Origin of the sequence: Clostridium beijerinckii (assembly GCA_003129525.1) — a bacterium.
GTDB lineage: Bacteria > Bacillota > Clostridia > Clostridiales > Clostridiaceae > Clostridium > Clostridium beijerinckii_D.
On sequence record CP029329.1, the window covers coordinates 2770172 to 2885514 of the forward strand.

Sequence of the window (115343 nt, forward strand, 5' to 3'; positions counted from 1 at the left end):
GCTTTTATTTTATCATCATCCATAATATTAAACTCCTCCTTGAATTTATTATTGTGAATTTAAAGTTTTAAACTCCTATTTAAATTTTCTGTTATTATATGTAATTATTCATTGGTAGCAAGAAAAGTAATAAATGCAATTTTGGGGCGGACTTAGTTGATTTATAATATTTTAACTTGATGAAATTTTAATTTATGATATAGTATTATAGTAAAATATTTAATAAAAGTTTTAACAATTTAAAAGGAGTAATTATATGACGGAATCTTCAATGTCAATGTCTTCATTTTTTCGGAATCGATTTGTTCAAGTGATTATGGCTTCTTCTATTTTTTTACAAATAGGAATATGGGTTCGTAATTTTGCTATATTGTTATATGTAATGGATAAAACAAATAATAATCCGATTGCAGTTTCTTTAATTTCAGTTGCTGAATTTGCGCCAATATTTATATTCTCATTTATAGGAGGTACCTTTGCAGATAGATGGCGTCCTAAGCGTACTATGGTTTGGTGTGATTTATTAAGCGCTATTTCGGTTTTTGCAGTTTTGCTTACAATAATATTTGAAACTTGGCAAGCTGTATTTTTTGTAACATTTATTTCATCAATTTTATCTCAATTTTCTCAGCCTTCTGCTATGAAATTATTTAAGATTCATGTACCAGAGGATTTTCTACAAGCAGGAATGGCTATTTTCCAAACTCTTATGGCTATTTTTATGATTATAGGACCAGCTTTAGGTACCATTGTTTATCAAAAGTTTGGAATAGATATTGCTATAGCAATTATGGGAATTGCTTTCTTTTTCTCGGCTTCAGTATTAACTTTATTACCAGCTGATCAGAAAGTTGAAAGAGAAAACATAACAACTAATTTCTGGGAAGAATTAAAAGAAGGTTTTGCCTATGTTTGGCAGGAAAGGGCGCTTACTATATTAGGTTCTGTTTTTGCAGTAGCAGGTCTTGCTGTTGGGATTATACAACCACTTGGAGTTTTCTTAATAGTAGAGAGACTAGGACTTCCTAAGGAAAACCTTCAGACACTGCTTATGGTAAATGGAGCAGCCATGTTTATAGGTGGTGGCCTGATTATGACCATATCGAAGAAAGTAGCACCTCAAAAGCTTCTTGCAATAGGACTTTTGGTAAATGCTATTTCAATGGTTGGAATGGGATTATCTTCAAGTTGGATTAGCATCCTTATGTTTCAATTTTTTAATGGATTTTTTATGCCTTGTATTCAGATTGGTATTAATACACTAATTCTACAGCTTACAAAATCAGAATTTGTGGGAAGGGTAAACGGAGTATTAAATCCTATGTTTATGGGTTTCATGGTCATTACTATGTCTCTTACAGGTTTGCTTAAAAGTCAGTTCTCGTTAGCTGTTCTTTACATTGCAGCAGGAATACTTTTTCTTATAGGAGCTTTATTAACTTCATTAATATTTAATATTTCAGTTAATAATGAAGTAGATTCCGTACAGGAGTAATAAAATATTAGATTTTTATTGAGGCACATCAAAATGTTACATGTATTTAACATTTTGATGTGCCTTTATTTATTAAAAAAGCCTCGGATTTATTTACTTTTGACATAGCTTATCATCAAGTTGCCTATATCTATAATGGGAGTCTAATCCCCTACGGAAACTGGAGCAGTTTTTACTGTTAATCATCATGCATCATGATATTCAAACCTGTAAAGGTAAAAGTATTTTGATATGTAATAGGCTATCTTATTATTAGATCATTATTTACAAAAGGTGTATATTCCTATTATTTCCATAATACCCATAGTAAAATCATTGTTTACAAATGGAGATGATTATATAATTTTAAATGAATTGAACTTACTGAGGAGTATTGTAGAAACAATAAGTTAGCATGCATCTCTAGTGAAAATTAAAAGGGGAATGATTCGTTTGAATATTAGGAAGAAACTTACTTCATTTGTTTTAGCTGTTGTAATTATATTAAGTTTTAGTCACGGATTAAGTGTACAAGCTGGAACTATTGACTCAAATATAACAGCTAATAATACTGTTACTAATTCATCAAATTCAGTCCCAAATCCAGGTATACCTGAAAATAAGCCAAATGCATTGAATGTTATTTCACAATATAATACTCAAGGTGATAACAATACTGGAAATATAAATATAACATCAACTATTGGCTGGAAAAAAGAGAATGGATATTGGTATTACTATAAATCAGATAATACTAGGGCAAGCGGTTGGATTAAACCAGATAGCAATTGGTATTATTTAAATTATGATGGTAAAATGGCAACAGGTTGGTCAAATTCTAATGGTACATGGTATTATTTAGATAAATCAGGCAGTATGATTACAGGTTGGAAGCAATTAAATAATATTTGGTATTTTTTTAATGATTCAGGAGCTATGATAACTGGTCTTAATCAAATAGATAATAAGACTTATATGTTTTATAGTAGTGGTGCAATGGCAACAGGTTGGGTGAAATTAAATAATTACTGGTATTACTTTAATAATAGTGGCAGTATGGCAAGTGGATGGATTTCATATAATGGAGTTTGGTATTATTTATATGATACTGGTGCTATGGCTAAGGGATGGATTAATCTTAATGGAAACTGGTACTACTTTAAGGATAGTGGATCCATGGCAACAGGGTGGGTGAATTCAGGAAGTGATTCTTATTACTTAGATCCATCTACAGGAAGAGTGCGTGTTGACACTATAATAGATGGATATAAAATAGGCTCGGATGGTAAGAAGTCAGCGGCAGTAGACTCAAGTGGTAATTCTGGAACAACAACAGGTAGTATATATAAAGGCATAGATATTAGTCATTACAATGGAAATATAGATTTTACAAAAGTGAAAGCGGCTGGAATTCAAGTTGTATACATGAAAGCCACTGAAGGGACAACCTATGTAGATAATTATTTAGGAACATATTATAATGGTGCTAAAAGTGTAGGATTAAAGACTGGTTTCTATCATTTTTTAGTTGGGACAAGCTCTCCAGAAACACAAGCACAGAATTTCTATAACAATATAAAAGATAAGCAAAGTGACTTAAAACCAGTTTTAGATGTAGAAACAGATGGATTTGATGTTATGGATTATACATTAAGATTTATAAATGAATTTAAAAAAATAAGTAATATGGATGTATGTATATATACATATTCAGATTTTATAAATAGATTGGATAACAGATTAGCTAAATATTCATTATGGGAAGCTAATTGGTATAAAAGTTCATCTGATTTACCTTCTAATAATATATGGAGTTCTAGAGCAGGACATCAATATACAGATAAAGGTACGATTGATGGAATTGATACTCAAGTAGATTTAGATCAATTTACACAGGATATTTTTAGATGATTTAAGTAAGTATGAAATTATACTAAAAGAATCAAATAGATATTCTAAATTAAAGGCTAGCTACTAAAAAGACAGCTTTTCATATTAGGTTATTAATTTTAATATAAAAAGAAGAAATTTATGAACAAACTACAAATTGTGTAGATATGGATACTTCCATGCAAGCATGCAGTTTTTTAACATGTCACATGAATAATAGTTAAATATATGCTTATAATAATTTAGATTACAAATATAATCTAGGGATGATAATTATGAAAGTTTTAGAAAAATCATATTCATGTGTATTTAAAAAAATACTAAAAACTGTAAATCCTATAAAGAAGAGAATAATGAAAACCGAGTGTATAGTTCATAAATTCATAAATGAACAGTCTTTAATAGTATTAAAAAATGATGGACATATGGAAGCTTATAAACTTATGAAATCATATATAAGTGATATTAACGCTGGAGTGGTTTGGGCTGATCAGGATTTAAAAAGCAGTAATCATTTTTATAATCCATATAGGAACAAGGGATTATACGGTAGTAGTGATGCAAAAAAAGAATGCATAGCTTACTATACTAGAGCATTAGATAAATATTCCCAAGGTAACATTAAAGATTCAATGTTCTATTTAGGTGTTGCTTGCCATTTAATTCAAGACGTAACAGTTCCTCAGCATGCTAATGTTCACTTATTAAATAATCATAAAAGTTATGAGAATTGGGTAATTAGAACTCATAGACATCATGATGTGTTTAAAATCGAAGAAGGAGGAATATATTTTAATTCCATAAAAGATTATATTAATTTTAATAGCAAAGAAGCTATAAATATATACAGAAGGTATTTCCATGTGAAAAATAGGCAAGTTAGGTTTTACATAATTACTTCAAAGGTTTTAACAATTGCTCAAGCTACTACTGCTGGATTGATGTTTAAATTCTATAAAAACATACACATCTGAAGAGTGTGTGAAGCACAACCAAGATCATTTTACTACACAAAGTACTATGTGTAATAAAATGATCTTTTTTCATATGGAATATTATATCTTGAGATACAATTATAAAGCTTAAAGGTGAGATAGATAAACAAGGGGATATGAATTAGTTTATGATTTTATTGAATTGATAAAACTATGTGGGATGTTATGGATTTGTGTGAATAAATGGAAATAAATGAAGATAAAAACACAAAAAATTGAGTATAATGTTAATATCTTAAAATATTGGGTAAATTGCATTAATATGGTATGATATTATATAGTTAAAATAAGATAAATATTTATTAGAATTACTTAATAAAATATTGTCTATAAGTATAATTTTAGTTGTGATTGTTAATGTAGCGCTAATTTTGGTAGGAATATTAATACCAATATATGTATAGGAGGATAGCAGATGATAAAAAAGATATTAGCTATTGGAATGAGCGCACTTTTAATTATATCAATGGTTTCATGTTCAAAAGAAGATGAAAAAGTTGATAAATATGCTACTAAAATGGACACTATTATGCATTTAACAGCTTATGGTCCTAATGCCAGCAAAGCAATAGAGGCAGCTTTTAATAGAGTAGATGAAATTGAAAATATGGCAAGCAGCTCAATTAGCACCAGTGATGTTAATAAGATAAACGAAGCTGCAGGGAAAGAATACGTAAATGTACATCCAGAGGTTATTAAGATTATAAAAACTTCAATAGAATACTCTAAGATAAGCAATGGAGCTTTCGATATAACAGTAAGTCCACTTATAAAACTGTGGGGAATTGGTACACCTGATGAGAGAATACCAACGGATTCCGAAATCGAGGAGAAAGTAGCTTTTGTAGGTTACAACAATATCAGTATTAATGATGCTGATAATAGTGTTAAACTTATGAAAGCAGGTATGGCTATAGATCTTGGAGGAGTTGCTAAGGGCTTTACAGCAGATGAGATTATAAAAGTTTTAAAAAAACATGAGGTTAATAGCGCCATTATAAATCTTGGTGGGAGCTCTATATATACACTTGGAGAAAAACCTGATAAAACCTTATGGTCAATTGCAATTCAAAACCCAAGAAAGGAAAAAAATGAAGGTAATATTGGTATAGTTAATCTGAATCAGGATGCACTTTCTACATCTGGAGATTATCAGAGATTTTTTATAAAAAATGGCAAACGCTATCATCACATATTGGATCCAGCTAATGGATACCCAGCAGAGGCAGGGGTTATGAGTGATACTATACTTGTTGACAGCAGTATAGCTGATTGTAATATGATTGCAGACATTCTTACAAAGATTACTTTTGTAAGCGGAGTGGACAAAGGATTTAAAATTATTGATAGTCTTGAAGGCATCTCATGCATGGTTGTAACTACAGATTTTAAAATTTACAAATCTTCAAGGTGGGATACTAAAATGGAAGATTTAAGTACTGAATTTACTATGGCAAATTAAATTTTATACTGAGCTAATTCAGTCTTTTTAAAGTTTGGGAAATCATAATTTAATGAAAGGAGTGATAATTTGTCAATAAATAAATTTTTTCAATTAGTAGAAATAAGAACCAAGCTAGCAAGTTTTATTCCGCTTTCTTTAGGCTCAGTCTACACTATATATAGATATAAGAGCTTTAATTTAAGCAATTTTATAATAATGTTTATTTCATTAACTGCGTTTGACATGGCTACTACGGCAATAAACAATTATATTGATAATGCAAAAGCAAAAAATAATTCAACAAATAGTAATTTAATTGCTGAATATGGTGTAAATGAATCGAAAGTATTACTTATAATTTTTACATTACTGACAATTGCAACTATAGCTGGAATTATGCTGACCTTGAATACGAATATAGTGGTTTTATTCCTAGGGGTTATTTCTTTCATTGTAGGGATATTTTATACCTTTGGTCCTATTCCAATTTCAAGAATGCCACTAGGAGAATTATTTTCTGGATTTTTTGAGGGTTTTTTACTTATATTTTTGTCAGTATACATTCACATTTATGACACTAATATAATATCTTTTACATACCAAAATAATATTCTAAATGTTGGTATTAATGTGTTTGAAGTTCTTTCTATTTTTCTAGTGTCCATACCTGCGATAGTAGGGATAGCAAACATAATGCTTGCTAATAATATTTGTGATTTAGAAGAAGACATTCAAAATAACAGATTTACTTTACCATATTATTTAGGAAAGCCAATGGCTTTAAATCTTTTTAAATTTCTATATTATATTGGGTATGCAGATATAGTAGTGCTTGTAGCATTAAAAATGCTTCCATTGGCCTCATTGCTTATACTTTTAACATTTTTTATAGTAAATAAAAATATTAAGTTATTTGAAGATAGGCCAATTAAAAGTGAAAATTTCGTCCTATCTGTAAAGAATTTCATGTTCATAAATGCGACACAAGTGGTTATAGTAGGGATTATTGCTATGATATCACATTAATTTTAAACAATATTTTGAAATTATGTTATTAACACTACAATTTGTGATAATATGTATTAGTGTATCTTTTATAATAAGTAAGAACATAGAAATATATTTTATTTTCGAAGATTAGTAAAAGTAAAAAGATAATGTTACGAATTATTTAGATTAAATGAGTTATTCGTACAATATAAACTCAGAGAAATTCTGAGTTGAAGAATTTTTATGGGAATGACTTAAGGAATGTCGAGAATCTTAGAATTTTAATGAGTAAAAAATAAATAAAACGGGGTGGTAAAAGATGTCAAAAAAGAATATTGTCATTTTAGGAGCAGGTTATGGCGGTGTACATACTGCAAAAATTTTAAGTAAAAAATATAAAAAAAATAATGATATAGAAATTACCCTAATTGATAGAAATCCAATTCATACACTAATGACTGAGCTACATGAGGTAGCTGGTGGAAGAGTAGAACCTGATTCAGTACAAGTTGATTTAAGAAAGATATTTCACGGTTCTAAAGTAAATATTGTCACTGAGGAAGTAAAAAATGTAGATGTTAACAAGCAAGTTTTAGTTACAGAATTCAGTGAGTATAAATATGATTATTTAATCTTAGGTACAGGAAGCGAACCAACATATTTCGGAATACCAGGGGTTCAGGAACATGGATTTTCTCTTTGGTCATTAGATAATGCAATTAAAATAAGACATCACATTAAAAATATGTTCAAGCTTGCTAGCAAAGAAAGAAATGAACAAAAAAGACAAGCTATGCTTACATTTGCAGTTGCAGGTGCCGGATTTACAGGTATAGAGATGACTGGCGAACTTATTGAGTGGAAAAAGAAACTTTGCAAGGAATATAATGTGGATCAAAATGACGTTAAATTAATGGTAGTAGAAGCATTAGGAAATATTCTTAATATTTTAGATGATAAAATGGCGTTAAAAGCAGAAAAATATATGATTAAACATAAGGTTGAGATATTAAAGAATGCTGCCATTACAGAAGTTACTCCAAATGAAGTAAGTCTTAAAGATGGAAGAAAAATCTCAACTAGAACATTGATTTGGACTTGTGGTGTACAGGGAAATTCCTTCGCTAAAAGTTTTGGACTAGCTTTAAACAATAGAGGTAGAATAAATACTAATGAATTTATGCAATCACTTGATAAAGAAAATGTTTATAGCGTTGGTGATGCAGCTTTCCTAGAAGAAGGAAAATCTAAGGGATTACCTCAAATAGTTGAAGCCTCACTTCAAACTGCTGCAACTGCAGCACATAACATTATAGCAGATATTGATAAGACTGATAAAAAAGCATTTAAATCAAACTATCATGGGTTTATGGTTTCAATCGGAAGTCATTATGCTGTTGCAGATGTAGGTGGAATGAAGCTTACAGGAATCTTTGCTACTGCAATGAAACATTTAGTGAATTTACATTATTTATTTGGTGTTGGCGGATTTTACTTGATTTTTAGATACCTATTCCATGAATTCTTTGATATTAAGGAAAGACGCTCTGTACTAGGAGGACATTTATCTGCTAAATCTCCATCAATATGGCTAATTCCTTTAAGATTATACATTGGTTCAATGTGGGTACTAGAAGGATTGAAAAAGTTAATTGGTGAAGAAACTTTTGCAAAAGCTTCAGGACTTCATAAAATAACTTCCGGAATCGGATCAGATAGCTGGTTTTTAAATGGAAATATTAAAATGCCTTTTCAATGGTTACATGTTGCTGCAGATGGTACAGCTAGCGCTTCTGTAGAAGCAACTACGACTACTGCATCTAATGCATTACCTTCACCGATATTAAGTGGTATGCCAGGATTTTTTGAGGCAATTATGAAGGTCTTAATACCAAATCCTGAAGTTGCAGTTTGGTTCCAAAGAATAGTTGTATGTACAGAAATAGGTATAGGTTTATGCCTTCTTGCTGGATTATTTACTTGGCTTGCAAGTGCAGCCTCAGCATTCTTAGCTGTAAACTTTGTTTTATCAGCAATGGCTGGATATGATATACTTTGGTACTTCTTTGGAGCAATAGCTCTTATGGCTGGTGCAGGAAAATCTTTTGGACTTGATTACTTTGTAATGCCTTGGCTAGGTAAGCAATTAGAAAATTTTTGGTTTGGTAAACAAAAGCCATTATATAAGAATGGAACCTCAGTATATGACAATGAGACTTCAGCTAATCTTTAAAAAATAGGTGATAAAAAAGAGGTAATAATGAAAAAATGGGATGTAATCATAATAGTTGCATTAATTATAATATCATTCATTCCTGAAGGAGTTATGCTTATTACAAATAGTAATAAGCATAACAGTCTATATGTGGAAGTGTATTCACAGGGAACGTTATATAAAAAACTTCCCATAAAAAAAGATTCAGGAAAGGTATCATTTATTATTGATAATGAACTAGGAAAAAATGTTGTTGAAATAGATAATGAACAAGTAAAAATCATTGATGCAGACTGCCATGATAAAATATGTGTAAAGGCTAATGCCATCAGCAAACCTGGGGAATCTTTAATATGTTTGCCCCATAAATTGATTGTAAGAATAATAGGTGAAGGAAAACAGGAGACCGATGAAGTATCCTTTTAAGGTGAATTAAATGACAAAAACTCGAAAGATGATATTCTTATCCTTGCTTGTGGCACAAGCACTGGTGCTTCATATATTTGAATCAATGATACCAGTACCATTTATAACACCGGGTGCAAAACTTGGGTTAGCTAATATTATTACTGTTGTGTCACTATATTTATTTGGAGAAATAGAAACTTTCCTAGTTATTATAGTTAGGTTGCTGCTTTCAGCTATGCTTGGTGGAAGCATATCTAGTCTATTATATAGCATTGCTGGGGCAGTATTTAGCTTTATTATAATGGTATTAATCAAGAGAGTAGGGAAAGACAATGTAAGTCTAATAGGCATTAGTACGGCAGGGTCAGCGTTTCATAACATAGGTCAAATTACTATAGCTGCATTGATAGTTCAAAATGTAAATGTAAGTTTATATCTACCCATTTTAACAATGTCAGGAATAGGAACAGGTTTTTTTGTTGGTTTAACTTCTAGATATATTTTAAACCACTTAAATAAGATAAACGTAACTACTAAATTATTTGACGATAAAGGGTGATCACATGGATGAATTTTGGAATGAATATCCAATTGTAAAAAATGACTTAGAAGAAGTTATTAAAATAATGAACAAAAATATTAAGTGTAAAGAAAAGCTTGTTGAAAATACAATTTTAGAACTTATAAATTCGGGTGGGAAGCTTCTTAGGCCAGCATTTTTGATTATTGCTGCAAGATTTGGTGTCTTTAAGGAGGAAGAGATTTATCATCTGGCGGCTGTGCTTGAGATGCTTCATATGGCTACTTTGGTTCATGATGACATAGTAGATGATTCTAAACTTAGAAGAGGAACTGAAACCATTCAGGCTAAATATGGTAAAGATTATGCAGTATACATAGGGGATTTTTTGTTCTGTAGATGCTTTAAAATTTTATCTGAGCATTCTACTTTAAAAAATATTAAAGTGGACTCAAATGTTATGTCTAGAATATGCATGGGGGAAATAGAACAATTCTCATCTAAGTACAATAAACGAGTATCTGTAAGAAAATATTTAAAAAGAATATCTGCAAAGACTGCTGAGCTTTTTGCTTTAAGTTTTTATAGTGGAGCCATGGCAAGCAAATGTGATGATAAACTACGCAGAAAACTGTCAAATATCGGACATAATATAGGTATGGCTTTTCAAATAATTGATGATATTTTAGATTATACAGGGGATGAAATGATAGTTGGAAAGTCTATAGGTATTGACATAAAACAAGGTATTTATACGCTGCCACTAATATATGCTCTTGAGAAAAAAAATATTGATTTATCCACAATTCTTGATAAAGACTCCTATGACGAAAATGATCTTAGAGACATTGCTGATATAGTAAAAGAATTTAGGGGTATTGAAAAATCTAAAGTATTAGCTGAAAGATACACTAATAGAGCGTTTAATTTAATTAATACTCTACCAGACAGTGAAAATAAAAATATCTTATTAAAGACAACAGAAAAGTTATTAGTAAGATTTTATTAAATAAAGAATAAAATTAAATGAAAATAAAAGTGAATCTAATATCTAAGTAGAAATTTTTGAATTATATTTAAAAATATTTATTGTTTATAATCATAATGATAAATTGTGATATTCTAATATTATTTTTTATCAATTATGCTATAATAAATTTCAAAAAAATAGGGGGAACTTCTCATGAAAATTAAAGCATTATTATTATCAGCAGTTATGGTTGCTGCATTATTAGTTGGATGTGGTTCTAAAGATACTTCAACAAATGCACCAGCACCAGCAGAAACACCAAAAGCAGATGCTACAGCATCAGCATCAGTAACAAGTGATCCAGAGGTATTCGCTAAGGCAATGAGTAAAGATGGAAAATGGATTATTGCTGCTACAAAGGATTTGACATTCGACAAGGATCTAGTATTAGAAGGCGAATTCAAGAATGGTAAAAAGGATGATGCAGGTAAAGAAATTATACAAAGAAAGATAGGTCTTTATACTCAAGATGATGCTCGTAAAGTAACAGCTAGATTTACTTTAACTGCACCAAAATTAACTATTAAGAGCCCACAAGCAAGTATTGAACATGGAACTTTCAAGGGGGATTTATATGTTGAAACTAACGACTTCAAGTTAGTTGATAATAAGGTTGAAGGAAATATCTATTTTAAAGATGATGCAGCTAAGGCTGGATTTAAAATGGATGATAAATCTTCTGTAAGTGGAAAACAAGAAGTAAAGAAATAATTTTATATTCATTAACTTTAAATATTAGTTAGATTTTAAGAAGAAGGGCGTGTCGCAAAATGATTAATTTTTAATCAGAAGCGACACTTCTTTTCGTTTTAAATTAAAAAATCTCTTAATAATTAAAATTGAATAATAATTATTGAGAGATTTTTATGTTTTAAGCGCACTTTAATAAGCCTACTTAAATTATTCCATAATTAGGCAGATTGTTTTAATTCATGAAGATGTTTTTGAGTTCTTCCGTTTTGGATTTTTGAATGCAATTTGTTAATGTTATAACCAAAACAAAGCAAAATAAATTCAGTTTTTACACTATTTTTTCCACGTGTTAAAAATCTATTGAATTCATAGTCACTTTTTAGAACTCCAAATGCTCCTTCGACCTGAATAGATCTGTTCATTCTTAATTTAGCTCCAATTTCAGTTGTAATATTTCTATAAGATATTTCACGCTTTTCTACAAAAGTTTTCGAAACCTGCATCTTTCTATTTCCTTTTGCTTTTGTACATTTTTCTTTATGAACACAATTATCACAGCTTTCACACTCATAAACAGTAACTTCTGATTTGTATCCACTGGCGGATTTTCTATGAATAATAGAGGTCGGAATCAACTTTCTACCATTATTGCAAACATAAAAATCTGATTCAGCATCATATTGCATATTTTCTCGCTTACTTATATCATTTTTGAAACTTCTTTTTTTCCACTTTTCATAAGTTTGCGGCTTTATGTATGGGGTCTGATTATTGTATTCTAAAAATAAATAATTTTCTTCGCTTTCATAACCCGAATCTGCAATCACATTAAGATATTTACGACCAATTTTTTCTTGCATATTATTAAGCATAGGTATTAGTGTTGCTATGTCATTTCTATCATCAAATATTCCGACACCGGTCACGTATTCGCTTTCAACTGCAATTTGTACATTATATGCTGGCTTTAATTGACCATTTCTCATATGATCATCTTTCATATGCATGAAAGTTGCGTCTGGATCAGTTTTAGAATAACTATTTCTATTTGAGAATATGGTTTTACTGAAATTATATTTTTCTTGTCTCTCTTTATATTCAAATAGTTGCTCTATCCATTTCTGAATTGTAGTTTTTCTCTTACCAATTCCATGAACAAATTCTATGTTTCTCTTCTCTTTTTCATATAAAAGCCATTCGAGAATTTTATCGAGATCATTTATCAATGTTTCTTTTTGAATACTAAATTCTTTCAATTCTTCAAGATTGACATTTTCAACAAGAGTAAGAATTTTATTAAACATTTTCTCTTCATTTTTGTAAATGGCTTTCTTCCAAACAAAAGTATATCGATTGGCATTCGCCTCGATTTTAGTACCATCAATAAATACATTTTCAAATAATACTTCATTTTGATCAGCTAAATAATTAACTTGCTGATAAAATAATTCTTCAATTACTTCATTTGAAAGATAATCTTTTCGAAATCTACTAATTGTAGCATGATCAGGGGCTTTGCATCCTTGAAGCAGCCATCTAAAATTTATATCTCTTTTACATGCTTTTTCTATTTTTCTACTTGAATAAACATTTTGAGAATACGCATACGATATTATTTTGAACATGATTTTGGGTTCCACTGCCGGTTTTCTTCCAACGGAAGAGTACGCCTTATACAACTTTCTGTAATCTAATCCCTCCAATACGTGGCTTAGCAAGCGAACAGAATCATCTTCTGGTATTAAATTTTCCAAATTTAATGGTAATATAAGTTGAAAATTATCATTAAATTCATTATAATCTTTAGTGTATGATTTCTTTATTTTGTACATAACTTAATTATACAATAAATGTGATTTCTTCGGAATTCACATTTTTTTATTTCTTAAAAAAAATGAGCTGCTACAAAACTAACTATGTTAGTTTTGCAACAGCCCCTTTTTCACATCTATAGATTAACGTTATATAGAAAATACTCAAATTAAAATTTATAAATTATTTTCCAGGGATATTAGTTTTTATTAATTCAGATGGACATAATATCTTATCGATAATCTCATCAGGCAATATCTGTTCTTCTAATAGAATTTCTCTTATGGTTTTTCCGGTAGCTAAAGCTTTTTTTGATATTGAGCTAGCTTTATCATAACCTAAATGGGGAACTAAAGCAGTTGCAGAAACTAATGATTTCTCTAAGTTTTCTAAACATCTATCCTTATTTACTTTAAGTCCAGTTATACATTTATCTTTAAAAATCGTCACGCTTCTATCAAGAAGCTCTAGAGATTCAAGCAAGGATTCTGCTATAAGTGGAGTAAATGCATTTAGCTCCAATTGCCCCATGGAACTTGCCATAGTAATAGCGCTATCATTAGCAATTACTCTTAAACTGACCTGTGCAACCATTTCAGGAATAACAGGGTTAATTTTTCCTGGCATAATTGTTGAACCAGCCTGCATATTAGGAAGAATCATTTCTCCTATTCCACCACGAGGACCAGAATTTAGTAGCCTTAAGTCATTTGAAATCTTAAGAAGATTTACGCTACAAGATTTTAATAATCCAGAGGTTTCTACAAATATATCACAGTTTTGTGTGATATCCATAGGATAGTCAGATCTTGCGATGCCAAGGCCAGTGAGGTTCTGAATAATATCTGTTAGCATAAATACATATTTATTTGTAGCATTTAATCCTGTACCTATTGCAGTACCTCCAAGGTTAATTTGTCTTAATCTTTCTTCTACTTTGTATATTCTCCATCTGTCCCGTTCTATTGCTTTTGAATATGCTCCAAAACTTTGACCAGCTGTCATTGGCAGTGCATCCATTAATTGAGTTCTTCCAAGTTTTATTATATCTGAGAACTCATTTTCTTTCATTTGGAGAGCTTCCTGTAAACTAGACAAAGAATTGCTTAACTTTCTGATTAACCTGATTGCAGCAATTCTAAGAGCAGAAGGATAAACATCATTAGTTGATTGTGACATATTGACATCATTAAGGGGATGTACTATATTGTAATCTCCTTTTGTACCACCTAATAATTCAATTGCCCTGTTAGCAATAACTTCATTTACATTCATATTGGTAGATGTACCAGCTCCACCTTGAAATGCACTGATTTTAAATTCATCATCAAATTTTCCTTCTATGATTTCTTCACTTGCTTTTATTATTGCATCAGCTTTTTCATGAGTAAGTGATTTTAAGCTTTTATTTGTTATTGCGGCTGCCTTTTTTATAAGAGCAATTTCTTTTACCAGATTTAAATTCACAGTATTGCCATTTAAATCAAAGTTTTCCAAGGCCCTGGCTGTATTTATTCCACTGTATGTACAGTTATCTATATTTTTTTCACCCAATAAATCTTGTTCTAATCTAAAATCCAAAATAAACACTCCTTAAGTCAGTTAACAGTTAACAATTTACAGTTAGCAGTTTACGATGAAAAGCCTATAGGCTTTTCTATATTAACTTATACTTGTAATTTGTCACTTATCACTTGTCACTAAATTTATAATTACTTTTAATGTGTAATTCTATATTATAGTACCATAATAAATATTATAATTTTATAATATTTATATTTTATATTATAATAGAAGAAACCATTTAAAAAAATATAAAAAAATAAGAGGAGTTAATAATATGAGTTTAAATACAACGCCATCTGGAGAAAGAGTACATATTGCCCTGTTTGGAATGACAAACGCCGGCAAATCTAGTATTATAAATGCACTTACAAATCAAGACATTTCCATTGTTTCTGATGTAAAGGGGACAACTACTGACCCTGTTTATAAAGCTATTGAAATCCTTCCTATAGGACCTTGTATGATTATTGATACGGCAGGACTTGATGATGAAAGTGAATTAGGTGAGTCAAGAAAAAAGAAAACCCTTGAAGTTTTATCAAAGACAAATATTGCATTGGTAGTAGTAGACAGTATTATTGGAGTTACTGAAAATGATACAACTATAATAAATGAAATAAAAGAAAAGAAAATACCTATGATTTGTATTTTCAATAAGGCAGATCGAAGAAGTATAACAAAAGAAGAAATAAATAATATTGAGAAGGAAATTGGTGTTCCAGTTGTTTCTGTTTCTGCATTAAACAAAAATGGCATAGAAGAACTTAAGCAAAAAATTATAAATGAAATACCAGACGATGAAGATAAATTCAAGTTAGTAGGAGACCTTATAAGTCCAGGAGATATAGTTGTTCTTGTTACTCCTATTGATAAAGCAGCGCCTAAAGGAAGACTTATTCTTCCACAACAGCAAACAATAAGAGATATAATAGAAAGTGATGCTATAGCCATTGTAACCAAAGAACATGAATTAAGAGAAACCCTTGAAAGTCTAAAGAAAAAACCTAAGCTTGTTATAACAGACTCACAAGTGTTTTTAAAGGCATCAGCAGACACACCTAAAGACATAATGCTTACTTCTTTTTCAATATTACAGGCAAGATATAAAGGCAATCTTAATGAACTTGTAAAAGGTGCTAAAGTGTTAGAAAGTCTGGAAGACGGCGATAGTGTATTGATTTCAGAAGGATGCACTCATCATAGACAGTGCGACGATATTGGAACAGTGAAAATCCCAAGATGGGTAAGACAAATGACTGGAAAACAAATAAATTTTGAATATTCTTCTGGAGCTTCATTTACTGATGATATTAAGAAATATAAGCTTATTATTCACTGCGGGGGATGCATGCTAAATAGAGCAGCCATGCTTTCAAGGATTGATAATGCAGTTAAACATGATATTCCAATTGTTAATTATGGAGTACTTATCGGATATGTCCAAGGGATTTTAGAAAGAGCTCTTGAGCCATTCCCATTGGCAAAAGCAATATATGATGGTGATTTTATTTAAAACTGAATTAATCAGAAAATATATAAAATAGATGGTCTTTTGACCATCTATTTTAATAAGTACACCTATGATATGAAGATATACATATGAGCGTAATATTTTTTTATTTATTGTGTAAGTACAGATGGAATAATGAAATGGAAAACATGGAATGGAAGTGTTTGGTGTATAATTAATAGAGACAATTAAGAATATAAAAAAATTTGTATTCTAGTGAGTTAGTTTATAATTTTTCAATGCTTCAACTATTCTATCAGAAATGGCTTCATATCCAGCACTATTAGGATGAAAATCATCTGCTGCTAAATAACTTTGCGTATTATATTTGAAAAGATCGTAGGTTGGAATAAAAAGTGCATTTGAATCTAATGATACAAGCTGCTGACTTTGGTAATTCCATTCATTTAAAATACTTACCTTATCCGATGTAAGTTCATTTCCAAATGGATTATATAGTCCAATGAAAATTACCATAGATGATGGATTATTAGTTCTAATTATTTTGAATATGGATTTTAAATTAGCTAAATAAGTATCTTCCATATCCTTTAACTTAGTCGTAGATGAAGTTATATCCATATTTTTAAGTTTACTTATTTCATTACCGCCTATAGATATAAATATCATATCTGAACCGTCAATATCAGCTAAGGTTTGCGAATCTTGTACTACACTTAAAAGCCCACTAGACACATCTCCATTTATTGCAAGGTTATTTATTTTAATTTCCTTTGAAATCTTACTTTTCCAGTAATCTGAGAAGTAACCTGTAAAACCAAGGCCTTTTTCATCTCCAGTCCCTTTTGCAAGTGAATCTCCAAGAACTAACATATTGTAATAATTTGGGTCAGATTCTTCATTTTTAGGCTTTTCAGTTTTAGTATCAGTATTTGCCATTTCTTTAGGAGGGGAAGAACTTATTGATAATGCTGATGATAAACCAATAATAAAGGTTACAGTAGAAACTATAGATAATAATAAAATGAATTTCCATTTTAGTTTTTGAAACATTTTAATTCCCTCCTTTTAGATTAAAACATCTTGCTTAGTAAATACAACAAAACTGACAATAAAAGCACCTATGCCCCAAGTTAGAAGTACTAGAATACTAAAGCTTAAGGACATTCCACTTATAGGCGTGTATGAGCCAGTAAGATATTGTGGTAAGTTTAGGTTGATAGGAAAAAAGTATTTTATTGCAGGCCAATCAGCTAAGAACAATCTAAGGAAGCCTCCGCTAACTAGTGTAGCCATCATTATTCCAATAGATGTGGCTGTATTTCTTACTAAAACAGAAACCATAAATGAAATTGTTCCAATAATAATTGACACAAACCATCCAAGTGAGTATACAAGAATTAAGTATTGGAGCTGTGTTACTTTGATTACATTTGAAACATCTAAGGTTCCAGAAACTGAATTAAAACCTGTAGCTACAGGCTCATAAAAACCCCAATTATTAAATAATAAACCTGAAATAAAAATAGAAAGTACAGCCATTTCTAAAATTACTATAGAAAACAAAATTAAAAGTGCTACATATTTACTAAGCAATACCTTCCATCTTGGAACAGCCCTTGTTAATAGTACTTTAATAGTTTTTGTAGAAAATTCTCCACACACACTATCACTAGAAAGTAGAATTATCAATAGGGGAAGTAAAACAGATGTAGACTGCTCCATTAATTTCACTGAAAATTTTGCTGCACTTGGAGTAATTGGATTTATATTATTATCTAAATAATATTGATTTTGTTGAATTTGAATATTAATAGAAGCTTTCCCTAATTCAGGAGTATCAATTCTATTAAGTCTATTTTTCAAATCTTGTATTTGCTGCTTTTGTAATGATTGCCAAGCAACATCTCCATTTTCAGTGGTTGTTTTTAAATACTTATTTAAAGTATTTTTGTATTGATAATTTTGCCCATATGCAAATAAAGAAACTAAAATTAACATGATTACAGTAATAAGTAACATTTTTCTTTTAGACAAAATTTTATTTACTTCATTTTTTACTAAAACTAACAATATTTCCACCTCCTTAACTAATGGTAGTATTTCCTTCTGTAAGATTTAAAAATAAGTCTTCTAAAGTTTTTTGATTGGTATTTACGAATTTTATCATTAGCCCTTCTTCTATAAAGGAAGAATTAATTGCTTCAAGTTTAGATATATCAACTTTTGCTACAATTCTGTCATCCTTAAGTGAACTATCTATATTCCATTTGTTTTTTAATATCTCAATACCTCTTTGATTATCACTTAATACAAAGAAAACTTCTTGACTATTTATAAGCTCAGATACTGAAGAATATTTAAGTAAAGTACCACTTTTTATTATGGCAACTTTATCGCACATTAATTCAACTTCAGATATCAAATGACTAGAAATAAGAACAGCGATATTTTCTTTTTTAGCAAGGTCGTGAATTATATGCCTAAACTCATTAATTCCTGAAGGATCAAGTCCATTTGTAGGTTCATCTAATATAAGAAGTTTTGGCTTATGTACAAGAGCCTGCGCAAGGCCTAACCTTTGTTTCATCCCTAAGGAATAAGTAGAGACTTTGTCATTTATTCTATTTTGCATGCCTACGAGTTCTATTGCTTTTGTAATATCTTCATTAGTAACATATTTATTCATAGAAGAGAGCATCTTTAAATTTTCCAATCCACTTAAATAATTGTACATATCTGGTCCTTCTATAATGCAACCAACTTTGGACATAGCTTTAACATAATCTTTGGTAATTGAATGACCATCAATTATAATTTTTCCACGTGTTGGAGAGGAAAGTCCGACAATCATTCTTAAGGTGGTTGATTTCCCAGCACCATTGGGGCCAAGAAAACCTAAAACTTCACCAGCGTTTATTGAAAAGCTAATACCTTTAACGATTTCTTTATTTTTTATGGTTTTATGAACATTATCTAATAATAAGACTTGTTTTAACATAGTACACCTTCTTTAAATTTAAAAATTTATATTGGAATTATAACATATATGTCGTGTAAATAAATAATAATAAAATTAGATTATAATATATTTTATAATTTATAAAATGATTAAACCACAAAAACTATAAAGTATCGTGATTAGTTTGACAGCTTTGCTTCAAATTCTAAAAAATATAATTTAAAACAGTTAATTATTACAGCAACTATACATGCAATTATATTGAGAAAACACTCTATGCCACTTTCAAGAAACTGTTTTAACAGTTTCTTGAAGTTATAGGCTGCGATTTTAAATCCAACCCATAATTTTGAGCGCAATAATCCCCGGATAGGCATGGTATCAATTTTATATCTTCTCCTCAAAACAGAAGGAATACCTTCTATACCAGCCCTTTTATTTGCAAGCTTTATATACTCACTCTCGTGCATTTTTTCTCTTTGAGTAGCTGTATTATAAGCTTTTTCGCTAACTCTTATGGTATTAAATTTCTTTGATATTTTCTTTGGACATTGTGAATTTAAAGGACATTTTTCACATGTACTGGAGTCAAATTTGGCTGTATAAGATTTTGAACTATAATAAGACTCTACAGGTTCGACTCCGTTAGGACAACAACTTATTACATTTTTTTCGTCATCTACAATGAATTTTGAATAACTCAGTTTATCAGTAGATACTTTTCTGCCAACTAGTTGACTTGGAATCATTTCAATTCCTTGTTTTAAAGCATTTTTGGCTTTTTCTTGTTCATAGTAAGCACCATCAACTAGTAGTTTACAGTTTGAATTTTTATTTTGTGAAGCTAAATTAGCAATAACATCATCAGCAAATTTTGAATCGCTGTGAATATTTTGCTTAAGGTCATAGCCTGTTATAACACTGTTTTTATCATTAAATGATTCTTGTATATTAACAACATAACCAACGTTACCACCATATTTTTTTCTGTAGGTTGCATCTTTGTCAGTTGGATTTTGTAAACTAGTTGAAGTTATATCTTTTGAATCTTTAATAACTAAATTTTTTGCAGCATCTTCTGTAGTTTGGTCCTGAATAACTCTATTTAAAAGTTGAAACTCTTCTGTTGAAGTAACTATATCTCCAGCTTTCAGAGCGATATTGTATAGAATTTTAGAATGTTCGATTAAAATTGAAAGTTTTGAATCAGCCTTTAAATCTTGAGTTCTATATATAGTGTCATTTTTATGCCCCTTTTCAAGGTACGGTTTTAGTTCATCACTTATAATAGGTGGATTTATTATATTTAGAGCTTTAATAAGTCTGCTATTTATAGAATATACTAGCTCAATTCTACTTAATTTTTTGCATGATGAACTAACCATTAACGAATCCACTCTAACTTTTTTATTATCAACAGATAAATACTTAGCAATGCTTTCGGATAAAGCTTCAACTTCAGCTTTTATTAAGTCTTCATTAGTTGACGCTTCATATTCAACAAGTCTGTTTCTAAAATTTGTTAGAGTATTTATAGATACTGGTTGTGTTTCATAATTAGTTGTATTTAAAGCATATTGATATCTTACATCGAAATGAATAGAGCCGATAAGCTCTTCATCAGTCTGCTGAAATATTTCTTTTATAATTAGTAAGCCAAGAATAACATTAATAGGTGAATTAGGCCTTGAGGCTTTATTGCTATATAAAACCGAAAAACGCTCCTCATTTATTCGCGGAAAAATATGATCCTTAAATGCCTTAGCCCAACTTTTATTTAAAATATCTTGAAGGTATTTTGGCATTTGGTTGATTGGTTCAAATAATGAAGTTTGTTGAAGGTCATTTTTGCAAAACATAGTAATTCTCCTCATACGTTTAATTTTATAATGCTATTATATCATTAAATTCTAATTGGATGATATTTGTCAGCTTTTTGTGGTCTAATCATAAAATAGAATAAATTTTATCATTATAGGCAACATAACATCAGATATAAAATTTAAAATAATTATAAAACTGGAGGTTAGAATGAAAAGTTTGAGTAAAGCAGTTTCATTGGTTATGATTACTTTAATTATTTTTACATTAACAAGCACTACTAATATTACACATGCCTGCCTGAATTTAAGTTCTAATAATAGAAAAGTAGTAAATGCTGCAGCAATATTTTTTACAATAGATGACCCATATACCAAGAGGGTATTCCAAAGCTTAGAAAATATCGAAAAGGAAAATCAGAATAATATTAAATTTACTTTCTTTGATCCAAAAAATAATATATCTGTACAAAATGAAATGTTAGACTCTGTTGTTCGAGACAATTATGATCTAGTTATATTATATTTATCAAATAAAAAAGAAAATGTTGTAGCAGATGTTATTAATAGAGTTAAATCAAAAAACATACCATTAATATTATTAAATATTCCTCAAGATGTAGTGGCAAAAGTTTCTAATATCTACAATAAGGTGGCCTTTATAACACCAGATTCTAAAAAAGCAGGTGTCGCTCAGGGGAAAATTATTGCTGACTTATGGAATAGTAATAAGATGGATATAGATAAAAATCGTGATAATATACTGCAATATGTTTTGTTACAGGGTCCTCCTGATGATCCGCAGGTAGTTGATAGAACTAAATATGCAATTTCAACAATTAATGATTCAGGAATAAAAACACAAGAACTTGTATTGATAAATGGTAGTTGGCTTAAAGAGTCAGCTGAAAATTCTATTGATAGCTTATTTCTTAAATATAGTGGGAATATTGAGACAATAATTGCAAATAATGATGCAATGGCAATAGGAGCGATTGAAGCATTACAGAAATATGGATACAATACAGGCGATAAATCGAAAAATATACCAGTTGTTGGAATAGATGGATTACCTGAAGCCATTGACTTAATTGATAAAGGTTCTATGACCGGAACTGTTATTCAAGATCCGAATATTGAAGCTGAATTGATATATACCATTGGAATGAATTTATTTAATAATTTAGATCCAATAGAAAATACAAACTATAAGATTGTTGATGGAGAAATTATTATGCCATTTCCTTATGATGTATACACAGGTAAGTTAAATAATCAATAAATATTAAATTAACTTTAATTATCCCCCATATTCTTCTTTATATGAGAATGAGGGGGATAATTTTATATATTCAAAATTAAAATATAATTGTACAAATAATGTTATACATAAAAATTCAAGACTCATATGATGGGTGTAGAATTTTTTTATACTAATCTAATAGCAGTCTACATGTAATAGTATTATATAAGCAGACTTAGAATGAAGATGATTTATATGACAATACAACTAGCTATATATATAACGGGAATGTCTGTACTTTTACAAGATGTTAATAATATTTGTTCACCAAATATTTTACAAAGAATATAGTATAAATATAGAATGTAAAGTTTCTATATTCTATATTCTATATTATATATAAACTCATTAATCAAACCTTTGTAAATTTATAATAAAGTCATTTAAAAATATTAATATGATTTAGGAGAACATATATCAAATTATTAACATTATGTTGAAGATATATTTTAATGATATATGTATCTATAAGAATTATGAATGGCCAAATCAGTATTAATAAGTATTTGTCTTATTCTAAATTTATATGTAAGAAGGAGTTGTATTAAATGGGTCAATATGATAAGGGAGCTAAACGCAATAGATGTTCATGTGAATTATGTAATTTTATTAATGCGGATTCAGTAGAAATAGAAAGACATGGTGCCATATTAGTAACTGTAAGAGTAAAAGTAAATAATGTATGTATCGATAAAAAAGTTGCTGTTGCAGCAATTATATATGATAAATGTCATAGAATACTTGCTTTTAAAGGGTTTATTACAATGGCATGTGGAGACTCTGAATGTGGGACTATTGAACGTAAAGTATTGTTTGTAATTCCAGAGGATGATGTATGTGATCCTAGTGAATTAGAAGTTCGCACTGTAGCCAATTATATATATCCATGTGAGTCAGAGAAATAAGTAATATAAAAACATTTGCAGGGTAGACCAATGAAAAAAGGTCTACCCTGCAAATGTTCTTAAAATCTATAAATAGATTTTAATTAAAGCCATAATTATTATTTCACCTCTAATTGATAGCAAATATAATAAATCAGCATAATATAAAATTGAGAGAATTTAAAACTCCTAAAATGTTGTTTATTAATATTTTTATTAAATATATTAATAAAACAATAAAACAGAAAATATTAAGGCAAATTGTATTATTAATAATTAAATAACTTAAAGTAGATTATTAAGGAGAGAAGAAGATGAATAACAAAAATAGTGGAAGAGAATATATAAACTACTATGAAGACGAAAGTGGAAATATAAAAAATAAAAATTATAATTTCGATTTTGATATTGATATTGATGAAGTAGATGAAGCAGATGAAAGCTTTATAAATAACATGAAAAAAGATGACGATGAAGATTGCGAAGAATTATTTAAAGAGGGTTTTATAGAGGGTTTTAAAGAGGGCTATGAAAAAGCAAAACGAGAAATTTTAATTTATATGAAAAAAAATAAATGTTGTATTAAATGCAAAGATAAATCCAAAGTAAGAAGTATTAATAAAAATAAATGATTTATTAAATGTAAACACAGTTGAAAACTAAAAGTACTAATATAAGTAAAAATTTCCAGATGAGATAAAGTATATTTAATATATTTTTTGATACTATTAAATTAATGAAGATTAGCTCAAAGTAATAGAATGTAATAGCCATGGACTTGTATCAATCCATTTTGTTTTTTAATAAAGAACAAAGGAATGTATTTTAAATTTTGAGGAATAATATTCTAGAAGCTATTTTAAGCATCTTTAAGAAAGTAATAATTTTAGATGTATAAATATGGAGGAGAATATTATGACGAAAAAACGTAATGGATTATCTGCTTGGCAACTTACAATGATGGCTCTAGGAAGTGTAATAGGAGGGTCATTTTTTCTTGGGTCATCTGTAGCTATTAATGCTGCTGGACCTGCTATTTTAATATCTTATATTTTGGGAGGAGTCTTGGTATATTTTATACTTTATGCTTTATCGGAAATGACTGTAGCAAATCCTGATTCTGGATCTTTTATGACCTTTGCAACACAAGCCTTTGGTCCAGGAACTGGATTTGTTGTAGGTTGGGTTTATTGGATTGGAATGGTTCTTTCGATGTCTAGTGAAGCTACTGCTATATCAATTTTATTACATAACTGGTTTCCTAATATATCAATAGCTATAGTTGGAAGTACAATTATAATTGGTGTAACTTTGCTTAATCTTTTAGGTGCTGATAAGCTAAGTAGGCTAGCAAGTGGTCTTGCAGCAATAAAGCTTTTAGCTATAGTTTCATTTATAATTATAGCATTATTACTAATTACAGGAATAATTCCAGGAAGAAGTGCAATAGGTGTTGGAGAATTAGTAAGGGAACCTTTGTTGCCAGGTGGAATAAGTGGTATTGCAGGAAGTATGCTTATAGTTGTATTTGCTTACGCTGGTTTTGAGATAATTGGATTGGCGGCTTCTGAGGCTGATAATCCTAAAGAAACAATTCCTAAAGCAATTAATTATACAGTTATAAGCCTTGTGGGATTTTACATACTTTCTATTATAGTACTACTTCCACTAATTCCTACAGTTGAACTTAATGAAAGCATAAGTCCAATGGTAGCTGCTCTTAACAAATGGGGAATTACATGGGCAGGCAGTATTATAAATATGGTACTTGTTACAGCTATACTTTCTGCATCACTTGCATCTATGTTTGGAATTGCAAGAATGTTAAGGTCTCTTGCAGATGAAGGTCACGCTCCTAAGTGGCTAAAAGATAAAAAAGATGTTCCTCATAAGGCAATAGTATTTTCAGGAATTTCTATGCTTTTGGGATTGGGTGTTGGACTATTATTTCCTAGAATTTATTTGTTTTTAATAAGTTCAGGTGGGTTTGCGTTACTTTTTACATATGCAGTAATTATGGCTACTCATATACGCTTTCGCATGCGAAATGGGTGTCCTCCTGATGGAAAATGTCAAATGCCTGGATTTCCATATATGTCTTGGATTGGTCTAATAAGTATGATTACTATTATTTTTAGCATGCCTCTTATTTCTGGGCAAGCGTCAGGTCTTATATGTGGTTTTGCAATGATAATTATATCTTCATTAATTTATTTAGGAATGAAAGTCTTTAATAATTCAGAAAAAAATAAAAATGGGAATATAAGGATAAACAGGAAAGTACATCAATCTAAATTAGCAACAGAGTTTTCTGATGAATTTACTGATAGCCATATGGAAAAAAGAGAAAAATAAGAGTTGTAAAAAAGAGTGTAATTGTAATAAAAATAGCTAAAAAAGTATAAATGCTATTATTTTACACTTGAAGCTATTTTTAGAGTTAAATATGAAACAATTGATGAATTTTCGCACCATTCATTATAAATTATGAATATAAAACTTATAACAAGTAAAAACTAAAAATGAGGTGGGGAAAATGACAAATAACAAATCTGATACAAATAAGAATGATAATAAGTCATCAAATACATCAATGCCAGCGGAAAATAGGGAGAGGCATAAGCCAGCAAAAGGCCTTCCTAGAGTGTAAAAATAACAAAGGACCATAACTTTGTGCAAATTTATGCAATATACACAGTACTAAATATATGTTTAGTGCTGTGCTTTTTTTGAATATATTACAACGAAGATATTTATAATGTTTAAAGAAGCACCTATTAAGGTAATATTTATACGTGCTGATTTGAAAAATGTAAGAGCAAAAAAATATTGGTGGAAAGTAAAATTTCTAGCAATATTTTAATTACAAAGTTATTAAAAGCTACCTTTTGTATCTTTTATATATAGTCATTTTTGTATGTAAGGGGTATAAAAAAAAGGCAAAAGCAGATAATAAAAATGGTTGCATTATGTTAATATCATAAGTAGATAACTAAAAGAAATCATAGAATTCTATCATTTTTGTTTTATGTAAAAGAAAAAGATGAAATATGAAAAAAGCAAATGAAAGGAGATAAGATGGAAGATAAAAAAGTGAAAATAGAAACAGGATGGAACTTAGACAACAGTTATGCTCAATTGCCAGAATTGTTTTTTACTAAACAGAGTCCAACATCTGTGAATTCACCGAAGCTTATCATTCTCAATGATCATCTTGCCGCATACCTCGGGTTGAACGTTCAGTCACTGCAAAAGATTGAGGGAGTAGCAGTGTTTGCTGGAAACCAGATACCAAAAGGTGCTTTGCCTATTGCTCAAGCTTACGCAGGTAATCAATTCGGACATTTTACTATGCTAGGAGACGGTCGGGCTGTGCTGCTTGGTGAGCAAATTACACCTCGAGGTGATCGCGTTGATATTCAGCTCAAGGGTTCAGGTAGAACGCCTTATTCACGAGGTGGTGATGGCAAAGCAGCACTTGGACCAATGCTACGTGAATATATAATCAGCGAAGCAATGTATGCACTTGGTATTCCTACTACCCGTAGCCTAGCCGTTGTAACAACTGGTGAGTCAGTATTTCGAGAAACTAAACTTCAAGGTGCAATTCTAACTCGTGTGGCTGCCAGCCATCTGCGTGTAGGCACATTTCAATACGCAGCAGAGTGGGGCACAGTCGAAGAACTCCGGGCTCTGGCTGATTATGCACTAAAGCGACACTTTTTAGATGGTGACGGTGCTGAAAACCGCTATCTGTTCTTACTTCAGGAAGTTATTAAGCGTCAGGCAGCGCTCATTGCAAAATGGCAGATGGTTGGTTTTATTCATGGGGTAATGAACACTGATAACGTGACAATTAGCGGAGAAACTATTGATTATGGGCCTTGTGCCTTCATGGATACTTATGATCCAGCAACGGTATTCAGTTCCATTGATAGGGAAGGTCGCTACGCCTATGGAAATCAGCCATATATTGCTGGATGGAATCTCGTGCGATTTGCTGAAACTCTATTACCTTTGCTGCATGATAACAAAGAGAAGGCTGCGCAGTTGGCTCAGGATGCAATTTCAGATTTTACTAAGTTGTATCAAAAGAATTGGCTATCAGGAATGAGAACAAAACTAGGAATATTTAATGAAGAACCTCAGGATGAAAACCTTATTAAAAGTCTGCTTAGTATAATGCACAAGCATGGTGCTGATTATACCAATACCTTTCGTGGATTAACTTTTGATGATTTCTCGGATATGGACTTGTTTGATACTGAGCCATTTGCTGAGTGGCATAAAAAATGGGAGGAAAGACTGAGTAGGCAGGAGGAATCAAAAGATTGCTCTCTAGAGCTAATGAAAAGTTCAAATCCTGCGATAATCCCTCGCAACCACAGAGTAGAAGAGGCGCTAGAAGCCGCGGAGAAAAAAGGAGATTACAGCGTGATGGAAAAGCTTCTTAATGTGATTTCGAGTCCTTACGTTTATTCAGATGAACAGGCTGGTTACATATCACTACCTGAGAAATCTACTTGTCCTTATCGAACATTTTGTGGTACTTAATATATAGAACAAGGCATCCCAATATACTTTTATATCTTTATATACTATAAAACAGGCAAGCGAAAGTGATTGCAAATTTACAATTAGATATATATTTATATTGTAGCTCATAACTTACATAATTAAATATAATGGTGGATTCTAAAGTTTGCATTTCGCCTCCACCATGAAACCCACAAAAACCATAATTGATTTTCGTGGGTTATTTAGTTTGTAATTTTAGGGCTATATAAGTACTGTGCTGATAATTAGAAAGATGAAAATGTAAAAATATTTGAATTATAATTTTTGAAAGAGAACACCAAATCAATATGAATCTTAATTGTCTTTATTTTTCTTATTAATTTCAGAATAAATTTTTATTTATATGCCAATCTAATATTAAATATATAATTTTAAATAATTATATAGAGTGGAGGGTATTACAATGAAAATATTAAGAAAAATAATTACACTAATTCTGGTTATGTTAATTATTTTTACATTAACAAGTACGAATCAAGTTAATATATCTGCTAATTCGAATATAAATTTTAAAAGTAGAAAAATAGTTAACGTTGCAGTAATAATTCACTCACTTGAGCATCAGTATATAATAAAACTTAGAGAAAGCTTAGAAAATATTGAAAAAGAAAGCAAGAACAATATTAAATTTACTTTCTTTGATGCAAAAGATAATATAGCTATACAGAATGAAATATTAGATTCTGCTCTTAAAAGTAATTTTGATTTAGTTATATTAAACTCAACAGATAAAAAAGAAAATTTTGTAGAAGACGTTATCAATAAAGTTAAACAAGAAGACATTCCATTAATTCTAATGTATATTGCTCCAGAAATAGTATTAAAAGTTTCTAAAATCTATAATAAAGTTGCTTTTGTAGTGCCAGATTCTAAGAAGCCAGGTACTGCAGAGGGGAAAATTCTTGTTGATTTATGGAATAGTAATAAGAAAGCCATAGATAAAAATGGTGATGGCATACTACAATATATTCTGTTACAAGGTGTAACTGATGATCCGCAAACAATTGATAGAACTAAGTATGCTATTGCAAAAATTAATGATTCAGGAATAAAAACACAACAGCTTGAGCTGATACATGCTAATTGGTTAGAAGAGTTAGCTAAAAGTTCTATTGATAACTTGTTTCTTAAATACAACGATAAGATTGAAGCAATAATTTCAAACAATGATGAAATGGCAATAGGTGCTATTAAAGCACTACAAAAATATGGATACAATAAAGGTGATAAATCAAAAAATATAGCAGTCGTTGGAATTGATGGAGTACCTGAAGCAAAAGATTTAATTGATAAAGGTCTTATGACTGGCACTGTTATTCAGGATTCTAAGGTAGCAGCTGAAATGTTTTATACTATTGGAATGAACTTAATTAATAATTTGAATCCTACAGAAAATACGAACTATGAGATTGTTGATGGAGAAATTATAATTCCATATCAGTATGATATATATACAGGTAAGGAAAATAATCCATAAATATATTAGAATTTGATAAGGAAGAAGTGGTAGCAAATTCAATTTCGCGAAAATACCATTTAGAGTAAAAGTCAATATTGAATTTATTACCTTTTAATGATAATATATATTGACGTGTTTAAATTTACAAAAACATATAAAAATATACAATATAATATGACTAAAAACTTTAATGAAATTAAAAAATTGGAGACTGTGAAGAATTCTCTTATTTGGGTACCTTGAGAATTTGGAGTTAGTGGTGCAACCGACCAATAATCAGCTTAATAACTGATTGTTGGTTTTATTTTTATAAAAATAGAGGGGGGAATTGTTTTATAATATACAGTTAAATAAATTATAGACTACATAGATTATAAGTAGTCTATGTATAACACTCTATGATAAGGGGAGTATGATACCTTATACAGATAGTAAGAAGGTGATAAGTATGAATTATAAAGTAGGAAAAAGTTCTAAAAGTGATTTAAAAGAAGCAATATATGAGGCTACAATGGAACTTAAATCACCTAAATTAATATTGTTTTTTTCTGATGTTGAACATTTTGAAGTATATTCTGAAGAAATGAAAGATAAATTTAAAAATAGTATTATTATTGGGTCTACTACATTTGCAGGATTCTGCAGGGATGGAGCTTATAAAGATACATTGATTGTAATGGGTATTGAAGATGGAATTGAATGTTATGCAGATGTATTAGAAGAGGTGGATAAATATCCAATAAAATATGTTGACAGAGTAACTGAATGTATAAAGAAATTCAATAATATTTCTAATACGGTGTGCTTTGAAGTTTCCACAGCTTTAATAAGTTGTGAAGAATTAGTTTTATCAACACTAAATTCTGTACTTAAGGAAAAGAAGATTCCACTATTTGGAGGATCATCAGGTGATCGCGGTAGAGCAGAAAAAACAATGATTTCTTTTAATGGTAAAGTATATAACAACGCATGTGCTTTTGTAATAATTAAAAATTTAGGTGGTAAAATTAGATTATACAGAGAAAATATTTATAAACCAACTACTCATTATTTTACAGCAACTAAAGTAGATGTAAGTAATCGTATAGTATACGAATACGATAACAAACCAGCTGCAAAAGTAATAGCAGAAGCCTTAAATACGACAGTTGAAGATCTTCCTAAATACTTAGATAGTTACCCTCTTGGAAGAATTATTGGAAATGATATGTATATTACTGCAAATCAGATGGTTACTAAAAATAATGGAATGTCATATCATGCAAGGGTATATAATAATTCTCAAATGGTACTTTTAGAACCTGATGATTATAAAAATGTAATTAATGAAACAATAGACAAAATAAAAAAGGATGTTCCAAATCCATCATTAGCTATAATGATAAACTGTTTAGCAAGATCAATACTTTTTGAGAAAGATGGATATTTAAATGAATTTGCTAAAACAATGAGTAGTGCCTTAGGTGATTATATTGGGTTTGCAGGCTATGGAGAACAGCTGAATGATCAACATTTTAATCAAACAATGGTTCTTGCTATATTTGAATAGATGAGGGTAATAAGATATGAAGTGGTTTAAATCAAATAAAAATGAAAATATAAATTTAAATGAAGAAGTGAAGTTGAAAATAGAACAAGATAGAAAATCAGACTTAGAAAAGACTTTTAATTATGATAAGAGTATTAATTATGGTGTATTACATATAGAAAAAAAATTAGAAGAGTTTATGGATGAAGAAGTTAAAGTAACTCAATCAATCAAAGAAATCGATAATACATATTCGCAAATCAATAATATACAAGATATGATTAACAGTTTAGATTCTAATTTTAATGAGTTTAGTCAATATGCTAATAAAATAAATGGTGTTATGAATAGTTCTGAAGTTGCAGTAAAACAAGCGGATAATAAAATGGGAACATTAGCAGATAAAATCAATGGGACATGCACTCAGCTTGATTTAATTACAGACGCATTTCATATATTAGAAAATAATTCTAAGAATATTCAAGATATGTCAAATAGTATAACAGATATAGCAAGTAGTACGAATCTTTTAGCATTAAATGCATCAATTGAAGCTGCTAGAGCAGGAGAAGCTGGTAGAGGATTTGCCGTAGTAGCAGATGAAATAAGAAAATTATCATCATCAACAACAGAATTAGTAAATGGAATTGATAAAAGTGTTAAGACACTATATGAAAGTATAGATTCACTAAGAGAAGAAATTGAAAATTCTAAAGCAGCAATTAGCGATAATTTTGAATATGCACAGAATGTTCAAAAAGATTTCAAACACGTAACTGATTGTACTAATGAAGTAAAAGATTTTAGTAAACATATAATTATAGGAATTGAACGTACAAGCTCAGAAATTAATGGAGCAGCAACAGGCGTTGGTTCTGTTGCTGAACTTGTAGCTTCTTTTGGGGACAAGCTAGATAAATTGAATTTAAGAATGAGCAAAAGGTCAATTATCATTTGCGATATTATTAACTTTTTACAACAGATTCATAACATGTTAACTGAGTCTTTAAAAAATAAAAAATGATAAATTAGAAAATATTTATAATATGCAATTTATATTAAATACTTAACATAAATTGAAATTAATAATAAGATTGCATAATAAACAGAAATGGTAGTTCATAAAAATGAACCACCATTTTTTAATTTATAAAAAGTACTAACTATTTGATTTTTACTAGAACATAAAAGTCACCACTATATGGATATTGAGAATTAGATTTTTCAATATTAAGGTTTAATGCCACGAGAGAGATAATGGCCTTATCATTTTCCAATGTGAATGTTGCCTGATCTGCAGTCATGGAGTCTTTACTAATCTGATAATTTCCAACAGATGAAGTATCAAACTTACCAAAAACCTCTTTCATGTTAACTCGTATAAGTTCCTCACCTTTGTCATTTGACAACCACACTTTACCTAAATCGAGTGAGTTAGTATTTGAAATGGTATAAGTTTCACCCGATTTTTTAAAATCACAGAGTTTATTGCTATAATCTGGATTATCTTTTTCAAAATAAAAGTTAACTACTACTAAAGCATCATAACCGGAGACTATTATAGGTGACTGTTGGTTTAATGACATGTGAACTGATTCTTGTCCATACATATTTTCTCCATATCGGTAAAATCCAAAGGTATCATAGAAGTTGTTATATTGATTAAAATCTTTTCCTAAGTACCCTATATTCTTTGTATATTCCATAATTTCAAGGTAGTTTATGGTATTGGAGATGATTTTTTTATCTTTTTCAGGAACAGATGCATTTGGTATTATTTTATTATGATTAAGCATGTTGTTTTTAATCAGTACACTTTCTAGCATTTTAAGTTGGTTTGTACGACTGATTGTAAAGGCATCTACTGGCGGCACAATGGAGACGAGTGAAAAAGCAATCAAAAGTATTGCTACAATACCATTTTTTCGTATTGGGATAAAACTTAGGAAAACTCCAGAAATGGCTGCAAATATTCCGAACAAAATTACATAATAACGTCCATGAGTAATCCCTGTATCTTGGGTTCTAAGGGCAGAGGACACAATTTGAAATAACACAATTGGAACAAGAACTTTCGGGAAAATTTTTCGAAAAAGTTCAGCAAATTTATTTTCAATCCTACTAGCAAGAATATAGAGCAGGATGACGGTAATAGCAAAACCAACGAGCATAGGTTCAAGAAGATTATCTGTCCAAAAACTTCCTGCGATGTTTTTTACAATGTATATTACGAGGATAACTGTATAAATTGATAATAGAGGAATTATTATATACGAGATTAGAATCTCCAAAAATCTTGGACAGATTGAAGAGCTAGCTATCTTTTCATTATTATGATCTAGGCTTTCATTAAAAAGATTTTTGCTCGAAACACCTGGATAGACCGGAATAAGTGACAAGAAATATATTGGTGCAAAGAGGACTGAAATTATATTTAAAGCATGAATATATACCTTTTCATCTACTTGAAAAAGAAGTAAATCAATAGCTACAAGAATCAGTGATATGCCAATAAGGAGTACCACTGAAAATAGCAAAGAATTAAAAAATGACTTGAATGATGACATAAAACTTTCATTGAAACTGATAGTGCTTTTAATCACTGGCACCCATATATATGCGATAATAAGTGCGAACAGAGCAACTGATGTTCTAATCCATGTTTCTAAGTTGGTAGTTGTGTACTGATTGACAATGAGGAAATATCCGAATGTCAAGAGTATACAGATAAGCATCAAAACAAGACGGTGTGAGAATTTTTCGAAAAATCGTTCAAAGGCTGCCTGGGCAACAAAGCTAAGGCACCCTCCAATCACAAATGTCAGAAGAAGTTTGTAAAAAGGTTCGTCAAGGTTTATACTTTGTGCATTTACAATTGCAGCTGCAAGAAGAAAAAGTACAGTTAATGGATAGCGAGATATTGCATCATATAATCCACTAAGCTTGCTTCTTAAATTATATTTAAATTTCATATTTGAATCCTCCTTTACGTATGGTGATTATAATCTCAACAGCAGATATTTTATTAATTAATAAGATTCTCTTTATATATAAATATTCCATATATTCTGACAATTATCCTCTAAGATAATTGCACCGAAATTAGAATATTTTTTTAATTAAAACGCATCCTAAGATTAAATAGATATCATGGAGGATTGCAATGAGCATTTTGAAAAAAATATTAATATTTATTATGATTTCAGTTATGATAATGGTTCTAATAGTAGGAATTTCTAAAGATAATGTATCTGCTAGTTCAAATTTTGGTGAAATGGCTCCTGTTAAGGTAGCTGTATTCCTAGATAACTCTAATGCTATGTATATTTCTCTTCTTAAACAAAATTTAGAGCATATTGAAAAAGAAAATGAAAATAAAGTCAAATTTACTTTCTTTGATGCAAAAGATAATCAAGCTGTACAAAATGAAAGTATTGAAAAAGCCCTTACACAAAAATTTGACCTTTTCATTGTAAGCATAATTAGTCCTAACTTAAAGGATGTAGAAAGCACTTTGATTAAAGTTATGGAAAAAAACATTCCTTTAATTTTAAATCCAGACCCAGTTCAAAACATAATAAATTTTGTTAAACCTTATAAGCGATTTGTAGTGATTGGAGCAGATTATGAACAATCGGGTACTATGGAGGGACAAATTCTTGCTAAAGAATGGAATTCTAATAAAGCGTTTATAGATAAAAATCATGATAACATATTGCAGTATGTTATGTTAAAAGGCAGAAGTGGCAGTCCATTAACATATTTAAGATCAAAGTATTCCATTTTAGCACTTAATAATGCTGGAATAAAAACAGAAGAACTTGCAGTCCCTTATTGTGAATGGCTACAAGATTGTGCTAAAAGTTCTATTGAATCTCTGCTTCTTAAACACGGTAACAAAATTGAAGCTATAATTTCAAATAATGATGCTATGGCAGTAGGTGCTGTGGAAGCCTTGCAGAAATATGGGTATAATAAAGGTGATGAAAAAGCTACAATACCAGTTGTAGGAATTGATGGAATGCCAGCTGCTAAAGATTTAATAAAAAGAGGTTTTATGTTAGGAACTGCTGTTGTAGATCCTCGTGATCTTGCAGAAGCTCTTTATGCTATTGGAATGAATTTAGCTTCTGGTAAGTCCTCTCTTGAAAATACAAAATATAAATTTGATGATACAGGATTTACAGTTCATCTAGATTACAAGGAATACATAAAATAATATTAATTATATTGTAGCTTTGGATGATTACTTGCGAATTGAGTGGAATAGATTATATGAAAATATTAAAGTTGTATTTTAGCATATAGGTAATATAAGACTGAAGATAATGTAGTCAAGGGTGTAAGAATATGTTAATATATTTAAATAGGAATAGCTATTAATGGTGTTCTTATTTTGGGTTTAGTTGGTAACAAGATACTACATTTTTAGTGTGGTTGTTATAAAAAACTGTTGACTGTATAGTAGACAATTAATTATTTTATTTGGAGGTGTATATGAGAGTTGTTAATGTCTCCAATTTGAAGGGAGATGAAATCCTTGGAAAGCAGATTTTTGATGAATCAGGTAGAGTTTTACTTAGTGTTGGAGTAAAGCTCAGACCTTATTACATTGAAAGAATTAAAGGACTTGGCATTTATTCAGTATATATTGATGATGACATGTCAAAAAATGTAATTATCGAAGAAAGTATTTCTGAAAAAACAAGGCAAATGAGTAAACATGCAGTTAAGGAAATGACTGAAAGATATTGTCGTGAAGGAAAAACTGATAATAGCAGCGTTATGAATTCAGTAAACTCAGTTATTGAGGATATAATATCAAATAAAAATGTTTTGATAAATGTTGCAGAAATAAGTGCAAGTGATAACAATATATATTCCCATTGCGTGAATGTCTGCGTATTATCTACAATAATAGGGACTCATATGGGTTACAGTGTATCAAAGCTTAAAGATATAGCTATGGGTGCAATGTTACATGATATAGGTAAAATAAAAATCCTAAATGATAAAAAAATTTCAGCACAGTTTAATACTAAGGAAGAATTAGATAAATATATTGAACTTATGCATCCAAAGGTTGGTTATGACATTTTAGGAGAACAGCATGTTTGGAATGCATATGTCAAGGTAGCTGTATTAATGCATCATGAAAGAAGTGATGGTAGTGGCTATCCTTTAAAACTAAAAGGTGATGAAATAAACCAAATTGCAAAGATAGTGTCAATATGTGATGTATTTGATAATTTGATATCAGGAAGAAGTACGGGTGAACGTAAAACGGTATATGAGGTTATTGAATATCTTGTGGGTATGAGTAACATTTATTTTGATGCAGAAATGGTGCGCAAATTCACAATGAACATAGCTGCTTTTCCAACAGGAAGTGGAGTTATTCTAAGTTCGAATGAAAAGGGATTAGTAGTAAGGCAAAATAATTCAATGCCAATGCGACCTGTGATAAAAGTTATATATGATAAAGTTGGAAATGTACTTTTAGAACCTTATGAAATTGATTTATTAAAAGAATTAACTCTTTTTATTACAGAAACCTGTGAAATTTAGATGTTTGGGAGGGATTTTATGAGTGATGTAGACAAGTGGACAAATACTAGTTATTCTAATGATTGTCTAAAACTAATTAATAATATTTTTCGGAGATTTTTAGAGATAGACAGTATTAATTATGCGAGTTTATTAAAAAAATCATTGGAGGAAATTGGTTTATTTTTTAATTTTGATAGAATTTTTGTCTATTATTTTTCTGAAGATCCTACTTTTATGCAAATGGAATGTCAATGGAATAAGAAAGATATAAGACCCAAAAGAGAAATGCAGGAGGAAGAGGTAGTTTATACTCTTCCATGGTTGATGCGTGAAATTAAGAATAATGATTTTGTAGCAATAAATAATATAGAGGAACTTCCTGCCGAAGCAATATTTGAGGCAGAAGTTTTTAGTGGTGAAGGAATAAAAGCTTCTCTTATAATTCCGTTAAAAAATGAAAATAAGTTAATTGGGTTCATGGGCTATGAAAGTTTGTCAAAGCCTATAACATGGGAAGAAGATGCAATTAATGTATTAAGAAATATTTCAAGCTTTTTTTCATTTATAAGATCAAAAATTGCCAAGGAAAGAGAATATAAATCAATGCTTGATGGACAAGCAATTTTACTTAATAATTCTCAGTCTCAGATTTGGGCATTAAGCAATGTTACTTCTTATGCGACTGTTAATGAAGCACATGCAGAGTTTTTCGGAAAGAAGAAAAGTGATTTAGAATATCAGGACTTATTTGATATATTTGATATAGACACTGCAAATAAGCTTTCTGCAAACAATTGGGATTTGTTTCAAAAAAATGATCCAGCAGAAAAAGAACTTAAGATTAAGAATTGGAAAGACGAAGATAGATTGCTTCAAATCAAAAGTAAACCTGTGAGGGATGAAACTGGTAGTATTAAGTATCTTATTTGCACTGCTGAAGATATTACAGAGCAACGGTTAGCAGAAACTGAATTGTACAAGGCAAAAGAGCTGGCAGAAGCAGCCAATATTGCAAAGAGTCAGTTCCTTGCAAATATGTCTCATGAAATAAGAACACCGATGAACGGAGTATTTGGATTTCTTCAGTTGTTGCAATCAACTAATTTGTCTATAGAACAAAAAGAGTTTATACGTGAAGCAAAATCTGCTTCAGAGGTATTATTACATATTATTAACGATATACTAGATTTTTCAAAGATTGAAGCTAAAAAATTAACCATGGAAAAGATTAGGTTTAACTTAAGAACTATTATTGAAGATACTATTTCATTCCTTGTCCCTAATGCTACAGAAAAAGGGCTTCAACTTAATTCTATAATTAAAGCAGCTGTTCCAGAAGAGGTTATTGGAGATCCATCAAGGCTTAGACAGATATTAAACAATCTTATAAGCAATGCAGTGAAATTTACAGAAAATGGTGAAATTTCTGTTACAGTTGATTACTTAGAGGAAGAAAATGAAATAGCTATACTTAGCTTTGAAGTAAAGGATACTGGAATTGGAATCCATAAAGAGGATATTCATAAGCTATTTCAATCTTTTAACCAAGCAGATGCTTCTACAACTAGAAAATACGGAGGAACAGGACTTGGACTTGCCATATCTAGCGAATTAGTCAAAATGATGGGTGGAGAAATTTGTGTTGAAAGTAAGCTTTCGGAAGGTTCGACATTCAAATTTTATGTGAGACTCGAAATAGCAAAAAAAGTCTCAGAAGAAAAATTTATGTTTGAAAAGCTTGACGATATTAATATTTTGATTGTTGATGATAATAAAAATAACAGGAAGAGTATAAGTTCGTATTTTGAAGGAACAGAATTGAAGGTATTCGAAGCCAAGGATGCTGGTAATGCGATTACCACAATAATTTCAAATGCAAGTACAGAAAACAAAATAAGTATTGCTATCATAGACTATGAAATGCCAGGCATGAATATTTATGAACTTGCAACTACATTAAAAAATATACCTTTTGCAAAGAATATTAAACTCATACTTATGACTTCCAGAAATCAAATAGAAGATGGCAAGGCTGCAAAAGAATATGGCTTTTCAGGGTATTTGTCCAAGCCTCTACGAAGAGACGAGTTATTCAATTGTATTGATATAGCATTGGGTTTAAAAAAAGAAGATGAAAAAGAACAACAAGTTGTAGAGAAACATATTGTTAAAGAAGTTAAAAATGGATTAAAACCGAGGATTTTATTGGTTGAAGATAATGAAGTGAATCGGAAAATTGTTATAAGTATTCTCAAATCTCATAATATGACTTGTGATGTGGCATTGGATGGTAGTGAAGCGTTAAAAGCAGTGTTAGAGAAAGATTATGATATTGTTTTTATGGATTGCCAGATGCCAGTAATGGATGGGTATGAAAGTACAGCTAAAATAAGGTTGCTTGAAGGCGATAAAAAGCATACTACAATTATTGCAGTGACTGCTAATGCCATGGAGGGTGACAGTGCAAAGTGTATTGAAGCCGGAATGGATGCTTATATTAGTAAACCTATTAATTTTGATATTATGTTTAGGATGATAGAAGAAAGTACTAAGAAGAGTGAGGCAGGGTCTGAGTATAGTAGTTTAATATATAGTTATATTGATCAATTTGCTGAAATATCAGGACTTGAAAAAGATGATGCAAAAGAAATACTTGAAGATTATATAAAATGTCTACCAGATTTATTGAATGGTATTGAAGATGCAATTGATAGTAATAATTTAAAAAAATTGGCAAAGTTGACTCATGAGTTAAAAGGTTCTTCTGGAACTCTAAGAATAACATCTATTCATGAATTAGCTATAAAGCTTGAGGAAAAAGCTATTAAACAAGAAATAGATGAATGTGCTAGACTTTTTATTCAAATAAAAGATTTGTTTTATTAAGAATATGGAAGTAAATAATACATCCAGGCTGGCTTATTATTTTTTGAAGATACCTTAGGTAATATTCAAAAATCAGTAATTAAAATTAGAGATATGAAGGAGTTTTTAATATGAAAAAAATATTAATAGTTGATGATTCATCGTATATGAGAAAATTTGTAACAAAGATTGTTGAAAAAGGTGGTTTGTATATAATATATGAGGCATCAAGTAAAGACACTGCAATAGAGACCTTTGAGAATGAAAATCCAGAGATTGTAATTTTAGATTTAAATATGTCTGAAGTCAGAAAAGATGGTATTGGTGTATTAACTGAAATAATGAATATTAATCCCGAAGCAGTTGTAATTATTATATCAGCAGTAGGATATGAAGATGTTAAAGATGAATGTATAGCACTGGGAGCTAAGAGCTACATTCAGAAACCTTTCGATACTAAAATTTTATTACAAACACTAGAAGAATATAGATAATATTATAGAAGCTTTTTTTGATAATATACCAGATTACTATTTATATGGGCTTTAGTATGAAGCTTTTTTCTAATAAGAAAGATAATAATTCCAATAGAGATGCAAAAAAATCAAGAGATAAGGTGCAATCCTTAGCTCTTTTTTGCCTGAAAATAAGTAGAAAATTTGGAATGAAAACAGAAGGATATTTAGTCCCTTTGTTTAAATATAAGCAATGAAAGGTTGTAAGTTATATGGTATACTTAGATAAATATGCCATAAGTCAAATAGCTAGAGATGTAATGGCTATATTTGATTTTGATTTAGAATTTTATGGACATAATGAACTAAGGAGAAGTGGTTTTTAAATGAGAATAAAATATAAACTTTTAATCAGTTATTTAGTTTTAATTGTATTTACCGTAAGCGTATTAGGCTTTTTAATTGCTAAAAAATCAAACAATGCGGTGGTCAATGAGGTAAATGAAAAAAGTCAGCGTTTAACAGAATCAATTAGTACAACTCTTAGTGTAAGAAATGATCTGCTCACAGAAAAATCTTACGGGGACTTAAATTTTGCGAATACCGTATTAAATAAGTTTGCTGATTTAAATGTAGATTATAATGAAAGTGTAAGAGTTGGAGAGTTTAATTTACCGGTTTTATATGCCGGAAAGCAAAGGTTATCCATAGACGATACTATAGTTGATGAGATTAAACAGTCTACAGGTACCGTTGCAACTATATTTTTATTGCATGATGATAAACTCATAAGAGTTTCCAGTACAATTTTTGAAGATGACAAGAGGGTAGTAGGTACATATATACCTAGTGATTCTGTTGCTTATAAAAAAACAATTAATAATGAAGAATATATCGGTAATATTGTAATAGAAGGTATTGGCTATGTAACAAGAATGAAACCATTATTGGATAAAGATAAAAAGGTCATAGGGGCAATAGGTATAGGAAATAAAATTCTTAATAATTACTTAGACGAAACATTAATGAATATTAAATTAGGAAAAACTGGGCATGTATATATACTAGATTCTGAAGGTAATGTAATTACTCATTCATCTGAAAAAGGAAAGAATGTAAACCAATATGATTTTGTTCAAAAAATGCATTCAACTAAAAATGGAACAATTGAGTATACCTATGATGGAGTTAAGAAGGTAGGTTATTATCAATATTTTGAATCTTGGGATTGGTATATAGTTACTTCGGCTGATTATGATGAAGTAAACGCGTCATCTAAATCAATTTTGACAATGACAATAGTTACTGGGCTAATAATAATTCTTTTAGGTGGAATTGTGGCATTATTTTTGTCTAATACTTTAGTTAAACCTGTTAATAAGTTGAAATCTTGTATGGAGATAGCTGGGAAGGGAGATTTAACTATACGCTGCAATATAGATAGTAAAGATGAGATTGGAATACTAGCAAATAGTTTTAATAATATGTTGGAAGAAAACAAGAGGTTGCTAGAAGAAACAGTACAATATGATAATTTAAAAACAGAATTTATTGCTAATATGTCTCACGAATTAAGAACACCTTTAAATATTATATTTTCAACAGCTCAGTTATTTGATGTACTTATAAGTAAAGGTGAAAACCTAAATACTGATAAAATAAGAAATTATACAAAGAGTATGAAACAAAATTGTAACAGATTACTAAGACTCGTGAACAACTTAATTGATATGACAAAAATTGATTCTGGATTTATGGATTTGGATCTTAGAAATGAAAATATAGTACAAGTTGCAGAGGAAATAACACAGTCAACTGTTGAATACGTACAATATATGTCAAGAACTATTGTATTTGATACAGATCAAGAAGAAAAAGTTATGGCTTTTGATTCAGAAAAACTAGAGAGGATTTTGCTTAATTTAATTTCCAATGCCACTAAATTTACTAACCCAGGAGATAAAATTAATGTAACTTTATACGATAAAGGTGATCATGTTATTATTTCGGTAAAGGATACAGGAAGAGGAATTCCAGAAGAAAAACTATCACAGCTTTTCCAAAGATTTAAACAAATAGATCCATTGCTAAATAGAAGTCATGAAGGCAGTGGTATAGGATTAACCATAGTTAAAGCATTAGTTGAGATGCAGGAAGGATCAATAGAAGTAAAAAGTAAGTATGGAGAAGGCACAGAGTTTATAATATGCCTGCCTGCTAAGGTCATTTCAGCAGAGAATCATGCTATGAAAGTTAAAAGTGATTCTACAAACAAATCAAATATTGATAATATAAATATCGAGTTCTCAGATATTTATAGCTAAGATATATGTAGAAGTAGTTATGATATATTATACATGGTAGTTATTTTGAATCAGAAATAAATGGTTGTAGATGGATTATTAAACATACTTTGAAGGTGAAATTATAAAGTACAAATCATGGGAAGGTTTGATTAGTAACCACAATAGCTACTAATCAAACCTTAAGTTTATTTTAATTTATCAATCATCTCTGGTGTATAAGTCTTTATTTTATTATCTCTCTATTTTTAATATAAAATCCCATTTCTTAATTATTGGCGGCTGCAGTATTATTAAGTTCAACGATTGCTTATAACGTAAATATATCTTATTCACAAATTCGTAACAGAATTACAAAGTTTCAACACTTGAATTTAATTTTACTTTTTCTACTGGCTGATTATACATTAAGAATAAAAAGATACCAAATAAAATAATTACAGAACCAATGAGCTGATTGATAGTAATTATATTTCCAAAAATAAAGTATGATAGTATACACGTTCCAATGGGTTCTCCCAAAATGCTCATTGAAATTGTTGAAGCACTTACCCATTTAATCAGCCAGTTAAAAATTGTTTGTCCCATTATTGTTGAAATAAATGCTAAGCCAAAAAACCACAACCAATCAGATGTTGGGTATCCTGTTAATGGATAGCCAAGAACAAGTGAATATCCTAGTAAGAATAAGGCACTTGATGAATAAGCTATTAAAGCATAGGGAACGAGAGATAAAACTTTTCTTAGATGTTGACCAATAAAAAAATAAACTGTTATTGTTGCAGCACCTAGCAAAGCAAGAATATCTCCAAACAATGCTGTACCACCAATATTAAAATCGCCCCATCCAATTATAAAACTACCAACTACAGCTAGTATTCCTCCGCCAATTGCAAATCCTTTTAATTTTTCACCAAAGAAAAAATAGCCTCCAATAAATGCAAATAAAGGTTGAAGGGTAACAAATACGGTTGAACTTGCTATTGAAGTAAAACGCAAAGATTCAAACCAAAGTCCATAATGCAAAGCAAGAAAAGCTCCAGCAAGACTACCTAACAGCCATTGTTTTCGAGATAAACTTTGCATTTCTTTAAATGTTTCTTTGCGAAGAAACAATGTGGGTAGTAAAAGAAAAGTAGTAAATATCATACGATAAGTTGCTATAATTGGTGCAGGCGCACTAGAAAGTTTTACAAATATAGCAGACGTTGAAAGAGCAAAAACTCCAATAAATAGTATCAAATAAAGTGAAAAATTTCGTGTGTTATTCATAATAGTCCTCCTATTTTATTTTGAAGCATAACAAATAACTCTATTAAAGAGTCTATGTAAATAAAGCAAAACATTTGATATTAAGAGCAAGTGCTTATTAAAATAAGCATGTTGATATTATATAATACATTTTTATTATACACAAAGCTTTTTATAGACTATCTAAAAGGAACTTCTTCGGAAATCCATTTAGTTAGTATGTTAATAAGATTATAATCACAATAGATTAATAAAGTAATATTTTTTCATTTTGTTATTGACTTAGAGTTAACTTGATGTTCTATAATAAAATTAAACTAAATTAATTTATAGTTATTTTGAAGGAGTTCAAAATGGAATTTTTAGAATTAGCAAAAAAGAGATATTTTATTGCTTAGATATTGTCCATTCACTCAAGCAGTATAATCAAACAAGAGAGTAATTGATTATTCGTAGTGAAGGCTCAAAAGCGAGTTAAGAGGAGGTAAAATTTTTAATGAATGTTAGTAGGAATTTGACAAAAGGTAATCCTGCGAAATTAATACTGTTATTTACTATTCCTTTATTAATAGGGAATATTTTTCAACAGTTCTATAGTATAGCTGATACATTCATTGTTGGACGTACTATAGGAGTTAATGCTTTAGCAGCAGTTGGTTGTACAGGGAGCATAATGTTTTTGATTTTAGGATTTGCTCAAGGGTCAACAGCTGGCCTTTCAATTATTACAGCACAAAAATTTGGTGCTGAGGATACACAAGGTGTTAAAGAAAGTTATGTAGCAGGTATAGCAATCAGTATGATAGTAACTATAGTTCTTACGACTATAAGTACAATTTTTGCTAGATCTATATTAGTATTAATGAATACGCCGCCAGAAATTATAGACGATGCATATAGTTTTGTATTTGTTATATTCATTGGTATAATAGCATCTATGTTTTTTAACTTTTTTTCAAACATTATTCGTGCTTTAGGAGATAGTAGAACACCATTATTATTTTTGATAGTAGCATGTATTCTAAATGTAATTTTAGAGTTTGGCTTTATATTAATATTAAAAATGGGGGTGGCAGGAGCAGCATGGGCAACTGTCATAGCACAAGGTGTTTCGGCTTTATTATGTATGTGGCATATAAAAAGAAACTTACGAATACTTAGATTAAAAAAGAGTGACTTAAAAATATCAAAAGAAGTTTTTTTAGAGCATATAAAGATTTCACTGCCAATGGGATTTCAAGCGTCTATAATAGCTATTGGTGCTATTATATTACAATTTGCACTTAATAGTCTTGGTGCGACTTCTGTAGCGGCATATACTGCTGCTCAAAAGATTGATTCCATCGCAGTTCAACCTATGATGTCCTTTGGTATAACTATGGCTACTTATACAGCTCAAAATTATGGTGCTGGAAAAATTGATAGGATAAGGGAAGGTGTAAAGCAATGTGTTATTATATCAGTTACATTTAGTATTGTGGTAGGACTTATCAATATTTTTGCAGGACATTTTCTTACAGGCATGTTTGTTGGATATGATCAAAAAGAAGTTATTTTATTATCGCAAACTTATTTAACTTCTAACGGATTATTTTATTTCTTACTTTCATTACTTTTTATATATAGATATACTCTTCAAGGGTTAGGACAAAGCTTTATTCCAACAGTAGCAGGGATAATGGAATTGATCATGAGATCATTTGCAGCAATTATATTATCAAAACCATTAGGATTTTTAGGAGTATCTTTATCAAATCCTTTAGCGTGGCTTGGTGCATGTATTCCACTAATAATTTCATATCACTTTACTTATAAGAAAATAAATAGTAAGTATTCAAAGAAAGAAGATTATAAATATGAAACTAATATAACTGAATGTTCTCAGAATGAATAACTTAAATATATGTAAAAATATATTAAATGTATGGGCGCCTAATGTTATATGGAATATTGAAGCTAGCTTTTGCTAGCTTCAAATTTATCTACATGTAAAATTGAAGGAAATAATTTCATCCAAAGCATTACAACCAATATGGTACCAATACCTCCAATAAAAGCAGCGGGAACAGTTCCAAGTAAAGAGGCTGTAAGACCTGATTCAAATTCACCAAGCTGATTAGAGGTACCTATGAATATCATATTTACAGAGCTTACTCTTCCTCTCATATAATCTGGAGTTTCAAGTTGTACAAGAGTGGAACGAATAACTACACTTATAACATCTGAAGCACCTAACACAAAAAGTGCTAAGAAAGATATAACAACAGACTTTGATAGTGCAAAGACAATAGTTGATAAACCAAAGAATATTACTGCTGTAAACATAGTTTTACCGACCTTGTGTTTTAATGGCCTTCTTGCAAGATAGGCAGACATTAATAATGCACCTAAGGCAGGGGCTGATCTAAGTATACCAAGTCCAAATGAACCTATCATTAGAATACTACTTGCGTAAATTGGAAGTAAAGCTGTAGCCCCACCAAATAATACTGCGAACAAATCTAGTGATATTGCTCCGAGTACAATAGGTCTACTTTTAATAAAAAATATTCCAGCGAATAATGATTTTAAGCTGGTAGGCTCTGGTTTAAATTCTTCTTTTCTCATTGAAATTTGAGATATAAGAATACTTGATATTAAATACAAGGCACCAGTTAAGATATATACCAAGGTTGAACCAAAAGAATAAAGGATACCACCAACAGCCGGTCCTATAATAACTGCAAATTCAGAAACCGAGGACATTAAAGCTGAAGCTCTTGGAAAAATATCGCGGCTTACAATATTGGGCAATAACGCCTGCATTGGTGGACCTTCAAAGGAATGAGCAACAGCTACAAAGAAAATGATCATAAGAAATCTTTCTTTAGTAATCCATCCACTGAAACTTCCAAAAGCTAGAATTAGAATAAATATACTTTGAACTATTTGGCTTATGGTTATTATTTTTCTACGATCATATCGGTCTGATATATGACCAACGTAAAGTGAAAACAAAAGCATTGGCAAAAATTGTACTAGACCAACTAGCCCTAAATAAAAAGCAGAATGAGTTAAAGAATACATCTGCCAGCCAACGGCAACTGTAAGCATTTGATAAGCAAAGTTAGTGGACACTCGTGCCACCATTAAAAATCTTAAAGCTTTATTTTGTAATAAAGTTGAGTCATTATTTGAAACCATTATATTCAAGACCTTTCTATAAAGTAATTTTAGCTCCGAGTAGAGCTTTTTTAATGTCAATTAGTATTGATTTTTATCTATTTGACCACATCTTCTATTTTTTCATACTAAACATATCAAGATTATTCTACAACATATGTTATTAATTATCAAACTAGAGAAAAATTATCAATACAAAGTTCAATTATATTTCTTTCGCAAACATCACTGAGGATATTTATGAAGGACAAGTGAACTTTATTATTGTTTAAATTTAATAAACAATATAGATGCTACATGTTAGAGGTATTATATTAAAATACGATTAGGTTTATAAAATAGAGCCCGTAAAATTAAAAAAGTAATAAAAATTTACTATTTAAATACGTTTACATTGGAAGTTGTGTTATAATGTAAAAGATGGTTTGCGAATTGAAAAGGAGAGATTTAATGTCAAAAGATTTTAAATGGACAAAAGTTATGAAAAAATTAATTGTTTTTGTAATGGCTTTAAGCATTTATTCAGGTACAGGGATTGCTTTTTCAAGTAATGTAGCTAAAGCAGCAACATTAAATAAAGAATTAATTTGTTCAACAACAGCGTATACATCAGGAACTGAAAGTAAAACAGCAAGTGGAAGAATAGTAGAAAGAAATCCAAATGGCATAAGCACAGTTTCAGTTGATCCAAATGTAATTCCTTTCGGAACATATTTATATATTGAAGGTTATGGATATGCAGTAGCTGCAGATACTGGTAGTGCAATAAATGGAAATGAACTTGATTTATACTTTAGTAGTTCTAGTGAATGTTATAATTGGGGTACAAAAACTGTTAAAGCCTTAGTTTTAGGGGATTCTACAAACATATAAAAGTACAAATAATGTAAATTTTAAAATTGTTTTAGCAAAACAATTTAGATAATAAATATCTAAATTTGAAATTGAATAGTAGTAAAAATTTAATATAGCAATTTTCAATTATAGTTGCAACTTGTAGTTACAATTGAATGTATGAAAAAAAGTAAAACAGTCGTAGTATGAGGAAAGTTATGTTAAAACAGAAACCCGTTAGGAATGTTAAAAATTAAACAGTATAAATTGTCAAAAAAAAGTATAGCCATCAATAAATTTATTACTATGTTTCATACGTAGTATATAAAATATATAAAAGTGAATTTTGATAGTTGTATTAATGAATAATTTTCTATTTAGATAAACTCAGACAAGCTTATCTATAGAAATAACAATGTTAAACAATTATATGGTAAAGATACAATAAGTGTATTATGTAAAAGAAGTGTTTCTTAAATGAGACACTTCTTTTTAGTTCTGATATCATATTTGATGAGCCAGAAGGCTGAAAGAAGCCGGTGTAGCTATTATCTAGATATAACTAATTGAAGCATTTGACTAGTAATAAACAAAGCGAATTATAACGCAAGTTGAAATTACTAAGTACAAATTAGCGAAAGCAGCGGAAGGTTTGATTAGTGACCAACAAGGTGAATTAAGACGCAAGTTGATATTACTAAGACAGATTAAAGTTATTTCAATGAAGTATATCTAAAGAATATTAGCTAATATAATTAAGCCTTTATCTTAACAAATTAAAATTAATAAGAAGATTCTAATGCGATGTAAAGATAATATCTAGTGTTGCAAGAATATTAGTAAAGAAAGGGTGATAAAAATCCAAGAAGAAGATCCATTTCAGTCTAGGAAAGAGTTAGGATTTGCTTAACCATCAATTAGTTAATATAATTTGACTAATTGGTGTTTTTTTGCTATTCAATTATTTAATTAAAACCATATTTTAAAGAATATTTTTCAAAGTTACAAAGAGATGGCGTGATTATGTGTGGGATCACAACTATACCTGTAAAATTAGCAGAGATAGCATTAAAACGTCTGGAAATGTTAAATTATTAAATTGTGACTTTATTGCTAGAATATATGTGAAAACCTAGTATATATGATTTTTTCTATATATAATTATGAAAATTTTGTCTGTTTATAGCAAAAGTTACCGTTGACCTTAAAGGATTCATAGTCTATAATAGGCAATACCATATCGGTGGCTAGAGCAACTTGTAATAATCAGATTAGTAAGTTGCAAATAAAACACAAGGAGTGGTTAATTGTTTAAATTAAAAAGACATATGATAAGAGGATATATGCTCTTAGGAATATGTTTAATGGGTCTTGGAACAGACTATTTAAATATTGAATCGAAAGATATTCAAATAAATAAACTTGTTGCAGGCCAATACCATGAAAGTTCTAAGATAGAAAATGCTGATATTGAAGAACATGAATATTCTGTGGAAGAGTATATTGAAACTTCATCTAACATAGTACATGAAACATCAATAGAACCTGAAGAGAGCGAAACTACATCAACAAAAGCTCAAGAAAATCAAAAGCCAGTAGGTACACCGATTAAAGCTGAATTAACTGCCTACTCTAATGATCCTAAATGTTCAGATCAATGGGGATCACAAACAGCAATGCAAACTAAAACAAGATTGGGTGTTATTGCAGCACCATCGAATATACCACTTGGAAGTAAAATATACATTCCAGAGTTAGAAAATTATAAAGCCGATGGTATGTTTGATGTTGAAGATAGAGGTGGAGCAATTAAAATAAAAAAAGATGGTACCTATGTAATAGACGTTTGGGTGTCAACTCATGAAGAAGCTATAGAATTTGGAAGAAAAAATACTACCATTTATTTAATAGAGTAATATTAATTTAGAAATATAAAATGTTCTAAAACATATAAATAATATATAAAAAGTAAAAGCCAATGCTTAATAATACTAAGCATTGGCTTAAAATTTCTAAATAATATATCCAAAATACCGGTACTCTAATTTTGACCCCTATCCGTCGATAGGTGGGTGTCCGCACAGATGTTTCAATCGCCTTCAATGCCGTGAAAGGACTCATATGAAAGTACATTTACACATCTAAATATTGAACTCCCGAAATATAAATGTAGGTTCAAAATAAGAGCTTAACGAATATTTCAGAATATATAACATACATAACGAAAACTATCTATAAAATAGTTGTTTTCTTATTGTGAGATTATAATAACATATTTAAAGTTCGTGTACAAGGGGTATATTTATGGTAAATAAAGCCAATTGTTTAATTGATAGTATGTATCTGCCTGAAAAAATATATTCATTAACTCATGAATTTGTTTCACCACCTTCACATTCTTCTATTGATGTTATGCAGTGGACCATAGATAATTCCCCTTCATATAATATTAGAAGCAACTGAATTAGGACTTGAAAGTGTTTAGGTTTGCTGGTTTGATCTTGTAAGAATTTATTATGCGATTAATTTTGTTTTAAACAAACAATTACAATCGTCAAATTATGATAAAGTAATAATTTACTAGTGGCACAATAAGGGAAATTTGCATAATATGTATTAAAATAGTTACTAATTAAATTTATATTAGGAAAAATGGAGGAACGATAAAATGGGTGATAACGCAGAATTAAATATAGGAAATACAAATGATAATGGCTCTGTATCAGTTTGTTGTACAGGGGATCCTACTTGTGCACGTGTTACTACTAAACCTGTCAATATAACTGAACAACTGGATGTACTCCCTACTATTCTTACACCTGGACCAGTATATGTTAAACTTCCAGTTATATTGGCAGAGACAAGTATAACAATTCCTGTTGAAGCTATAATCACATTGGACCGAGATGTTACTGAAATTAAACGAATAAAAAAGAATATATATTTAACTCAATCCCGTCTTTTACCAAATACTTCGAGTGATCCTGCTAGTAATACAAATGCAATATTATTTGTAGCAGGTTTTATTAGAAAGAATATTGAGTATGCAACTCAAACTTGTCCAATACGTAATGGTTTAGCAGTTGCAAGTCCAAATTATTGTGGAGAAATAAGACACTGTACAGTTGAAGATTCTTTTTCTTTCACAACTAGAGTTACGCTCCTTAACGCGCCACAGTTCGTAGAAAATACAACTCCTCTTGAATTTGAATATTTTACAGATAAACTTCGCGGTTGCGACATTTGCGCAGATCCAGTACTTGGCCGTAATCCTTGCGAACAGATTTTCGATTTTACTGAAACCTTTAATGAAAAACCTTATGTTGAATTAATAAGCGCAAGGGTTATTGAAGTTGATATTCACAAAAACCCTGACCGTGACTGCTGCACTCCTACAGAACAACTATTCGATAGATTCACAGAAAAAGCAGTAGTATATTTAACTCTAAAAGTATTACAAAAACAACAATTGGTAGTTAATGCAGTTGCTGCACCTGCTACAACAGTAGGTTAATTAAAAACAAAATATAAAGAGCGCTGACTCAATTATATGGTAATTACTATATTTCAGACCTAAAGCTTACTAAGTGAGGTTTTGGTCTGTTTTTAATAGAAGATAAATATTGGTGTATTCAATAGAATAAACTGTAATTATTACTAAAAACAGAAAAAAATTTTTTGAAATATATATTTAAATTTATTAAGTTCTTAAGTAGAGGAGATGTTATAGAAATAATGTGCTATTCAAGACAATATTATAATCAACTTAAGAGAAAACAGTATGAAGAATATCTTAAAAAGCAGTATGAGTATTATTTATATAAGAAAAAATATTATGAAGAACATCTAAAAAAGCAGAATAAGTATTATTTAGATAAGAAAAAGTATGATAAAGAACATTATAAAAGAAATAATGAAGTTTCTGCAAATAAAAGAAAAGATGATAAAAAATGTACTTCACAAAGTAAAATTTTTAATTCGTTTAAGACTGGTAATATAGAAGATAATAACAGGAATAACAATTTCAAAGAAAACAATAGTTATGAGTCTTCAGAAATTAATATTAAAAAAAATAAATTAAATGATAAAAAACATGATTCAGCTAAATATCATAACTTAGAAAATAAGAATTGTACTAGTATTAAAGATTTTTATAATGATGAATTCTTAGAAGAGTATGATACTGTTGCAAAAGAAGAGCTATCTAAAGAAAACAAGCATAAACCAGTGAAGAAAATAGATAGAAATTATGATCATAATAAATTGTATAATAATACTAATAAAAATCAAGTTAATAAGTGTACTGTTGAAAGTTGTAAAACGACAGTTTCTTCAGAAACATTGCCTCTTTGCGAAAACATTTCTCATACTTCTGAGCTCACTCCAGGTCCTGTTACAGTAAAAATGCCAGTGATATTAAAAGAATGTACTATAACATTAAATGTTCAGTCTTCGCTTAAACTAGAGGATACTGTATTAGAAATTAAACACATTAGAAAAAATGCATATTTAAATCAGTGCAGACTTATTCCAAATTCTGAAAATGACAAACCTAACACTGGAATATTATTTCTAGCTGGTTTTATTAGGAAAAACATAGAATATTCTACTAAAGAGCATAATGAAAGAGGTGTATTAAACGGGAAATTGAAGCATGCTACAGTTAATGTTCCTTTTAAATGCACCACTAGAATCACATTTGACACTCCCCCTAAATTTAAAACTACTAATCCTCAAGAAGAAGTAGAAATATTACAAACTAATATTAAAGTGTGCAATCCTTGTGAAGAGGAGATAAATGGACGAGATATTCGAGAGCAAAGTTTTAGATTAATTGAATTCTTTAATGAAAAAGTATTCTGTGAATTAATTAGTGCTGAATTTGTTGAATTTGATATTCTTGAAAATCAAACAAATAAAGAGTGTAAATCACCTCTTGAACAAACATTTCACAATATTACCGAAAAGGTAGTACTATTTCTAACAATAAAATTATTGCAGAATCAGAATGTAAGAATTCCCTAATAAAGCCTAGATAGAATGAAGTAATTCTTAAAAAAGAGCAGGAAGAATTGCTCACAGAATTTGATGATAAAATATTTAATGCGTTAGTAGATAGAATTGATATCCTTGAACTAACGTATTTTGCTTTTGTTTTAAAGAATAAAATAAGAAGCGGATTCTAAAATAGCAACTATAAAATTTGAGTTAATTTTATAGTTGCTATTTTAAATAATATTTTAAAATGAGGCACTGAAAAACAACAGTTTTTCAGTGCCCTAGTTTTCATCTTGGATATCTATATAGCTAGTTTGTTTAGTTCATCTTCATATAAAGTTTCTTTTTCTAACAATTCTAAAGCTATTTTATCAAGAGAATCTCTATTTTCTTTTAAAAGTTCTAGAGTTTCCTCATATAGTTTATTAACAAGATCTTTACATTCTTCAATAACAGGATTTCCATAACTACTATATAGGGAACCAACACTTGAAAGTTTTATAAGTCCCAAGGTTTCTCCCATACCATATTCGGTAACCATTTTTAATGCAATATCAGTACTTTGAGAGATATCTCCATATGCTCCAGTAGAAATTTTATCTTTTCCAAAAATAATTTCTTCTGCAGCTCTACCACCAAGTGAAACTTTGATTTTATTCTTCAAATAATCAATTCTGTGATAACTAGTATCTTCAGGAATAGTTAAAGTATAACCTCCAGCACCTTTCGTAGTTGGTATAATTGTTATCTTAGAAACTTTGTCCTGTGGTAGTAGTAACATACCAACTAATCCATGTCCTGACTCATGATATGCAGTAAGAAGCTTGTCTTCTTCTTTAAGATAACTTCTTTCTTTTTTCTCATATCCAGCTAAAGTTATTGAGTAAGCACTTTCTATATGAGCTGAAGTAATAGAATTACTATTATCTTTAGCAGCTAAAATAGCACTTTCATTTATTAAGCTTTCTAATTTCGCGCCAGAGAAGTATACAGTTTTTTTTGCAATATCTTTTATATTAAGATTTTGATGAGGTTTATTATTTAAATGAAGAGATAGAATTCTTTCTCGAGCATTAACATCAGGAAGTGATACTTCTATATGTCTATCAAATCTACCTGGTCTAAGAAGAGCATCATCTAGCATATCCAACCTATTTGTAGCGGCAATTACTACTATACCTTCTTCTTCTCCAAAACCAGACATTTCTGTTAAAAGAGCATTCAATGTTTGATCTTTTTCATCATTGCTAGAGCCATTTTTATTATTACCTCTTGCCTTACCGATAGCATCAATCTCATCGATGAATATTACAGCTTTTCCATGAGATTTTGCTTTTTTAAACAAATTTCTTACTCTCGTTGCACCAACGCCAACATATACTTGCACGAAGTCTGAACCGCTAAGAGCATAAAATGGAACACCAGCTTCACCAGCTACAGCTTTTGCAAGTAAAGTTTTACCTGTACCAGGAGCACCATAAAGAATAACCCCTTTAGGCATTCTTGCACCATATTTTTGATATTTTTCAGGATTTTTAAGAAAATCTACAATATCCATTAAACTTTCTTTAGCTTCTTCATTACCAGCTACAGCCTGAAAATCTAAAGCAGCTTTTTTATTTTTGCTAAAATCTTGCATGTCCATATATGTTACTGAAGAACTACCACCTCTAGATTTAGATACAAGCATAGCAGTTAGTGTTAAAAGTGATAAAGCAAAAATAACAGTAGGAATAGTTTTTGTAAGTGGGGGGGTGGTTTGATCTTTAACCTCGATTCCACTTAATAATAAATTTTCTTTTAAAGTATCTGTTTGCGGATTATCTGTAGAATAGGTATCACCATTATTTAATAAAACAGTCATTTTAGAAGAGTTGTCCATTATTACTGTAGATATATTATTAGAATTTAAATCCTCTGTAAATAGAGAATAACTTTTATTTATTACTTTTGTATTAAAAGATGTCATTACAATAACTATAAGTGATAGTATTGCAGTAATTACAGGGATAATAATATAATATTTTTTTATTCTATTCATTAAATACCTCCCAATTTTTAAAAGATAAGACACATAAAAGAATAATAGACCCAATATACAAAAATACTAGTCAGTTATTTTTTTGAATGTGACTAACTTAATATTGATTATACAGACTTAAAATCAGAAGTCTAATTTTTTGCATGATTTTTGCCAATGTAAATTTTGGATAATTAATAAAAAAATCTCATGTTTATATGTTAAACTTTCATTATGGTTAATATATTAGATTTTTTCTTTCAAATTAGTATCCTGTTTTTCTATTATTGTCATAGATAAACTAAGGGTGTAAAATATGGATATACTTTTAATTATCATCCTGATTGTGGTGATGAAAAATAAATAAGACATTAGGAGAGAGATAAAATGGATAAAATAAGATTAGGAAGAACTAATTTAATGGTAACCAAAAGTGGATTTGGGGCTCTGCCAATACAAAGAGTTTCATTTGAAACTTATTGAAGAATGTAAAAGGAGTTATTGCAATGAAAGCTCTTTCAGGTGGGCTTATAACTAATGCAGCTTCAACATTTGCATTTTTAAGACAATTTGATAATTTAGTGCCTATATGGGGAATACAAAAAGAAAGTGAGTTGGATGAATTTATTGCTTTAGAAAAGAATCTACCTAAACTGGATGAAGCTATGTGGGCTATTATAAATAAAGATCGTGCTGAACTAGCAGGTGATTTTTGTCGTAGCTGTGGATATTGTATGCCTTGTCCTGCTGGTATTGAAATTCCAACTTCAGCAAGAATAACTCTACTTTTAGGAAGATCTCCTTATAAAAGTTTTTTAAAGGATGACTTTAAGGAAAAGATGGAACGAATAAATAATTGTATAGCATGTGGAAACTGCAAAAATCATTGTCCTTATAAACTTGACACTCCAGACCTTTTGAAAAGAGAGCTTAAGAGTTATGAGAAATTTTACGCTAATCATAAAAATGAGATAGAAAATATTGCCGAATAGTAATTACTGTGACTAATTGTTGTTTTTGTGTTGCTTAGATATTTAACTACTATCTAAAAAATGCAAATTGATTTAACCACGTGCTTTTTATCGCCGTTAAAAAATATGTAGAAAAAGTAAATTTGAGGCTCTATATAGCTTTGTGTTATTGACATAAAACTATACAGAGTCTAATTATTTTTACCAATAAAATATAACCTCTTCAAAAGAGCAGATTTAATTAACTTAAATAAAAGTATTGACGTAAGAGGTATTTTAAATTATAACTTGGAGTCATTTGCATAAGAAATCATATTATGGAGTGGTAAAGCATATTCTAGAAAATAACAAGTTAATATGCTAGTTTATTTTAGTGTATGCTTAATTATTTTGAAGGGACAAAAGTTATGTTTCGATTAGTAGATAGTGATACTTATAGCGTAGGCAATTATGGCGGAATTAATTGCGGTAATAAATTTAAAGTTTTTGGGAAAGGTACGGTAAGTGTGAAACCAGATACAGCAGAGATTGTAATTGGTGTCATAACAGAAAATGCACAATTAGAAATAGCACAAGCAGAAAATGCTAATACAACTCAGCAAGTTATAAATAGTATAGAGGGAATAGGAGTATTGCCTAAGTATATACAAACTCAAAATTATAATATTAGACCTAATTATGACTATATTAATGGAACTCAAATTTTTAGGGGATATGAAGTAAGTAATTATTTAAAAGTAATTATTAGAGATATTACTTTTGCAGGAGAAATAATTGATACTGCAGTAAAAAATGGTGCAAACATTATAAGTGGTATTAGCTTCATTGTTTCAGATCAAACAAAATATTATTATGAGGCATTAAGTTTGGCTGTTACAGATGCTCAAAATAAGGCTAGTGTTATGTCTAATAAACTTAAAGTAAAACTAAATATTATACCAATACAAATAAATGAGCAGGATAATGGGAACATAACTCCATTAACAGTAACAAATTTAAAATCGGTCAGTGGAATTACACCTATTGAAGCTGGAGAAAATAAAATAACTGCAGATATTGAAGCTGTATTTATATATACTTAGTAATAATCATCAGCCAATACAAATGCTATTTTTAATAAAAGCTTAATAGTAAATATGTACAAGTATCTTGTTTATTAATGGATGTGCGCTTAACCTCGAACTACAGCAAAAACAACAATCAGCAACTCAAAGAAATGATTGTACACAAAGGTATTGGGGAATAGCAACAGTTAAACATATGAAGATAAATGAATTTGTAGTATTATATCTATATTAGTAATTGGACATACTTATTTGACAGAGATAGGGAAATTATTATATAGTATATTTATCCACTATGTGAATTTAATTCATAATTGTATATTCATAAAGTGGATTTTGAATTAAATAAATAGTAAGTAGTTTATGTATTTCTTAAAATTACTTGCTAAAATGTAAGGTGAAAGTAATTGTAAGGATATTATATTAATAAAATAATAAAAATTAATAATCTAACGAATAAAGAGGGGAAGAACATGCAAGAATTAGTTCAATCAGTAGATAGAGCACTTTGTATTTTGGAGACATTAGCTGATTATGAGAATGGATTGGGAATTGCTGAAATTAGTGAAAAGGCCAATTTACATAAAAGTACAGTATATAGACTTCTAAATACATTAATATGTAAAGAATATGTATTTCAAGATTTAAGTACAAACAAATATCTTTTAACTTTTAAATTATTTGAATTGGGGAACAAGAAAATTGAAAAGATGAATTTGGGATCAGTTGCTCAACCTTATTTGAGGGAATTAATGAACAAAACTGACGAAGTAGTTCATTTAGCAGTTAGAGAAGAAAATGAAATAATTTATATTACTAAAGTGGAACCTAAAAAATCTATAATTATGTATACTCGTATAGGAATGAGAAAACCAATGTATTGTACAGCTATGGGGAAAGCTATAATGGCAGAATTAACTGAAGAAGAAGTACAAAATATATGGAATCAAAGTGATATAAAAAGTTATACAGATAGTACTATAGTAAATTTAAGTGAATTAAAGAATAACTTAAAAGATATAAGATTAAAAGGCTATGCTTTAGACAATCAGGAAGTTGAAAATGGAATAATATGTATGGGCGCTTTGATTAAGGATTATAATAGTAAAATATGTGGAGCGATAAGTGTTTCAGGATCTATTATGAGTTTTACTGAAAATAGAATAAATGATATTTCAATAGCACTTTTAGAGTGTTCAAACAAAATATCAAAAGAACTAGGGTATAAAAATTAATTATATATACTCTAGTAAAAACTGTATTTATCAGTATGTCTAGCCAAAATGAAGGTCATGCATTTTTAGTTGGATATATATTCATAGTATAAGTATAACTTAGTAGTCAGGTATTTATTTAGATACTCGTTGTGAAAATCGTACGTATACTTGGAAATTTAATTTAATGTATGAGTGTAGGTATTAATAATTAAAATAAATATTTATCTAAAAATATAATTAATAAATAAACCATTGTCTTGAATTTCGCAATGGTTTATTTTTATGGATTTTTATAGTATAAAACTAGATTGTAGTTAGATATTATAAAAATTTCTACTATTTACTTGAAAAATAAAAACTTATAGTATATAATAACATTAAATCCACAATGCGGATTAGTTATCCACGATGTGGACAATAGCATTTATAAAGTATCATAAACTTAAAACAACTAGTAATATAATTTTCTATTTGATGAAAATGTTTTCTGTAGAATAAAAATCATAATAGGGAAGTAGATGATGGCTTATTAGATAAAATTCAAACAAAAGAGTAGTTTTTAAAAGTATTTCTATTATTTACTTGAAAAATTAAATGATAGAATATATAATAATATAAAATCCGAATTGCGAAACATTTATCCACAATACGGATAAAATATTATAGAACTAAATAATTCATAATATATTTGACTGTTTTATGAAAATGTTTTCAAAAAAAGAGAGTGTTACAATGGAAAGTAGATGATAGTTTATAAAATAATATCTAAACAAAATAAAAATATATCTAAAATATTTAGGAGGTACATTATGGAAACAAGATATGCAAATCATCCAGACGATTCAAAAAAATATGATACTGAAGAATTAAGGAAAAATTATTTACAGGAGAAAATATTTGAGGCAGATAAAATAAGTCTAACTTATAGTCATGTTGATAGAATAATATTTGGTGGAGCAATGCCTGTAGAAGAAAAACTTTCTTTAAAAGCAGCTGAAGAGCTAAGAGCAGATTATTTTTTACAAAGAAGAGAAATGGGAGCTATTAATGTAGGTGGATCAGGAGCTATTATTCTAGATGGAAAAGAATATAAACTAGATAAATACGAAGGTATATATATAGGTATGGGTACAAAAGAAATACAATTTGTTTCATCTGATAAAAATAATCCTGCAAAATTTTACATGAATTCTGTTCCTGCTCATACAACATATCCAACAATTAAGATAGATAGGAGTAAAGCAATAAGTGCAGAGTTAGGTAGTTTAGAGACTATGAATAAACGTACAATATATAAATTTATTCATCCACTAGTTTGTGAAACTTGTCAGTTATCTATGGGTCTTACTATGTTAAATGAAGGAAGTGGCTGGAACAGTATGCCTTGTCATACACATGAAAGAAGAATGGAAGTATATTTCTATTTTGATTTACCAGAAGATCAAAGAGTATTTCATCTAATGGGACAACCTCAAGAAACAAGACATATAGTAATGGCTAATGAACAGGCAGTAATATCACCAAGTTGGTCAATTCATTCTGGAATTGGAACAAGTAATTATACTTTTATATGGGGAATGTGTGGAGAAAATAAAGATTTTGATGATATGGATGATATAGAAACAAAAGATTTAAGATAAATATTTTAGGCCAGAATATTTATTATACATTGAAGCATTTTTTTGAAATTAAATGATAACGTATAAATGTTATTATTTAGATAATGCTTAGCTTTAGTATTAGCTAAAGCTAAAGCATATATATTGTCTATACTCATGATATAAACTTATACATTATAGCGAGTAATGTATAATGAGTGGTAAGTTAATAACCTTACTAGTTTAATATTATACCACATATTAAATGTAACTGTTATAAAAAATTAATATTGAAAAGAGAGATAGAAATGATTTTAGATAAATTAGAAAATCAAAATTTATATGTGAACGTTAACAGTAAACTCAAAAAAGCTTTTGAGTTTTTATCAAAAAATAATTTAGATCAACTTACAGATGGTAGATATGAAATAGATTCTGATAATGTGTATGCACTAGTACAATCTTATGCTACAAATAAGGAAGATAACAATAAATGGGAATCACATCAAAAATATATAGATATTCAATACATTGTTAAAGGTAATGAAACTATTATATGGGCACCAATAGATCAATTAACTATAGTAGAAGAGTATTCAGAAGAAAGAGATGTGACTTTTTACAAAGAAAGCATTTATTCATCAAAATTAAATTTAAAAGATAATTGCTTCTGTATATTTTTCCCTGAGGATGGTCATAAACCAGGTTGCATTTTTGATGAGACAATGAAAATAAAAAAAATAGTTGTCAAAATTAAATTATAGTGAGAAAAGGAGTATTAAGTTATGAAGATTAAACAAAGTATTGAAAAGATACCTGGAGGTATGATGATTGTACCATTATTTCTTGGTACATTACTAAAAACATTATCACCAGATGTGAATAAATTTTTTGGAGGATTCACAGGTAATTTTTTAACAGGAACATCAGTCATATTATTTATTTTCTTTTTCGCTGTTGGAACTAGTATCGATTTACGTTCTTCTGGATATATTGCGAGAAAGGGTATTTCTTTATTACTTGGAAAGGTTTTATTTGCAGCAATATTAGGTATAATTGCATCACACCTTCTTCCTGTAAATGGAATACAAACTGGAATTTTCTCTGGTCTTTCTGTACTAGCAATCATTGCTGTATTTAATGAAACAAATGGTGGCCTTTACCTAGGGTTGATGACATCACTTGACAGAAAAGAGGATGCAGCAGGTTTTCCATTCATTAGCATTGAATCTGGTCCTTTTATGACAATGGTAGCTATGGGAGTTGCGGGCATCGCATCATTTCCTTGGCAAACTTTAGTTTCTACTTTAATCCCTTTTATAATAGGTATTGCCCTTGGAAGTTTAGATAATAGTTTTCGTAAAATGTTTAGTCCATTAGTTCCGGGGTTAATTCCATTTTTTGCATTTACTTTAGGTTTTAGCTTGAACTTTGGAATGATTATTCAATCTGGATTTATGGGAATATTTATGGGTGTTGCAGTAGTATTCATATCTGGTGGGGTTCTAAGCCTTATTGATAGATATATAACTAAATCAGATGGTGTCGCTGGTTGGGCTGCATCTTCAACTGCTGGTGCTGCAGTTGCGGTTCCCTATGCAATAGCACAAGCAAATCCACAATTTGAACCAGTTGCAGCTTCAGCTACTGCTATTATTGCTACAAGTGTATTAGTAACTTCTATATTAACTCCTATTGTGACTATGTACTTTGAAAAAAGGGCACGTGCTAAGGGGTTACCTATTAAGCCAGCTAAATACAATTTGGATTTAGAAAAGGAAAATGATAAAAAGACTGCGTAACAGCTTAAAAAATATTGTGGAGGGCAGTAAGTATTCAAAAATGTCCTCCCAACGATTATTAAGAAGATTAATGGGCATTATACTATATAATACAAAAGTTATATTGATATAAGATCATAATAAAAAGTCAACAGATGATAAAGAATAAAAGATAAATGAAAAATACTAATAATTAGATAGGAGCAAATTAATATGTCAAATATTTTAAATCAATTTTCAATGGATTTCTTTAGATTAGATGGGAAAGTAGCAATAGTCACAGGAGGGAATACAGGTCTTGGACAAGCATATGCCGTAGCGTTAGCTAAAGCAGGAGCGGACTTAGTAATTACCACTCATGGAAATAATTGGAATGAAACAAGAGAGCTAATAGAACAAGAAGGTAGAAAAGTAGTATTTGTACAAGCTGAACTAAGTAAGAAAGAAGACAGACATAATATAATAGAAGTTACTATGAAAGAGTTTGGAAAGATAGATGTGTTAGTAAATAATGCAGGAACTATAAGACGAGCTCCACTTCTTGAGTACAAGGAAGAAGATTGGAATGCGGTAATGGATATTAACTTAAATGCATTATATTTCTTAAGCCAAGAAGCAGCTAAAATAATGGTTCAACAAGGTTCAGGAAAAATAATTAATGTTGCATCAATGTTATCATTCCAAGGCGGAAAGTTTGTACCACCTTATACAGCGAGTAAACATGGAGTTGCAGGTATAACTAAAGCATTCGCTAATGAATTAGCATGCAAGAATATTCAAATAAATGCTATAGCTCCAGGATATATAAAGACAGCAAATACTGAACCGATAAGAGCAGATAAAGTAAGAAATGCAGAAATACAAGGAAGAATACCAGCAGATAGATGGGCTGATCCATTTGATTTAATGGGAGCAATAGTATTTTTAGCAAGTAAGGCATCAGATTATGTTAATGGTCATGTTCTTGCAGTTGATGGTGGATGGTTGGTAAGATAATACAATTATCTTATAATTAATTAAAATTAAAATTAAAATTAAAATAAAAATCAATATACAAAATGAAAGAGGCGTATAATTCATGGACGTAATTACTATAGGCGATGGAATGATCGCAATGTGTCCTAAAGAAAAAGGACCAATAATCTTTTCAAACACATTTGAAAAAAAAATAGGTGGAGCAGAATTAAATGTTGTAATAGGTTGTGCGAGACTAGGATTAAAATCAGGATGGATAAGTAGACTTGGAAATGATGATTTTGGAAAGTATATTTTAAAGACTGTAAGAGGAGACGGTGTTGATGTTTCAGAAGTTAAGCTTGTAGATGGATATCCAACATCAGTATATTTCAAAGAAGTTTTGTCTGATGGATCTAGCCGATCATTTTACTATAGAGAAAAATCTCCAACAAGTACAATGAACTCAGAAGAGTTAAATGAAGAATATTTTAAGAATTCAAAAATACTTCATATTACAGGAGTTTTTCCTTCAATTATTAAGAATAATCAAGGTATTATATTAGAAGCAGTAAAATTAGCTAAAAAACATAATTTAATAGTATCTTTTGATCCAAATATCAGATTAAAAATGTGGACAAAAGAAGAAGCAAAAAGTTTTATAGAAAAAGTTTTGCCTGATGTTGATATTCTTTTAATAGGTGATGAAGAAATAGAAATATTACTAGGAGAGACTACTATAGAAGATGCAATTAAAACTTTTCATAATTATGGAATAGAAAAAGTTGTTGTTAAAAAGGGATCTAAAGGAGCAATAGGTTCAGATGGTAAGAATCTTTATGATGTAGCAGCTATTAAACCAAAAGCTGTAGTAGATACAGTAGGTGCAGGAGACGGATTTGCAGCAGGATTTTTAACTTCATTACTTAAAGGTGAAACATTAGAAAATTGTATTAGATTTGGAAATGCAGTTGGATCTTTAGTAGTTGGTGTTGAAGGTGATAATGAAGGATTACCTTATTATGATGATGTTTTAGTGCATTTAGGTAAATCAAAAAAGATAGAACGTTAGAAGGAAAATAATTTTTATCATTCATACCAAAGAAATAACATATGATTTTAGTCAGTAAATTTTCTTCAATAAAATTTACTGACCTTTTAATTTTAAATTTTGATTCTTTTTTCTTGACTTAGAGTAGGCTCAAAGGAGTATTATAGAATAATAAATTGAAATTAAGGAGTGTGTTGTAATGGAAAATTTTGAGTTTTATGCCCCTACTAGAGTGGTATTTGGAAAGGATGCAGAAATACAGGTTGGTGCTCTTGTGAAAGCGCAAAACTGTAAAAAGGTATTAGTTCATTTTGGAGGAAGCAGTGCAAAAAAATCTGGACTCCTAGACAAAGTATTTGAATCTATAAAAAATGCAGGGATAAATTATGTAAGCTTAGGTGGGGTTGTACCTAACCCTAGACTTTCTAAAGTATATGAAGGTATTGAGTTATGTAAAAAAGAAGGTGTTGATTTTATATTAGCTGTTGGTGGAGGTAGTGTTATTGACTCTGCTAAAGCAATAGGATATGGTATGGCAAATGACTGTGATGTATGGGATATATATAGTAAGAAAGTAGAAGCAACTGGTTGTCTGCCAGTCGGAGTAATTCTAACTATTGCAGCTGCAGGAAGCGAAATGAGTAATTCATCTGTTATAACAAATGAAGATGGTTGGTTAAAGAGAGGTTGTAATAGTGACTATTCACGTTGCAAATTTGCAATCATGAATCCAGAACTTACTTATACATTGCCAAAGTATCAAACTGCAAGTGGTTGTACAGATATCTTAATGCATACTATGGAACGTTATTTTACTAAAGTAAAAAGTATGGAACTTACAGATAGCATTAGCGAAGGATTAATGAGAACTGTAATTAACAACGTAAAAATACTAATGAAAGATCCTAAAAACTATAATGCACGTGCTGAAGTTATGTGGGCTGGAAGCCTTTCACATAATGATTTGACTGGATGCGGTTCTGTTGGAGATTGGTCATGTCATCAATTAGAACATGAACTTGGTGGTATGTTCGATGTGGCTCATGGTGCAGGACTTGCAGCAGTATGGGGAAGCTGGGCTAGGTATGTATACAAGACAGATGTTACACGTTTTGCACAATTTGCAGTAAATGTAATGGGAGTATCAAATGATTTTCGTGATCCAGAAAAAGTAGCTTTAGAGGGAATAGAGGCAATGGAAAACTTATATTATGCAATTGATATGCCAACATCAATTAGTGAACTTAATATTAAATTAACAGATGAACAAATTAATGAATTAGCTTATAAGTGTAGTTTTATGAATACTAGAAGTATTGGATCATTCCAAAAACTTAATATGGAAGATATTAAAAAAATATATACTATGGCTAGATAACTTTAATTAATCCTCGCTACTATTACTTCACCCCAAGGTATTATAAGAGTATTAAAGGGAAGAACAAAAAGAATGGGCATCAAGAGAATGGGTATTAACTCGTACTTTTGGAGATGAAATATTTCTTAGGGGATTTGCTAAATATTTAGAGAATTATTTAAATACAATGGGACATAGAAGTATATAACCTTATAATTCTGAATGGTTCAAAATTCATGTGGATGGTTCAGGCCCAACATCAAATTGGTTAGAAGAACTTTCTTTTATTTTATTTGAATGATAGTATATATTATCATTTGTAAACTAAATGTAATGAAATATATTAAAAAATATAGCAATTTAAATGAAAACGTGCTATAATAAAACTCGAAATAAAAAAGGTTTTTAATAGAGATATGCATTTCTCCTTTTAGAGAATTATATGATCGATATTAATCTTTAATTTAGAAGGAGGAATTTAAGATGGAAGATAAGACTTTAGTATGTAAAGATTGCGGAAATGAATTTGTTTTCACAACTGGAGAACAAGAATTCTACAAAGAAAAAGGATTCGATAACGAACCTGTAAGATGTCCTGATTGTAGAAGAGCTAGAAAACAACAAAATAACAGAAGATAGTTTTTGTTTATTTTAAGAGTTATAAGATTTTCTTATAACTCTTTTTTAGTATATATGATTTTATGCAGTAAATTTTATTGAAGAAAATTTACTGCCTTTTTGCTATGAAAAGTACTGTGAGAGAAAACAAAAATCCTCAGTATACTAACATGATAAATATATGTACCCATACAATTGGCATAGAAATTCTGAGATGGTATAATAGCTATAGAATTTCAAATGAAGAAAAGAATTACAAGGGGGATATTATATGGGAAATAAAAAATCGAGGATTGTGAAATTAATGCAGACTGGATTGCTTGCAGCATTATGTTTTGTATCATTTACCTTTCTTCAAATTAAAATTCCAGTACCGGGAGGAGATGCGACTTCACTGCATGTGGGAAATGCTTTTTGTGTTTTGGCTGCGTTACTTCTTGGTGGATGGTATGGAGGATTGGCTGGGGCTATAGGAATGACAATATCAGATTTACTTGATCCTGCATATATTTTGGGGGCGCCAAAAACTTTTGTATTGAAGTTGTGTATTGGGTTAATAACAGGACTAGTTGCGCACAAATATGCAAAAATAGGACAAAGCAATGATAAGAAATATATATTTAAATGGGCCATTATTGCTGCTGTTTGTGGATTGGCTTTTAATGTTGTGTTTGACCCTATTGTTGGATATTTTTATAAACAATATATTCTTGGACAGCCTCAGAAAATGGCGGCTGTTTTAGCAAAACTAAGTGTAGTTACTACTTTTATTAATGCAGTAGTATCTGTAATATTAGTAAGTTTTATTTATAATGCTATAAGACCGATTTTAGCAAAATCAGGATTATTATTACCTATAGGAAAAGATGAATGATAACTAATTAATAATTATTAAAAACTTTATAAATAAAAATAGAACTATTAAGTAACAATTTTCTTATAATTACTTTTGAAAATGATTATATAAAGTTGTAAAATGGAATGTAAGATAAAAAAAGTATGGTATAATCAAACATAGACTATATAAAAATCAATATAAATAACAAATACAAAAATAGAGAATGTTAAAGTAAAGGTGAGGATAAAAATGGAGAAAAATAAAAATATACAAGATAAAATAAATAACTTTTTAGAAGAAAATAAAATACACGTAAAAAATGGGATGATAACAAGTGCTAAACAATTGTCATCAGTTTTAAATAACCTTGCAATGGGTGATCTTAAAAATGGTAAAATAGAAAAGGCTTTATACTTCACAGAAAAAGCAATAGAATTTTATGAAGAAAGTTATTATTCATATTATATAAAAGGTTTAATTTATAGACAATTAAATAAAACGAAGGAAGCAATTGAATCATTTGAAGTATATATAAAAAATACTAGTGATCCACTAGCACATATATACATAGGGCTTTCATATGCAGAATTAAATGATGTAGAAAATGCATTAGATAATCTTAGAACAGGTGAAAAGAATATTTCAGATGATGAAAGAGAAAAGCATATAGCTTTAATTTGTTCAGTATATGAATGTATAGGGAATATATATTTAAATAAAGAAAATATAGTAGAATTTACTGAAAAAGATAAGTTTAGCATTAATTATAGAACCGCAGTAAGGTACTATAAAATGTCACTAAGAATTAATAGAAAGAATGCAGAATTAATAAATAAATTAGCAGCATGCTATTGTCATTTAGAAGATTTAAATAAAGCATTATATTGCTATGAACAAGCAGCCAAAATTTCAGCAGATAATACTATGTATTTAGAGGCAATAAAAGAATTGAAAGAGGATGGGGCTAAATCAGAACAAGCGGGATTTTAACCAATAGATAAAATAGTTAAGACTAGTAGCCTCATGTAATTTTGTAACACACTCTTTGATGTATAAACAATTGCTTAACTTAAAGCATACGCTAAGTGGTAAAATTCATAATGCCTTATGGATAGAGTGCTTAAAAAGTAATCCTATCTATAGTTTTGATGTTGCATAAAGACAAAATATTTATAGTATAATATTTAAAACTCCAATCAATAACATTTTATTTGGTTAGAGTTTTACAAATTGGATCATAAATGTTTTTAAGTAATATTATGTATATAAAATATTATAAAGATACCCCTTGGTTTTTCAACAAAATTTTAACTTTAATAATTAGTCACGGTAACAAAATATTCCTTAGAGCATATCTTTCTAATATATTAGCCTGAAACTTTCGGAGCACATCAAAAGTGCTTAAATTACTTTTAAATCTATATTTTATTAAAAGTAATAAAATATAGATAATAAGGGCACTATATATTTGTATGGATATTGCGTTAAGGGTTCTTCCAACCCATTTTTTAATAGTCAGATGTTGTTTTATCCATTTAAAGAATAACTCAATATCCCAACGCTTTTTATAGAGAGATACTATATCTTCAGCTGGCATATCGAATATGTTAGTAACTAAACGGAATTCTTCGTCGGAGTCCTTAGTAAAATATAGAATCTCTCTATATTTATATTTAGTTTTATTTTTACTATAATCAGACCCCATTGTAACAATATAATCATATAGATTATCTATTCCAGTATAAATGGACAAATACTCCTCCGTAACAGAGTTGCTTTGTTGTCTTGTGATAAATTTATAATTATCATGACTCATTTCATCATACCAAGAATACTTAAAATATCCCTTATCAAATAAATATATATTTTTCTCCGAATTAACATAACCGTCAATACAACTACGTTCTCCTACTTTAGCAGGGCGGATGCTAATTTTATCAGGTAACTTAGTTTCAAATGATAAAAGAGTACTAATTCTAACAGCAGATTTTTCATCTTCATAATAGAGTTCAGGGGCTAAGCCCTTGCCTATACTAACTACTGATGAATCTATTATTTTAATATCTTTAAAGTTCTTTATTTTAACTAAAGAATTCATTTCTTTATCAGCTTTTACCAATAATTCTTCGAAAACATTTCTAAATAAATCTGATGACTTACTCTTATTTAATCTAGATATTTGGGAATAACTTGGCATGTTGAAATCCTTACTTATCTTCGATGAATTTTTATATTTAGCATTAATATCTCTTAATCCATCACAGCCGGAGATTTGTAAAAACAACATTGTTAGAATATGATCCCGACCTGTATAGCACTTTGAGTATTTATATTCATTATTCGCTTTTCTTAATTTTCTTCCAATATTCCCATCAATAAGTTTAATTAATTTTCTAAACACACTTCTATTTGCAAGTTTATCCATAATCAAAAACAACCTCCAATCTTATAATTGAAGGTTGTCCTTGATATTCAATAATTATTCATTGAAAATTGTTGCTTTATGCAACACTAAAACTATCTATAGGGTGTTTTTATTTAATAAAATCGGCTGTGTTGTAATTCAGTGTAAACAGTCGTAAATTGTACTTATAAACGTTACCATGGGTTTAATGTGAAATATTAGACTTTTTTTATAAAATTAATGCGTCAATAGTTATGATAAAATTATAGTAAATATTTTAATTATGATTATAATATAAAGTCTGGAGTGATCATTTATGAGTTATATTCAAAAGGGTACGCGTGAATTTCATCTCACTAGTATTGCATTATTTGCTGGTGGCTTTAATACATTCGCAATATTATACAGTACACAACCCTTAATGCCGTATCTGTCTAGGGAATTTAATGTTTCGCCTACAATAGCTAGTTTGTCATTATCGGTGGCAACTTGCACTTTAGCAGTTAGCATGCTACTTTTTGGTTCTTTATCAGAGGTATTAGGAAGGAAACCAATTATGTGCGTCTCTCTTTTTACATCATCAATATTGACAGTGTTAACTGCTTTTGTTCCTAATTTTAATAGTTTATTGGTGCTACGATGTTTACAAGGCTTTGTTTTGGCTGGATTACCAGCTATTGCTATGGCCTATATCAGTGAGGAAATTGATAGGTCAAGCTTAGGTCTGGTAATGGGATTATACATCAGCGGTAACTCTATAGGTGGAATGAGCGGTCGTATTATCATAGGAGTCATTACCGATTTCTTTAATTGGCGAATGGCGTTGGCTAGTGTAGGATTTCTAGGAATTATAGCAAGCTTCCTATTTTGGTCAAAGTTGCCTTCATCAAAGCATTTTGAAGCACGATCATTTGAAATTAAGAAATTAATAAAATCTAGCATTAATCATTTGAAAAATCCTAATCTACTTTGTTTATATTGCATTGGTTTTTTAATTATGGGAAGTTTTGTTTCTCTATACAATTTTATCGGTTATCAATTAATTGAGCCACCATATAATCTTAGTCAAACCTTAGTAAGTTTCATTTTTGTAATTTACATTGTAGGAACATTCAGTTCTACTTTTATGGGACGTTTGGCTGATAAACATGGACAACATAAAATGCTCTGTATTTCAATTTTTATAATGTTAATTGGAGGATGCATAACTTTAAATATGCATCTATTGTTAAAAATTATAGGGATAGCTCTTTTGACCTTTGGTTTTTTTGCAGGCCATTCAATTATCAGTAGTTGGATTGGTAAATTAGCAACACATGATAAGGCACAAGCATCCTCTCTTTATTTATTATTTTACTATGTTGGTTCTAGTGTAGGTGGAACTACTGGTGGAATGTTCTGGTCCTTGTATGGATGGAGTGGAGTCGTTAGTATGATTTCATGTTTTTTAGTATTTGCATTTTTTATTTCAATTGGTCTATCATCAATTTTAAAGCCTGTTAAGGTAGAAAATTATGAATAATATTTGACAACAAATATCAAGATTAACTCATTAACCATGCTTCTTTAAGCACCTTTATGCCTTGGACAATATCACATTCAGGCATTCCACCAAAACCAAGGAGAACCATATTATTAGGATAGTTATCTTCTCTCATCCAAAACATTGACACAGGATAAACTTTAACCCTATGATTTTTAGCTCTTAAAATTAATTCTTTTTCAGTTAAGCCATTATTAAATTCTAATAAAATATGTAAGCCTGCGTTTCTGCCATGAATAATAACATTATCACCCATGAATTCTTGAATTGCATGAACGAGTATGTCATGTTTTTTTTTATTTATAAGATTTATTTTACGTAAATGCCTATCAAAGTGTCCTAAATGCATAAATTGTTGGATTATTTTTTGTTGAATTAGGGGAACTGACACTTGATACATTTTAAAACGCTTATGATATTTTTCAAGCCATGTTTCTGGTAATACCATATAATTTAACCGCATACTAGGTGAAAAAGCTTTTGAAAATGTACCTACATATACAACAACTCCTTTGGAATCAATACTTTGTATTGATGGAATAGGCTTCGAATTATATCTAAGTTCGCTATCATAATCATCTTCAATAATAACTCCATTATTTCTTATGGCCCAATCTATGAGTTTTAATCTTTTGGCAATTGGAATCACTGTTCCTGTTGGAAATTGATGTGAAGGTGTTACATATACTATTTTTGCAGAACTATTTTCTAATTCATCGAGATTAATTCCGTCTTCTTCCAAGCTTATTGGAATAACGTTATAGCCATTATTAATGAAAATGTCTTTTGCTCCAATATAACCTGGATCTTCTAAGGCTATGTTATGAAAGTCATCTCTAATTAGTTGGCATAATAAACTTAAACAGTATTCCATACCTGAAGAAATAATGATTTGCTTATAATTACAGGATACACCTCTTGATTTTCTTAAATGATTCATAATTTCTATTTGCAAATCTAGTTCACCTTTACTTGAACTGTATGATACCATATCTTCAGCACTTATTGCTGATAGACACTTATTTGATATTCTTTTCCATATCCTCAGAGGGAAATCTTGAGCACTTAGCTTTCCATACTCGAAATTATATTTATAATTATAACCATCATCGCAATTATAAGAATTATTATTATTGAAACTATAATTTACATCAAGCATTATATTTTTAGCGACTGTAATATCTTCTCTCTTTAACTTTGATATTATAGAGTTATCTAAGTTTTCAACAACAAAGCCACTTCCTACTTTGCTTGAAACATATCCTTCTGAAGAAAGCTGCATATAAGCATTTTCAACAGTATTTCTACTAATATTTAATTCACTTGAAAGTCTTCTTGTTGAAGTAAGTTTATCACCTTCTAAAATTTCTCCTGAAGCTATTTTTTCTTTTATTTGCTCATAAATTTGTATATATAGAGGAGTCGTTGAATCATTGTCTAAAATTATCATTTTTAATAACACTCTCCTTGCAAGCTGTATCCTACAAAATAATATAAATTGGCACTTTTGAGGAGTACGCTTTGATTGTATAATTGCATTAATGAAAAGTCAATAATATAGTAAATAGAAACTTTTCATATGTATAAATAAATTAATTTATAGAATTTCAGAGGAGGAATATAAAATGATAAACGAAAAATTACTTGAAGTTATCTCACACGAAGGGGTAGTAGCTATTGTATCTTGGAGCAAAAATGAAGCACATGTAGTTAACACATGGAATTCATATCTTAATGTTACTGAAGATGGCACAATATTATTACCTGCAGCAGGTATGAGAAGAACTCAAAAAAATATAGAAGAAAATAATAAAGTTAAAGTTACTCTAGGTAGTAAAGAGGTTATGGGACATCAATATCCAGGAGCGGGTTTCTTAATTGAAGGAACAGCTAAATTTGTTGAATCAGGTTCTGAATTTGATATGATGAAAAATAAATTCCCTTTCTTAAGTAGAGTATTAGAAATAACAGTTACATCTGCAAAACAAACAATATAACATTGACCTAGCATAATCTTCATTGACTGTGCTATGATACAGATACATTTACTGTTGCTATTAATGATTACAGATATAATGGTGGAGGCGGTTTTATGAATGCCGCTGAAATAAGCAATACAGATCCAAGTATAGTAACTTATAGTTCATCTAAAGCCCTTGGTGATGATGGACAAGTTAGAAGCTTAATGATTTCATATATTAAATCGGGTAAGACAATAAGTCCAATATGTTCAAATAATTGGAAATTATGTACTAAAATGTTGCTGTAGGCAATAATTTTAATTAATTTTATGTAAGATTTTAATTTTAGGCAGTAAATTTATAAAAGTAAATTTGCTGCTTTCTTGATTATGGGAATAAAAATGGTATTATGATACTAACTATGAAGAGTATGGTTAAGGAAAAGGACTTAATAAAAATGAATTTTTGCAATAGAAAGAGGAGAAGAAGTCATTCAAACTTATTATGATATAATAAATATAAAATACTGATAAGAAACAGAAAGAGTTATAAGAATGAAAGGCGTATATAAATATGAACAATTTAGAGAATAAAAAAAAGAAGTGGTCAGGTAAAAAGAAGTTAGAATTAAGTGGAGTATTGCTTGGAATCAGTGCTCTTTTATTTGCTATGTCACGATATATAGATGAATTTGCAAATCTTTATTATAAATATATTTACGTAACATTAGTAAGTATTATTTCAAGAGGATTTTCTTTAATTCCTTTTTCAGTATATGAGATAATATTATATGGATTTCTAATATTTATTTGTACTAAGATAATAATGTACATATATTTATGTATTACTAAGAAACTTTCCGTTAAGGAAATCCTAATAAGATCTGCAAGTAATCTTCTTATTTATATATCCATATTTATATTTTTAAATATAATATCTTTGGGTATAAATTCATTTAGATCAGATTTTGTTACTCTTACAGGTTTAAAAGTTGTAGAGAGTTCAGAAGAAAAGTTAATTAAACTTTGCGATAATTATAAAGATAAGCTTAATGAGTTAGATATGAAGATAGAAAAGAATGAATATGGGCTTTTAAAAGTGGATGATAATGTAAAAGAAGAGGGAATAGACACTATGAAAAATTTAGGTGAGATTTACTCATGTTTAGAAGGTTTTTATCCACGCCCTAAACCGTATTTTTTTTCAAAATTAATGTCTTATCAGTTATTAGAGGGTGAAACAGATTTTACTTTAGAAGCCAATTATAACAATGATATGCCAGCGTGGAATATTCCAAGTACAATTTGTCATGAATTAAGTCATATAAAAGGATTTAATAATGAAGATGAAGCGAATTATATAAGCTTTTTAGCATGTATTAATTCCCAAAACTATGAGTATCAATATAGTGGATATTTAATGGCTTATTCTTATTGTATGAATGATTTATATGATTTTAATTTAGAAGCTTTTAAAAAGATTAATAATGAACTCTCTGATAATGTGAAATTGGAATTGAAAAATGATTCATTATATTGGAATAAGTATAGAGGAGGAATCTCAAAGCTACACAATGAAGCTTATGATAAATTATTAAAAATAAGTGGTCAAGAAGCTGGCATTAAAAGTTATAATGCTGTTGTTAAATTACTGATTTCAGGATATGAAGTTCAATTTCATTAAACTAAGTAGTGAGTAAGACAATTATGCTAATATCGACATCTTGATAATATTAATAAACGTTGATATACTTTAAAGGGAATACATAAAATGGTATTTGAACATTATAGAGGGGAGAGATTTGGATGAAAGTTATCATTTTATCAGGAACACCTAAAAATGAGGGACTGTGTCATTCTTGCGTAAATGCTGCATTAATAGGTGCTGAAAAATCAGGTGCAGATTGTGAAGTCATTAAACTGTGTGATTATAAACTTGTACGTTGCGCAATGTGTGGTGATGGCTGGGGTACATGTCGTGAAGGACATACCTGTATCTTCGGTGATGATGGATTTACAGAAATACAGAAAAAAATGATGGATGCAGATGCTTTAATATTTGATACACCTGTGTATTGGGGCGATATGACAGAGGTTATGAAAGCATTCTTTGACCGTTTTCGTCGTTGTGAGGCAATGAAAGGTGAAAATGCTGCAATTGCTGGAAAGCCAGTTATATTAATTGCATCTCCTGGTGGTAGCGGTAATGGAATGATTAGCTGTTTTGATCAGATGGATAGGTTATGCCGTCATCTTCATGCAAATATTTATGATTATATTGGTGTGAATAGATGGAATAAAGATTATAAACTAGTAGCAATCAGCCAGGCAGTTGCAACAATGGTTAGTACTACAAAATAAGGATTTCTATGTAGAAACCTCAATCCTTAGGGTTTGGAAGTATCCACTAGGAAGGAATTTATAAGGACAAGCACTTTACTAAATAAATGAAAATTTAGTGGAGTTTTTTTGTGTAATAGTTGTTTGTGAATAGTCAATAATAATTCCAATTTATTATTTACGTACTACGTGTAATTTTTCAAAAGAAAGATTGCTAAATGAATAAAAGCTTGCCAGTTTAATATTGAAACTGACAAGCTTTTATTATTTATTAAGTATATTAGAAAAATTATTTTTGGACCATTCTTCAATTACTTTTAAGGCAGGAACTAGTTCCTTTCCTTTTTCCGTTAATGAGTATTCAACTCTTGGAGGTATTTCTGCATATATATGCTTACTTATTATTTCATCAACTTCGAGTTGCTTTAAGGATTCGCTTAATACTTTTTGACTTACACCACAAGTAATTCTTTGCAATTCTAAAAATCTCTTTGGACCATCAGATAAATGGCATAGAATTACAGCCTTCCATTTACCTCTTATAATTTCAAAGCCCAAATCTAAAGCACATATATATGACTTTCCATTATATTCTATCAAAACATTATCACCTACATTAGCATATATTTCATACATAATTATAATATAAAAATGAAAAATTAAAAATAGAATTTACAAGCAAGGTAGAAAATATTTTGCTAATTTATTATGAAAACATTGAAAAAGCATAATTCCTACCTTAAAGTAAGTTAGCTAACTTAAAAGTGCCTACTTGTTGCAAAGAGATGTATTGAATATACTATACGTAGTGCCAAGCAGTAAAGGCATTAAATATAATTTATTCATATTGAAAAACAAGTGAAATAAATTCGTTTGGCATAGCTACGCGAGATATATAAAGGAGAGGTAAAATAAATGAAAGTTGTTGCATTTAATGGAAGTCCTAAAAAAGAAGGAAACACATATCATGGAATAAAAATGGTTGCTGAGGAACTAGAAAAAGAAGGTATAGAAGTTGAAATTATTCATGTAGGCAATAAAAATATAAGAGGATGCCTTGCTTGTAATGGTTGCGCAAAAAATCAAGATGAAAAATGCGTTATTAAGGATGAAGTGAATGAATGGATTCAAAAAATGAAAGAGGCAGATGGTATAATATTAGGGTCTCCAGTTCATTATGCATCTATAGGAGGAACAATGAAATCATTTTTGGATAGAGCTTTCTATGTTACAAGTTCGAATAAATATATGTTAAGACATAAGGTAGGAGCTGCAGTTGTTTCGGTAAGACGATCAGGAGGTATTCCTACTTTTGATCAATTGAATAATTACATCAATTATTCTGAAATGCTTATGCCAACTTCAAACTATTGGAATGTAATACATGGAACAGCACCAGGTGAAGCAGAAGGTGATATAGAAGGTAAACAAATAATGAGAGTTCTTGGTAAAAATATGGCTTGGCTTATGAAGTTGGTTGAATTTGGAAAAGGAAAAATCGAAGAACCTGAAATAGAAGATAAAACATTTATGAATTTTATTCGTTAAAAAGGAATTAAGGTAGTAAATTTTGTTGAAGAAAATTTACTGCCTTCTTTTAATTTTTCATAAATTTGTTTTGTTTTTGTAATATCATCTGCTGTAATACATATTGAGATTTGAGTTCCGGTTTTAAAAGGCAGTTCAGGTATAATATCAGCAATCATAATTTTAGTTTTACCGATTAAAAAAAACCATTTGAATTAGTTCAATGTATAAAAGAAAATTTAAATATAAATTTAAGTATATATAACTAAAAACGTAGAAAATTGAAAAAAACTAATGTGAAGTTTTTTGATTAAGGAATTATAGAAAAATCAGTAAAAATTCAGATGAAAATAATTATCAGATGAGTATACATATTTAGTTAATGGTACTATAATGATATTAACAATATAGTTATAATATATTAAAATACATTATTGAGATAAAGAGAGGGATGTGAGAATATGACTAAATTAGTATTAATAAGACATGGAGAAAGCCTTTGGAATTTAGAAAATAAATTTACTGGATGGACTGATGTGGATTTATCAGAAAATGGACTTAAAGAAGCAAGAATGGCAGGGAAAATACTTAAGGAAAATGGATTTATTTTTGATATAGCATACACATCTGTTCTTAAAAGAGCTATAAGAACATTGTGGATAGCATTACATGAAATGGACTTAATGTGGATACCAGTTTATAAATCATGGAAGTTAAATGAAAGACATTATGGAGCATTACAAGGACTCAATAAAGCAGACACTGCTGAAAAATATGGAGAAGAACAAGTTCATAAGTGGAGAAGATTTGTAAATGTAAAACCACCAGAATTAACTAAAGATGATCCAAGATATGCAGGTTATGAAGCTAAATATAAAGATTTAAATGAAAATCAAATTCCATTAACTGAAAATCTAGCGGATACTGAAAAAAGAGTATTAGAAGAATGGAATGAAAATATAGTCCCAAATCTAAAATCAGGTAAAAGGATTATAATATCTGCACATGGTAATTCATTAAGAGCTTTGGTTAAATATCTAGACAATATTTCAAGTGATGGAATAGCAAGTTTAAATATTCCAACAGGAACACCATTAGTATATGAGTTAGATGATGATTTAAAACCAATTACTCACTATTATTTATCATTAGACGGTAAACTTGCGGAGGGAGAAGTTCCAACTCATATTGAAGAAGGAAAGTAATTAAATAAAGTATTGTGACTGTCTTAAATTTATATTTTAAGACAGCTCATTTTCAATCTTAACGGATATTATCTTTCAACGTTATATAATTCATCGTCTATATCAAAGCAATATTTTTTTTGATAATTTGATCCCCTTATTTAAATGGAGGGCAATATGAATTTTTATAGGACATGTGTCTCATTAAAGAGGAACTATGAAAAAAGTTTCGAACAAAGACTTGTTAAATTATTTTATTGTATTTGTAATTGATTACAAGGTTCTGATATACTAGTCTAGAGGTGATTAAAATGAAAGTTGGAATAGTCGGACTGGGGGATATTGCTAAAAAAGGTTACTTGCCAGTGCTTTCTGAAAAGGAAGGTATAGAATTGGTTCTTTGTACAAGAAATACTGAGACTTTAAACAAATTATCTAAAAAATATCGGATTGCAGAGACAGTTAATACAGTTGAAGAACTTATAGAAAAAGGTATAGATGCAGCTTTTGTAAGTACTGCTACAGATGGTCATTTTCAAGTGGCTGAAAAATTACTTAGAAGCGGTATAAATACATATATAGATAAACCTATATCTATGAATTTTCATGAAACTGAAAAGATCGTGAAGTTAGCTAAAGAGAATGGAAAGATTGCAATGGTTGGATTTAACAGAAGATTCATACCAGTAGTCAAAGAACTTAAGGAACATGGTAAAGCAACAGTAATAATAATGCAAAAAAATAGATTTAAAGCACCGGATTATACAAGAAGATTCGTGGTAGAGGATTTTATACATGTTGTGGATACTCTTAGATTTTTGATGGGTACCGAAGTTAAAGATTTAAAGGTAGAGTATCTCAAAAATGGAGAAATTCTTGATAATTTGATAATTCAACTTATAGGAGATGGATGTACTGCTATAGGCATTATGAATAGAAATGGAGGAGTGACAGAAGAAATCATTGAATATATGACAACAAATGATAAGTTTGTCGTAAATAATCTTGTGGAAACAACTCATTTTCATAACAAAGAAATAAATGTTAGCAAATTTGGTGATTGGGAACTAACGCTTTTTAAACGTGGATTCTATCAAATAGTGGATCATTTTATAGACTGCGTACAAAACAATAAGACACCAGAACCTTCTATTAATGATTCATTAATTACTCATGGAATTTGTGAGAGAATAGTTAAATATATAGAATTAGGTAACTAAAGAAAATAATGAAGCTAGCTTTTGCTAGCTTCATTATTTATAAGAGAACCTAAATTCAATATTATAACTCTATTTTAATGGAAATAATGATTTCATTCCTTTACATTTTTCTTTAAGTAAATTTATCTCTTCTTCAGTAACTGGCTTGAAGTCTCTTGCAGCTTCTACTGACCACCTAAAATGCTCTATATCTCCTGGAGGTATTGCAGCTGTTATAGGTTGAGACAGGGTATATCTATAAGCTAGCTTTGCTAGTTCTTTATCATCTATAGCTTCATACCAGCCTTTAGGATACTTATTTACTACACCTTCTTCAAGTTTAGTTTTTGCCATAGCTTTTATAGCAAGTATTCCCATTTCTTTTTCTTTAGCTTTAGCTATTACTTTAGGGCCGAAGTCTGAATTAATAATATTTACCCAATTAACAGGGAATAATATTGAATCAAAATCAAATCTGTCCATTAAAGCTATAGCGGCCTCTTCAGAGTGCGCTGAGAAGCCAATGTGTTTTATAAGCCCTTCCTGCTTTGCTTTAAGAAAAGTTTCAAAAGCTCCATTAACACCAAAAATTTTTTCTACATCTTCAGTTGTTGTAACTGCATGTAATTGGTATAAATCAAAATAATCAGTTTTAAGAATTTTCAATGATTCTTCTAATAATGCTCTAGCACCATCCTTAGTTCTGTTTTCTGTCTTACAAGCTAAGAATATATCATTTCTTTTACCTACAAGTGCAGGTCCCAGTTTATCCTGTGCATTTCCATAAGTAGGAGCTACATCAAAATAATTTACGCCTGAATCAATGGCTTCTGCCACATAGTTATTTGCATCTTTTTGAGTTTCAGCTGAAACTATAATTCCACCAAAACCAACCACGGATAAATTTTCTCCTGTTTTTCCTAAGACTCTTTTTTTCATAATACCTCTTCTTTCTTCATATATATTATTTAATATTCAACTAATAAAAATTAATAAGTAGTAATTGTTCTACAGTGTAACTTGTAATTATAATCTTCTCCTTTTTATAATTAATTACTAATAATACATTATATTAAATATAAATAAATAAATAATTAGTAATATAAATATTGTAGATTTCATTATTACCTTTTAGTAAAACAATAATGCTTTAAAAGTTATATTTTTATTCATAGAAAAACAAAAGTACTTAATAACTTACAGGGAGTATAGGCTCTTAGGTTACAAGTATAAATGTATTATATAAAATTATGATATAATAAATATATAATATTAGTAAATAATAATTTAGAGTAAGGAAAATGTAAACTAAAGATAGGATGATAAAAATGGAGTTAAAACAATTAAGAAATGAAGAGATTGAGAACTTATATAATGAGCATATGATAATAGATTTCCCGGCTGAAGAATTAAAGCCTATTGATGTAATACAAAAGCTTATTAAAAGAAAAATTTATATATGCTATGGTTTATATAATAATGAAGAATTATTAGCTTATGCATTTTTAGCGACTTCGAAACTATATTTATTGATTGATTATTATTCAGTATGTGCAAAATATAGAAATAAGGGCATTGGAAGTGAATTTTTAACTATTTTAAAGGAAAATTGTAAAAATTATAATGGAATAATAGTGGAAGTAGAAAATATTGAATGTGCTTCTAATGAAGCTGAAAAAGTAGTTCGCAGAAGGAGAATAGATTTTTATAGCAAAAATGGAATGAGAATGACAAATATTTCGAGTAAATTATTCAATGTGAATTACTCTATTATGTGTTTATGTAATATTGAGATAGACGATTCAGTTATTTATGCAGAATTGAAGAATATTTATAAAGAAATGATTCCAAGTAAGTTTTATTCGAAATATGTAGAAGTCTGCAATGAAGCAAAAAAATGATTTTCATATGTCATTGAAGTACCATGATATTTATGCACTAAATGCTCAAATGTGATATATTAAATAAATATTTCATACTTTTCAGAAAATACATTGTATTCTGACAATTTCGGTATTATAATAAACTTAAGAAGAAAGAAATTTCTTCTAGCAATCCTAACCCAATAAAATCAACAAAATCAATTACAAAAATTAAAATTTAAAAATTTACAGAAAATGTTAATTAGATATAAGCAATAGGCAATAGGTAATTAAGGTGTTTGATTAGTAATAGACAAAGTGAATTAAAACGCAAGTTGAAACTACTAAGTACAAATCATCGGAAGGTTTGATTAGTAACCAACACGGCGATTCAAAACGCAAGGTGAAATTACTAAAACAGATTAAGCTATTTGAATAAAGTATATCTAAATAATGTTAGCAAAATAAATAAAAGTTTACCTTAATCAATTTTAATTATTAAGATATCTCTACTGTGTTACAAAGATAAGAGTAATGTTTTAGAAAAGGAATAGTATAGAAAAAAGGGTGATAAAAATTCAATTAAAACCATTTCAATGTAGAAAAGGGTTAGGATTTGCTTAACCACCAATTAGTTTATATAATTTGACTAATTGGTGGTTTTTAATTTATTTCAATATTTTAATGATAGTTTTCACTATGCTAAAAGAACTAAGCAAGTGAAGTATATAAAAAGAAAACATAGCTATTTAAAAGAAAAGATGTTATAATAAGTAAGAAATAAAAAAGGTTTTTAATAGAGATATGCATTTCTCCTTTTAGAGAATTATATCATCGATATTAATCTTTAATTTAAAAGGAGGAATTTAATATGGAAGATAAAACTTTAGTATGTAAAGATTGTGGAAATGAATTTGTTTTCACAACTGGAGAACAAGAATTCTACAAGGAAAAAGGATTCGAAAACGAACCAGTAAGATGTCCTGATTGTAGAAGAGCTAGAAAGCAACAAAATAACAGAAGATAGTTTTTGATTATTTTAAGAGTTATAAGATTTTCTTATAACTCTTTTTTAGGATGTATGATATAAGTTATTAGATTATACAGAAATAGGTGAAAGAAATGATACAATAATTATGACTTTTTAGGTTTTGTGGTAAATGAGTTTTAATACAAAGATTCTAAGAAGGTTTGGGTTCTTAGTAGTTAACCCCTAAAAGCTACTTGCCAAATGAATAATATATCATTAACTTTGAAGTTAAGAGGAGATACAGAATGAATTTATTATTAGATGTTGAAGGTAAAGTGAATTATGATAAAATTAATAAAAATACAACAGTTAAAGATGTGTTAGATGCAATTGATATTTTTTTAGATAACAATTCTCTTCCTTGTAATGAGTGTGAGGAAAGTTGCTGCAAAAAATCTTGGTCAGTAGAAATGGATAATGTTTGTGTAAATAGATTAAGTGATTGGAAAGATGAGGTAGCTTTAGATTTTGTACAAAAAAAGCTAATTAAAAAGAAAAATTACTGTAGAGACTTTGATCAATATGTATTAAATAAGAAAACAGATTGTAATTTTATAACAGAAACAAACTTATGCACTATATACCAAAATAGGCCAATAATATGTAGGCTTTATATCTGTATTCCAAAAAGTTATAGATATAATGTAATTAGAGAACTTATAGGAAGTACATATTTAAAAGCACTTGTACTTGAAGAAAAAATGAGAAACAACAATTTTACAGAAAGAACTATTAATAAATATAAAAGAAATCCAGCAGTTTTTGCTAAAGATTACAATATATCTTTGGAAGAAATATTTGATTATGCTGAAGACGAAGGATGGCTTGATATTGATGAAAGAGAAGATCTTTATAAATAAAAAATTATGATCTAATAAATATAAAATACTAGCAGAACATGAATTAATGATGGAGAGTTTTTATGGCATAATAAGAACTATAATAATGAACATATATTCTAACAAATGAGGTTTTAATTTATAAAATGTAAGCAAGGGTAAAAGGGTGAATAGTATGTCTGACAATATAAAAGTCATAAGAAAATGGTTCTTACCATCTGATTTTGATAAAGTAGAAAATTATTTATGCGATATGTCAAGACAAGGATGGCATTTAAAAGAAGCAAAAAATGGATTTGGTACAAGCAAATATCATTTTGAAAAGGGAGAATCTAAAAATTATAGTTATGCAATTCAGTACATTATAAAAGATCAGAATACAGGGAGTTATTGTAAATCAATTAAGGATGCAGGTTGGAACAACATAACTATTCTTCCTTACCTTTGGAATGGGGAATGGCATTATTATAGAAAAGAATACAAAGATGGGAAAAGGGAGCAATTATTAACTGATAATGAATCTAAATTAGATTTATTAAAGAATATATTAAGAAGTTTATGGATAATAGGACTTTGTCTGATTTTCAGTGGAGTTAGTGCAATGTCTAATTCTTTTCAAACAATACTTGGAGATCCCAATGCAAGACTTAGTATGCCTTTTGCTATTTCTATTCTTACTATATACTGTGCAGCTTTGGTAATATATGCAATGGTTCTTATACCTTTGATAAGGAAAATATCAAAAATGAACAAGAATTTTCAAGAATAAAACTAATAACAATTTATTTCTTACATCATCGGTAGAATTTTATAAAGAAAGAGTACTAGAAATTTATCTTTTATATTTTTTCGGAATACTATGAAGGATAGGATATAGTACTTGAATATGACATATTATACAATAGTTCTACCTTTTTTCAAAAAAATATATTGTATTCTAGTAATTACCATGTTATAATAAAGACAGATATAAAAAAAGTTTTTAATTGAGATATGCATTTCTCCTTTTAGAGAAGTATATAATCGATATTAATCTTTAATTTAAAAGGAGGAATTTAATATGGAAGATAAAACATTAGTATGTAAAGACTGTGGTAATGAATTCGTTTTCACTACTGGAGAACAAGAATTCTACAAGGAAAAAGGATTCGATAACGAACCTGTAAGATGTCCTGATTGTAGAAGAGCTAGAAAGCAACAAAATAACAGAAGATAATTTTTGATTATTTTAAGGGGCTGTTGCAAAACTAACATAGTTAGTTTTGTAGCAGCTCATTTTTTTTAAGAAATAAAAAAATGTGAATTCCGAAGAAATCACATTTATTGTATAATTAAGTTATGTACAAAATAAAGAAATCATACACTAAAGATTATAATGAATTTAATGATAATTTTCAACTTATATTACCATTAAATTTGGAAAATTTAATACCAGAAGATGATTCTGTTCGCTTGCTAAGCCACGTATTGGAGGGATTAGATTACAGAAAGTTGTATAAGGCGTACTCTTCCGTTGGAAGAAAACCGGCAGTGGAACCCAAAATCATGTTCAAAATAATATCGTATGCGTATTCTCAAAATGTTTATTCAAGTAGAAAAATAGAAAAAGCATGTAAAAGAGATATAAATTTTAGATGGCTGCTTCAAGGATGCAAAGCCCCTGATCATGCTACAATTAGTAGATTTCGAAAAGATTATCTTTCAAATGAAGTAATTGAAGAATTATTTTATCAGCAAGTTAATTATTTAGCTGATCAAAATGAAGTATTATTTGAAAATGTATTTATTGATGGTACTAAAATCGAGGCGAATGCCAATCGATATACTTTTGTTTGGAAGAAAGCCATTTACAAAAATGAAGAGAAAATGTTTAATAAAATTCTTACTCTTGTTGAAAATGTCAATCTTGAAGAATTGAAAGAATTTAGTATTCAAAAAGAAACATTGATAAATGATCTCGATAAAATTCTCGAATGGCTTTTATATGAAAAAGAGAAGAGAAACATAGAATTTGTTCATGGAATTGGTAAGAGAAAAACTACAATTCAGAAATGGATAGAGCAACTATTTGAATATAAAGAGAGACAAGAAAAATATAATTTCAGTAAAACCATATTCTCAAATAGAAATAGTTATTCTAAAACTGATCCAGACGCAACTTTCATGCATATGAAAGATGATCATATGAGAAATGGTCAATTAAAGCCAGCATATAATGTACAAATTGCAGTTGAAAGCGAATACGTGACCGGTGTCGGAATATTTGATGATAGAAATGACATAGCAACACTAATACCTATGCTTAATAATATGCAAGAAAAAATTGGTCGTAAATATCTTAATGTGATTGCAGATTCGGGTTATGAAAGCGAAGAAAATTATTTATTTTTAGAATACAATAATCAGACCCCATACATAAAGCCGCAAACTTATGAAAAGTGGAAAAAAAGAAGTTTCAAAAATGATATAAGTAAGCGAGAAAATATGCAATATGATGCTGAATCAGATTTTTATGTTTGCAATAATGGTAGAAAGTTGATTCCGACCTCTATTATTCATAGAAAATCCGCCAGTGGATACAAATCAGAAGTTACTGTTTATGAGTGTGAAAGCTGTGATAATTGTGTTCATAAAGAAAAATGTACAAAAGCAAAAGGAAATAGAAAGATGCAGGTTTCGAAAACTTTTGTAGAAAAGCGTGAAATATCTTATAGAAATATTACAACTGAAATTGGAGCTAAATTAAGAATGAACAGATCTATTCAGGTCGAAGGAGCATTTGGAGTTCTAAAAAGTGACTATGAATTCAATAGATTTTTAACACGTGGAAAAAATAGTGTAAAAACTGAATTTATTTTGCTTTGTTTTGGTTATAACATTAACAAATTGCATTCAAAAATCCAAAACGGAAGAACTCAAAAACATCTTCATGAATTAAAACAATCTGCCTAATTATGGAATAATTTAAGTAGGCTTATTAAAGTGCGCTTAAAACATAAAAATCTCTCAATAATTATTATTCAATTTTAATTATTAAGAGATTTTTTAATTTAAAACGAAAAGAAGTGTCGCTTCTGATTAAAAATTAATCATTTTGCGACACGCCCTTTTTTAGTATATAGGATTTAATGATACGCCCTGATAAAGTATATATAGAGTAAGGAATAATGACAAAATGGAGTTGTTTAAATCAATTAATACAACTAAAAATTTACCGAAACCAACACAAATAACTTTAACCATTAATTAGTTAATATGTTTTTGCTAATTGATGGTTTTTAATTGTTTGAAGTCAAAATATGAGGTTGGAAATTAAATGTTAATATTAAAAAGAATAATTTAAATTATTGGCATAATAGATAAAAGTGGTTTTTAAAAACATAAGATTTAATAATTACATCTTATCTATATGAGAAAATTATAGTATAATACATATATTGTAATAAAATGTATCACAGTACACATTTTCAATGGTTTTACATTAACAAAAATATTTTAATAGAAAGTGATGATTTATTTTATGAAAAACATATTACTTTTAAGTACAGGGGGAACTATTGCATCTGCTCCTACTGACAATGGTCTTGCACCATCTATTCATAGTGATAGCATTTTATCTTTAATTGGTGGAATTGGTTCTGATTATAATATTACAACAAAAGATATTCTTCAGCTAGATAGCTCTAATATACAACCTGAAGAGTGGAAGCTTATTGCAAATAGTATATTTGACAATTGTAAAGATTATGATGGAATAGTAGTTACCCATGGAACCGACACTATGGCATACACATCATCAATTCTTTCATTCATGCTAAAAAATGTACCGATTCCAGTTGTTATAACAGGTTCACAATTACCGCTTCCTAATCCTTTGACAGATGGAATTGAAAATTTAAGATGCGCATTTGCCATGGCAGCTAGTGGTACTGCTGGAGTGTTTTTAGCTTTTAATCGTAAAGTTATTTTAGGTAGCCGTGCTGTAAAAGTAAGAACTACTGGGTTTGATGCATTTGAAAGTGTAAATGCTCCTTATGCAGCAACAATAGATTCAGCAGGCTTATATATAAATAAGGATATTATAAAACCAGTAAGTGGTGTATTTAAACTTGAAGACCAAATATGTAAAGACATATTCTTAATAAAATTAACACCAGGACTTAATCCTGAAATATTTGATATGCTACTTAATATGAATTACAAAGGAATAATAATAGAAGCATTTGGTGTAGGTGGATTACATTTTATCAGAAGAGACTTAATATCTAAATTAGAAAAAATAGTTCAAAAGGGAATTAGTGTTGTTGTATGTAGTCAATGCCTCTATGAAAGTAGTGATTTTTCAATTTATGAAACTGGAAAATTAGTATTGGAAAAAGGAGTAATTCAAGGATATGACATGACTACAGAAGCTGCAGTTACTAAACTTATGTGGGCACTTGGAAAAACAAATGATCCGGAAAAGATTAAAGAAATATTTGGCACAAGCTTTGTAGGCGAAGTATCTATAAAGTAAAAAGAATGGGAGCATAGATGTATTTCTATGCTCCCATTCTTTTAGGTTAGTATTACTTATTTATATTAATTTAATTCAGTTAATCCGAATATTTTAGATTTAGCTTCTTTTGTATTATTAGTATCATTTATATTATTTTCAGAGAAAACTAAATCAACATCATTTAAAGGAACAACTTTAGTTTTATGTTTAATTTTATAACCTAAATATAATCCGATGAATAATGGAATTCCTATATAAGATGCAATTAACCCTTGCCAATCAACTCCGTCAGGTTTTATACATGAGTATCCTTGACCTATAATAATAATTGTACACATTATTAATGCTAGTATAGGTCCAAATGGATATAGTATAGCTTTGTATTTTAAATTTTTTATATTTTTGCCTTGGTAAACATATGCTTTTCTAAATCTATAGTGACATAATGCTATGCCTACCCAAGCTATAAATCCAGCAAGACCAGATGCTGCAATTAGCCAAACATAAACTGTGCTTTCTGCAAACATACCAGTTAAAAAACAAGCTGAAGCAATTAAAGTAGTTGCAATTACGGAATTTACAGGTACGCCTCTTTTGTTAGTTTTAGCAAATAGTTTAGGAGCCATACCATCTTTAGCCATTGAAAATAGCATTCTACTTGACGCATACATACCAGAGTTACCAGCAGATAATACAGAAGTTAATATAATTGCATTCATTAATGAAGCAGCTCCAGATACACCAGCTCTTTCAAATACCATGGTAAATGGACTTGTTGAAACACCAGCTTCAGTAAATGGTATTATAGCTCCTAAGATAACTATTGTACCTAAGTAAAATAATATTATTCTCCAAAAAACTGACTTTATAGCTTTAGGTATAGTTTTTTCAGGATTTTCACTTTCACCAGCAGCAACTCCAATAAGTTCAGTTCCTTGAAATGAGAAGCCTGCAATTAAGAATATAGCAAATATAGACTTAATGCCTCCGTTAAATGGACCACCACCTACAGTGTAGTTATGAAATCCTACTTTATCTCCACCCATTATACCTAAAATCATAAGAATACCAATTATTATAAATACAATAACTGTAACAACTTTAATTCCAGCAAACCAGTATTCTGATTCACCGTAGGCTTTTGATGATAAAATATTTAAACCTACTATTATTCCTAAAAATAATATACTCCAGAAGAATCCACTTATATTAGGGAACCAATATTTCATAATTAAAGATCCTGCAACCATTTCAGCTGCAATTGTTATAGCCCAGTTATACCAATAATTCCAACCGAGGGCAAATCCAAGCGCTGGGTCAATAAATTTAGTGGCATACGTACTAAATGAACCAGATATAGGCATATAAGTTGCCATTTCTCCCAAACTAGTTATTAAAAAGTACACCATAATACCTACTAATGTATAAGCTACTAATGCACCTCCAGGGCCAGCTTGATGTAAGGTATCTCCCATTGCAAGGAATATACCAGTACCAATAGAACCTCCTAAAGCTATCATGTTTAAGTGCCTTGCTTTTAAACCTCTTTTTAACTCGTGATTTTCTTTACTCATTTTTTTATCCTCCTTATGGTTTTAAAATTCCATAAGGCACATCAAAGAAAATAATAAGCCTAAGATATAAGCATGCGGGCCTATTATTTTTTTATTGTGCCTGAGTAACTAACTAAGATAATGTAAAGATTTGAACAATAAAAAATGCCATGAAAGCATATTCATGACATAAAATACGAAAATTGTATATTTAAATAAATATGCCAAATACCGTATATTCATTGAAAATAGCTCTCCACAAAATAATTTGTGACAGTCTTATGTATATTTTACATAAGACCAGTAAACAGCATCAAAGCAATTGGCTATTTACTTCGGCGAAAGTTCCTTTCATATTACTTCATTGAGCTTACCTCCGTAATACTACTCTTAAGTTTCGCACCTCTATCTAAGTTATCTACTTGTTATTTTATAAGTAATTATGTAACAAAAGTAGGAATAAGTCAATACAAAATATAATATTTCATGCTAAATATTATATTTTGTAACCTAATTCAGTATATGAAGTTCAATAGTGTCTCCGATGGAGGAGCACCTTGAGGAAACTTATTTAATCTTTCTTCTAAACTTTTATAAGCATCTTTTCCAACTATATGTGGCATATTTTCACCTCGTTTGATTTGTTATATATATTTTTACATAAAAAGTATATATACAATAATAAGATAGATAATTGTTATTCTTTCCATTCAGAAGTAGATCTATATTGAATGAAATTTTAAAACTTAGATAATACAGTAAATTTCATATCGGAATAGGTTGGATATAATAGTGTATAACCTTTTAGAAGAGTATTTAAAACAGTTAAAGGAGTTAGCACTAGAGAATTAAGGAATAGATTTTACAAATATGTACGTAAAGATTGGTTTGATAAAGTTGGCATTCTCGTGTACATATGTCCGCCGTGGGTTGACATATGTCATTATATAAGATAGTATATAATAAAACAATATATAGTATTTATTTTCTGTTTTTTATTTTCTTGCAGGAAATCCTTTGGAAATATATATTTGCGAGACCTATAAAACCTATGGCTTTAGAGTTTAGCAAAATACTAATATTATTAATTATAAGGGGGAACAAAATTGAAAAATTTATTTAACAAATGGAATAAAATCAGTCTTGTTAAAAGAATAATTGTAGGCTTGCTTGTCGGTATTATTCTGGCGTTAACTCTTCCTGAGGTAGCACAACCAATTACAATTTTAGGAGCTTTATTTGTTGGTGCTTTGAAAGGAATTGCACCAATGTTGGTATTCTTCTTGGTCATGACGGCTATATCTCAGCATAAGAGTGGTCATAAAACTAATATGAAATCTATTATAGTTCTGTATTTGCTGGGAACATTCCTAGCTGGATTAACTGCAGTTATTGCAAGTTTTATATTCCCAGTAAGCCTAGTGTTGGCAGCGGGTGCTGAGGAGTTATCAGCTCCAGGTGGTGTTGGAGAGGTTCTGAAAGCATTGCTTTTAAATCTTGTTGATAATCCGGTAAAAGCACTTGTTAATGCTAACTACTTAGGTATACTGGCTTGGGCATTGGTTCTTGGTTTAGCTCTGAAAAATGCGCAAGATTCAACTAAAACAATGATAAGCAATTTCTCAGATGCAGTATCCCAAGCGGTTAAATGGGTCATTAATTTCGCTCCATTTGGAATCATGGGACTGGTATTCGATTCAATTGCTACTAATGGACTTTATACTCTTTTAAGTTATGGAAAGTTACTTTTGGTTTTAATTGGCTGTATGTGTTTTGTTGCACTTGTTGTCAATCCAATAATAGTTTTTGTTTGCATTCATCAGAACCCATATCCACTTGTTTTTAAATGTCTGAAAGATAGCGGAATAACAGCATTCTTTACGCGTAGTTCTGCTGCAAATATTCCTGTAAATATAAAAATATGTGAAGAACTTAATTTAGATAAAGATACATATACTGTCTCAATTCCCTTAGGAGCTACTATAAATATGGCTGGTGCAGCTGTTACAATTTCAGTTATGACTTTAGCGGCAGTTAACACACTTGGGATTCAAGTTGATATACCTACAGCAATTATCTTAAGTGTATTGTCAGCTGTATGTGCTTGTGGTGCTTCAGGTGTGGCAGGTGGATCATTACTACTGATTCCTTTGGCATGTAGCTTGTTTGGGATACCAAATGAAATTGCTATGCAGGTTGTTGGTGTAGGGTTTATTGTAGGTGTTCTGCAAGATTCTTGCGAAACAGCACTTAACTCATCAACTGACCTTCTCTTTACAGCATCTGCTGAATATATGAAAATGCGTAAAGAAGGACAAGAAATCACTTTTAATAACGAGACAGCTTAATCATATTAATGAAAATAACAAGTCAAAGATGATATGTGTATTTTGAGTTAAAGCAAATATACATATTATACTAACTTGTTATTTTTTTTTATGTGATTTACATGTAGAGATACTCATATCAGAATTCGTACTGATATTTTGGATAATCTAGCTATTGTAGGTCTATTTTTTGAAATTGTAGTTTCTACTTCTTTTATGAGAAAAATATTTAAACTTAATAAAAAATGAAATGCTGGTATATAAATGTAATATTATAAAATTCTATATTTTAATTTGCAAAAAAAAGTAATATAATTTAAAAATGCCGTTTGAAGTTTAAAAATAGAAGAATTTAATAATATTATATAAGTAGAAAAGGTGGAGTTAGAAATGTTAAAAAAAGATTTTGGAAACAATGAACTAAACAGTATTTATGATGCTATTCCGTATATTAATACTTTCTTTGATGATGATATAGAAATCATGTTAACTGATAGAGAAAAAGTTTTATATTATAAAGGAAGCAAAGAGATAGATTTTAAAATAAAGGAAGGAGATGCTGCTGGAGATTTTGTAAAAGAAGCTATGGAACTTGGCAAATCTAAAATTGAAGTAATTCCTGAAGGCTTCTTAGGGGTTGCTTTTAAGTCATATATGATTCCAATTAAACAAGTAAATAGTGTTATAGGTTCAATAGCAATTGGTAAAAGTCTCTCTAAGAAAAATTCAGTAACTAATATTACAGAAAACTTAATTGAATCATTGATACAAATATCAACAGGAATAAACAATATTTCATCTAGTTTTCAGGAATCAGCCAATATGAATTCAGAAATACTTATGGAAACAAATGCCGCAAATGAAATGACCACTGATACTGATAATATAGTAGGATTCATAAAAGGTATTTCATCTCAAACAAATCTTTTGGGATTAAATGCAGCTATTGAGGCAGCAAGAGCAGGAGAGCAAGGAAAAGGATTTAATGTTGTTGCACAAGAAATTAGAAAATTATCTAATGAATCTAATAAATCTATAGGTAAGATTGAAACAGTTATAAAAGATATATCAAGTGCAATAAAAAAGATAAATGAGAAAATAGTAAATGTTGATAGTGTATCAAATAAGCAATCCATAGCATTAGAGAGAATAACAGAATCAATTAAAAACTTAAATTCTACTGCAAAATTATTAGGACAATTATCAGAAGAATTATAATTTATAAAATACATCAGATATAAATATTGCTAGAGCTGAGTTTTTCTTTTACTTAGGAAAATTTAGCTTTAATTATATTATTATTGAAGGAAAAAAAGATGGTAAAAAGTAAAAATACATTAAAGATATAAAGAAAAACTTAAGATATGGAAATGATAAAGAACAAATGTACATACATTCTTTGTAATAGTGGAAATAATTATAGTGTAAAGAGATGAGTACTAAAAACTAAATTTATGTTATAATGAAAGTAGTAAAATGGGTATTAAGAAGGCCATAAATAATATACATAATAAAAATCTGTACTCTAACAAACAAGCAATTGAAAACATAGATTCACTGCGTGGTATAATTAAAATAAAGGGGGAGGATACTATTGGCAGATAACAATGAAATGGTTGATTTACTTACTAAAATGTATTCAGAAGTTCAAGAAATGAAGTCTGATATTAACGGAAGACTGGACAATATAGATTTAAAATTTGATAATCTAGAACGTAAAGTTGATAAAACTAATATTATTATTGAGAATGATATAAAGCCTAAAATAGAAGTTCTATTTGATGGGTATAAACAAAATACAGAATCCATAAATGCGTTAACAAATAAAATTGATGATTTACAGACAGATGTAAATAATTTAACTATAAGAACATTAAAAAATGAAAATAATATAATTCATTTTTCGAAGACAATGGATAATAAAGATTTAAAAAAGATGCACAGTAAGGAATATTAAGAATTAATAATAAGCGAGTATGAAATTAAAATAATATCTAAAGTATCTTAAGCGTAAACAAAATTTAAGCATGTTAACATTATTAAAGATTTGAACTTTAAAATCTTTGAAGTTTGTAATTATAAATATGTTTAAAAACAAAGTATTTACTTTTTTGTAAGTGCTTTATTTTTTAGTTTTATTTAGCCAAGATAAAATAATCTTGGTTAAATAATAAGTTTGAGTTACAATATACAAAGGCAAAAAAATAGAAGTTAATGGAGAGTAAAAATGAAAAAAAGGTTAAAAAACATTATTAAAAGTAATTGGTTATTTGTATTTATGGTAGTTATGTTTCAATTTAAATCAATGATACTACTATCTATGCTTAGAACACCAAACTCATCAAGTATAAATTTAGGAAGTATTTATTTTTCAGTTCCTGTAATATGGGCTCATGTAGCTATAATAGTATTAATAGCTAGTCCTATATTGTTCTTTAAAGAAAAAGGGAGAGTAAGAACTGCTCTAACAATAGATATTTTAGTTACAATTATTTTTGTAGCAGACATATGGTATTATCGTACAAATGGAACTTTTTTATCTATTAGACACTTAATACATAATGAGATATTTAATCCAACAGGAAAAAGTTTATTTAATTTAAGATTAGTAGATTTAGCATTTTTTGTTGATTTCATAATACTCTTTTGTATTTATAAATTTATTAAAATAAAAGAAGAAATTGAAAAGAATTTATTTTCACGATCAATAAAGGCCGTAAGTGTATTTTTAGTAAGTACATTTGTTATAGCCCTAGGACATTACTATATAGATGTCAAACAAATGGGATCAGGTAGAAATTTATTTGCATTGTCTTGGGCTCCATTTCAAACTTTTAGTGATATGAGTCCACTTGGATATCATGGATTTGATTTTTATTTTTATAAAGATAAAAATAAAACCTTAACCTCTGATGAAACAAACGACATAGAAAATTGGTTTAATAACAATAAAGAAAATCTACAAGATAATAAGTACAAGGGTATGTTTGAAGGTAAAAATGTAATTGCGGTGCAAGTAGAATCTTTAGAAAACTTTGTTATAGGCCAAAAAGTTAATGGACAAGAAATAACACCTAATTTAAATAAAATATTATCTAATAGTTTGTATTTTGATAATATCTATGAACAAAATAATTCTGGAACAAGCTCAGATGCGGATTTGCTAGTTAATACATCTATATTTCCAGTAAGAAAAGATAAAGCTTTCCTTTCATATCCTTGGACTAAATATAATTCATTTCAGAACTTATTAAATGGGAAAGGATATACTACTATTTCTACTCATGCAGAATTACCAGGTAGCTGGAATTGGGCAGAACCTCATAAATCTTTTGGAGCCGATAAAATTTGGGATAGTAGAGAATTTAATATGGATGAAGTAATAGGCCCAGGGTTATCTGATGAATCGTATTTAAAACAGATAGCAGGAAAGTTAAAGACAGAAAATGCGCCTTTTTATACATTTATAGCTACATTAACTAGTCATGGACCTTTTGAAATACCAAATGATAAGAAATATTTGGATTTATCAAAAGAACTTGATGAAAATATGCTTGGCGGATATTTTCAAAGTGTAAGATATGCTGATGAAGCTATAGGAAAGTTCTTAGGAGAATTAGAAAAGAATAATCAATTAGATAATACTGTTATTATGATTTATGGAGATCATTGCGGTGTTCATAAATTTTATGAAGATAAGATACAAGATTCTCCATTAGAAGGAACTTGGTGGAAAGACAATCAGAAAAAGATACCATTTATAGTATACTCTAAAGACTTAAAGCCAGAAGTAATATCTAAAGCAGGTGGTCAGTCAGATTTCTTGCCAACAATGTCTTATTTACTTGGAATTGATAGAAGTGAATTTGAAAATACATCTATGGGAAGAGTATTAGTAAATACAGAAAGAGATGCGGCTATTTTGAATTCTGGTGATATTATTGGTACTCCAAAAGATGAAAATGAACTTAACCATTTAAAAGATACATTTAAAATTGCAGATTCGATAATTGAAAAAAATTATTTTGGATCACAAAAGTGACAGTCACCCTACTAACTCACTTGACAATTTTACATATAATTGTATAATTAAGGTAAAACATAAATAAAATATGATAAATATGTTAAGTTTTGAAAGAACCAATAAGATTATTACTTTTATATATTAATTAGATTGGGGGGACTTAAAATGAATGAGTTATATGAAATAGCAGAGAATAAATTGTCATTAATAAAAAATATGTATGACACTATTAGAGTTATTGATCCAATTAATAAAAATATATTAAGCACTAAAAATAATGGTATGAAAAAACTTGCTGGAAAATGCTATGAGAATTTTAATAAAGGTACACTATGTAGCAATTGTATTTCAATGAGAGCTTATTTTGAAAAAGATACATTTATTAAAATGGAGTATTTTTATAATAAGGTTATGTTAATAATTGCAACTCCTGTAACAATAAATGAACATATGTATGTTGTTGAAATAATAAAAGATATATCATCACCCAATAATAAAATGTTAAATATTAATTATGAGAATAATGTTGGTAATATAATTGACAACATAAATGAAAAGATCATTAGAGATGATTTAACAGGTGTTTATAATAGAATATATATAGAAGAAAAGCTACCATTTGATGTAAATAATAGTATTATAAATAAATATTTATTCTCTATAATCATGATAGAAATAGCTGATTTTAAAAGCTTAAACTATGAATATGGACAAGGTGTACAAGACAAAATATTAAAAGATTTTAATGAATTTATTACAAATTCAGTTATCTATGATTCATACTGGATTGGAAGATATTCTAGTGATAAGTTCATTATTGTTTTGAACAACATAGATAAAGAAGAAGCATGTAAGATTTCAGATAAAATAAGATGTTTATTAGAGGATACCTTATTTAAATATAATGATAAAATTATTAAACTAAATGCAAAATTTGCAGTTTACTGCAGTAAAAATCAAATAGTTGATATTAAAAACATTTTAACAGAATTGCAAGAAAATACCCCTGGTGAAAAGCAAAAAGGAACAGAGGAAGAATATAATAAAGATAAAAAATTATCAATATTAAATTATAAAATTCAAGAATTGAGAGATGTTTTAAATGAAATGTGTATATCTTCAGATGAAACAGAAGATTATAGAGAAACCCTAAAGATAAGTCAAGATTTAGATGAATTAATTGTGGAATATATGAAAATTTAATATAATGCAAAAACATAAAACTCAGGTTTTTAATAGTTAGAAAGCCTGAGTTTTATGTTTTTATTATTATACAACTTTTTACTTTGAAGTAAGAAATATTTACTATATGAACTTTAAGATAATGTTTACGTTATAATTATAATAGACAATGAATTATATAAAAATTAAGGAGGATAAATAATGAAAATTAAGAAATTGTTATCAATTTCAATGGCTACACTAATGATTGCAGGTTTATTTGTTGGATGTGGAAGTAAAACCACAACTGAAAGTACAAGTGAAACAACTAAAAAGACAGCAAATGAAGATTTAAAATTAACTATTTATTGTGGACTTATGGAAGATCATATGGTTAAGGTTGTAGAAGAGTTTAAAACAAAAACTGGAATTCAAGCTGAAGCTGTAAGAATGTCCTCTGGAGAAATACTTGGTAGAGTACAAGCAGAAAAAGATAATCCTAAAGCTTCTATATGGTATGGTGGACCAGCAGATGCATTTGTACAAGCAAAAGAATATGGATTATTAGAAAATTATGTTTCTGATAATGCAAAGGATATACCAGATAAATATAAAGATGCAAATGGAGCATGGACAGGAATATATGTTGGATATTTAGGATTTGTTTCAAATCAAAAATTATTAGATGAAAAAGGTGTAAAGGCTCCTACAAGCTGGGCGGATTTATTAAAGCCTGAATTTAAAGGACAAGTATCAATAGCAAATCCAGGTTCATCAGGAACTGCATATACTGCACTTGCAACAATAATTCAGATCAAAGGTGAAGAAGAAGGACTTAAATACATGAAAGAACTTAATGGAAATATTAAATCATATGAAAAATCAGGAACAGCTCCAGCAAGATTAGCAGGACAAGGTGAAGTAATGGTTGGAGTTTCATTCTTACATGATGGTATTAAGTATAGAGAAGAAGGGATGAAGGATTTAGTTTTAACTGCACCAAGTGAAGGTACAGGATATGAAATAGGCGCAACAGGAATAATCAAAGGTGGACCAGATCAAGAAGCAGCTAAGCAATTTGTTGACTTTGTTTTAAGTAAAGAAGGAGAAGAAATTGGACAAACAGTTGGATCATATCAATTCTTAACAAATAAAAATGCTGTAGCACCAGAACTTTCTAATGAAGTTAAAGGTACTAAATTAATAGATTATGACTTAGCTTGGGCAGGTAGTGTTAGAAGTGAGCTTGTTGAAAAATGGAATAATGCTATAAAATAAAGAGATATAAATTTACTAAAATTATTTAATAATTCTAAATGGAATAGGTGTGTTATCATACCTATTCCTAAATAATATATAGAGGTGATAGAAGTATGAGAATTAGTAAACGCAAAATGCGTAATAGAAATGATTTAGATGATATGAAAAAGATATGGAGAGATCCTATACTTTTTACTACAATAATATTTTTAATAATTACATTATCGATATTTATAATATACCCTCTATATTCAGTTCTAAAAGCAAGTTTTATTGAAAATTCTACCTTTTCGTTAGGTGCATATATAAAAGCATTAAAAGATATAGATTTTAGACAAACCTTTATAAATACAATAATATTAGGCTTTACGGTTGGAATATTAGCAACTGTTATAGGTTTTATTTTTGCATATGCAGATGCATATTTAAAATCTCATTTCAAAAAACTATTTAAATTAGTATCAATTCTACCAATAGTATCGCCACCTTTTGTTTTGGCATTATCAGCAATTATGTTATTTGGACAATTTGGACTTGTAACGAGACAATTATTTGGTATTAAAGATGCAAATATATATGGTTTTAGAGGACTTGTAATGGTTCAAACCATGACATTTTTCCCTGTAGCGTATCTTTTGTTAATAGGTTTATTAAAAAAGATAGATCCAAGCTTAGAAGAAGCAGCTAGAAGCATGAAAGCATCAAGGTGGCAAACATTTAGAACAGTAACACTTCCATTAATGTTACCAGGACTTGCAAATGCATTTTTACTTACATTTATTGAAGTAGTAGCAGATTTTTCAAATCCAATGGTTATTGGTGGAAACTTCTCAACTTTAGCTACAAAAGTCTATATGCAAGCTATAGGAAACTATGATATGAGTGGTGGTGCTGCCATAGCTGTAATATTATTAACCTTATCAATAATACTATTTGTGGTAGAAAAGTTCTGGATAGAAAAGAAGTCGTATGTAACAGTTACAGGAAAAGCTTCAAGAGAAAGGGAATTAATAACTGAAGCTAAAATTGTATGGCCAATAGATATAATTTGTTTAGCTATTTCAATTTTTGTATTTGCTTTTTATATATTAGTGCCACTTGGTGGAGTCTTTAAAGTAATGGGGATTGATTATTCATTAACCACAAATCATTTTCAATATGTATTTAATTTAGGATTAAAACCTCTAAAGGATACTACGTTATTATCAATTTATGCAACTCCAATTACAGGATTACTTGGTATGATTATTGCATTTATAATAGTGAGAAAAAGATTTATAGGAAGAAGCTTTATAGAATTCACTTCGATTTTGGCAATGGCAGTCCCAGGTACAGTACTTGGGCTTGGATATATAAATGCTTATAATACAAAGCCATTAATACTCACAGGAACAGGACTGATTATAGTTATTGCATTTATTGTCAGAAGTTTACCAGTAGGGGTAAGATCAGGTGTAGCAGCGCTACAACAAATAGATCCAGCTATAGAAGAAGCAGCACAAGATTTAGGGGCAAATTCATCAAAAGTTTTTGTATCTGTAACATTACCATTAATAAAATCAGCATTTTTTAGTGGGCTTGTGTATACGTTTGTAAGGAGTATGACTGCTGTAAGCGCAATAGTATTCTTAGTAACACCAAAATATCAATTATTAACAGCTTCTATTTTATCTCAAGTAGACAACGGGAGATTTGGTGTAGCATCAGCTTTCTCAACAGTGTTAATTGTTATTGTATTAATTGCAATTGCATTTATGTACTTTATACTTGGCAAGTTTGGAGTAAGTAGTAGTGATGAAAATATATTATAATGGGAGTGATATATATGCAAAGAAGTAAAGGCGTTAACATAAAAGATTTAACAAAAGTCTATTCAACTCATGGTGGGAATTCTGAATTTAAAGCTGTAGATAATATTTCAATAGATATAAAAGCTGGTGAATTTATAACTCTCCTTGGACCATCTGGTTGTGGAAAGACAACAATATTAAGAATGATAGCAGGATTTGAAATTCCAACTAGCGGGGAAATTTATTTAGGAGGAGATAAAATAAATGGTTTGACTCCTGATAAAAGAGATACAGCAATGGTATTTCAAAGTTATGCATTATTTCCACATTTAAATATTTACGACAATATTGCCTATGGACTTAAAATAAATAAAATATCAAAGGAAGACATTAAAAATAAAGTTAAAAATATAATAGATTTAGTAGGACTAAATGATATGGAGACAAGATATCCAAATCAATTATCTGGAGGACAACAACAAAGAGTTGCTTTAGCTAGGGCGCTTGTTATGGAACCAGGAGTACTATTGTTTGATGAACCTTTATCTAATTTAGATGCAAAGCTTAGAGTATATATGAGAGCAGAAATTAGAAAGATTCAAAAGCATGTTGGAATTACTGCAATTTATGTAACCCATGATCAATCAGAAGCTATGAGCCTTTCAGATAGAATTATAATAATGAATAAAGGTATAGTTGAACAAGTTGGAACTCCTAAGGAAATTTATTATAAACCTACTACAGAATTTGTAGCAGATTTTATTGGAGCAGCAAACTTTATTAGTGGAGAAATCTTAGAAAAAGGAGAAGAAAGAGCTACTATTAAAATTGGTGATATAACCTTTAAAGCACCATATAAGGGAAATAAAGAAAAAGGAGATTCTTGTAAGCTAGTATTAAGACCAGAAGCCATTGAAATTAGTAATGAAGGTTTATTTAAAGGAAAAGTATTAAGATCAACTTTTATGGGTGCCTATCAAGAGTATTTAATAGAACTTAAAAATGGAGTTTTAAAATGTGAAGATTCTAACCCACAAATTAAAAAAGTATATGAAGAAGGACAAGATGTAGTAGTGAATTTTGACAGAGATAATATTCATATAATCTAGTAAATGCAAATAAAGAAACAACATATTAACCATATAATATATTAACCATATGATATATTAAGGTATAAATGAATATCACTTTTTAGTTATCTTAGATTTTATGCCTTATAATATAAATAAGAAGGGAAATTAAATGTTATGCCTTTACAGGAAGTTGGATTAAGATTATTATTGGCGGTAATAATTGGTGGAATAATAGGATATGAAAGAGAATCAACAAATAGTCCAGCAGGCTTTAGAACACATATTTTAGTGGCCTTAGGAGCTACGTTAATTTCACTAATACAAGTAAAAATGGTTAATGAATCAATAGCATTAATAAATTCAAATGAGATTTTGGGAAATGCTATTAAAATAGATATGGGAAGGCTTGGAGCACAAGTTATAAGTGGTATAGGATTTTTAGGTGCAGGAACAATAATTCATACAAAAGGTTCTGTAAAAGGTCTTACAACAGCTGCATCTTTATGGGTAGTAGCTTGTGTTGGACTAGCAATTGGACTTGGTTACTACAGTATAAGTATCTTATCCGCATTTTCAATAGTTATAGTATTAGCCACATTAAAGAGAGTTGAAAGAAAATTTATAACTAAAGGTGAAATTTGCAAAATATATATTCAATATATAGATAAAAGTGAAGCTATGAAATGTATAGAAGGGTATATATTAACAAAAGGCATAAAAATAATTAACTTAGAATTTTATCTAGAAGAAACTGAAGAAAAAAGAAAAATTAAAAGTTGCTTACTTACTATTAAAATTCCAAAGTATGTAGATATAGATGTATTTCTAATAGAATGTGGATCAAATGAATATGTCACTCAGATTTATGAATTGAAAGATTAGAATATAGATACCAACAGTGTAAATTATAATCCGCCGAAATAAGGGTACTCTGATATAAAAAGAGTACCCTTTATTTGTGGTTGTGTATATATTCATATTATAGAAAAGCTACTAAATGAGATATATAGAGGCATATATAAAACTAAAAATAAGTAGGCATGTTTTTATTTTAGTCACACAAAATGTTCAGTAACTGGAACAGATGTATGTCTACTATAAGTGCAATTTTAACTATGAATATCTATAAATTAAAAATATACAACTATTATTTAACAAATATGCGTTAAAATAGTTTATCATATAAATATGGTAAAATTTTAAAAGTTATGAGAAAAATAATTGATAAATTTATAGGGAGATGACAGAACTTGTTTAAACACAACTTCAGCTTCAAAAGACAACTACTAATGGTATTTTTAGTTGTTGGAATAATTCCATTATTTTTATTATGGATATATGATACTTTGTTTATTATAAAATCAACTTATGATAAATTTGATTATTACACTAATAGCAATATAAATATAGCATCTAGATTAATAGATAATAATATTAATACATATGAAAATATTGTAAAGTATATTGCTGAAAATCCTGATGTACAGAGGATTATATCTAAGGAAAATAATAAAGAATACTTAATTCAAAGTAAATTTAATGATACTCAACAGTTATATCAAATATCCAATACAATATTAGCAACTCAAACTATACAAATACCACTTCATATTGTTAATCTAGATAAATCTAGTAGGTTTTCAACTACAAACTATTATTTCACAGTTTATAATGATACAAGAGGAAATTTTTATGAGAAGTTAAATAAAAATGAAGATAGAGTTGTAACTCAGGTCCATAGGCGAGTAGATGGGGAAAATTCTCAGGAGACTGTTCTTGTAATTGGAAAGTCTATAGTAGATAAAAATACAAAAGAAATAATAGGATATGTTATAGCAGATGTATATGATAGTTATTTTGATGATATCTTTGAAGATATATCATTTGTTAAGGATTCAAATATTATACTCATGGATGATAACGGATACATTATTACAGACAAAAATGATAAAAATTTCACTGGATTTAAATTTAATTCTAAATATTTAAATCAAATGACTAATAATCAAGGAGTTTTAGATGTTACTTTAGAAAATGAAGATTATAAAGGATATTATACAACAACTACCAACACAAAAATAAGGGTAATGGAATTAGTACCTGAAAAGTACTTTTTAAAAGAAGTTTTTGATAATATGAGAGTACTATTTATATTAACTTTTTTTGTAGTTACTGCAGCTATATGTTTTGTATTAATAATGTCTAAAAAGATTTCAAAGCCAATTATAGAAATGAGAGTGTTGATGAAGGAAGTAGAAAAGGGAAATCTAAAGGTATTCCTAAATAATAACACTAATGATGAAATTGGAGAATTGTCTAGAGGATTTAATGATATGGTTCATGAGTTAAATATGTTAATAGAGCAGGATTACAAGAAGGAATTATTAGTTCAGAAAGCAGAATTTAAAGCATTAAAATCTCAAGTTAATCCTCACTTTTTATATAATTCATTAGGCCTTATTAATTGGCTTGCAAGACTTGGAGAAAGCGAAGCAGTAATTGAAACTACTGATGCATTAGCCGAATTTTTTAGATATAACGTAAATACTATAGAAGACATTGTAACTGTAGAGAAAGAGCTCGAACAAATAAAGAGTTATTTGATTATTCAAAATTATAGGTATAAGGACAGTCTTCAAATTAATATTAATATAGAAGAAGGAATTAAAAAATACAGTATATTAAAACTTATGCTTCAACCATTAGTTGAAAATGCTATTGTGCATGGATTAGAAGAAAAAGTTGGACAAGGCCTTTTAATTATTAATGGTTTTGAAGAAGGAGATAACCTATGTTTTCAAATTAAAGATAATGGAGTAGGACTAAATAATAGTAAGAAAAAAGGAGAAGGGGTTGGAATTGATAATGTAAATAAAAGAATAAAACTATTTTATGGTGAAGATTATGGTATTTCATATAATAAGGAAGAACAATTTACTATATTTTCTGTAACTGTACCTAAAAAGGAGATGAAGTTAAGTGATTAAAGTTTTTATTGTAGATGATGAATATTATTCTAGAAAAGGACTTAAATGCATAATTCCATGGGAAAAAATGAATTGTGAGGTTTGTGGAGAAGCATCTAATGCTTATGAAGCAATAGATTTAGCAAATGAACTTAAACCAGACATAATAGTAACAGACATAAATATGCCAGAAGTAAATGGTATAGAAATGGCTAAGAAAATCAAGATACTTTTACCTAATGTAAAATTCATTGTTATATCAGGATATGATGATTTTCAATATGCTAGAGGAGCAATAAAAATCAATGCGTTAGATTTTATATTAAAACCAATAAAGGTAAAAGAGTTTACAGAAGCTATTATGAATGCTGTAAATTTAATAAAAAAAGAAAAAGATACAAATACAATATATAGTGAAAAAGAACTTTTAAGAATTATGAGAGGACAAAGCGAAATAGAAAATGTAAATAAATACTTTTATGGCATAAGTAAAATTAGAGTAATACTTATTAATAATGACAGCTATGAATACTTTATCAAAGAAAATAAAGAAAAGTTAAATATAAGAATTTCATCAATAATAAAAACTTGGATTTCAGAAAATATAAATGATGCATATATATTTGATGCACATTCAAATAGAATAGGTTTAATTATGAAGGATGATGTAAATGGAAATTTTTCCGAATTAATAAATAAGATTTTAGAAGAAGTGGAAGGAATTATTACTATAGCAATAACAAATTCAGGAGAACCAATAAAATTAAAATGTATTTATAGAAAAGCTAAAGATTTGTTTGAAAGATGCTTTTATAAAGGTTATGGGAAAATTCTAAATGAAGAAAAAGAAGATTCTTTTATTGTGAGTTATCATATACTTGAAGAGTTAGCAAATGAGATAGTAGATAATGTTGTTAACTGCCACAGGAAACTTTGTGAGGAAAATATCAATAAATTGTTTGATAAATTTAGTATCAGCATTACAAAGAAAGTAACAATAAATAAAATTGTAGTCGAGCTGATTTTAAAGATAAAACAAAAATTGAATGAATTAGAAATAAGCACTACATCTTTAGAAGCTATAGAAATTAAAAATGATTATAAATTAATGATAGATTTAAAATATGATTTAGAGACAGTTATAACTTTAGCTATTGAAAAAATACGAGAGTACAATGGGATATTAGAAGATAGTAGCATAAAAAGAGCGATTAGATTTATAAACAACAATTACAATAAGAATATTTCTCTTGGAATTGTTGCAAGTAGTGTTTATTTAAATGAAAGCTACTTGTGTAGAGAATTAAAACAATCTTTAGGAGTAGGATTTTTAGAATATATAAGAAAACTAAGAATAGAAAAAGCAATTGAGTTATTAAGAAGAGGCCATTCAGTAGCAACAGTTGCAGTAGAAATAGGATACAGTGACTATAGACAATTTTCCTATAATTTTAAAAAATATACTGGTAATATCCCAAGTAATTACAAAAAAGAGATTTATTAATAAAACATAGTCTTAAACATAAAGTTGTCAAAAATAAATTTACTGCTTTTTTCTAATTCCCTACACTTAGCAGGATAATTAGTATAGAATAAATTTTAAGATAAATTATGATTAATAACACAAAATATAAATAGAAGTGCTATAATTTATGTGATATTTATATTACACTATATAGAGAAATACTCAAGAAAAAATATAACTTTACTAATATTATAGTAATAAGTATAATAAAAATAGTTTCATTTTATATAACAACATAAGTTTGTATACTTTTAATTTTAGTACAAATTTTAACATTTAATAAGATAGACTAATGCATAAACACACATAATATAAAAGAGTTCTAGGAGTTAAGGAGTGAATAATATGACAGATAAAAAGACAGCGTTAATACAAAGTGCATTGGGTTCAGTATTTTCTGTTTTTAGTGAAAAAGAATTAAAAGAAATAACGGATAATAAACGAAGTATAGCTATTTGTGGGAAAATAAATAAGCCGGGAATAATACAAGTACCTGAAGGTGCTACTCTTAGAGATATAATAGAGCTTTGCGGAGGAATTATAAATAAGAGTAATTTTAAAGCAGCTCAAATTGGACTTCCATTTGGAGGTTTTTTAACTGAAGATAGCTTAGATAAAGAATTTGATTTTGGATTATTTTATGAAAATATTACCAGAACTATCATTATCTTATCACAAGAAGATTGCATAATTCAGTTTGAAAAATTCTACATAGAGTATTTACTCGCAAAAATTAAAGATGGTTCATATAAGAATTATGAAATTGTTAAAGATGATATAACTGAAATGTTTAATATTTTAGATAGAATAAGTAAAGGTGTATCTAATATCCGTGAAATTTATCTTTTGAGAAATCTTGCAGTAACTGTAAAAGGTAAAATGCATCAAAAACATAATATTATGGAAGAAATAATAGAAAAATTTTATGCGGAAATAGAAGAACATATAGAAGAAAAAAAATGCTACACATCACAATGTAATCATCTTATAAAATTAACAATTACAAAAAAATGTATTGGATGTGGAAGTTGTAAAAGAGCATGTCCTGTGGATTGCATAAATGGAGAATTGAAAAAACAACATGATATAGATTATGAGAGATGTACTCATTGTGGTGCATGTATATCAGCATGTCCTGTTGATGCTATCACAGCCGGAGATAATACTCTTTTATTCCTTAGAGATTTAGCTACACCTAATAAAGTAGTAATTACTCAAATGGCCCCAGCTATAAGAGTTGCAATAGGTGAGGCATTTGGATTTGAACCAGGAGAAAATGTTGAAAAGAAATTAGCAGCAGGTCTTAAAAAATTAGGAGTAGATTTTGTATTTGATACAAGCTGGGGTGCTGATTTAACTATAATGGAAGAAGCAGCAGAACTTCAAGATAGACTTGAAAGACATTTAGCTGGAGATGAAAGTGTTAAACTTCCAATTCTTACTTCATGTTGTCCGTCATGGATTAAATTTATAGAGGAAAACTATGCTGATATGTTAGAGGTTCCTTCATCTGCAAAGTCACCAATGGAGATGTTTGCAATAGTTGCTAAGGAGATATGGGCTAAGGAAAAAGGTCTTAAAAGAGATGAAGTGACTTCAGTTGCAATTATGCCATGTATTGCAAAAAAATATGAAGCATCAAGACCAGAATTTTCAGTAGATATGAATTACGATGTTGATTATGTAATAACAACAAGAGAGCTTATTAAAATATTTGAAAACTCAGGAATAAACCTAAAAGAGCTTGAAGATGATGAAATAGATCCAGTTATGGGCGAATATACTGGTGCTGGAATTATTTTCGGTAGAACAGGTGGAGTTATTGAAGCTGCTACAAGAACAGCTCTTGAAAAGATGACTGGAAAGAGATTTGATAATATAGAATTTGAAGGTCTTAGAGGATGGGATGGCTTTAGGGTTTGCGAGCTTGAAGCTGGAGACATGAAACTTAGAATAGGAGTTGCTCATGGACTTAAAGAAGCGGCTAAGATGTTAGATAAAATAAGATCTGGTGAAGAATTCTTCCATGCTATCGAAATAATGGCTTGTGTAGGTGGCTGTGTTGGCGGTGGTGGTCAACCTAAAATAAAAGGAAACAAACAAGTAGCATTACAAAAAAGAGCAGAAGGTTTAAATGATATAGATAGAACTAAGAATCTTAGAAGATCAAATGAAAATCCAGAGGTTCTAGCGATTTATGAAAAATATTTAGATCATCCATTAAGCCATAAGGCTCATGAATTGCTTCATACCACATATTTTCCAAGAATTAAGAAGAATAATGATTAATTTAGGATAATATAAAATATTTTAAGCACGCAAAATAAAATTTGCGTGCTTATTAGCGATAATTGTATATTTATAATATAAATTCTAAACTTATTTTTTATAGTTAGTTGTTATGAATGGATAAATTTTTTAAGTTTGGACATAATAACATATCCAAGACTAAAATTGTAAATAAATGAGGAATATATTGTTAAACTAAAAGTAGCTAATATTAAATTTAGGTTAAGTTTTGTTAAAAACAGTTTAAAATTAGTTAAAAATATAATATACTTGTACAGGATTGAAAATTTAATAACATGTCGAAGATTTATATTTTATAGGGAGAAGTGATAAGATGTTTAACTTAAAGCCAAAAGAAGATAAATTCTATAAATTGTTTTTAGAAGCAGCGCAAAATGTGAATGATGGGGCAGTGATTTTAAGAAGAAGTTTGGATACCTTATCAGATAAGGAAAGTAATGTTAATAAGATTGAAGAGTTAGAACATAACGGAGATCGATTAGTAAGTGTAGTAGTTAAAGAGTTAAATGAAGCATTTATAACTCCAATAGATAGGGAAGATATTTATTCATTAATTAAGAAAATGGATGATATATTAGACTTAATTAATTCAACAATGCATAGATTTTTAATGTATGATATTAATGAAGGTACGTCTGAATCTAAGCTTTTAGCTGATATGATAGTAGAGTGCACTGAAAATATTTTTCAATTAATGAAAGAACTAAGTTTAGTGGGCAACAAAGGAGAGCGTATTAAAGAAAGAATTCTAAGTTTACATAAAATTGAAAGTGAAGCAGATTCTTTATTTAGAAAAACAGTAGCTGAACTATTCAAAAATGAGAAAAATGCTATAGAAGTTATAAAATGGAAAGAAATATATCAAATTTTAGAAAATACTATTGATAGATGTGAAAAAATTGCAAACACTGTAGAGGGAGTTGTCATTAAGAATGCATAGTACTTTGATTGTAACAGTATTGATAGTAATTGCTGTCTTAGTATTTGACTTTATAAATGGATTTCATGATACAGCTACAGCAGTTGCTACTTCTATTACTACAAGAGCACTTACACCCAAAACTGCAATAATAATATGTTCAATATTTAATTTTGTTGGTGCATTCACTGGAACAGCGGTTGCTAAAACCGTGGGAGAAAATATTGTAAGTAATAAATCAATAGCACAATGGGTTATACTTGGGGTTTTAATTTCAGCTATAATATGGAACTTAATTACGTGGTATTTTGGTATACCAAGTAGTTCATCTCACGCATTAATAGGAGCATTAGTAGGTGGAGGAATAGCTTATAATGGTTCAATCAATGTAGTTAACTGGTATAATCTTTTTCATAGTGTAGTATTATGGTTATTTCTTTCACCGGTTATAGGATTTGTAGGCGGTTATATACTAATGAAATTATTAAATTGTATTTTAAAGCCATATAAAGTTGGTGCAGTAAATAAAATATTTTTAAAATTTCAAGTTGCAGCAGGTGCACTTATGGCTTTCAACCATGGTGGAAATGATGCTCAAAAATCTATGGGTATGATTACCATGGCACTAGTAAGTGGTGGATTTATTAGTAATTTTGAGGTGCCTACATGGGTTGTAATATCTTGTGCTTCAGCTATGGCACTTGGAACTTCTATAGGTGGAAAAAAGATTATTAAAACTATGGGGAGTGGAATGGCAAAATTAACGCCAGTAAATGGATTTGCAGCTCAAACAGGTGCTGCAGCAGTAATATTTATTGCAACATCATTTCATGCTCCAGTTAGTACAACTCACATAATTTCAACAACTGTAATGGGAGTTGGAGCATCTAAAAGACTTAAATCAGTAAAATGGGGTGTAGCTAAAAATATAGTTTGGGCTTGGGTTTTAACTATACCAATTACAGCTGGTCTTTCAGCATTAATAATAACTATAATTAAGCTATTTACATAATTTTTCAAAAATAAGTGTTATTATAGTTATAGAGAGTGATAAGCAAATATTTTTCTAAACAGGATAAAACACATTGGAAAACAGAAAAGGCCAATGATGGGCAGTATATTTGGTGTTAATTAAGGAGGCGAGTTATGCCAAAAGCATAACTCTCCAACAAAATATGATAAAAAATAGATAAGTATATTTGGTCTATTATTTTTTAATGTACATAAAAGAAGTCTAAAGATAATCTAGTTAATAGTAAGCAATATAGAAATTATATTAAATGTATTTAAATATTTATTAAATTTAGGTAAATTTAATATAATTTAACGGGGCTATAAGATCTAATAATATGTCGAATGTTTATATTTTTAAGGAGATGTAGTTAAGGATGTTTAGTACTATGACAATAACAATATTAATAGTATTGTTAGTAATAATATTTGACTTTATAAATGGATTTCATGATACAGCTACAGCAGTTGCTACTTCTATTACTACAAGAGCACTTACACCGAGAGTGGCTATAATAGTATGTGCAATATTTAATTTCATGGGTGCATTCACAGGCACAGCAGTTGCTAAAACTGTAGGTGAAAATATTGTGAGTTTTACATCTATACCTCAGTGGGTTATTTTGGGGGTTTTAATTTCATCAATAGTATGGAATCTAATTACTTGGTATTTTGGTATTCCAAGTAGTTCATCCCATGCATTAATTGGCTCACTTGTGGGAGGTGGAATTGCTTATACCTGCACATTTGATGTTGTTAATTGGTATAATCTTTTTCATAGTGTAATATTGTGGTTATTTCTTTCGCCAGTTATAGGATTTGTAGCAGGTTATATACTAATGAAATCATTGAACTGGATTTTACAGCCATTTAAAGTTCGTGTGGTAAATAAAATGTTTTTAAAACTTCAAGTTATTGCAGGCGCATTTATGGCATTTAACCATGGCGGAAATGATGCTCAAAAATCTATGGGAATAATAACAATGGCGCTACTCAGTGGAGGATTTATAAATACATTTGATGTTCCTACATGGGTTATAGTAGTTTGTGCTTCAGCTATGGCACTTGGAACTTCTATAGGTGGTAAAAAGATTATTAAAACTATGGGGAGTGGAATGGCAAAATTAACACCGGTAAATGGATTTGCAGCTCAAACAGGTGGATCATTAGTAATATTATTGGCAACATTATTCCATGCTCCAGTTAGTACAACCCATATAATTACAACAACTGTAATGGGTGTTGGAGCATCTAAAAGAATTAAATCAGTAAAATGGGGTGTAGCAAAAGACATAGTTTGGGCTTGGGTTTTAACTATACCAATAACAGGGGGTCTTTCAGCATTAATAATAACTATAATTAAGCTCTTTATATAATTTTATGAAAGTTTTATATTTATAGAAAGATGAGAAATATAAAATTCCTTAAACTTAAGAAATCTGCAGATCTTCATATAGTGGAGCGTCTACAGGTTTGTTTTATTATAGAGATAAAAATGTATACCTATTATTTCAGAGGCATACATACGTTGTTACATGCAATTAGTTTTGCATTCACTGCAATTACATGTTGTATCAGAAGACTCCAAATGTATCATGACTTCAGCATATTTTAGAACTTGTTCTATATTCTGTTCAATTCTATCACATATATCATGAGCTTCTTTAATTGATTTATTTTCAGGAAATACTAAATGTAAGTCTATATATCTTATTCGTCCAGATTTCCTTGTTTTAAGATCATGATAATTACAAAATACAGAATCATATCTATTTATTTTATCTTTAATTATTTCAATTTCTTCATCAGATAATTTAACATCTAAAAGAGGATTAAACGCAGTTTTTAATAATTCAAAAGATTCTTTTAATATAAATATAGCAACTAAAATTGCAACTATTGGATCTAAGTAATTTAAACCAGTAATCCATATAAGAAATAAACCACCACCTACACCTAATGATGTATAAACATCAGCTTTTAAGTGAAGGGCATCAGCCTCTAACGCAATTGAATCCTCTTGCTTAGCAACTTTATATAACTTTTTTGATACTATAAAATTTATAGCAGCAGAAATAAACATAACTATAAATCCAAGTCCAACAGAGTCTATTTCGCCAGGATTAATAATCTTCTTTACAGCTTCAATTATTATCCAAATAGAAGCAACAAAGATAAGCAAAGCTTCTATTACACCGGAAATATTTTCCACTTTACCATGTCCATAAGGGTGTGTATCGTCAGCGGGTTTATCAGATATTCTTACGGAAAAAAACGCTATTACAGCAGCGAGTAAATCCATAGTTGAATGTATAGCTTCAGATATTATACTTACTGACCCAGTAAAAAGGCCAACAACTAATTTCATAATTATTAAACTTGTATTTGAAAGTAGCGATAATCTAGCTACTTTAACTTTAGCATTCATATAAAAAACCTCCATAATTTAACTATTTATTTATCATTTGATAATATACATTGGAACGTTTTAGTTGGAACTAGATAATGCAATCAAAATTAGTTGAATATCAATTAATCAAACAAATTATATATAATAATATACCCAGATATAATAGAAAGTCAAGGATTTAAGCCAATTAGAATATACTATCAATTGATAATGAATTGTAATATTGTATAAAAATTATTATCTAATGTACTTTTGCAATAAAATTGAATAAATTAGTAATAGAGTTATTATCTAATGGAGGCATAATGTGTAAGTTAACCTATGAGGAGTTAATACTTTTAGATAATTTAGTATACTTAAAATTGAATTTTAAAGAAGGCGAAAAACTTATAGACATTGTAAATAAGATATTAACTAATGAAGACTTAGATAGTATTGGCAGTTGCAATTTAAAAATGACTAAAAGTGAATGGATAAATATACTGGAGCAAATTATAAATAAACCTAATTTAAAAAAACTTATAATTAAAAATGTAGATAATTATAAATATGGAATGAGGTTTGTATGTTTTGCAGATGAGGAAAATAATGCAACAGTAGTTTTTAGAGGAACAACTACAATAAAAGAATGGGATGATAATGGTAAAGGGGCTTATGAATTTGATACTGTAGAGCAAATAGATGCTTTAAATTATATAAATAGCCTTGATTATAATAATATCACTGTAACTGGACATTCAAAGGGCGGAAATAAAGCTCAATATGTAACAGTTTTATCTCCTAAAATAATGAGTTGCATTTCAGTTAATGGACAAGGTTTTTCCAATGAATTTGTAAATAAGTATAAAGAAGAAATAAATATAAATAAATCAAAAATAATAGGTATAAACTCAAAATATGATTATGTTAATTGTTTATTTAACTCAATTGAAGGAAGATGTCATTATATACAAACAGACTTTCAAATTAATCCTTTATATTATCACAAATGTAATATACTTTTAGATGAAAATGGAGTTTTAAAACAGAACACAAATAAAGCAACAATTTCAAAGATAATAAATGATTTTTCGATATCTCTTATATCAGATTTACCAGAAGATATACAAAATTTAATTATTAATGGAATTATAGGGGTGATAGGATCAGTTTTATGCAAAGGAGAAAGCAAAGATAATATTCTAAAAGTTGCAGGTGAATTTTTTATAATGCTCTGCTATGAAGATTGTTTAATCTATAAAGAAATTTTTAACACAAGTTATGTAGTGTTAGAAGCTTTGATTTTACCATTATTATTTTGGGAAGATTTCATAAATATAGAAGAAACTAAGTCTAAAGAGCTTCTTGATAAAGTTATCACTAGAATAAATATATTAGGAAACGGAATGATAAAAAAATTAGAAATTATAGATAGAGATGAAATTAGTTTAATTAAAAGTATTTCAAAGGCAATTACTAAATTAACTTTGAAACTTGAGAATGAAACTTTATAAAAGAAGAACATTGAAATTTTTATATATATATATATGTAAATAAAACTTATAAATGTCACTGAAAGTTCAAATATGGTAGGAAACTAAACTATTAATATTTAAAAATTTATTTAATAAATGTATAATTGCTAATAGAGTTAGTTTTTTGTAAATATATAATAAAAAGTCATCTTGATAATATATTTTGATGACTTTTTTATTTATCTTTTAATTGCTATAATTAAAAGAAACAATGGAAAAGAGATTAGCAAGGAGAATAATAAAAAATGATTAAAAATCTAATAGCCATATCAAGTTTGGCTTTACTGTCCGCATTAATATATTTTGATAATACTTTAATAAAAGTATCAAACTATAAAATTAAAAGTGATAAAATTCCCAAAGGGTTTAATAATTTTAAAATAGTTCATTTATCAGATTTACATAGCTATGGTCTTAAAAATTATAATATTCAATTAATTAAAAAGATTAATAATGAAAATCCCAATATTATTGTTATGACTGGAGATATGGTTAATAAGTATGATACAAATTTTGAAAAATTTTTAAGCTTGTCAGAAACTTTGAGCAAAAAATATGATATATATTATATTTTAGGAAATCATGAAGTAAGATTAAAAAAAGATGATTTAGACCTCATTATACAAAAACTTAAAAAATTTGGAATTAAAGTATTGATTAATGAAAAAATAAATATAATGAGAAAAAAAGACTATATAAATATTTATGGAATGGATATTCCACTTTCATATTATAAAATAATAAATAAACCTTCGAATGTAGAAGAAATAATTACTGGAGTACTTAATCAATGCAGTGAAAAGGAATATAACATTTTATTAGCACATAATCCACTATATTTTGAGGAATACGCAAAGAATAATGTAGACTTAACATTATCAGGGCATGTTCATGGAGGTATGATAAGATTGCCGTTTGTAGGAGCATTACTTTCACCAGAAAGGAAATTCTTTCCTAAATATAGTAGCGGAGTGTATGAAGTGAATAATAAAAAGCTTATTGTAAGTAGAGGTATTGGACATAGCAGACCAGGAGTAAGATTATTTAATAGGCCAGAAATAGTTAGTATAACTTTATTAAATTAAACTAATTAATATGTTTTGTTATATATATATTTTATTTCTATATAAAGAATCAAATCTTTTAACCACGTGTTTTTTATGGCCGTTAAACAATATGTATGGAAAATACTAGTTGTTGTTTAAATACCTATAACTTATAATATAAATAATAAAAAAAAGATAATAATTGTATACATAGAAAGGGGATTATTATATGCCATTTATAGGATCTAAAATAACAGTAAAAATTTCAAAAGAAAAAGAAGAAATAGTAAAGAAAAGATTAGGTGAAGCAATAAAATTAATTCCAGGGAAAAGTGAAACATTTTTAATGATTGGATTTGAAGATGAATATACACTTTACTTAGGAGGGGAAAAGTTAGATAAGGGTGCTTTCATTGAAGTTAAAATATTTGGAAAGGCAAGCAAAGAAGCCTTTTCTGTGTTAACTAAAGAAATTTGTAGTATTTATGAGGAAGAATTGCAAATACCACAAGATAAAATATATGTTAAATATGAGGAAGTTGAAAATTGGGGATGGAATGGAAGTAATTTTTAGATAAAAACTATACTTACGTAAATAATCAATCGAAATGAAGGTTATGCATTTGAGTTCTATGATAAATAAAAAGTCATAGGGCTTCTTTTTACTTTTTAAAAAAATTATATAGTAATAATGTCATATTTTTTAATAATGGGGGCAAAATATATTTACACTCATATTAAAATAAAATTAATTTTTTGAGGAGGTAATTACAAATGGTACATGATAAAGAACATTCAACGAGAGATAATATCGGTGGTAAAAGTATTATGGGTTGGTTAGGAAGGCTAGTATTAACAGCAATAATTTTAGGAATAACATCATTTTTCACACCTGGTTTTAGTATTAATGGATTATGGTCATTTTTATTAGCTGCAATTGTAATAAGTGTATTAGATTATTTAGTAGAATCATTTATGGGAGTTGATGCATCACCTTTTGGAAAGGGGTTAAAAGGATTTGCTATTGCCGCAGTAATAATATATGTAGCACAATTTTTAGTTCCTAATATGAGCGTGTCTATAATAGGTGCATTATTAGCAGCTTTAGCTATTGGAATAGTAGATGCAGTAATGCCTGGTAGGGCAATGTAAGTTTTAGTTTTCAACATTTTAATAAAAAAGGGCGTGTCGCAAAATGATTAATTTTTAATCAGAAGCGACACTTCTTTTCGTTTTAAATTAAAAAATCTCTTAATAATTAAAATTGAATAATAATTATTGAGAGATTTTTATGTTTTAAGCGCACTTTAATAAGCCTACTTAAATTATTCCATAATTAGGCAGATTGTTTTAATTCATGAAGATGTTTTTGAGTTCTTCCGTTTTGGATTTTTGAATGCAATTTGTTAATGTTATAACCAAAACAAAGCAAAATAAATTCAGTTTTTACACTATTTTTTCCACGTGTTAAAAATCTATTGAATTCATAGTCACTTTTTAGAACTCCAAATGCTCCTTCGACCTGAATAGATCTGTTCATTCTTAATTTAGCTCCAATTTCAGTTGTAATATTTCTATAAGATATTTCACGCTTTTCTACAAAAGTTTTCGAAACCTGCATCTTTCTATTTCCTTTTGCTTTTGTACATTTTTCTTTATGAACACAATTATCACAGCTTTCACACTCATAAACAGTAACTTCTGATTTGTATCCACTGGCGGATTTTCTATGAATAATAGAGGTCGGAATCAACTTTCTACCATTATTGCAAACATAAAAATCTGATTCAGCATCATATTGCATATTTTCTCGCTTACTTATATCATTTTTGAAACTTCTTTTTTTCCACTTTTCATAAGTTTGCGGCTTTATGTATGGGGTCTGATTATTGTATTCTAAAAATAAATAATTTTCTTCGCTTTCATAACCCGAATCTGCAATCACATTAAGATATTTACGACCAATTTTTTCTTGCATATTATTAAGCATAGGTATTAGTGTTGCTATGTCATTTCTATCATCAAATATTCCGACACCGGTCACGTATTCGCTTTCAACTGCAATTTGTACATTATATGCTGGCTTTAATTGACCATTTCTCATATGATCATCTTTCATATGCATGAAAGTTGCGTCTG

92 protein-coding genes, 1 other RNA gene, 2 pseudogenes and 1 riboswitch (1 of these 96 cut by a window edge) are annotated in these 115343 nt (G+C 29.0%); of the genes and pseudogenes, 77 read left to right on the forward strand and 18 right to left on the reverse strand.

Annotated elements, in window-relative coordinates; genetic code table 11:
* Window positions 1-256 precede the first annotated feature (256 nt).
* The 10 genes from DIC82_12295 to DIC82_12340 all read left to right on the forward strand — a co-directional run bounded on the left by DIC82_12295 (window position 257) and on the right by DIC82_12340 (window position 11677).
* Window positions 257-1495 carry an MFS transporter gene (locus DIC82_12295; protein AWK51747.1) on the forward strand — a complete coding sequence of 413 codons (1239 nt, stop codon included), beginning with the start codon at window positions 257-259 and terminating at the stop codon, window positions 1493-1495.
* A gap of 432 nt (window positions 1496-1927) precedes the next feature.
* A complete protein-coding gene (locus DIC82_12300; GenBank protein ID AWK51748.1) occupies window positions 1928-3385 on the forward strand; it encodes a glycoside hydrolase in 1458 nt (485 codons plus the stop codon).
* Window positions 3386-3639: 254 nt separating this feature from the next.
* On the forward strand, window positions 3640-4338 hold the full coding sequence (locus tag DIC82_12305; protein ID AWK51749.1) for a phospholipase: 699 nt from the start codon (window positions 3640-3642) through the stop codon (window positions 4336-4338).
* 436 nt (window positions 4339-4774) lie between these two features.
* Window positions 4775-5821 carry an FAD:protein FMN transferase gene (locus tag DIC82_12310; GenBank protein AWK51750.1) on the forward strand — a complete coding sequence of 349 codons (1047 nt, stop codon included), beginning with the start codon at window positions 4775-4777 and terminating at the stop codon, window positions 5819-5821.
* A 69-nt stretch (window positions 5822-5890) separates the two neighbouring features.
* Window positions 5891-6829 carry a 1,4-dihydroxy-2-naphthoate polyprenyltransferase gene (locus DIC82_12315; GenBank protein ID AWK51751.1) on the forward strand — a complete coding sequence of 313 codons (939 nt, stop codon included), beginning with the start codon at window positions 5891-5893 and terminating at the stop codon, window positions 6827-6829.
* Window positions 6830-7112: 283 nt separating this feature from the next.
* Entirely contained in the window at window positions 7113-9026 is a 1914-nt protein-coding gene (locus tag DIC82_12320; GenBank protein ID AWK51752.1) for an NADH dehydrogenase FAD-containing subunit, read from the forward strand.
* 27 nt (window positions 9027-9053) lie between these two features.
* Entirely contained in the window at window positions 9054-9434 is a 381-nt protein-coding gene (locus DIC82_12325; protein ID AWK51753.1) for a hypothetical protein, read from the forward strand.
* A 10-nt stretch (window positions 9435-9444) separates the two neighbouring features.
* Complete coding sequence (locus tag DIC82_12330) at window positions 9445-9975, forward strand: heptaprenyl diphosphate synthase (protein AWK51754.1); 531 nt, start codon at window positions 9445-9447, stop codon at window positions 9973-9975.
* Between the two features lie 4 nt (window positions 9976-9979).
* Window positions 9980-10945: a heptaprenyl diphosphate synthase gene (locus DIC82_12335; GenBank protein ID AWK51755.1), complete on the forward strand. Its 966-nt coding sequence runs from the start codon at window positions 9980-9982 to the stop codon at window positions 10943-10945.
* A gap of 174 nt (window positions 10946-11119) precedes the next feature.
* Entirely contained in the window at window positions 11120-11677 is a 558-nt protein-coding gene (locus DIC82_12340; GenBank protein AWK51756.1) for a hypothetical protein, read from the forward strand.
* A 200-nt stretch (window positions 11678-11877) separates the two neighbouring features.
* Here DIC82_12340 and DIC82_12345 read toward each other — a convergent pair whose 3' ends face one another.
* Window positions 11878-13491, reverse strand: coding sequence for an IS1182 family transposase (locus DIC82_12345; GenBank protein ID AWK51757.1), 1614 nt, complete (start codon window positions 13489-13491; stop codon window positions 11878-11880).
* A 163-nt stretch (window positions 13492-13654) separates the two neighbouring features.
* Window positions 13655-15052 (reverse strand): aspartate ammonia-lyase, encoded by a 1398-nt coding sequence (locus DIC82_12350; protein AWK51758.1) that lies wholly within the window; start codon window positions 15050-15052, stop codon window positions 13655-13657.
* Between the two features lie 259 nt (window positions 15053-15311).
* Between DIC82_12350 and hydF the strand changes: the two genes are divergently transcribed.
* The gene (gene hydF / locus DIC82_12355) at window positions 15312-16550 is read left to right on the forward strand and encodes a [FeFe] hydrogenase H-cluster maturation GTPase HydF (GenBank protein ID AWK51759.1); all 1239 of its coding nucleotides are present in this window, start codon (window positions 15312-15314) and stop codon (window positions 16548-16550) included.
* Between the two features lie 210 nt (window positions 16551-16760).
* Here the strand turns inward: hydF and DIC82_12360 are convergent, their stop codons facing one another.
* The 4 genes from DIC82_12360 to DIC82_12375 form a co-directional block, all read right to left on the reverse strand.
* On the reverse strand, window positions 16761-17561 hold the full coding sequence (locus tag DIC82_12360) for an acyl-CoA thioesterase (GenBank protein ID AWK51760.1): 801 nt from the start codon (window positions 17559-17561) through the stop codon (window positions 16761-16763).
* 15 nt (window positions 17562-17576) lie between these two features.
* Window positions 17577-18581, reverse strand: coding sequence for an ABC transporter permease (locus DIC82_12365; GenBank protein ID AWK51761.1), 1005 nt, complete (start codon window positions 18579-18581; stop codon window positions 17577-17579).
* A 13-nt stretch (window positions 18582-18594) separates the two neighbouring features.
* On the reverse strand, window positions 18595-19509 hold the full coding sequence (locus tag DIC82_12370; GenBank protein AWK51762.1) for an ABC transporter ATP-binding protein: 915 nt from the start codon (window positions 19507-19509) through the stop codon (window positions 18595-18597).
* A 140-nt stretch (window positions 19510-19649) separates the two neighbouring features.
* On the reverse strand, window positions 19650-21344 hold the full coding sequence (locus DIC82_12375; GenBank protein AWK51763.1) for a DDE transposase: 1695 nt from the start codon (window positions 21342-21344) through the stop codon (window positions 19650-19652).
* A 157-nt stretch (window positions 21345-21501) separates the two neighbouring features.
* Between DIC82_12375 and DIC82_12380 the strand changes: the two genes are divergently transcribed.
* The 8 genes from DIC82_12380 (at window position 21502) to DIC82_12415 (ending at window position 32066) form a co-directional block, all read left to right on the forward strand.
* Window positions 21502-22572, forward strand: a complete 1071-nt coding sequence (locus DIC82_12380) for a galactose ABC transporter substrate-binding protein (GenBank protein AWK51764.1) — start codon at window positions 21502-21504, stop codon at window positions 22570-22572.
* A 569-nt stretch (window positions 22573-23141) separates the two neighbouring features.
* Window positions 23142-23498 (forward strand): hypothetical protein, encoded by a 357-nt coding sequence (locus tag DIC82_12385; protein AWK51765.1) that lies wholly within the window; start codon window positions 23142-23144, stop codon window positions 23496-23498.
* A gap of 293 nt (window positions 23499-23791) precedes the next feature.
* Window positions 23792-24109: a hypothetical protein gene (locus DIC82_12390; protein AWK51766.1), complete on the forward strand. Its 318-nt coding sequence runs from the start codon at window positions 23792-23794 to the stop codon at window positions 24107-24109.
* 283 nt (window positions 24110-24392) lie between these two features.
* A complete protein-coding gene (locus tag DIC82_12395; protein ID AWK51767.1) occupies window positions 24393-25832 on the forward strand; it encodes an amino acid permease in 1440 nt (479 codons plus the stop codon).
* A 723-nt stretch (window positions 25833-26555) separates the two neighbouring features.
* Window positions 26556-28031 carry a YdiU family protein gene (locus DIC82_12400; protein AWK51768.1) on the forward strand — a complete coding sequence of 492 codons (1476 nt, stop codon included), beginning with the start codon at window positions 26556-26558 and terminating at the stop codon, window positions 28029-28031.
* 427 nt (window positions 28032-28458) lie between these two features.
* Window positions 28459-29532 (forward strand): galactose ABC transporter substrate-binding protein, encoded by a 1074-nt coding sequence (locus DIC82_12405; GenBank protein AWK51769.1) that lies wholly within the window; start codon window positions 28459-28461, stop codon window positions 29530-29532.
* Between the two features lie 179 nt (window positions 29533-29711).
* Window positions 29712-29794, forward strand: a riboswitch (cyclic di-GMP riboswitch).
* Window positions 29795-29962: 168 nt separating this feature from the next.
* Entirely contained in the window at window positions 29963-31063 is a 1101-nt protein-coding gene (locus tag DIC82_12410; GenBank protein ID AWK51770.1) for a hypothetical protein, read from the forward strand.
* A 16-nt stretch (window positions 31064-31079) separates the two neighbouring features.
* On the forward strand, window positions 31080-32066 hold the full coding sequence (locus DIC82_12415; protein ID AWK51771.1) for a chemotaxis protein: 987 nt from the start codon (window positions 31080-31082) through the stop codon (window positions 32064-32066).
* A 139-nt stretch (window positions 32067-32205) separates the two neighbouring features.
* Here DIC82_12415 and DIC82_12420 read toward each other — a convergent pair whose 3' ends face one another.
* Complete coding sequence (locus tag DIC82_12420; protein ID AWK51772.1) at window positions 32206-34014, reverse strand: DUF4153 domain-containing protein; 1809 nt, start codon at window positions 34012-34014, stop codon at window positions 32206-32208.
* Between the two features lie 191 nt (window positions 34015-34205).
* Here DIC82_12420 and DIC82_12425 point away from each other — a divergent pair, with 191 nt between their 5' ends.
* The 5 genes from DIC82_12425 to DIC82_12445 all read left to right on the forward strand — a co-directional run bounded on the left by DIC82_12425 (window position 34206) and on the right by DIC82_12445 (window position 42236).
* Window positions 34206-35261: a galactose ABC transporter substrate-binding protein gene (locus DIC82_12425; protein AWK51773.1), complete on the forward strand. Its 1056-nt coding sequence runs from the start codon at window positions 34206-34208 to the stop codon at window positions 35259-35261.
* Between the two features lie 278 nt (window positions 35262-35539).
* Window positions 35540-36610 (forward strand): phosphohydrolase, encoded by a 1071-nt coding sequence (locus DIC82_12430; GenBank protein AWK51774.1) that lies wholly within the window; start codon window positions 35540-35542, stop codon window positions 36608-36610.
* A gap of 18 nt (window positions 36611-36628) precedes the next feature.
* Window positions 36629-39478, forward strand: coding sequence for a histidine kinase (locus DIC82_12435; GenBank protein ID AWK51775.1), 2850 nt, complete (start codon window positions 36629-36631; stop codon window positions 39476-39478).
* Between the two features lie 110 nt (window positions 39479-39588).
* Window positions 39589-39951, forward strand: a complete 363-nt coding sequence (locus tag DIC82_12440; GenBank protein ID AWK51776.1) for a response regulator — start codon at window positions 39589-39591, stop codon at window positions 39949-39951.
* Window positions 39952-40298: 347 nt separating this feature from the next.
* On the forward strand, window positions 40299-42236 hold the full coding sequence (locus DIC82_12445) for a histidine kinase (GenBank protein ID AWK51777.1): 1938 nt from the start codon (window positions 40299-40301) through the stop codon (window positions 42234-42236).
* A 330-nt stretch (window positions 42237-42566) separates the two neighbouring features.
* On the opposite strand, the gene DIC82_12450 is transcribed toward DIC82_12445, so the two are convergent.
* Window positions 42567-43487 carry an EamA family transporter gene (locus DIC82_12450; GenBank protein ID AWK51778.1) on the reverse strand — a complete coding sequence of 307 codons (921 nt, stop codon included), beginning with the start codon at window positions 43485-43487 and terminating at the stop codon, window positions 42567-42569.
* A gap of 475 nt (window positions 43488-43962) precedes the next feature.
* Between DIC82_12450 and DIC82_12455 the strand changes: the two genes are divergently transcribed.
* Window positions 43963-45360, forward strand: a complete 1398-nt coding sequence (locus DIC82_12455) for an MATE family efflux transporter (GenBank protein AWK51779.1) — start codon at window positions 43963-43965, stop codon at window positions 45358-45360.
* A gap of 62 nt (window positions 45361-45422) precedes the next feature.
* Here DIC82_12455 and DIC82_12460 read toward each other — a convergent pair whose 3' ends face one another.
* Window positions 45423-46649 (reverse strand): MFS transporter, encoded by a 1227-nt coding sequence (locus DIC82_12460; GenBank protein ID AWK51780.1) that lies wholly within the window; start codon window positions 46647-46649, stop codon window positions 45423-45425.
* Window positions 46650-47078: 429 nt separating this feature from the next.
* Between DIC82_12460 and DIC82_12465 the strand changes: the two genes are divergently transcribed.
* Window positions 47079-47501 (forward strand): murein transglycosylase, encoded by a 423-nt coding sequence (locus DIC82_12465; protein AWK51781.1) that lies wholly within the window; start codon window positions 47079-47081, stop codon window positions 47499-47501.
* Window positions 47502-48826: 1325 nt separating this feature from the next.
* Window positions 48827-49378 (forward strand): hypothetical protein, encoded by a 552-nt coding sequence (locus DIC82_12470; GenBank protein AWK53085.1) that lies wholly within the window; start codon window positions 48827-48829, stop codon window positions 49376-49378.
* 103 nt (window positions 49379-49481) lie between these two features.
* On the opposite strand, the gene ssrS is transcribed toward DIC82_12470, so the two are convergent.
* Window positions 49482-49672, reverse strand: a non-coding RNA gene (gene ssrS, locus DIC82_12475) — 6S RNA.
* 458 nt (window positions 49673-50130) lie between these two features.
* Here ssrS and DIC82_12480 point away from each other — a divergent pair.
* From DIC82_12480 to DIC82_12490, 3 genes are all read left to right on the forward strand, one after another.
* Entirely contained in the window at window positions 50131-50976 is an 846-nt protein-coding gene (locus DIC82_12480; GenBank protein AWK51782.1) for a hypothetical protein, read from the forward strand.
* A 221-nt stretch (window positions 50977-51197) separates the two neighbouring features.
* Window positions 51198-52487, forward strand: a complete 1290-nt coding sequence (locus DIC82_12485) for a hypothetical protein (GenBank protein AWK51783.1) — start codon at window positions 51198-51200, stop codon at window positions 52485-52487.
* A 47-nt stretch (window positions 52488-52534) separates the two neighbouring features.
* Window positions 52535-52648, forward strand: a complete 114-nt coding sequence (locus DIC82_12490; protein AWK51784.1) for a recombinase — start codon at window positions 52535-52537, stop codon at window positions 52646-52648.
* Window positions 52649-52761: 113 nt separating this feature from the next.
* On the opposite strand, the gene DIC82_12495 is transcribed toward DIC82_12490, so the two are convergent.
* Window positions 52762-54501: a cell division protein FtsH gene (locus DIC82_12495; GenBank protein AWK51785.1), complete on the reverse strand. Its 1740-nt coding sequence runs from the start codon at window positions 54499-54501 to the stop codon at window positions 52762-52764.
* A 366-nt stretch (window positions 54502-54867) separates the two neighbouring features.
* Between DIC82_12495 and DIC82_12500 the strand changes: the two are divergent.
* From DIC82_12500 to DIC82_12555, 12 genes and pseudogenes are all read left to right on the forward strand, one after another.
* Window positions 54868-55472, forward strand: a pseudogene (locus DIC82_12500) (hypothetical protein).
* A gap of 386 nt (window positions 55473-55858) precedes the next feature.
* Complete coding sequence (locus tag DIC82_12505) at window positions 55859-56533, forward strand: SIMPL domain-containing protein (GenBank protein AWK51786.1); 675 nt, start codon at window positions 55859-55861, stop codon at window positions 56531-56533.
* Between the two features lie 455 nt (window positions 56534-56988).
* Complete coding sequence (locus DIC82_12510; GenBank protein ID AWK51787.1) at window positions 56989-57750, forward strand: IclR family transcriptional regulator; 762 nt, start codon at window positions 56989-56991, stop codon at window positions 57748-57750.
* Window positions 57751-58541: 791 nt separating this feature from the next.
* The gene (locus DIC82_12515) at window positions 58542-59372 is read left to right on the forward strand and encodes a 5-dehydro-4-deoxy-D-glucuronate isomerase (GenBank protein AWK51788.1); all 831 of its coding nucleotides are present in this window, start codon (window positions 58542-58544) and stop codon (window positions 59370-59372) included.
* Between the two features lie 266 nt (window positions 59373-59638).
* Window positions 59639-60094: a YhcH/YjgK/YiaL family protein gene (locus DIC82_12520; protein ID AWK51789.1), complete on the forward strand. Its 456-nt coding sequence runs from the start codon at window positions 59639-59641 to the stop codon at window positions 60092-60094.
* Window positions 60095-60115: 21 nt separating this feature from the next.
* Complete coding sequence (locus tag DIC82_12525) at window positions 60116-61132, forward strand: 2-keto-3-deoxygluconate permease (GenBank protein ID AWK51790.1); 1017 nt, start codon at window positions 60116-60118, stop codon at window positions 61130-61132.
* A 192-nt stretch (window positions 61133-61324) separates the two neighbouring features.
* Window positions 61325-62107 carry a 2-deoxy-D-gluconate 3-dehydrogenase gene (locus DIC82_12530; GenBank protein AWK51791.1) on the forward strand — a complete coding sequence of 261 codons (783 nt, stop codon included), beginning with the start codon at window positions 61325-61327 and terminating at the stop codon, window positions 62105-62107.
* Between the two features lie 82 nt (window positions 62108-62189).
* Window positions 62190-63137 (forward strand): 2-keto-3-deoxygluconate kinase, encoded by a 948-nt coding sequence (locus tag DIC82_12535; protein AWK51792.1) that lies wholly within the window; start codon window positions 62190-62192, stop codon window positions 63135-63137.
* 178 nt (window positions 63138-63315) lie between these two features.
* On the forward strand, window positions 63316-64494 hold the full coding sequence (locus DIC82_12540) for an NADH-dependent alcohol dehydrogenase (GenBank protein ID AWK51793.1): 1179 nt from the start codon (window positions 63316-63318) through the stop codon (window positions 64492-64494).
* A gap of 462 nt (window positions 64495-64956) precedes the next feature.
* The gene (locus tag DIC82_12545; GenBank protein AWK51794.1) at window positions 64957-65112 is read left to right on the forward strand and encodes a cytochrome C551; all 156 of its coding nucleotides are present in this window, start codon (window positions 64957-64959) and stop codon (window positions 65110-65112) included.
* A 250-nt stretch (window positions 65113-65362) separates the two neighbouring features.
* Window positions 65363-65965, forward strand: coding sequence for a riboflavin transporter (locus tag DIC82_12550; GenBank protein ID AWK51795.1), 603 nt, complete (start codon window positions 65363-65365; stop codon window positions 65963-65965).
* 213 nt (window positions 65966-66178) lie between these two features.
* Window positions 66179-66919: a hypothetical protein gene (locus DIC82_12555; GenBank protein ID AWK51796.1), complete on the forward strand. Its 741-nt coding sequence runs from the start codon at window positions 66179-66181 to the stop codon at window positions 66917-66919.
* Between the two features lie 334 nt (window positions 66920-67253).
* On the opposite strand, the gene DIC82_12560 is transcribed toward DIC82_12555, so the two are convergent.
* Window positions 67254-68354: an IS4 family transposase gene (locus DIC82_12560; GenBank protein AWK51797.1), complete on the reverse strand. Its 1101-nt coding sequence runs from the start codon at window positions 68352-68354 to the stop codon at window positions 67254-67256.
* Between the two features lie 295 nt (window positions 68355-68649).
* Between DIC82_12560 and DIC82_12565 the strand changes: the two genes are divergently transcribed.
* Window positions 68650-69855 carry an MFS transporter gene (locus tag DIC82_12565; protein ID AWK51798.1) on the forward strand — a complete coding sequence of 402 codons (1206 nt, stop codon included), beginning with the start codon at window positions 68650-68652 and terminating at the stop codon, window positions 69853-69855.
* Window positions 69856-69877: 22 nt separating this feature from the next.
* Here DIC82_12565 and DIC82_12570 read toward each other — a convergent pair whose 3' ends face one another.
* Window positions 69878-71326, reverse strand: a complete 1449-nt coding sequence (locus DIC82_12570) for a PLP-dependent aminotransferase family protein (protein AWK51799.1) — start codon at window positions 71324-71326, stop codon at window positions 69878-69880.
* A gap of 175 nt (window positions 71327-71501) precedes the next feature.
* Here DIC82_12570 and DIC82_12575 point away from each other — a divergent pair, with 175 nt between their 5' ends.
* The 4 genes and pseudogenes from DIC82_12575 to DIC82_12590 all read left to right on the forward strand — a co-directional run bounded on the left by DIC82_12575 (window position 71502) and on the right by DIC82_12590 (window position 74197).
* A complete protein-coding gene (locus tag DIC82_12575; GenBank protein ID AWK51800.1) occupies window positions 71502-71873 on the forward strand; it encodes an FMN-binding protein in 372 nt (123 codons plus the stop codon).
* 35 nt (window positions 71874-71908) lie between these two features.
* A pseudogene (locus tag DIC82_12580) lies at window positions 71909-72145 on the forward strand (hypothetical protein).
* A gap of 265 nt (window positions 72146-72410) precedes the next feature.
* Window positions 72411-73520, forward strand: coding sequence for a DUF3810 domain-containing protein (locus tag DIC82_12585; GenBank protein ID AWK51801.1), 1110 nt, complete (start codon window positions 72411-72413; stop codon window positions 73518-73520).
* Window positions 73521-73642: 122 nt separating this feature from the next.
* On the forward strand, window positions 73643-74197 hold the full coding sequence (locus tag DIC82_12590) for a flavodoxin family protein (GenBank protein ID AWK51802.1): 555 nt from the start codon (window positions 73643-73645) through the stop codon (window positions 74195-74197).
* 243 nt (window positions 74198-74440) lie between these two features.
* On the opposite strand, the gene DIC82_12595 is transcribed toward DIC82_12590, so the two are convergent.
* Window positions 74441-74776, reverse strand: coding sequence for a transcriptional regulator (locus tag DIC82_12595; GenBank protein AWK51803.1), 336 nt, complete (start codon window positions 74774-74776; stop codon window positions 74441-74443).
* Window positions 74777-75091: 315 nt separating this feature from the next.
* Here DIC82_12595 and DIC82_12600 point away from each other — a divergent pair, with 315 nt between their 5' ends.
* The 3 genes from DIC82_12600 to DIC82_12610 all read left to right on the forward strand — a co-directional run bounded on the left by DIC82_12600 (window position 75092) and on the right by DIC82_12610 (window position 78107).
* Window positions 75092-75724 carry a flavodoxin family protein gene (locus tag DIC82_12600; GenBank protein AWK51804.1) on the forward strand — a complete coding sequence of 211 codons (633 nt, stop codon included), beginning with the start codon at window positions 75092-75094 and terminating at the stop codon, window positions 75722-75724.
* Between the two features lie 440 nt (window positions 75725-76164).
* Complete coding sequence (locus tag DIC82_12605) at window positions 76165-76908, forward strand: 2,3-diphosphoglycerate-dependent phosphoglycerate mutase (protein ID AWK51805.1); 744 nt, start codon at window positions 76165-76167, stop codon at window positions 76906-76908.
* Between the two features lie 290 nt (window positions 76909-77198).
* Window positions 77199-78107 carry a gfo/Idh/MocA family oxidoreductase gene (locus DIC82_12610; GenBank protein ID AWK51806.1) on the forward strand — a complete coding sequence of 303 codons (909 nt, stop codon included), beginning with the start codon at window positions 77199-77201 and terminating at the stop codon, window positions 78105-78107.
* Between the two features lie 69 nt (window positions 78108-78176).
* Here the strand turns inward: DIC82_12610 and DIC82_12615 are convergent, their stop codons facing one another.
* Window positions 78177-79025 carry an oxidoreductase gene (locus tag DIC82_12615; protein AWK51807.1) on the reverse strand — a complete coding sequence of 283 codons (849 nt, stop codon included), beginning with the start codon at window positions 79023-79025 and terminating at the stop codon, window positions 78177-78179.
* Between the two features lie 389 nt (window positions 79026-79414).
* Between DIC82_12615 and DIC82_12620 the strand changes: the two genes are divergently transcribed.
* From DIC82_12620 to DIC82_12650, 7 genes are all read left to right on the forward strand, one after another.
* Window positions 79415-79987 carry an N-acetyltransferase gene (locus DIC82_12620; protein ID AWK51808.1) on the forward strand — a complete coding sequence of 191 codons (573 nt, stop codon included), beginning with the start codon at window positions 79415-79417 and terminating at the stop codon, window positions 79985-79987.
* A gap of 832 nt (window positions 79988-80819) precedes the next feature.
* Complete coding sequence (locus DIC82_12625; protein ID AWK51809.1) at window positions 80820-80975, forward strand: cytochrome C551; 156 nt, start codon at window positions 80820-80822, stop codon at window positions 80973-80975.
* Window positions 80976-81223: 248 nt separating this feature from the next.
* Window positions 81224-81838, forward strand: a complete 615-nt coding sequence (locus tag DIC82_12630) for a YkgJ family cysteine cluster protein (protein AWK51810.1) — start codon at window positions 81224-81226, stop codon at window positions 81836-81838.
* 154 nt (window positions 81839-81992) lie between these two features.
* Complete coding sequence (locus DIC82_12635) at window positions 81993-82586, forward strand: hypothetical protein (GenBank protein ID AWK51811.1); 594 nt, start codon at window positions 81993-81995, stop codon at window positions 82584-82586.
* A 291-nt stretch (window positions 82587-82877) separates the two neighbouring features.
* Window positions 82878-83033 (forward strand): cytochrome C551, encoded by a 156-nt coding sequence (locus DIC82_12640; GenBank protein AWK51812.1) that lies wholly within the window; start codon window positions 82878-82880, stop codon window positions 83031-83033.
* A gap of 122 nt (window positions 83034-83155) precedes the next feature.
* The gene (locus tag DIC82_12645; protein AWK51813.1) at window positions 83156-84769 is read left to right on the forward strand and encodes an IS1182 family transposase; all 1614 of its coding nucleotides are present in this window, start codon (window positions 83156-83158) and stop codon (window positions 84767-84769) included.
* 568 nt (window positions 84770-85337) lie between these two features.
* Entirely contained in the window at window positions 85338-86333 is a 996-nt protein-coding gene (locus DIC82_12650) for an asparaginase (GenBank protein ID AWK51814.1), read from the forward strand.
* Between the two features lie 65 nt (window positions 86334-86398).
* Here the strand turns inward: DIC82_12650 and DIC82_12655 are convergent, their stop codons facing one another.
* Window positions 86399-87889, reverse strand: coding sequence for a gamma-aminobutyrate permease (locus DIC82_12655; protein AWK51815.1), 1491 nt, complete (start codon window positions 87887-87889; stop codon window positions 86399-86401).
* Between the two features lie 916 nt (window positions 87890-88805).
* On the opposite strand from DIC82_12655, the gene DIC82_12660 reads away from it, so the two are divergent.
* The 16 genes from DIC82_12660 (at window position 88806) to DIC82_12735 (ending at window position 109610) form a co-directional block, all read left to right on the forward strand.
* Window positions 88806-88991, forward strand: a complete 186-nt coding sequence (locus DIC82_12660; protein AWK51816.1) for a hypothetical protein — start codon at window positions 88806-88808, stop codon at window positions 88989-88991.
* Window positions 88975-90216 (forward strand): serine/threonine transporter SstT, encoded by a 1242-nt coding sequence (locus DIC82_12665; GenBank protein AWK51817.1) that lies wholly within the window; start codon window positions 88975-88977, stop codon window positions 90214-90216. The genes DIC82_12660 and DIC82_12665 overlap by 17 nt, the downstream gene beginning before the upstream one ends.
* Before the next feature lie 369 nt (window positions 90217-90585).
* A complete protein-coding gene (locus DIC82_12670) occupies window positions 90586-91413 on the forward strand; it encodes a chemotaxis protein (GenBank protein AWK51818.1) in 828 nt (275 codons plus the stop codon).
* 376 nt (window positions 91414-91789) lie between these two features.
* Window positions 91790-92152, forward strand: a complete 363-nt coding sequence (locus DIC82_12675; GenBank protein ID AWK51819.1) for a hypothetical protein — start codon at window positions 91790-91792, stop codon at window positions 92150-92152.
* Window positions 92153-92422: 270 nt separating this feature from the next.
* Window positions 92423-94237, forward strand: coding sequence for a sulfatase (locus DIC82_12680; protein ID AWK51820.1), 1815 nt, complete (start codon window positions 92423-92425; stop codon window positions 94235-94237).
* 147 nt (window positions 94238-94384) lie between these two features.
* Window positions 94385-95422 (forward strand): GGDEF domain-containing protein, encoded by a 1038-nt coding sequence (locus DIC82_12685; protein AWK51821.1) that lies wholly within the window; start codon window positions 94385-94387, stop codon window positions 95420-95422.
* A gap of 222 nt (window positions 95423-95644) precedes the next feature.
* Entirely contained in the window at window positions 95645-96658 is a 1014-nt protein-coding gene (locus DIC82_12690; protein AWK53086.1) for an iron ABC transporter substrate-binding protein, read from the forward strand.
* 116 nt (window positions 96659-96774) lie between these two features.
* Window positions 96775-98451, forward strand: coding sequence for an ABC transporter permease (locus DIC82_12695; GenBank protein AWK53087.1), 1677 nt, complete (start codon window positions 96775-96777; stop codon window positions 98449-98451).
* Window positions 98452-98465: 14 nt separating this feature from the next.
* Complete coding sequence (locus DIC82_12700; protein AWK51822.1) at window positions 98466-99539, forward strand: polyamine ABC transporter ATP-binding protein; 1074 nt, start codon at window positions 98466-98468, stop codon at window positions 99537-99539.
* 138 nt (window positions 99540-99677) lie between these two features.
* Complete coding sequence (locus tag DIC82_12705) at window positions 99678-100385, forward strand: methyltransferase (protein AWK51823.1); 708 nt, start codon at window positions 99678-99680, stop codon at window positions 100383-100385.
* 368 nt (window positions 100386-100753) lie between these two features.
* The gene (locus tag DIC82_12710; GenBank protein AWK51824.1) at window positions 100754-102490 is read left to right on the forward strand and encodes a hypothetical protein; all 1737 of its coding nucleotides are present in this window, start codon (window positions 100754-100756) and stop codon (window positions 102488-102490) included.
* Complete coding sequence (locus tag DIC82_12715) at window positions 102483-103973, forward strand: hypothetical protein (GenBank protein ID AWK51825.1); 1491 nt, start codon at window positions 102483-102485, stop codon at window positions 103971-103973. Before DIC82_12710 ends, DIC82_12715 begins: the two co-directional genes overlap by 8 nt.
* A 366-nt stretch (window positions 103974-104339) precedes the next feature.
* Window positions 104340-106283, forward strand: coding sequence for a hydrogenase (locus DIC82_12720; protein ID AWK51826.1), 1944 nt, complete (start codon window positions 104340-104342; stop codon window positions 106281-106283).
* Between the two features lie 334 nt (window positions 106284-106617).
* Entirely contained in the window at window positions 106618-107244 is a 627-nt protein-coding gene (locus tag DIC82_12725; protein ID AWK51827.1) for a DUF47 domain-containing protein, read from the forward strand.
* Window positions 107237-108235, forward strand: a complete 999-nt coding sequence (locus DIC82_12730) for an anion permease (GenBank protein AWK51828.1) — start codon at window positions 107237-107239, stop codon at window positions 108233-108235. The genes DIC82_12725 and DIC82_12730 overlap by 8 nt, the downstream gene beginning before the upstream one ends.
* A 376-nt stretch (window positions 108236-108611) precedes the next feature.
* Complete coding sequence (locus DIC82_12735) at window positions 108612-109610, forward strand: anion permease (GenBank protein ID AWK51829.1); 999 nt, start codon at window positions 108612-108614, stop codon at window positions 109608-109610.
* Window positions 109611-109765: 155 nt separating this feature from the next.
* Here DIC82_12735 and DIC82_12740 read toward each other — a convergent pair whose 3' ends face one another.
* On the reverse strand, window positions 109766-110662 hold the full coding sequence (locus tag DIC82_12740; protein ID AWK51830.1) for a cation transporter: 897 nt from the start codon (window positions 110660-110662) through the stop codon (window positions 109766-109768).
* Window positions 110663-110949: 287 nt separating this feature from the next.
* On the opposite strand from DIC82_12740, the gene DIC82_12745 reads away from it, so the two are divergent.
* From DIC82_12745 to DIC82_12760, 4 genes are all read left to right on the forward strand, one after another.
* Window positions 110950-112137 carry a hypothetical protein gene (locus DIC82_12745; protein ID AWK51831.1) on the forward strand — a complete coding sequence of 396 codons (1188 nt, stop codon included), beginning with the start codon at window positions 110950-110952 and terminating at the stop codon, window positions 112135-112137.
* A 266-nt stretch (window positions 112138-112403) separates the two neighbouring features.
* Window positions 112404-113243: a metallophosphoesterase gene (locus DIC82_12750; GenBank protein ID AWK51832.1), complete on the forward strand. Its 840-nt coding sequence runs from the start codon at window positions 112404-112406 to the stop codon at window positions 113241-113243.
* Between the two features lie 190 nt (window positions 113244-113433).
* Window positions 113434-113778 carry a hypothetical protein gene (locus DIC82_12755; GenBank protein ID AWK51833.1) on the forward strand — a complete coding sequence of 115 codons (345 nt, stop codon included), beginning with the start codon at window positions 113434-113436 and terminating at the stop codon, window positions 113776-113778.
* A gap of 200 nt (window positions 113779-113978) precedes the next feature.
* A complete protein-coding gene (locus tag DIC82_12760) occupies window positions 113979-114356 on the forward strand; it encodes a hypothetical protein (GenBank protein AWK51834.1) in 378 nt (125 codons plus the stop codon).
* A gap of 184 nt (window positions 114357-114540) precedes the next feature.
* Here DIC82_12760 and DIC82_12765 read toward each other — a convergent pair whose 3' ends face one another.
* Window positions 114541-115343: the final stretch of an IS1182 family transposase gene (locus tag DIC82_12765; protein ID AWK51835.1), read on the reverse strand. It continues 811 nt past the right edge of the window; 803 of the gene's 1614 nt are visible here — the last part of the coding sequence; its start codon lies off the right edge, out of view; its stop codon occupies window positions 114541-114543.

What these genes read in the sequence shown, in the direction of transcription:
- DIC82_12395 (AWK51767.1), top strand. Translation starts at nt 24,393, where the DNA reads ATGACGAAAAAACGTAATGGATTATCTGCTTGGCAACTTACAATGATG.
- DIC82_12690 (AWK53086.1), top strand. Translation starts at nt 95,645, where the DNA reads ATGATTGCAGGTTTATTTGTTGGATGTGGAAGTAAAACCACAACTGAA.
- DIC82_12425 (AWK51773.1), top strand. Translation starts at nt 34,206, where the DNA reads ATGAGCATTTTGAAAAAAATATTAATATTTATTATGATTTCAGTTATG.
- DIC82_12370 (AWK51762.1), bottom strand. Translation starts at nt 19,509, where the DNA reads ATGTTAAAACAAGTCTTATTATTAGATAATGTTCATAAAACCATAAAA.
- DIC82_12590 (AWK51802.1), top strand. Translation starts at nt 73,643, where the DNA reads ATGAAAGTTATCATTTTATCAGGAACACCTAAAAATGAGGGACTGTGT.
- DIC82_12305 (AWK51749.1), top strand. Translation starts at nt 3,640, where the DNA reads ATGAAAGTTTTAGAAAAATCATATTCATGTGTATTTAAAAAAATACTA.
- DIC82_12660 (AWK51816.1), top strand. Translation starts at nt 88,806, where the DNA reads ATGTCATTATATAAGATAGTATATAATAAAACAATATATAGTATTTAT.
- DIC82_12320 (AWK51752.1), top strand. Translation starts at nt 7,113, where the DNA reads ATGTCAAAAAAGAATATTGTCATTTTAGGAGCAGGTTATGGCGGTGTA.
- DIC82_12390 (AWK51766.1), top strand. Translation starts at nt 23,792, where the DNA reads ATGAATAACAAAAATAGTGGAAGAGAATATATAAACTACTATGAAGAC.
- DIC82_12565 (AWK51798.1), top strand. Translation starts at nt 68,650, where the DNA reads ATGAGTTATATTCAAAAGGGTACGCGTGAATTTCATCTCACTAGTATT.
- DIC82_12405 (AWK51769.1), top strand. Translation starts at nt 28,459, where the DNA reads ATGAAAATATTAAGAAAAATAATTACACTAATTCTGGTTATGTTAATT.
- DIC82_12520 (AWK51789.1), top strand. Translation starts at nt 59,639, where the DNA reads ATGATTTTAGATAAATTAGAAAATCAAAATTTATATGTGAACGTTAAC.
- DIC82_12510 (AWK51787.1), top strand. Translation starts at nt 56,989, where the DNA reads ATGCAAGAATTAGTTCAATCAGTAGATAGAGCACTTTGTATTTTGGAG.
- DIC82_12410 (AWK51770.1), top strand. Translation starts at nt 29,963, where the DNA reads ATGAATTATAAAGTAGGAAAAAGTTCTAAAAGTGATTTAAAAGAAGCA.
- DIC82_12525 (AWK51790.1), top strand. Translation starts at nt 60,116, where the DNA reads ATGAAGATTAAACAAAGTATTGAAAAGATACCTGGAGGTATGATGATT.
- DIC82_12680 (AWK51820.1), top strand. Translation starts at nt 92,423, where the DNA reads ATGAAAAAAAGGTTAAAAAACATTATTAAAAGTAATTGGTTATTTGTA.
- DIC82_12420 (AWK51772.1), bottom strand. Translation starts at nt 34,014, where the DNA reads ATGAAATTTAAATATAATTTAAGAAGCAAGCTTAGTGGATTATATGAT.
- DIC82_12535 (AWK51792.1), top strand. Translation starts at nt 62,190, where the DNA reads ATGGACGTAATTACTATAGGCGATGGAATGATCGCAATGTGTCCTAAA.
- DIC82_12340 (AWK51756.1), top strand. Translation starts at nt 11,120, where the DNA reads ATGAAAATTAAAGCATTATTATTATCAGCAGTTATGGTTGCTGCATTA.
- DIC82_12720 (AWK51826.1), top strand. Translation starts at nt 104,340, where the DNA reads ATGACAGATAAAAAGACAGCGTTAATACAAAGTGCATTGGGTTCAGTA.
- DIC82_12725 (AWK51827.1), top strand. Translation starts at nt 106,618, where the DNA reads ATGTTTAACTTAAAGCCAAAAGAAGATAAATTCTATAAATTGTTTTTA.
- DIC82_12460 (AWK51780.1), bottom strand. Translation starts at nt 46,649, where the DNA reads ATGGTTTCAAATAATGACTCAACTTTATTACAAAATAAAGCTTTAAGA.
- DIC82_12530 (AWK51791.1), top strand. Translation starts at nt 61,325, where the DNA reads ATGTCAAATATTTTAAATCAATTTTCAATGGATTTCTTTAGATTAGAT.
- hydF (AWK51759.1), top strand. Translation starts at nt 15,312, where the DNA reads ATGAGTTTAAATACAACGCCATCTGGAGAAAGAGTACATATTGCCCTG.
- DIC82_12505 (AWK51786.1), top strand. Translation starts at nt 55,859, where the DNA reads ATGTTTCGATTAGTAGATAGTGATACTTATAGCGTAGGCAATTATGGC.
- DIC82_12760 (AWK51834.1), top strand. Translation starts at nt 113,979, where the DNA reads ATGGTACATGATAAAGAACATTCAACGAGAGATAATATCGGTGGTAAA.
- DIC82_12610 (AWK51806.1), top strand. Translation starts at nt 77,199, where the DNA reads ATGAAAGTTGGAATAGTCGGACTGGGGGATATTGCTAAAAAAGGTTAC.
- DIC82_12295 (AWK51747.1), top strand. Translation starts at nt 257, where the DNA reads ATGACGGAATCTTCAATGTCAATGTCTTCATTTTTTCGGAATCGATTT.
- DIC82_12625 (AWK51809.1), top strand. Translation starts at nt 80,820, where the DNA reads ATGGAAGATAAAACTTTAGTATGTAAAGATTGTGGAAATGAATTTGTT.
- DIC82_12640 (AWK51812.1), top strand. Translation starts at nt 82,878, where the DNA reads ATGGAAGATAAAACATTAGTATGTAAAGACTGTGGTAATGAATTCGTT.
- DIC82_12635 (AWK51811.1), top strand. Translation starts at nt 81,993, where the DNA reads ATGTCTGACAATATAAAAGTCATAAGAAAATGGTTCTTACCATCTGAT.
- DIC82_12560 (AWK51797.1), bottom strand. Translation starts at nt 68,354, where the DNA reads ATGGATAAACTTGCAAATAGAAGTGTGTTTAGAAAATTAATTAAACTT.
- DIC82_12655 (AWK51815.1), bottom strand. Translation starts at nt 87,889, where the DNA reads ATGAGTAAAGAAAATCACGAGTTAAAAAGAGGTTTAAAAGCAAGGCAC.
- DIC82_12380 (AWK51764.1), top strand. Translation starts at nt 21,502, where the DNA reads ATGAAAAGTTTGAGTAAAGCAGTTTCATTGGTTATGATTACTTTAATT.
- DIC82_12605 (AWK51805.1), top strand. Translation starts at nt 76,165, where the DNA reads ATGACTAAATTAGTATTAATAAGACATGGAGAAAGCCTTTGGAATTTA.
- DIC82_12545 (AWK51794.1), top strand. Translation starts at nt 64,957, where the DNA reads ATGGAAGATAAGACTTTAGTATGTAAAGATTGCGGAAATGAATTTGTT.
- DIC82_12670 (AWK51818.1), top strand. Translation starts at nt 90,586, where the DNA reads ATGTTAAAAAAAGATTTTGGAAACAATGAACTAAACAGTATTTATGAT.
- DIC82_12435 (AWK51775.1), top strand. Translation starts at nt 36,629, where the DNA reads ATGAGTGATGTAGACAAGTGGACAAATACTAGTTATTCTAATGATTGT.
- DIC82_12620 (AWK51808.1), top strand. Translation starts at nt 79,415, where the DNA reads ATGGAGTTAAAACAATTAAGAAATGAAGAGATTGAGAACTTATATAAT.
- DIC82_12695 (AWK53087.1), top strand. Translation starts at nt 96,775, where the DNA reads ATGCGTAATAGAAATGATTTAGATGATATGAAAAAGATATGGAGAGAT.
- DIC82_12540 (AWK51793.1), top strand. Translation starts at nt 63,316, where the DNA reads ATGGAAAATTTTGAGTTTTATGCCCCTACTAGAGTGGTATTTGGAAAG.
- DIC82_12335 (AWK51755.1), top strand. Translation starts at nt 9,980, where the DNA reads ATGGATGAATTTTGGAATGAATATCCAATTGTAAAAAATGACTTAGAA.
- DIC82_12455 (AWK51779.1), top strand. Translation starts at nt 43,963, where the DNA reads ATGAATGTTAGTAGGAATTTGACAAAAGGTAATCCTGCGAAATTAATA.
- DIC82_12495 (AWK51785.1), bottom strand. Translation starts at nt 54,501, where the DNA reads ATGAATAGAATAAAAAAATATTATATTATTATCCCTGTAATTACTGCA.
- DIC82_12470 (AWK53085.1), top strand. Translation starts at nt 48,827, where the DNA reads ATGGGTCTTGGAACAGACTATTTAAATATTGAATCGAAAGATATTCAA.
- DIC82_12550 (AWK51795.1), top strand. Translation starts at nt 65,363, where the DNA reads ATGGGAAATAAAAAATCGAGGATTGTGAAATTAATGCAGACTGGATTG.
- DIC82_12755 (AWK51833.1), top strand. Translation starts at nt 113,434, where the DNA reads ATGCCATTTATAGGATCTAAAATAACAGTAAAAATTTCAAAAGAAAAA.
- DIC82_12440 (AWK51776.1), top strand. Translation starts at nt 39,589, where the DNA reads ATGAAAAAAATATTAATAGTTGATGATTCATCGTATATGAGAAAATTT.
- DIC82_12360 (AWK51760.1), bottom strand. Translation starts at nt 17,561, where the DNA reads ATGTTTCAAAAACTAAAATGGAAATTCATTTTATTATTATCTATAGTT.
- DIC82_12480 (AWK51782.1), top strand. Translation starts at nt 50,131, where the DNA reads ATGGGTGATAACGCAGAATTAAATATAGGAAATACAAATGATAATGGC.
- DIC82_12615 (AWK51807.1), bottom strand. Translation starts at nt 79,025, where the DNA reads ATGAAAAAAAGAGTCTTAGGAAAAACAGGAGAAAATTTATCCGTGGTT.
- DIC82_12445 (AWK51777.1), top strand. Translation starts at nt 40,299, where the DNA reads ATGAGAATAAAATATAAACTTTTAATCAGTTATTTAGTTTTAATTGTA.
- DIC82_12345 (AWK51757.1), bottom strand. Translation starts at nt 13,491, where the DNA reads ATGTACAAAATAAAGAAATCATACACTAAAGATTATAATGAATTTAAT.
- DIC82_12515 (AWK51788.1), top strand. Translation starts at nt 58,542, where the DNA reads ATGGAAACAAGATATGCAAATCATCCAGACGATTCAAAAAAATATGAT.
- DIC82_12750 (AWK51832.1), top strand. Translation starts at nt 112,404, where the DNA reads ATGATTAAAAATCTAATAGCCATATCAAGTTTGGCTTTACTGTCCGCA.
- DIC82_12310 (AWK51750.1), top strand. Translation starts at nt 4,775, where the DNA reads ATGATAAAAAAGATATTAGCTATTGGAATGAGCGCACTTTTAATTATA.
- DIC82_12485 (AWK51783.1), top strand. Translation starts at nt 51,198, where the DNA reads ATGTGCTATTCAAGACAATATTATAATCAACTTAAGAGAAAACAGTAT.
- DIC82_12735 (AWK51829.1), top strand. Translation starts at nt 108,612, where the DNA reads ATGTTTAGTACTATGACAATAACAATATTAATAGTATTGTTAGTAATA.
- DIC82_12650 (AWK51814.1), top strand. Translation starts at nt 85,338, where the DNA reads ATGAAAAACATATTACTTTTAAGTACAGGGGGAACTATTGCATCTGCT.
- DIC82_12585 (AWK51801.1), top strand. Translation starts at nt 72,411, where the DNA reads ATGAACAATTTAGAGAATAAAAAAAAGAAGTGGTCAGGTAAAAAGAAG.
- DIC82_12450 (AWK51778.1), bottom strand. Translation starts at nt 43,487, where the DNA reads ATGAATAACACACGAAATTTTTCACTTTATTTGATACTATTTATTGGA.
- DIC82_12555 (AWK51796.1), top strand. Translation starts at nt 66,179, where the DNA reads ATGGAGAAAAATAAAAATATACAAGATAAAATAAATAACTTTTTAGAA.
- DIC82_12330 (AWK51754.1), top strand. Translation starts at nt 9,445, where the DNA reads ATGACAAAAACTCGAAAGATGATATTCTTATCCTTGCTTGTGGCACAA.
- DIC82_12740 (AWK51830.1), bottom strand. Translation starts at nt 110,662, where the DNA reads ATGAATGCTAAAGTTAAAGTAGCTAGATTATCGCTACTTTCAAATACA.
- DIC82_12745 (AWK51831.1), top strand. Translation starts at nt 110,950, where the DNA reads ATGTGTAAGTTAACCTATGAGGAGTTAATACTTTTAGATAATTTAGTA.
- DIC82_12700 (AWK51822.1), top strand. Translation starts at nt 98,466, where the DNA reads ATGCAAAGAAGTAAAGGCGTTAACATAAAAGATTTAACAAAAGTCTAT.
- DIC82_12430 (AWK51774.1), top strand. Translation starts at nt 35,540, where the DNA reads ATGAGAGTTGTTAATGTCTCCAATTTGAAGGGAGATGAAATCCTTGGA.
- DIC82_12705 (AWK51823.1), top strand. Translation starts at nt 99,678, where the DNA reads ATGCCTTTACAGGAAGTTGGATTAAGATTATTATTGGCGGTAATAATT.
- DIC82_12685 (AWK51821.1), top strand. Translation starts at nt 94,385, where the DNA reads ATGAATGAGTTATATGAAATAGCAGAGAATAAATTGTCATTAATAAAA.
- DIC82_12415 (AWK51771.1), top strand. Translation starts at nt 31,080, where the DNA reads ATGAAGTGGTTTAAATCAAATAAAAATGAAAATATAAATTTAAATGAA.
- DIC82_12570 (AWK51799.1), bottom strand. Translation starts at nt 71,326, where the DNA reads ATGATAATTTTAGACAATGATTCAACGACTCCTCTATATATACAAATT.
- DIC82_12325 (AWK51753.1), top strand. Translation starts at nt 9,054, where the DNA reads ATGAAAAAATGGGATGTAATCATAATAGTTGCATTAATTATAATATCA.
- DIC82_12385 (AWK51765.1), top strand. Translation starts at nt 23,142, where the DNA reads ATGGGTCAATATGATAAGGGAGCTAAACGCAATAGATGTTCATGTGAA.
- DIC82_12400 (AWK51768.1), top strand. Translation starts at nt 26,556, where the DNA reads ATGGAAGATAAAAAAGTGAAAATAGAAACAGGATGGAACTTAGACAAC.
- DIC82_12645 (AWK51813.1), top strand. Translation starts at nt 83,156, where the DNA reads ATGTACAAAATAAAGAAATCATACACTAAAGATTATAATGAATTTAAT.
- DIC82_12575 (AWK51800.1), top strand. Translation starts at nt 71,502, where the DNA reads ATGATAAACGAAAAATTACTTGAAGTTATCTCACACGAAGGGGTAGTA.
- DIC82_12730 (AWK51828.1), top strand. Translation starts at nt 107,237, where the DNA reads ATGCATAGTACTTTGATTGTAACAGTATTGATAGTAATTGCTGTCTTA.
- DIC82_12630 (AWK51810.1), top strand. Translation starts at nt 81,224, where the DNA reads ATGAATTTATTATTAGATGTTGAAGGTAAAGTGAATTATGATAAAATT.
- DIC82_12375 (AWK51763.1), bottom strand. Translation starts at nt 21,344, where the DNA reads ATGAGGAGAATTACTATGTTTTGCAAAAATGACCTTCAACAAACTTCA.
- DIC82_12600 (AWK51804.1), top strand. Translation starts at nt 75,092, where the DNA reads ATGAAAGTTGTTGCATTTAATGGAAGTCCTAAAAAAGAAGGAAACACA.
- DIC82_12465 (AWK51781.1), top strand. Translation starts at nt 47,079, where the DNA reads ATGTCAAAAGATTTTAAATGGACAAAAGTTATGAAAAAATTAATTGTT.